102 protein-coding genes, 1 pseudogene and 1 riboswitch (1 of these 104 only partly in view) are annotated in these 115,343 nt (G+C 40.3%); of the genes and pseudogenes, 62 read left to right on the forward strand and 41 right to left on the reverse strand.

Features of this window, described 5'->3' with window-relative positions:
• The 6 genes from B4A24_RS08030 to B4A24_RS08055 form a co-directional block, all read left to right on the forward strand.
• Positions 1-64: the final stretch of a bifunctional UDP-3-O-[3-hydroxymyristoyl] N-acetylglucosamine deacetylase/3-hydroxyacyl-ACP dehydratase gene (locus tag B4A24_RS08030; RefSeq protein WP_293944457.1), read on the forward strand. It extends 1,337 nt beyond the left edge of the window; the window shows 64 of its 1,401 coding nt (coding positions 1,338-1,401); the start codon falls outside the window, past its left edge; its stop codon occupies positions 62-64.
• 10 nt (positions 65-74) lie between these two features.
• Positions 75-863 carry an acyl-ACP--UDP-N-acetylglucosamine O-acyltransferase gene (gene lpxA / locus B4A24_RS08035; RefSeq protein ID WP_046674771.1) on the forward strand — a complete coding sequence of 263 codons (789 nt, stop codon included), beginning with the start codon at positions 75-77 and terminating at the stop codon, positions 861-863.
• A 23-nt stretch (positions 864-886) separates the two neighbouring features.
• Positions 887-1,510: an ABC transporter ATP-binding protein gene (locus B4A24_RS08040; RefSeq protein WP_172392378.1), complete on the forward strand. Its 624-nt coding sequence runs from the start codon at positions 887-889 to the stop codon at positions 1,508-1,510.
• Positions 1,511-1,594: 84 nt separating this feature from the next.
• Entirely contained in the window at positions 1,595-2,155 is a 561-nt protein-coding gene (gene efp, locus B4A24_RS08045; RefSeq protein WP_209577505.1) for an elongation factor P, read from the forward strand.
• Positions 2,156-2,318: 163 nt separating this feature from the next.
• Positions 2,319-2,927, forward strand: a complete 609-nt coding sequence (locus B4A24_RS08050) for a 5-formyltetrahydrofolate cyclo-ligase (protein WP_293944227.1) — start codon at positions 2,319-2,321, stop codon at positions 2,925-2,927.
• Between the two features lie 86 nt (positions 2,928-3,013).
• Positions 3,014-4,756, forward strand: a complete 1,743-nt coding sequence (locus tag B4A24_RS08055; protein ID WP_293944228.1) for a tetratricopeptide repeat protein — start codon at positions 3,014-3,016, stop codon at positions 4,754-4,756.
• A 431-nt stretch (positions 4,757-5,187) separates the two neighbouring features.
• Here the strand turns inward: B4A24_RS08055 and galE are convergent, their stop codons facing one another.
• Positions 5,188-6,219, reverse strand: coding sequence for a UDP-glucose 4-epimerase GalE (galE, locus tag B4A24_RS08060; protein ID WP_293944230.1), 1,032 nt, complete (start codon positions 6,217-6,219; stop codon positions 5,188-5,190).
• Entirely contained in the window at positions 6,219-7,211 is a 993-nt protein-coding gene (locus B4A24_RS08065; protein ID WP_293944232.1) for a UDP-glucuronic acid decarboxylase family protein, read from the reverse strand. The genes galE and B4A24_RS08065 overlap by 1 nt, the downstream gene beginning before the upstream one ends.
• Before the next feature lie 66 nt (positions 7,212-7,277).
• On the opposite strand from B4A24_RS08065, the gene B4A24_RS08070 reads away from it, so the two are divergent.
• The gene (locus B4A24_RS08070; protein ID WP_293944234.1) at positions 7,278-8,516 is read left to right on the forward strand and encodes a 3-deoxy-D-manno-octulosonic acid transferase; all 1,239 of its coding nucleotides are present in this window, start codon (positions 7,278-7,280) and stop codon (positions 8,514-8,516) included.
• Positions 8,517-8,572: 56 nt separating this feature from the next.
• Here the strand turns inward: B4A24_RS08070 and B4A24_RS08075 are convergent, their stop codons facing one another.
• Positions 8,573-10,021 (reverse strand): glyceraldehyde-3-phosphate dehydrogenase, encoded by a 1,449-nt coding sequence (locus B4A24_RS08075; RefSeq protein ID WP_293944236.1) that lies wholly within the window; start codon positions 10,019-10,021, stop codon positions 8,573-8,575.
• 134 nt (positions 10,022-10,155) lie between these two features.
• Entirely contained in the window at positions 10,156-11,286 is a 1,131-nt protein-coding gene (gene hemW / locus B4A24_RS08080) for a radical SAM family heme chaperone HemW (protein WP_312399967.1), read from the reverse strand.
• Between the two features lie 553 nt (positions 11,287-11,839).
• On the opposite strand from hemW, the gene B4A24_RS08085 reads away from it, so the two are divergent.
• A complete protein-coding gene (locus tag B4A24_RS08085) occupies positions 11,840-12,964 on the forward strand; it encodes a glycoside hydrolase family protein (protein WP_293944237.1) in 1,125 nt (374 codons plus the stop codon).
• A gap of 142 nt (positions 12,965-13,106) precedes the next feature.
• Here B4A24_RS08085 and B4A24_RS08090 read toward each other — a convergent pair whose 3' ends face one another.
• Positions 13,107-14,984, reverse strand: a complete 1,878-nt coding sequence (locus tag B4A24_RS08090) for a M1 family metallopeptidase (protein ID WP_293944238.1) — start codon at positions 14,982-14,984, stop codon at positions 13,107-13,109.
• A 162-nt stretch (positions 14,985-15,146) separates the two neighbouring features.
• Between B4A24_RS08090 and B4A24_RS08095 the strand changes: the two genes are divergently transcribed.
• Complete coding sequence (locus B4A24_RS08095; protein ID WP_293944239.1) at positions 15,147-16,004, forward strand: hypothetical protein; 858 nt, start codon at positions 15,147-15,149, stop codon at positions 16,002-16,004.
• Between the two features lie 77 nt (positions 16,005-16,081).
• On the opposite strand, the gene B4A24_RS08100 is transcribed toward B4A24_RS08095, so the two are convergent.
• The 6 genes from B4A24_RS08100 to B4A24_RS08125 all read right to left on the reverse strand — a co-directional run bounded on the left by B4A24_RS08100 (position 16,082) and on the right by B4A24_RS08125 (position 21,292).
• Positions 16,082-17,479, reverse strand: coding sequence for an MBL fold metallo-hydrolase (locus B4A24_RS08100; protein ID WP_293944240.1), 1,398 nt, complete (start codon positions 17,477-17,479; stop codon positions 16,082-16,084).
• Positions 17,480-17,491: 12 nt separating this feature from the next.
• Positions 17,492-18,307 carry a sulfite exporter TauE/SafE family protein gene (locus B4A24_RS08105; RefSeq protein WP_293944241.1) on the reverse strand — a complete coding sequence of 272 codons (816 nt, stop codon included), beginning with the start codon at positions 18,305-18,307 and terminating at the stop codon, positions 17,492-17,494.
• 97 nt (positions 18,308-18,404) lie between these two features.
• Positions 18,405-18,818: a DUF6691 family protein gene (locus B4A24_RS08110; protein ID WP_293944242.1), complete on the reverse strand. Its 414-nt coding sequence runs from the start codon at positions 18,816-18,818 to the stop codon at positions 18,405-18,407.
• Complete coding sequence (locus tag B4A24_RS08115) at positions 18,819-19,313, reverse strand: YeeE/YedE family protein (RefSeq protein WP_293944243.1); 495 nt, start codon at positions 19,311-19,313, stop codon at positions 18,819-18,821.
• 151 nt (positions 19,314-19,464) lie between these two features.
• Entirely contained in the window at positions 19,465-19,905 is a 441-nt protein-coding gene (locus B4A24_RS08120; protein ID WP_293944244.1) for a hypothetical protein, read from the reverse strand.
• The gene (locus B4A24_RS08125; protein WP_293944245.1) at positions 19,895-21,292 is read right to left on the reverse strand and encodes a WG repeat-containing protein; all 1,398 of its coding nucleotides are present in this window, start codon (positions 21,290-21,292) and stop codon (positions 19,895-19,897) included. The genes B4A24_RS08120 and B4A24_RS08125 overlap by 11 nt, the downstream gene beginning before the upstream one ends.
• A 295-nt stretch (positions 21,293-21,587) precedes the next feature.
• Here B4A24_RS08125 and B4A24_RS08130 point away from each other — a divergent pair, with 295 nt between their 5' ends.
• The 26 genes and pseudogenes from B4A24_RS08130 (at position 21,588) to groL (ending at position 46,140) form a co-directional block, all read left to right on the forward strand.
• On the forward strand, positions 21,588-22,268 hold the full coding sequence (locus B4A24_RS08130) for a response regulator transcription factor (protein ID WP_108636292.1): 681 nt from the start codon (positions 21,588-21,590) through the stop codon (positions 22,266-22,268).
• A complete protein-coding gene (locus B4A24_RS08135) occupies positions 22,258-23,640 on the forward strand; it encodes a sensor histidine kinase (RefSeq protein ID WP_293944246.1) in 1,383 nt (460 codons plus the stop codon). The genes B4A24_RS08130 and B4A24_RS08135 overlap by 11 nt, the downstream gene beginning before the upstream one ends.
• 153 nt (positions 23,641-23,793) lie before the next feature.
• Positions 23,794-25,002, forward strand: a complete 1,209-nt coding sequence (locus B4A24_RS08140) for a porin (RefSeq protein WP_293944247.1) — start codon at positions 23,794-23,796, stop codon at positions 25,000-25,002.
• 36 nt (positions 25,003-25,038) lie between these two features.
• The gene (gene ureA / locus B4A24_RS08145; RefSeq protein ID WP_293944248.1) at positions 25,039-25,341 is read left to right on the forward strand and encodes an urease subunit gamma; all 303 of its coding nucleotides are present in this window, start codon (positions 25,039-25,041) and stop codon (positions 25,339-25,341) included.
• A gap of 16 nt (positions 25,342-25,357) precedes the next feature.
• A pseudogene (gene ureB / locus B4A24_RS08150) lies at positions 25,358-25,654 on the forward strand (urease subunit beta); the annotation flags it as partial.
• Between the two features lie 81 nt (positions 25,655-25,735).
• Positions 25,736-27,586 carry an urease subunit alpha gene (ureC, locus tag B4A24_RS08155; protein ID WP_293944250.1) on the forward strand — a complete coding sequence of 617 codons (1,851 nt, stop codon included), beginning with the start codon at positions 25,736-25,738 and terminating at the stop codon, positions 27,584-27,586.
• A gap of 10 nt (positions 27,587-27,596) precedes the next feature.
• Positions 27,597-28,088 carry an urease accessory protein UreE gene (locus B4A24_RS08160; protein ID WP_293944251.1) on the forward strand — a complete coding sequence of 164 codons (492 nt, stop codon included), beginning with the start codon at positions 27,597-27,599 and terminating at the stop codon, positions 28,086-28,088.
• 123 nt (positions 28,089-28,211) lie between these two features.
• On the forward strand, positions 28,212-28,898 hold the full coding sequence (locus tag B4A24_RS08165) for an urease accessory protein UreF (RefSeq protein ID WP_293944252.1): 687 nt from the start codon (positions 28,212-28,214) through the stop codon (positions 28,896-28,898).
• Between the two features lie 218 nt (positions 28,899-29,116).
• Positions 29,117-29,746, forward strand: a complete 630-nt coding sequence (gene ureG, locus B4A24_RS08170; RefSeq protein ID WP_293944253.1) for an urease accessory protein UreG — start codon at positions 29,117-29,119, stop codon at positions 29,744-29,746.
• A gap of 10 nt (positions 29,747-29,756) precedes the next feature.
• Entirely contained in the window at positions 29,757-30,698 is a 942-nt protein-coding gene (locus tag B4A24_RS08175) for an urease accessory protein UreD (protein WP_293944254.1), read from the forward strand.
• The gene (locus B4A24_RS08180; RefSeq protein ID WP_293944255.1) at positions 30,691-31,170 is read left to right on the forward strand and encodes a hypothetical protein; all 480 of its coding nucleotides are present in this window, start codon (positions 30,691-30,693) and stop codon (positions 31,168-31,170) included. The genes B4A24_RS08175 and B4A24_RS08180 overlap by 8 nt, the downstream gene beginning before the upstream one ends.
• A gap of 105 nt (positions 31,171-31,275) precedes the next feature.
• On the forward strand, positions 31,276-32,325 hold the full coding sequence (mutY, locus tag B4A24_RS08185) for an A/G-specific adenine glycosylase (RefSeq protein ID WP_293944256.1): 1,050 nt from the start codon (positions 31,276-31,278) through the stop codon (positions 32,323-32,325).
• Positions 32,326-32,344: 19 nt separating this feature from the next.
• Positions 32,345-32,803: a single-stranded DNA-binding protein gene (locus tag B4A24_RS08190; RefSeq protein WP_293944257.1), complete on the forward strand. Its 459-nt coding sequence runs from the start codon at positions 32,345-32,347 to the stop codon at positions 32,801-32,803.
• Between the two features lie 281 nt (positions 32,804-33,084).
• Positions 33,085-34,125 carry a phenylalanine--tRNA ligase subunit alpha gene (gene pheS, locus B4A24_RS08195; protein WP_293944258.1) on the forward strand — a complete coding sequence of 347 codons (1,041 nt, stop codon included), beginning with the start codon at positions 33,085-33,087 and terminating at the stop codon, positions 34,123-34,125.
• 114 nt (positions 34,126-34,239) lie between these two features.
• Positions 34,240-34,815, forward strand: a complete 576-nt coding sequence (locus B4A24_RS08200) for a TetR/AcrR family transcriptional regulator (protein WP_293944259.1) — start codon at positions 34,240-34,242, stop codon at positions 34,813-34,815.
• Between the two features lie 218 nt (positions 34,816-35,033).
• Complete coding sequence (gene rlmD / locus B4A24_RS08205) at positions 35,034-36,446, forward strand: 23S rRNA (uracil(1939)-C(5))-methyltransferase RlmD (protein WP_293944260.1); 1,413 nt, start codon at positions 35,034-35,036, stop codon at positions 36,444-36,446.
• Positions 36,447-36,450: 4 nt separating this feature from the next.
• Positions 36,451-36,849 (forward strand): hypothetical protein, encoded by a 399-nt coding sequence (locus B4A24_RS08210; RefSeq protein WP_293944261.1) that lies wholly within the window; start codon positions 36,451-36,453, stop codon positions 36,847-36,849.
• A gap of 175 nt (positions 36,850-37,024) precedes the next feature.
• Positions 37,025-37,786 carry a hypothetical protein gene (locus B4A24_RS08215; RefSeq protein ID WP_293944262.1) on the forward strand — a complete coding sequence of 254 codons (762 nt, stop codon included), beginning with the start codon at positions 37,025-37,027 and terminating at the stop codon, positions 37,784-37,786.
• 206 nt (positions 37,787-37,992) lie between these two features.
• A complete protein-coding gene (locus B4A24_RS08220; RefSeq protein WP_414713232.1) occupies positions 37,993-38,676 on the forward strand; it encodes an OmpA family protein in 684 nt (227 codons plus the stop codon).
• Positions 38,677-39,051: 375 nt separating this feature from the next.
• The gene (gene miaB / locus B4A24_RS08225) at positions 39,052-40,488 is read left to right on the forward strand and encodes a tRNA (N6-isopentenyl adenosine(37)-C2)-methylthiotransferase MiaB (protein WP_293944263.1); all 1,437 of its coding nucleotides are present in this window, start codon (positions 39,052-39,054) and stop codon (positions 40,486-40,488) included.
• Positions 40,489-40,525: 37 nt separating this feature from the next.
• On the forward strand, positions 40,526-41,800 hold the full coding sequence (locus tag B4A24_RS08230; RefSeq protein WP_293944264.1) for a sigma-54 interaction domain-containing protein: 1,275 nt from the start codon (positions 40,526-40,528) through the stop codon (positions 41,798-41,800).
• A 10-nt stretch (positions 41,801-41,810) separates the two neighbouring features.
• Positions 41,811-42,326, forward strand: coding sequence for an LptE family protein (locus B4A24_RS08235; RefSeq protein WP_293944265.1), 516 nt, complete (start codon positions 41,811-41,813; stop codon positions 42,324-42,326).
• A gap of 24 nt (positions 42,327-42,350) precedes the next feature.
• Positions 42,351-43,376: a hypothetical protein gene (locus tag B4A24_RS08240; protein ID WP_293944266.1), complete on the forward strand. Its 1,026-nt coding sequence runs from the start codon at positions 42,351-42,353 to the stop codon at positions 43,374-43,376.
• 12 nt (positions 43,377-43,388) lie between these two features.
• Positions 43,389-43,808, forward strand: a complete 420-nt coding sequence (secG, locus tag B4A24_RS08245; RefSeq protein ID WP_293944267.1) for a preprotein translocase subunit SecG — start codon at positions 43,389-43,391, stop codon at positions 43,806-43,808.
• Positions 43,809-44,112: 304 nt separating this feature from the next.
• Positions 44,113-44,388, forward strand: a complete 276-nt coding sequence (locus B4A24_RS08250) for a co-chaperone GroES (protein ID WP_028070710.1) — start codon at positions 44,113-44,115, stop codon at positions 44,386-44,388.
• 114 nt (positions 44,389-44,502) lie between these two features.
• A complete protein-coding gene (gene groL, locus B4A24_RS08255; RefSeq protein WP_172392342.1) occupies positions 44,503-46,140 on the forward strand; it encodes a chaperonin GroEL in 1,638 nt (545 codons plus the stop codon).
• Between the two features lie 65 nt (positions 46,141-46,205).
• Here groL and ggt read toward each other — a convergent pair whose 3' ends face one another.
• The 4 genes from ggt to B4A24_RS08275 all read right to left on the reverse strand — a co-directional run bounded on the left by ggt (position 46,206) and on the right by B4A24_RS08275 (position 51,349).
• On the reverse strand, positions 46,206-47,909 hold the full coding sequence (gene ggt, locus B4A24_RS08260; RefSeq protein WP_293944268.1) for a gamma-glutamyltransferase: 1,704 nt from the start codon (positions 47,907-47,909) through the stop codon (positions 46,206-46,208).
• 65 nt (positions 47,910-47,974) lie between these two features.
• A complete protein-coding gene (locus B4A24_RS08265; RefSeq protein WP_293944269.1) occupies positions 47,975-48,301 on the reverse strand; it encodes a nucleotide pyrophosphohydrolase in 327 nt (108 codons plus the stop codon).
• Positions 48,302-48,319: 18 nt separating this feature from the next.
• Positions 48,320-48,778: a D-aminoacyl-tRNA deacylase gene (dtd, locus tag B4A24_RS08270; protein ID WP_293944270.1), complete on the reverse strand. Its 459-nt coding sequence runs from the start codon at positions 48,776-48,778 to the stop codon at positions 48,320-48,322.
• A 135-nt stretch (positions 48,779-48,913) separates the two neighbouring features.
• On the reverse strand, positions 48,914-51,349 hold the full coding sequence (locus B4A24_RS08275; RefSeq protein WP_293944271.1) for a TonB-dependent receptor: 2,436 nt from the start codon (positions 51,347-51,349) through the stop codon (positions 48,914-48,916).
• Between the two features lie 412 nt (positions 51,350-51,761).
• Between B4A24_RS08275 and B4A24_RS08280 the strand changes: the two genes are divergently transcribed.
• From B4A24_RS08280 to B4A24_RS08290, 3 genes are all read left to right on the forward strand, one after another.
• A complete protein-coding gene (locus B4A24_RS08280) occupies positions 51,762-52,937 on the forward strand; it encodes an amidohydrolase family protein (RefSeq protein ID WP_293944272.1) in 1,176 nt (391 codons plus the stop codon).
• A gap of 118 nt (positions 52,938-53,055) precedes the next feature.
• Positions 53,056-53,337 (forward strand): acylphosphatase, encoded by a 282-nt coding sequence (locus B4A24_RS08285; RefSeq protein WP_293944273.1) that lies wholly within the window; start codon positions 53,056-53,058, stop codon positions 53,335-53,337.
• A gap of 5 nt (positions 53,338-53,342) precedes the next feature.
• Positions 53,343-54,845, forward strand: coding sequence for a lipopolysaccharide biosynthesis protein (locus B4A24_RS08290; RefSeq protein ID WP_293944274.1), 1,503 nt, complete (start codon positions 53,343-53,345; stop codon positions 54,843-54,845).
• Between the two features lie 47 nt (positions 54,846-54,892).
• Here B4A24_RS08290 and dusB read toward each other — a convergent pair whose 3' ends face one another.
• The 6 genes from dusB to trmD all read right to left on the reverse strand — a co-directional run bounded on the left by dusB (position 54,893) and on the right by trmD (position 59,964).
• Positions 54,893-55,888, reverse strand: a complete 996-nt coding sequence (dusB, locus tag B4A24_RS08295; protein WP_293944275.1) for a tRNA dihydrouridine synthase DusB — start codon at positions 55,886-55,888, stop codon at positions 54,893-54,895.
• A gap of 89 nt (positions 55,889-55,977) precedes the next feature.
• Positions 55,978-56,760 (reverse strand): indole-3-glycerol phosphate synthase TrpC, encoded by a 783-nt coding sequence (gene trpC, locus B4A24_RS08300; protein ID WP_293944276.1) that lies wholly within the window; start codon positions 56,758-56,760, stop codon positions 55,978-55,980.
• 17 nt (positions 56,761-56,777) lie between these two features.
• Positions 56,778-57,350: an anthranilate synthase component II gene (locus B4A24_RS08305; RefSeq protein ID WP_293944277.1), complete on the reverse strand. Its 573-nt coding sequence runs from the start codon at positions 57,348-57,350 to the stop codon at positions 56,778-56,780.
• Positions 57,337-57,630 (reverse strand): chorismate mutase, encoded by a 294-nt coding sequence (locus B4A24_RS08310; protein WP_293944278.1) that lies wholly within the window; start codon positions 57,628-57,630, stop codon positions 57,337-57,339. Before B4A24_RS08310 ends, B4A24_RS08305 begins: the two co-directional genes overlap by 14 nt.
• The gene (locus tag B4A24_RS08315; protein WP_293944279.1) at positions 57,627-59,030 is read right to left on the reverse strand and encodes an anthranilate synthase component I family protein; all 1,404 of its coding nucleotides are present in this window, start codon (positions 59,028-59,030) and stop codon (positions 57,627-57,629) included. The genes B4A24_RS08310 and B4A24_RS08315 overlap by 4 nt, the downstream gene beginning before the upstream one ends.
• A gap of 256 nt (positions 59,031-59,286) precedes the next feature.
• Positions 59,287-59,964, reverse strand: coding sequence for a tRNA (guanosine(37)-N1)-methyltransferase TrmD (trmD, locus tag B4A24_RS08320; RefSeq protein WP_293944280.1), 678 nt, complete (start codon positions 59,962-59,964; stop codon positions 59,287-59,289).
• An 84-nt stretch (positions 59,965-60,048) separates the two neighbouring features.
• Here trmD and B4A24_RS08325 point away from each other — a divergent pair, with 84 nt between their 5' ends.
• Positions 60,049-61,680, forward strand: coding sequence for an ABC-F family ATP-binding cassette domain-containing protein (locus tag B4A24_RS08325; protein ID WP_293944459.1), 1,632 nt, complete (start codon positions 60,049-60,051; stop codon positions 61,678-61,680).
• Positions 61,681-61,786: 106 nt separating this feature from the next.
• On the opposite strand, the gene gndA is transcribed toward B4A24_RS08325, so the two are convergent.
• Complete coding sequence (gene gndA / locus B4A24_RS08330) at positions 61,787-63,202, reverse strand: NADP-dependent phosphogluconate dehydrogenase (protein WP_293944281.1); 1,416 nt, start codon at positions 63,200-63,202, stop codon at positions 61,787-61,789.
• Complete coding sequence (locus B4A24_RS08335; RefSeq protein WP_293944282.1) at positions 63,189-63,371, reverse strand: hypothetical protein; 183 nt, start codon at positions 63,369-63,371, stop codon at positions 63,189-63,191. Before B4A24_RS08335 ends, gndA begins: the two co-directional genes overlap by 14 nt.
• Positions 63,372-63,382: 11 nt before the next feature.
• On the opposite strand from B4A24_RS08335, the gene B4A24_RS08340 reads away from it, so the two are divergent.
• The 9 genes from B4A24_RS08340 (at position 63,383) to B4A24_RS08380 (ending at position 75,078) form a co-directional block, all read left to right on the forward strand.
• Positions 63,383-64,894: a gluconokinase gene (locus B4A24_RS08340; RefSeq protein ID WP_293944283.1), complete on the forward strand. Its 1,512-nt coding sequence runs from the start codon at positions 63,383-63,385 to the stop codon at positions 64,892-64,894.
• Positions 64,895-64,911: 17 nt separating this feature from the next.
• Entirely contained in the window at positions 64,912-66,234 is a 1,323-nt protein-coding gene (locus tag B4A24_RS08345; RefSeq protein ID WP_293944284.1) for a gluconate:H+ symporter, read from the forward strand.
• A 502-nt stretch (positions 66,235-66,736) separates the two neighbouring features.
• Positions 66,737-68,212 (forward strand): TPM domain-containing protein, encoded by a 1,476-nt coding sequence (locus tag B4A24_RS08350; protein ID WP_293944285.1) that lies wholly within the window; start codon positions 66,737-66,739, stop codon positions 68,210-68,212.
• 163 nt (positions 68,213-68,375) lie between these two features.
• The gene (locus tag B4A24_RS08355) at positions 68,376-68,981 is read left to right on the forward strand and encodes a CDP-alcohol phosphatidyltransferase family protein (protein ID WP_293944286.1); all 606 of its coding nucleotides are present in this window, start codon (positions 68,376-68,378) and stop codon (positions 68,979-68,981) included.
• Positions 68,974-69,852, forward strand: a complete 879-nt coding sequence (locus B4A24_RS08360) for a phosphatidate cytidylyltransferase (RefSeq protein WP_293944287.1) — start codon at positions 68,974-68,976, stop codon at positions 69,850-69,852. The genes B4A24_RS08355 and B4A24_RS08360 overlap by 8 nt, the downstream gene beginning before the upstream one ends.
• The gene (locus tag B4A24_RS08365) at positions 69,853-70,884 is read left to right on the forward strand and encodes a patatin-like phospholipase family protein (RefSeq protein WP_293944288.1); all 1,032 of its coding nucleotides are present in this window, start codon (positions 69,853-69,855) and stop codon (positions 70,882-70,884) included.
• A 215-nt stretch (positions 70,885-71,099) separates the two neighbouring features.
• On the forward strand, positions 71,100-71,855 hold the full coding sequence (locus B4A24_RS08370) for an SDR family NAD(P)-dependent oxidoreductase (RefSeq protein ID WP_293944289.1): 756 nt from the start codon (positions 71,100-71,102) through the stop codon (positions 71,853-71,855).
• Complete coding sequence (locus B4A24_RS08375; RefSeq protein ID WP_293944290.1) at positions 71,837-73,279, forward strand: phosphatase PAP2 family protein; 1,443 nt, start codon at positions 71,837-71,839, stop codon at positions 73,277-73,279. The genes B4A24_RS08370 and B4A24_RS08375 overlap by 19 nt, the downstream gene beginning before the upstream one ends.
• Before the next feature lie 92 nt (positions 73,280-73,371).
• Entirely contained in the window at positions 73,372-75,078 is a 1,707-nt protein-coding gene (locus B4A24_RS08380) for a bifunctional alpha/beta hydrolase/class I SAM-dependent methyltransferase (RefSeq protein WP_293944291.1), read from the forward strand.
• Positions 75,079-75,698: 620 nt separating this feature from the next.
• On the opposite strand, the gene B4A24_RS08385 is transcribed toward B4A24_RS08380, so the two are convergent.
• The 8 genes from B4A24_RS08385 to B4A24_RS08420 form a co-directional block, all read right to left on the reverse strand.
• Complete coding sequence (locus B4A24_RS08385) at positions 75,699-75,887, reverse strand: DUF2683 family protein (RefSeq protein ID WP_293944292.1); 189 nt, start codon at positions 75,885-75,887, stop codon at positions 75,699-75,701.
• A gap of 16 nt (positions 75,888-75,903) precedes the next feature.
• Entirely contained in the window at positions 75,904-76,260 is a 357-nt protein-coding gene (locus B4A24_RS08390) for a helix-turn-helix domain-containing protein (RefSeq protein WP_293944293.1), read from the reverse strand.
• 152 nt (positions 76,261-76,412) lie between these two features.
• Positions 76,413-81,257: a DNA repair ATPase gene (locus B4A24_RS08395; RefSeq protein ID WP_293944294.1), complete on the reverse strand. Its 4,845-nt coding sequence runs from the start codon at positions 81,255-81,257 to the stop codon at positions 76,413-76,415.
• Between the two features lie 105 nt (positions 81,258-81,362).
• Positions 81,363-83,480 carry a flotillin family protein gene (locus B4A24_RS08400; protein ID WP_293944295.1) on the reverse strand — a complete coding sequence of 706 codons (2,118 nt, stop codon included), beginning with the start codon at positions 83,478-83,480 and terminating at the stop codon, positions 81,363-81,365.
• Between the two features lie 120 nt (positions 83,481-83,600).
• Positions 83,601-84,323, reverse strand: a complete 723-nt coding sequence (locus tag B4A24_RS08405) for an OB-fold-containig protein (protein WP_293944296.1) — start codon at positions 84,321-84,323, stop codon at positions 83,601-83,603.
• A gap of 11 nt (positions 84,324-84,334) precedes the next feature.
• Positions 84,335-84,529, reverse strand: coding sequence for a DUF4177 domain-containing protein (locus B4A24_RS08410; protein WP_293944297.1), 195 nt, complete (start codon positions 84,527-84,529; stop codon positions 84,335-84,337).
• Entirely contained in the window at positions 84,516-85,223 is a 708-nt protein-coding gene (locus tag B4A24_RS08415) for a PspA/IM30 family protein (protein WP_293944298.1), read from the reverse strand. Before B4A24_RS08415 ends, B4A24_RS08410 begins: the two co-directional genes overlap by 14 nt.
• Before the next feature lie 4 nt (positions 85,224-85,227).
• The gene (locus tag B4A24_RS08420; RefSeq protein WP_293944299.1) at positions 85,228-85,617 is read right to left on the reverse strand and encodes a YbjN domain-containing protein; all 390 of its coding nucleotides are present in this window, start codon (positions 85,615-85,617) and stop codon (positions 85,228-85,230) included.
• A 91-nt stretch (positions 85,618-85,708) separates the two neighbouring features.
• Between B4A24_RS08420 and B4A24_RS08425 the strand changes: the two genes are divergently transcribed.
• Together B4A24_RS08425 and B4A24_RS08430 are read left to right on the forward strand one after the other, a co-directional pair.
• Positions 85,709-86,368, forward strand: a complete 660-nt coding sequence (locus tag B4A24_RS08425) for a helix-turn-helix domain-containing protein (protein WP_293944300.1) — start codon at positions 85,709-85,711, stop codon at positions 86,366-86,368.
• Between the two features lie 288 nt (positions 86,369-86,656).
• Positions 86,657-87,064: a hypothetical protein gene (locus tag B4A24_RS08430; protein WP_293944301.1), complete on the forward strand. Its 408-nt coding sequence runs from the start codon at positions 86,657-86,659 to the stop codon at positions 87,062-87,064.
• Between the two features lie 70 nt (positions 87,065-87,134).
• Here the strand turns inward: B4A24_RS08430 and B4A24_RS08435 are convergent, their stop codons facing one another.
• Entirely contained in the window at positions 87,135-87,530 is a 396-nt protein-coding gene (locus B4A24_RS08435) for a single-stranded DNA-binding protein (protein ID WP_293944302.1), read from the reverse strand.
• A gap of 183 nt (positions 87,531-87,713) precedes the next feature.
• Here B4A24_RS08435 and B4A24_RS08440 point away from each other — a divergent pair, with 183 nt between their 5' ends.
• The gene (locus tag B4A24_RS08440) at positions 87,714-88,070 is read left to right on the forward strand and encodes a hypothetical protein (RefSeq protein WP_293944303.1); all 357 of its coding nucleotides are present in this window, start codon (positions 87,714-87,716) and stop codon (positions 88,068-88,070) included.
• Positions 88,071-88,353: 283 nt separating this feature from the next.
• Here the strand turns inward: B4A24_RS08440 and B4A24_RS23880 are convergent, their stop codons facing one another.
• Positions 88,354-88,497: a helix-turn-helix transcriptional regulator gene (locus B4A24_RS23880; protein WP_409456477.1), complete on the reverse strand. Its 144-nt coding sequence runs from the start codon at positions 88,495-88,497 to the stop codon at positions 88,354-88,356.
• 418 nt (positions 88,498-88,915) lie between these two features.
• Here B4A24_RS23880 and B4A24_RS08445 point away from each other — a divergent pair, with 418 nt between their 5' ends.
• A complete protein-coding gene (locus B4A24_RS08445; protein WP_293944304.1) occupies positions 88,916-89,422 on the forward strand; it encodes a tetratricopeptide repeat protein in 507 nt (168 codons plus the stop codon).
• A gap of 87 nt (positions 89,423-89,509) precedes the next feature.
• On the opposite strand, the gene metE is transcribed toward B4A24_RS08445, so the two are convergent.
• The 3 genes from metE to B4A24_RS08460 all read right to left on the reverse strand — a co-directional run bounded on the left by metE (position 89,510) and on the right by B4A24_RS08460 (position 94,726).
• Entirely contained in the window at positions 89,510-91,822 is a 2,313-nt protein-coding gene (metE, locus tag B4A24_RS08450; RefSeq protein ID WP_312399961.1) for a 5-methyltetrahydropteroyltriglutamate--homocysteine S-methyltransferase, read from the reverse strand.
• 75 nt (positions 91,823-91,897) lie between these two features.
• Positions 91,898-92,001, reverse strand: a riboswitch (SAM riboswitch).
• A gap of 151 nt (positions 92,002-92,152) precedes the next feature.
• Positions 92,153-92,842: a response regulator transcription factor gene (locus B4A24_RS08455; RefSeq protein WP_172392306.1), complete on the reverse strand. Its 690-nt coding sequence runs from the start codon at positions 92,840-92,842 to the stop codon at positions 92,153-92,155.
• Between the two features lie 54 nt (positions 92,843-92,896).
• A complete protein-coding gene (locus tag B4A24_RS08460; protein WP_293944305.1) occupies positions 92,897-94,726 on the reverse strand; it encodes a sensor histidine kinase in 1,830 nt (609 codons plus the stop codon).
• Positions 94,727-94,943: 217 nt separating this feature from the next.
• Between B4A24_RS08460 and B4A24_RS08465 the strand changes: the two genes are divergently transcribed.
• Positions 94,944-95,267: a hypothetical protein gene (locus tag B4A24_RS08465; protein ID WP_293944306.1), complete on the forward strand. Its 324-nt coding sequence runs from the start codon at positions 94,944-94,946 to the stop codon at positions 95,265-95,267.
• A gap of 54 nt (positions 95,268-95,321) precedes the next feature.
• Here B4A24_RS08465 and pyk read toward each other — a convergent pair whose 3' ends face one another.
• Together pyk and B4A24_RS08475 are read right to left on the reverse strand one after the other, a co-directional pair.
• Positions 95,322-96,749 (reverse strand): pyruvate kinase, encoded by a 1,428-nt coding sequence (pyk, locus tag B4A24_RS08470; RefSeq protein ID WP_172392303.1) that lies wholly within the window; start codon positions 96,747-96,749, stop codon positions 95,322-95,324.
• A gap of 135 nt (positions 96,750-96,884) precedes the next feature.
• On the reverse strand, positions 96,885-97,379 hold the full coding sequence (locus B4A24_RS08475; RefSeq protein WP_288813155.1) for an IPExxxVDY family protein: 495 nt from the start codon (positions 97,377-97,379) through the stop codon (positions 96,885-96,887).
• A gap of 287 nt (positions 97,380-97,666) precedes the next feature.
• On the opposite strand from B4A24_RS08475, the gene B4A24_RS08480 reads away from it, so the two are divergent.
• From B4A24_RS08480 to B4A24_RS08515, 8 genes are all read left to right on the forward strand, one after another.
• Positions 97,667-97,903 carry an acyl carrier protein gene (locus tag B4A24_RS08480; protein WP_028070665.1) on the forward strand — a complete coding sequence of 79 codons (237 nt, stop codon included), beginning with the start codon at positions 97,667-97,669 and terminating at the stop codon, positions 97,901-97,903.
• Positions 97,904-97,930: 27 nt separating this feature from the next.
• On the forward strand, positions 97,931-99,184 hold the full coding sequence (gene fabF, locus B4A24_RS08485) for a beta-ketoacyl-ACP synthase II (RefSeq protein WP_172392302.1): 1,254 nt from the start codon (positions 97,931-97,933) through the stop codon (positions 99,182-99,184).
• Positions 99,185-99,268: 84 nt separating this feature from the next.
• Positions 99,269-100,009 carry a ribonuclease III gene (gene rnc, locus B4A24_RS08490; protein WP_172392301.1) on the forward strand — a complete coding sequence of 247 codons (741 nt, stop codon included), beginning with the start codon at positions 99,269-99,271 and terminating at the stop codon, positions 100,007-100,009.
• Positions 100,010-100,065: 56 nt separating this feature from the next.
• Positions 100,066-101,448 (forward strand): histidine--tRNA ligase, encoded by a 1,383-nt coding sequence (gene hisS / locus B4A24_RS08495; RefSeq protein WP_293944308.1) that lies wholly within the window; start codon positions 100,066-100,068, stop codon positions 101,446-101,448.
• Positions 101,449-101,690: 242 nt separating this feature from the next.
• Positions 101,691-102,686 (forward strand): pyruvate dehydrogenase (acetyl-transferring) E1 component subunit alpha, encoded by a 996-nt coding sequence (pdhA, locus tag B4A24_RS08500; protein ID WP_172392299.1) that lies wholly within the window; start codon positions 101,691-101,693, stop codon positions 102,684-102,686.
• Between the two features lie 29 nt (positions 102,687-102,715).
• Positions 102,716-104,350 (forward strand): pyruvate dehydrogenase complex dihydrolipoamide acetyltransferase, encoded by a 1,635-nt coding sequence (locus tag B4A24_RS08505; protein WP_293944310.1) that lies wholly within the window; start codon positions 102,716-102,718, stop codon positions 104,348-104,350.
• 265 nt (positions 104,351-104,615) lie between these two features.
• On the forward strand, positions 104,616-105,806 hold the full coding sequence (locus B4A24_RS08510) for a serine hydrolase domain-containing protein (RefSeq protein WP_293944311.1): 1,191 nt from the start codon (positions 104,616-104,618) through the stop codon (positions 105,804-105,806).
• Between the two features lie 130 nt (positions 105,807-105,936).
• Complete coding sequence (locus B4A24_RS08515) at positions 105,937-106,296, forward strand: CoA-binding protein (RefSeq protein ID WP_172392296.1); 360 nt, start codon at positions 105,937-105,939, stop codon at positions 106,294-106,296.
• On the opposite strand, the gene B4A24_RS08520 is transcribed toward B4A24_RS08515, so the two are convergent.
• The 3 genes from B4A24_RS08520 to B4A24_RS08530 form a co-directional block, all read right to left on the reverse strand.
• Positions 106,293-107,543 carry an ROK family protein gene (locus B4A24_RS08520; RefSeq protein ID WP_293944314.1) on the reverse strand — a complete coding sequence of 417 codons (1,251 nt, stop codon included), beginning with the start codon at positions 107,541-107,543 and terminating at the stop codon, positions 106,293-106,295. The two genes, B4A24_RS08515 and B4A24_RS08520, sit on opposite strands and share 4 nt — an antisense overlap.
• 153 nt (positions 107,544-107,696) lie before the next feature.
• Complete coding sequence (locus B4A24_RS08525; RefSeq protein ID WP_293944316.1) at positions 107,697-111,098, reverse strand: DUF1080 domain-containing protein; 3,402 nt, start codon at positions 111,096-111,098, stop codon at positions 107,697-107,699.
• Between the two features lie 239 nt (positions 111,099-111,337).
• Positions 111,338-112,606, reverse strand: a complete 1,269-nt coding sequence (locus B4A24_RS08530) for a Gfo/Idh/MocA family oxidoreductase (protein ID WP_293944318.1) — start codon at positions 112,604-112,606, stop codon at positions 111,338-111,340.
• A gap of 532 nt (positions 112,607-113,138) precedes the next feature.
• Between B4A24_RS08530 and B4A24_RS08535 the strand changes: the two genes are divergently transcribed.
• Positions 113,139-115,286: a glycosyl hydrolase family 95 catalytic domain-containing protein gene (locus B4A24_RS08535; protein WP_293944320.1), complete on the forward strand. Its 2,148-nt coding sequence runs from the start codon at positions 113,139-113,141 to the stop codon at positions 115,284-115,286.
• The last annotated feature ends 57 nt before the right edge of the window (positions 115,287-115,343 follow it).

Consider the following 115,343-nt stretch of genomic DNA (forward strand, 5'->3'; position numbering starts at 1 on the left):
GGGAGAAAAAATTGTCTGCGAAGCAGAGCTTATGGCACAGATCGTAAGAGTAAATAACAACTAAAGAAGTATAGATGATACAGCCATTAGCTTATATTCATCCAGAAGCAAAGATTGCTAAAAATGTGGTCATTGAACCATTTGTAACCATTTACAAAGACGTTGTCATTGGAGAAGGTACTTGGATTGGCTCAAACGTGACCATTATGGATGGAGCTCGGATTGGAAAGAACTGTAAGATATATCCCGGTGCCGTAATTTCTGGTGAACCGCAAGACTTGAAATTTGATGGTGAGGTTACAACTGCAGAAATTGGTGATAATACTACTATTCGGGAATGCGTAACAATCAATCGAGGTACAAAGGATCGATATAAAACTGTCATTGGTAAAAATTGTTTGATTCAAGCTTATAGCCACGTTGCACACGATTGTGAAGTGGGTGATAATTGTGTTTTTTCCAATAATAGTACACTAGCTGGGCATATTACCGTTGGAGATTATGTTGTTTTAGCCGGAATGGTGGCTGTGCATCAATTTGTGAAAATTGGTTCACATGCATTTGTTACTGGTGGATCCTTAGTACGTAAAGATATCCCTCCTTTTGTGAAAGCAGCTCGTGAGCCGATTTCATATGCCGGAATTAATTCCGTAGGATTGCGTAGAAGAGGCTTTTCTGAAGAACAGATTGCCGAAATTCAAAATCTTTACCGCATTCTATTTGTTCAGAATCGAAATCTAGCTAAGGCAATAGAAATTATTGAAGCTGAATATCAGGCAACGGAAATCCGTGATGAAATTTTAGATTTCATCCGTAATTCGGGTAGAGGTATCATGAAGGGATTCAATAATAGAGCAATGTAATTGCATTACCGAATCGTATAGCTTTGGAAATAACTTTAAAGGATATAGGTCGAAGATATAACAGCGAATGGATTTTCAGGCATATTAATTATCGTTTTGAGTCCGGGAAAAGCTATGCTGTCCTCGGTCAAAATGGTTCTGGAAAATCGACCTTGTTGAAGGTTCTTTCTGGCAGCTTATCACCTTCGCAAGGTGAATTGCTTTATACCATGGAGACGAATACCATTGGTATAGATGCGGTTTATCAAGAGCTGTCCATTGCAGCACCATATATCGAGTTGATTGAAGAATTTACCTTACGTGAATTGATCGATTTTCATTTTCGGTTTAAAAGTTACCTCCAAGGTTTTGATAAAGAACGTGTTTTGAATTTGCTAGGATTAGCAAGCGCCTTAGATAAAGAAATAAAACATTTTTCATCGGGTATGCGTCAACGGGTTAAATTAGTTTTAGCCTGCTGTTCCGATTCAAAGTTAGTCTTATTGGATGAACCCACAAGCAACCTAGACAGTGAAGGAGAGGAATGGTATCTGGATTTAATAGATCGTACCAAGCTCGATTTTAGATTGTTTATTATTTGCTCAAATCAAAAAAAAGAATACGAATTCTGTGACGAAACTATTTCAATTGCCGACTTCAAAAAGTAACGAATGAAATTTTTATAACACAATTAGTTTTTGTATTTTTGACGACTCAATAATGAGATAACCGTTTAAAGTTCAATTCAAAAAATGGCTAAGGCATCAGAGGTAAAATCAGGAAATATTTTAAGATTTAATGGAGAGCTAGTCTCTGTAGAAGAATATATACACCGTACACCAGGTAACTTGCGCGCTTTCTATCAAGCACGAATGCGTAATGTGAAGACTGGAAAATTAGTTGAATATCGTTTTAGAGTTGATGAGAGCGTAGAGATAGCACGTGTTGAAACGAATGATTATCAATACCTTTACGAAGATGGCGAATTCTTTGTTGTCATGGACAATAGTACATATGAGCAATTCAATATTCCCAAATTTTTATTTGGTGATTCAGCACGTTTCTTGAAAGAAGGAATGACTGTCATTATTGCTTTTGAAAGTGATGAGCCTATTATGGCGGAGGCACCCAAAAGTGTTGAATTGGAAATTACATATACTGAGCCTGCCGTGAAGGGTGATACATCTACAAATGCCTTGAAAAAAGCTACTGTAGAAACAGGAGTAGAGATTATGGTGCCTTTATTCATTAACCAGGGAGAGAAAGTAAGAGTCGATACGCAAACAGGAAATTATATCGAGCGCGTAAAGTAATATAAGATTTTAGGTTTAGGTTGATTATTCGGTCTTGATAGCGCTCGCTACAAGGCCGTTTTTTTTGCTAGTTTCAATTATCTACATTATTATAAACAATAAGGAAAAAGTCAATTCATTTATTGCTCGCCTTATTGATGAAATAAAAGATATATATTTAGGCATGAAATCTAAAAAGGAATTAAGACAGGAATTTAAAGTGAAAAGATGCCAGCTTTCCAAGGCAGAGGAGGAAAGTCTTAATCGTAAATTACTGTCGCAATTTCAGAAAATTGAACTAGCGAGCGTCCAATATATGCATGTTTTTCTACCCATTGAAAAATATCATGAGCCAGACACCTATTCCATCATAAATTATGTGAAGGAATTTTTTCCGAAAATCACCTTAGTTGTTTCCCGTTCAAACTTTGTGGACTATTCCATGCAGCATTATATTCTTAATCATCAAACGGTATTTGAGAAGAATGAATGGGGAATTCCGGAGCCTGTTTCGGGAACTGCAGTATTGCCATCGCTTATTGATTTTATTGTGGTCCCTTTGCTTGTATTTGATACCGAGGGTTATAGAGTTGGTTATGGAAAAGGATTTTATGATCGTTTTTTTGCACAGTGTGCTACGAAAGTACAACGTGTGGGACTATCTTTTTTTGACCCGATTGAAAAAATATCTGATAGGAATGAATACGACGTAATACTGACTAAAGCAATTACTCCATCTCATATTTATTGTTTTGATTCTGATGAAAGCAATAGCTCACATGGTGTTTGGTGAAATCAGCACGATGTTTATTTTATAGATTCAAGGTGTATTTAAAATTATTTTTTATTTTTAGGCTAAAATTCGACTTCCATGCCATTATGCTGAGACTTTTTCTTATACTTTTTTTTGCCATCATAATATCCGGTCGTGCTGCTTTTGGAATGGATCTGATGGATTCGAATTCCTCTGAAGAAGAAAAGAATTTTTACGAGACATTTATCCGGGAGTCGCATAAGCATCAGACATCTAGTTCAGCGCTGAGCAGATACCTAACACCATATTTCAATCAGGCAATCCGAAAAAACGACAATGCACTGCTTGCAATTTATTATTGCTTGCTAGCGGATCAATCTTTTGATACCGAAGGTGGAAGAAATAGCTTTAGTGACAAATATTATTTAAAGGCGCTCGATCTTGAAAAAGAATATAATTACCAGAATGTCAAATCTTGGGTAAAAGTGATGTACGGGTTTTATCTGTATAGATGTTTAAAGGCATCGGAGGCACTTCCTTTACTATTGGAGGGGGAAAAAGGTTTAGAAGATATACCAAAGGAACTCGTTTTGGAGCTGACGCAGACGTACAAAAAGCTAGGCTATTTCTTTGGATCTTTAGGGGACTATCGATCGGGAATCAAATATTTGGAACTCGGCAAGCAGCAGCAGGGGATTTCTCCAAAATTGAAAGCAGAGATCTTAGATAATTTGGGCTTATTAACTTTAAAAAGTGGTGGGGATACTGCGCAGGCAATGCAAAATTTTGAACTTGCTCAGAAATTGGCACTTTCCGAAAAAGATTCCCTCCGCTATGCGAAGACGTTAGGCAATCAAGCGCTGATTCACGAAGGAAGGAAAGATTATCAAAAGGCACTGTCGCTTTTAGATAAAGATCTAGAAATTTCAAAATCGCTTGGGAATAATAAAAATACCATTTTTGCTTTAATGCTGCGGATTCGCTTAAGTATTACCATGGGATCAAATCGAGCGGTACATCAAATGATCCGGGAAACCGAACACTTATTGGAAGGTGCCGACGATAAGAAAACTATACTTGAGTTAGAGGGGCATAAGTTGAATCTCGCCGTTCAAAATCATGATTTGAAGCAAGAGCTAAATGCACGGCGGCGAATTGAGCAGCTCCAAGATTCATTACGATTCTTAGATGGGGATCCTGTTTTGTCGCAATTAAAATTTATGGCTGACAAGCAAAAATATGCTGATAAGCTCTCATTGGCGCAAGCATTAATTAAGAAGAAACAGGCAGAGACCAGATTGTGGGTGACACTAAGTGTATTTGTATTGATATTATCTTTTTTTATTTATAATACTTTTCGATACCGTGCGAAGAAACGTATACGGGAGTACGAATACCAGTTGTTGAATCTCAAGTATACAAAAGCTGAATTGGATAAGGAATTAACGAGCTCCAAAAGCCAGATAGAAGAGTATATGGTATATCTGAAGCGTAATAATGAACAGATTAATCTTCTTTCTTCTATGCTCGACGAAATGGGTGAGACAAGTGCGAAAGACAGAGATGAACTGAAAACACTTTTGCATTCCCATCTTATAACGGACGAGAAGTGGCAGGAATTCAAATTTTTGCTAGCAAAGGAATTTCCCAACGTGCTGCAAGATATTCAGACTAAGTTTCCTGATATTACCGAATCTAATCTGCGGGTGATTGTGCTGATGAAAATGGGCCTGAATAATAGAGAAGTCGCTAATGTTTTGGGTGTTACTCCTGATGCGATCAAAAAGTCAATGCAACGCTTGAAAAAGAAATTGGGTGGGCAGGCCGAAATGTTGATGGACTATATTTCTGATAAAGAGCTTGTCTAAAGGGGGATTTCTTGATCGTCCTACATACATCATTCAAACAAGTGAATTCATGGCATATAGATTTTCGTTTTTTCTAGGGACGGAGTAGCAATTAAAATCAGCTTTTCTGTCTCTTAAGATTTTTTATAAGGCATTTCATTTGGCTAATATATTTCTTTTGAAAGATTTTTATTGATGGACAGATGAAAATTGGGAAGAAAGCTGACCAATATATTCAAGAATAAGGCTGATGAAGTGTAAGTAGAACCACCGAAATGATGCTGATCAAAGACATATGAGGGCCATTCGATTTTGCTCCCGTCTAAGAGAAGTTTGCGAAAAGGAACAAGATGAAAGCAACTCATCTTAGCTAAAAATATGACCGTCTCAGGAGACGGTCATATGACATAAAGACTTTATAGTGCTTTCTTAAAAACTCAAAGAGTAGCTATCTAATCCAACGGATTTTCTTTCAGATTTTTTTCCCATGCCCAAGCCGAAGCCATCATTTCATCGATGCCCAATTCAGCTTTCCAATGCAACTGTTCAGCGGATTTGGTCACATCACCGTAAACCTTGATGATATCACCATCCCGACGTGGGCCAATTTCATAATTCAATTTTTGGCCGGAAGCTTTTTCAAAAGCTTTGATGGCTTCAAGTACGGAGTAGCCATTGCCGGTACCCACATTGAATACATCATATTTACCGTTAGGGTTACCTTTTTCCAATAATTTGATTGCAGCGACGTGTGCTTTAGCCAAATCAACCACATGAATATAGTCCCGGACACAAGAGCCATCAGTTGTATCATAATCGTCTCCAAACACTGTTAGTTTTTCTCTTTTACCGATAGCGGTCTGCGTAATGAATGGCAGCAGGTTTTGTGGTACACCATTTGGCAACTCGCCTATTAGTGCAGATTCATGAGCACCCACTGGATTGAAGTAGCGTAATGCGATAATGTTATAGTTATCGTATGCAATAGCTGTTTCTTCCAAAATCTCTTCTGCAATTTGTTTTGTATTGCCATAAGGTGAAGCCGCTTTTTTAACCGGAGCACTTTCATTAACAGGAAGTGAGTCTGGCTCGCCGTAAACCGTACAGCTCGAAGAGAAAACAAAATTGATTGGCTTCTCACGGTATGATTCCAAGATATTAATCAAGGAGAAAAAATTATTGTGGTAGTATTTTAAAGGATTTTGAACCGATTCCCCTACGGCTTTCGATGCCGCAAAATGAATAATACCAGAAATATCGCCGTTATTTTTTACAAATTCATTTACTTTATCCGTGTCACAAAGATCGAATTGGTGAAATTCAGGTTTAATCCCGATGATCTTTTCGATTTGATCCAAAATCTTGATATTCGAATTGGAAAGATCATCAATGATTACGGGAATATATCCTGCCTGATGTAGTTCGACAACTGTGTGAGAACCAATATAGCCTGTTCCGCCTGTGACTAATATTTTTTTGTTCATTATTTTTTATTATAGTAAGTAAAATCTTTATGTGATAGGGTTTCCAATGGAACCTCCCTGTAAAAATCTATGGTTTTTTCTAAACCGAGTTTCCGGTCTATTTGAGGCTGCCAATTTAACTTTGCCTTTGCCATACCAATATCTGGTTTACGTTGTTTCGGGTCGTCTATAGGTAATGGTCTGTGGCTGATCTTGCTTGAGCTGCCTGTTAAATGTACGATCTCCTGAGCAAGCTGTAATAACGATATTTCGTCGGGGTTGCCTATGTTTATCGGTTGTATACAATTGGAATGCAACAACCGATAAATGCCCTCGATTTGATCATCGATATAACAGAATGATCGTGTTTGAGTGCCATCGCCAAAAATGGTAATGTCTTCACCACGAATAGCCTGGGCTATAAAAGTGGGAATAGCACGTCCGTCATTGAGGCGCATTCTTGAACCAAAAGTGTTAAATATCCTTACAATACGTGTATCAAGCCCATGCGCATTGTGATAGGCCATGGTAATCGCTTCCTGAAATCGTTTGGCTTCATCATAAACCCCTCTTGGGCCAACAGGATTGACATTGCCCCAATAATCTTCAGACTGTGGCGAAATCAAGGGGTCACCATACACTTCTGAGGTAGATGCTACTAATATGCGGGCTTGCTTTGCCCTTGCCAGGCCTAGGAGATTATGAGTGCCTAACGAACCAACTTTGAGTGTTTGGATAGGGATTTTGAGATAGTCAACGGGACTGGCCGGAGAGGCAAAATGTAAAATGTAATCCAGGTGTCCCGGCACATAGACGAATTTTGAAACATCGTGATGGTAAAAGTCAAAATTTTCGAGTTTGAACAAATGCGCGATATTCTGTAAGTCTCCGGTGATCAGATTATCCATCCCGATAACAGCGTAACCTTCGGCAATAAACCGATCGCAAAGATGGGAACCAAGGAAGCCGGCTGCTCCTGTGATCAAAATCCGTTTGCGATGCTTATTTTCCACTCAATGGTTCCTTATTAATGAAATGGGTTTGATATCTTTGACTAAGATAAACATTATTTTAACAACATGCGTTTGCTTTATTCAATTGGAATCTTTCTTTATGGACTCTTATTGCGTATTTTGGCCCCTTTTCACGCCAAAGCACGCCTCATGGTAACTGGACGAAAAGATTGGTATTTACGGATGAAACAATCGGTTGACTCTACCCAAAAACATATCTGGTTTCATTTCGCTTCGCTGGGCGAATTTGAACAGGGAAGACCGGTTTTGGAGGCCGTAAAAAATAATTATTTGGACCATAAAATAATTGTAACATTTTATTCCCCTTCGGGCTATGAGATAAGGAAAAATACGAACTTGGCCGACCATGTTTTTTATTTACCTTATGATACCTCCAGGAATGCACAGCTATTTTTGGATCTGATCAAACCAACATTTACAGTTTTTACAAAATATGAATATTGGTATTATTATTTTGAAGGTTTGCATAGTCGGTCGATTCCCCTATATCTTGTCTCTGCAATTTTTAGGCCTGAGCAAATTTTCTTTCAAGCTTATGGTTCCTTTTTTCTAAAGATTTTGAGCTTTGTGACGTATTTCTTTGTCCAGAATGAAGAAAGCCTACGTTTATTAAAAGAATATGGTATTCGAAATGCGGGACTGGCAGGTGATACCCGTTTTGATCGTGTGATTGATCTTCCCAAATCCCGTAAGGAAATTCCAGCTATAACAGATTTCGTTCGCACTGCACCGGTTGTCGTGGCCGGCAGCACTTGGCCCGAAGATGAAAAATTATTAAGAGAATTGTTCCAGCGATATCAGGAACATAAGTTGATCATCGCCCCACATGAGATCAATGATGCTCGCATCTCCAGCATACTAACCCTTTGGCCGGCAGCACTCCGTTTTTCGAAGATCGCTACCTATGATAGCATCGCGCTAACGGAGGGCAAGGTATTGATCATAGACAATATTGGACTATTATCTTCTTTGTATGGTTATGGTCAATTCGCTTATATCGGGGGAGGATTTGGAGTGGGCATCCATAATACGCTGGAGGCGGCAACCTATGGTGTTCCGGTATTATTTGGACCCAATTTTAAGAAATTTCAGGAAGCGAAAGATCTTATTGAGCAAGGTGGTGGCTTTTCGTTCACGGATATAAAGGGGCTGATGGATCGCTATCAAGATTTGCAAGATCAATCAAAGCGGATGGAAGCAGGTAAAGCTGCCCGTCAATACGTACAACAAAAAGCCGGAGCGACCCCCATAATCATGAAATATTTGAAAAATGCCAATTTATAAAGAAAAAGGGCGACCAATCTAACCTGACCGCCCCTTGTTATTGTGAAAATTGGATTTTAATAGTAGGTATATCTCCTTACACCCGCAATATGCCGCGATAAGCGCATGACTTGATGCGAATATCCATATTCATTGTCGTACCATACATAGAGTACAATGTTTTTACCGTCAGCGGAAACAATCGTAGCTGGTCCATCAATGACCGAAGCTGCTGTGGTTCCGATAATATCGGTAGATACGAGTTCATTGTTATTGGAGAAGGCAATTTGTTCAACCAGATTGCCTTCTAAAGATCGATCTTTAAGAAACATGTTTATTTGCTCAACAGATGTAGGCGAATTAAGTTCTAAATTTAATATGGCCAGTGATCCATTAGGTACCGGAACCCGGATGGCGTTGGACGTCAATTTATCGGTTAATGTTGGAAGGACTTTTGAAACAGCACTTCCAGCACCGGTCTCAGTAATGACCATATTCAACGCCGCAGCACGGCCTCTTCTGGATTTTTTGTGCATATTATCAACCAGATTTTGATCGTTCGTATACGAGTGTATGGTTTCTATATGACCTTTGATGACGCCTATTTTTTCTTCGATAACAGACAAAACGGGGGCAATTGCATTCGTCGTACAGGAAGCCGCTGAAAAAATAGCCTGTTTTTCCAAGTCAATAGTGTTCTCATTTACACCGTAGACGATATTGGGTACACCTTTGCCGGGTGCCGTCAACAGTACTTGCGAAGCGCCTTTAGAAGCTAAATGACGGGCAAGTTCTTTTTCATCGCGAAAGGCACCTGTATTATCAATAACCAATGCATTATTGATGTCGTATGCTGTATAATCAATATCTTCAGGTTGTTTTGCGGAGATAACGTTGACCGTGATACCATTAATAATTAGCGCGTTATTTTCGGGGTCCGTGTAGACTTCCCCTTCAAATTCTCCATGTATGGAATCGCTTTTTAGAAGTGCGGCCCGTTTTAACAAGGATTTGGTATCATTCGCATCCCTTGTAACAATAGCCCGCAAACGAAGTTGCTGGCCAGAGCCCGATTTGTTAATGAGTTCACGTGCCAGCAGGCGGCCAATTCGACCGAAGCCATAAAGCACAACATCCCGGGGCTTTAGTTCCTGATAATCATGAATTCCTTTTAATTCATTAAAAATAAAAGCAGATAATTCCAGTCCATTGACACCGTGATTGATGCTTTTTGCAGTAAGTTTGCCAATATCAATTCGAGCGGGAGGAAGGTTTGAATTTGCTAATACCCGGGCAGTGTTTAAAACGTCAGATATGCTCAGTGTATGGTTGGTAAGGATTCTAGTTTCCCGAATGTGGTTGAGAATCACACTGACCTTTTCATCAACGAGCTGCTCTCTAAATAAAACGAGTTCAACAGCTTGATTATACCAAAGGCTACTAACAATTTGAACGAGTTCTACGGCAGCATTCTGCTGTTCTTTGTACCTTTTGATTTCTACATCAAAAGAAGGACTATGTAACATAATATTTTATAATAGATTATGGTACAAACATAGTATAAACGGAACTATAAAAACGATTCAATTTTCATTTTGGCAATTATTCAAATAATTGTAGGTTTATTATTGTTATTTTTATAATTTTTAAGGCTATTTTGTTAATAATTTTCAATTATAAATAATTCGGACATAATATGATCCGCCATCAATTTCCCCGTCTCGGTTAATCTTAATTTATTGTTGTCTAAACTTACTTGCTGCTTCTCGACAAATACAGCGGCATCTTCCACAATTTTATTTTTGACAGAATAGCCAAAATTCTTTTCTAGAAGATCAAGATCAAGTCCCCACATGGTGCGGAGTGAAGTCATGATACACTCGTTAATCTGGTCGCGTTCAGAGAGATGTTCAATTTCCAAGGGAAGCTGATTCATTTGTATCGAGCCGATGTACTTTGCGTTATTGGCGATATTCCAGGATCTTGAGTTTCCATTGAATGAATGGGCTGAAGGACCAATGCCGAGATAATGCTTTCCTTTCCAATAATTTGTATTGTGCCTTGCATATAGATGGTTTTTTGCAAAATTGGAAATTTCATATTGTTCATAGCCTGCATCCTTCAATGTTTCGATCAGAAGATTCATTTGATCTGCGGCTTGATCCGAATCAATGGCCGGACTTAGTCCCTTTTTGATGAAATGGTCTAATGCCGTTTTTGTTTCTACCGTCATCGAATAAGAAGAAATATGGGGGATTGCAAAATCGATCAACTGTTGCATATTGTAGCGCCATTTTTCATCTGTCAGTAATGGATAGCCATAAATTAGATCGCAAGTGATATTTTCAAATCCTGCATCCTGAACACGCATGATTGCTGCGGATGCTTCTTGTCTGGTATGGGCCCTGTTCATCCATTTGAGGTCTTCCTCAAAAAAAGATTGTATGCCTATACTAAATCTATTCACCGGAGTCGATCTTAATGCATTCACTTTTGTGGCATTGAGGTCATCAGGGTTAGCCTCCAATGTTATCTCGGCACTATTGCTGATTTCAAAACGTTGCGCAATGGCATCAATGATCCTTGAGATTTCGTCGGCATCCAATAATGAAGGGGTTCCACCGCCAAAATAGATGGATTCGATTCTTTTATCTTCCAAATAGGGAGACCTCAATTCGATTTCCCGTATCAGAGTATTTACCATTTCAGTCTTATATTGCAGTGAAGTACTGAAATGGAAATCACAATAATGACAAGCCTGTTTGCAGAATGGGATATGGATGTAAATCATGTCCACAAATATACCAAGACGGGACCAACTTCTGTCCAACTTCGGAGTTTATTCGCATTTTTCTTCTTTCCGCCTATTGATAGGATCTCATTTCAACAAGGTTTATTGGGCTCCCTTCTAGCTGTCTTCTTGCTTGAATTAATAACATGCTAAGAATCACTCCTGAGTTTATTCGATGGACTTTCTTCTAGATCAGGGCGTTAATGCACTCAAATTTAGCTTGAAGAAATTATCCTTACGTTGAAAAAGGGCGTTTTTGAGATTTTATTAGAAATGGTCGTGAAATAAGGTTCAAAGAAGTTGATAACAAGGTGGTTATTTTTTATCTTGTTGTCAGGTCGGAATTTGCTTAGAAAAGGACCAAATATAAATCGAAAGCCCACGGAGGAAAAATGATCGAAAAATCTATTTCAAAAATACGATATCGCGCAAATTAATAGTTGGGGATATTGAATAGGGAAGAAGAAGGGAATTTATTTAGTAAAGACCTAAGCAGCTGTTGTGGCAGTCCGTTAAACCAATTAAGTATAGTAATGATCAAAAACTTAAACCAATGAAAGATTCATCCCGTCGCGATTTTCTGAAAAATGTTATCGGTGCTTCCAGCATTTTACTCCTTTCACAACAGGGGTTTGCGATAAGCAACCGTCATGAAGAAGCATTTATTGATAAACTACTTCCAGCACCAAGAGGCGGAGGATTTGCTATGGCAGATTTTTGGATCTGGGATCCTTCTGTTATTAAAGGGGAGGATGGCAAATATCACATGTTTGCGTCACGCTGGTCCAAAAAATATGGTTTTGGCAACTGGGTAACCAATTCTGAAGTTGTGCGGGCAATTTCTGATACTGCGGCCGGGCCTTATGAATTTGTTGAAGTTGTTTTGCCTGCCCGTGGAAAAAAATACTTTGATGGTTGCACAACACATAATCCCCGCATTGTTAAAAATGGAGACTATTATGTGCTTTATTATTTTGGGAATAATTATGAGGAACCCAATCCCAACTATTCTGAAAATGTATGGGAATCAGGCCTGGGACAGAAAGCCTGGATGCACAAACGTATCGGGATGGCCTACTCCAAGTCAATCTCAGGCCCCTGGAAACGGGTGGACCAGCCAATTTTAAATCCGAGGCAAGGAGAATGGGATGCCTCTATTACCTCCAATCCTTCGCCAGTAGTCCTACCGAATGGAAAGGTCTATCTGATTTATAAATCATCACCGGTGAATTATAATCCTCCGTTGTTGTTAGGGGCAGCGCAAGCGGAATCGTTTCTGGGGCCGTATCTGCGTTTATCCGATAAGCCTATTTTTTCTTTTCATACCGACCAAAATCACGAAAACGATGTGGAAGATCCTTTTGTATGGCATAATGGTCGGCATTTTGAATTAATTATGAAAGATCGCTATGGAAAGATCTGTGGCGAGGAGGGCGGCGGCATCCATGCATATTCTCATGATGGCATTGATTGGCATTTGTCGAAGGCCGTAAAAGCCTATTCCAAAGTTATTCGTTGGAATGATGGCAGCGTTAGTAATCAGGCCAATTTTGAACGACCGTTTCTACTATTTGAAAACGGAAAACCCACACACCTTTTTGCAGCGACAGGAGATGGGGACCAGCCTTATCAGTTTGAACGTACCTGGAATATGGTTATTCCATTGAAAGTCTCTTAAATTTAGATTTTTGAATATATTTTAGCCAAGTAGGATAGCAAAATAAGCCCCAATAAATTCCAATTTATTGGGGCTTATGAGTTCATTAAAAACACAGCATTTTATATCAATCTGCGGTGATTCCTATGTATTCATGGTTGAATTAGCGTGTTAGGCTATTGTTTGCTGATTCTACATCCGCAAGCCGCAGGGATGGATCTATTGTTATTGTTTTCGGAGCTTTACTGACCGAAAATTTATATTCAGGGTTGGTCCAGAACCAATCTTTTAGTACGGTACGTTTTATATTCTTATAAATATCAAAATACTCCTCGGGTTTTTCACCGCGCATTTCACGTAAAGGGATGTAAAATAGTTCTTTGCTACCATCTTTATATTCAACAAGGATATCAAGTGGCATGGCAAAGTTTGATTTATTGAGCAGTTGTATTTCTGTATCAGTAACATTGCCAATCGCATAGTCAATTTGCCGTGTTGTATTGATAAATAAATTGAAATACCACTTCAGGTTTATTCCGGAGACATCTTCTGCAACACGTTTGAAATCATTTGGCGTCGGGTGTTTGAATTTCCAGATGTCATAGAATTTCAAAAAGGTTTTCTCCAGATTTTCCTGGCCGATAATGTAACCTAATTGTTCGGCCAGCACAGCGCCTTTGTTATAAGCTTCATTACTATAGCCATAATTCGTATTGTAATAGTCGGCAAGTAGGCTCATCGGTTCTTCTTTACCCGAAAGTGCGAGTTTATAATAAGCCCGATAAGCATCTATCAGTGGGTTTGATGCAATGGCTCCCCTTTTTTCGAAGAGATGCTGCATTGCGAGTTCTTCCACATAGGACGTAAATCCTTCATCAAACCATTCGTCTACGGTTTCATTGATTCCGAACAAATGTTGATACCAAGAATGGGCAGATTCGTGGAAGATGACACCAACAAGGCTTTTGAGATTACGGCCTCCAGTAATCAGGGTTGCAGTTCCATATTCCATACCGCCGTCACCGCCTTGGATAATGGTATACGTAGGCCAAGGATAGGTGCCGAACTTAGTGCTGCAGAAATCGAAGAATTCGGTTGATAAGCCCAGGGCCGTCTTCCAGTTTGAAATAACTTCTTTGTCTGTTGGAAGGTAAACCGTATAAACTTTTATTCCATTTTTGCTGGAAGCGGAGTCAACGACAAATTTCGGGTCAGCTGCCCAGACAAAATCATGGATATTTTGGGCCTTGTAATGCCAGGTTGCTTTGTCCTTATTGGTTTTTATTTTGGCTTTTGCTTGATATCCTTTTACTTCATTCGGATTTTGAAGAACACCCGAAGCACCGACCATATAGTTTTTGTTGAGGTGTATAGTAACGTCAAAGTTGCCGAAAGGCGCGATAAACTCGCGGCCAATATATTCATCGAGATGCCAGCCGAATTCATCGAACTGTGCCATCTTCGGATACCATTGAGCCATGGAAAGGGCTACACCTTCTGCCGAATTGCGGCCTGATCTCCGGATCTGTTCGGGCACCTGCGCCGTCCATTCCATATTAAAATTTGCTGTTTCGCCATCTGCAATCGCGGTGGGTAGGGTAACTTCTAAGATCGTACCATCAATCTTATAGCTTGTATTGACCCCATTCATGCTGAGGCTTTTGATTTTTTGGTAACCGATTTGATTGGGTTGCAGGGTTTCGATACGGCTCTGCAATATTGGTTTTTCTTTGGTGCCAATGTTTGACACCATTCGTTTATCTGGGTCACTGATATTTTTCAACCTGTAATCCATCATAGATCCTGGCTGAAATGCATTAAAATACAAATGAAAATAAACTTTTTTTAAGGATTGGCCTGAATTGTTGCTATACTTCAAGGCCATTTTCCCATCATATTGATAAGCCTTTTCATCCACGTTGACGTCCATTGTATAGTCAACTTTCTGCTGCCAGAATCCTTTTTTCTGGGCCTTTAGCTCTTGTCCCCAAATATTTATTACACATAAAAGTGCAAAAAAGGATAATATTTTGATTTTCATGTTCCAAACTTACAAAATTGTCCCAAGAAATGGCGATTAATCGCTCCAATCGTACTAATTGTCATCAAATCTTGACGAAAAGTAATTTGATAGGTGATAATTGGCGTGGTTTTGGCTAGGAAAATTTATCTGTTAAGTTAACAAATATTTACACGTAAATTTATGGAAAATCTGTATTATAAGCCTTCGGGGAAGGTGCCTGCTTTAGCATTAATCGGTTCACTTGTGTTAGGTATTGTCGGAGCAGTTGTCCTGGCCATTATCTACATCGCCTTACAATGGTTTATTCCAATCGTCTATTTCAATGTATTTATTACGCTAGGCTTTGGAGCGGGACTGTTTTATCTGCTTAATTTTTGTTTTAAACAATGGAAATTGAGAAATAAAGGCGTTGCTATTATCATTACGCTGATCGTTGCCATCGTTGGTTTTTATGCACAATGGGCGCTGTTCGTTTCACTGATGTATAATGCTGAGGGTACCATGGGCGGTGATACCTGGGTCAAATCTTCTTTTAGCCTGGAAGGTTTTAAAGCATTTTTTATGCACCCATCTTTTATCTGGGAGGCGCTGCAGGGCTTAAATGAGGTCGGTACGTTTACATTGAAGAAATCGCCTGTTTCCGGAGCAATGCTCTGGGCCGTATGGGCTATTGAAATGGCAATCATACTTATTACACCCATTATCATGGCTTTTCGCGGTATTACCATTTATCCTTTTTCGGAGAAAGACGAAGTTTGGATGAACAAGCGAATTTTGCCTGGAAGATTAAAATTTATTGAGGACAAAGATACCATGGCGAATACACTGGCAAATCATGATTTCGCGTACGTTTATGATCACCTCTCCGATGAGGAGGAACATTTCTCGTTTGCGACTGCGGAAGTGTACGAGTCGGATACCGATGACCATCAATACCTGACCATCTATAATCATCAATTTGTCGAGAAGAAAGGGAAAATGGAAGAGAAAAAGGATGAGGTTATTGAATTCCTGCGAATTAACAGAAACAGCCTATAAAAGCTCCTTAATAACGACGATAACATAAAGACAAAATAGCTCCAGCGATAAATTCTGGAGCTATTTTGTTCAGCAGTCTATTTAACCAATATGCCACCTTTTGCTTTCCAGTCATTGATGGATGCGCTGTATATTTTAACGTCTTTAATCCCATGTTTAGCTAAGATCGAAGCTGCAATTGTCGCCCGGTCCCCAGATTGGCAATGCAGGTATAATTCTTTCTTTTGATCAATCTTGTCCAAATTGTTTTCAATTGTTCCTACGAAGAGATGTGTTGCATTGGGCAAGTGTCCTTCGGTGAATTCTGTAGTGTTCCTTACATCTAAGATTTGAACGTTGGGATTTTTAAGTGCCTTATTCATTTCCTGGAATCCAATGAGCTGCTGTTGTTCCAGAGGAATTCTGAGTTGAGGAATGGTTTCCACTGAAATATAACCCACAACATGATCAAGACCAATGCGCATTAACTTACGTGCAATTTCATCCTTATCCTTTTCGTCCATGATAAGCACAAAAGGTTGCTTGTAATCCAATATCCAGCCAGCCCAGGTATTGAATGTTCGATTATGCTGAATGTTGATGCTGCCCGGGAGAAAACCTTTTGCAAAATCAAATTTATGCCGTGTATCAATAACTATCGTACTTGCCTTGTAAAATTTGGTGAATTCTTCTGGGGATAGTTTGGGGTATTGAGGCACGCTTGTCTGTAACGGACGCATGATTTTGTTGAGTTTCTTCATCATGGCAAAATAACGCGGTGGTTCAGGCTGTCCATCCAGAAGTTCAGTGATAAAACCACTTTCATTATCTTGATATTGAAGTGCCCAATTGCGAATCCGTTCGTAGCCAACGGTTGAATTAGGTACTGCACCCAAGGCTTTACCGCAGGCTGAACCGGCGCCATGGGCAGGCCACACCTGGATGTAATCCGGCAGGGTCAAAAAATGCTGTAAAGACTTAAACATCTGCTGTGCGCCAATTTCTTTGGTACCGATGAGTCCAGCGGCATTTTCTAAAAGATCTGGACGGCCAATGTCTCCAACAAAGACAAAATCGCCCGTAAATATCATCACCGGATCTAATGTGGCAGGCGTATCAATTAAAATAAAACTAAGACTCTCAGGTGTATGTCCAGGTGTGTGGAGTACCTTAAAAATAAGGTTCCCAAGTGGGATCTGATCGCCATCTTTCAACCCGATATGAGGAAACTCATACTGCCAATCTTTGCCTCCTTCGTCGGAAAGATAACATTGAGCTCCTGTTAGTTCTGCCAATTCCAATGTCCCGGAAAGATAATCCGCATGGATATGCGTTTCGGCGATATGTGTGATTTTTAAATTGTTTTCTGCTGCAATCGCTAAGTACGTGTCGACATCTCTTTTTGGGTCAATTACTAGGGCAACACCTTTGGCCTGACAGCCAATTAAATAACTTGAATGTGCTAAAGATGACTCGAAAATGTGTTGAAAAAACATAATAGATGATTTTTAGTGATTTACAAACTGAATGACTTCGAAAGTAAGAATTAGGATGCCTATACTCATCAGGAAGTAACCAAAAAGTCCCTGTAGTCGGACTACCTCCAATCCATCTTTCCATTTTGAACCGATCTGGAGACCTATTAACGTGATTAACGTAAAGATAAGCAATATAGGCCAATTCATGTGGTCCAATAGTTGGCAATTTGTGGCTAAACCAAAGGAGGCATTTAACCCGATGATGAATAAGGATGTTGCAATGGCCTGTTTTAATGGAATCCCCAACAGGAGCACCAAGGATGGTACAATAATAAAACCACCACCGGCGCCGACCAGTCCTGTCATAATACCAACCAGTAAGCCTGCAGTAATTATTTTGAGGATTTGGCCGATATGCAGCGTGACCGCCGATACTTCAAGCTGTTTCCTTCTGCGAATCATTGCTAAAGCGGAAACGAGGATAACAAACGAAAACAACAGCATAATGACGTGGTTCCTTGAAATTGATAGCTCCGCAATATGGAATTGAGCTGGTATGGCGGTCAAAAGGTGGCGCTTGGTCAGGTAGACTGACACTAAGGAAGGGATCAGGAAGATTGCTGTGGTTTTTAGATCTACCTCACCTTTAGTCACTGACTTGACCGAGCCTATCAGGGCCAGTACGCCAATGGAGAACAGGGAATAGTCAAGCGCATATTGTGGTTCAATATGAAATAGATAGACAAAGATCGGTAGAGTCAAAATACTTCCGCCACTGCCCATCAAACCCATGGATAGCCCGACCAAAATGGCCAATAGAAAGCCAGTTATAAATAATAATTCCATTCGCTCTAAATCAAATGCTTTCTTTAAAATTAACCTTTGAAGTGGATTATCCGCTTTTCCCGATCTAAGCACAGCGCTGTTAGTGGTAAATCAAAACTCAATGGGGCAATTTGTTTCTCAGCACACCATAGATCCATGTTCCCAAGATGGCAAAGAGCAATACAATGCCCAATGTCCAATAGCCAGAACCTATCAACGCAAACATAGGGCCCGGGCAGGCTCCAGTCAATGCCCAGCCCAGTCCGAAGATGGTCCCCCCTGCCAAATAGCGTGTGACACTTTTGTTCTTGTCCAGAAAGGCAATCGGCATGCCATTGCTGTCTTTGACCTGTTTGCGCTTTATAATTTGTACAAGGATAATCGCTGTTGCGAGTGCCGTGCCGATCATACCATACATATGAAAGGAGCGGAACTGAAACATTTCATAAATCCGATACCAGGAAGCCGCTTCTGATTTGTATAAAATAATCCCAAATAAGATGCCGATCAATATAAATTTTATTGCTTTCATTTATGCGAAGATTAAAGGAAATAAGAAATGAACCATGATGATACCCCCGAGGAAAAAGCCAATGACAGCGATTAAAGAGGGGAGCTGGAAATTACTGAGCCCTGAGATAGCATGTCCGGAGGAGCAGCCTCCGGCATATCTTGTCCCAAAACCTATCAATAATCCACCGATGCTCAGTATTAAAAACTGAAACCAGGATCCATTAAAAATGAAAATAGATTCGGGAAGGTAGCCCTGTAGCTGATCAACTATCCCAAGTTGCTTTAGATCGGCAATACTCTCCGCGTTGATCTGAGCAGCAGAACCGTCACTTAGAAAATTATGGGCAATAAATCCTCCGATGGCCGTTCCAAGTACGACAAGGAGATTCCAGGATTGTGTCTTCCAGTCGAAGCGGAAAAAAGAGGATGACTTGCCCGCTCCTAATATCGTGCACATCGTCCGCAGGTTGTTGGACATGCCAAAATCTTTTCCCTGTTTTAGCAATAAGTACATGACTAGCGCAATTAAAGGCCCTGAAACATACCAAGGCCATGGTTGTTTGATGTATTCCAATATCATAGCTTATTATCCTTAAGTTATAAAACAAAGGTACATACTGTTCTTGCAAAAGCCTGTAACAAATGTTACCGTAGGATGTAAGCCATTACATATCGTAATACTCAATGTTGGCGTCCTTGAGAGCCTCGACTAATAATGGTAGGTCATCTTCTTTTTGGAATAATTTATTGCGCCAAGTGCGAAAAGCGGAACCTTTATTTTGGTTTATAATAATCAGATTCCCGCCAGAGCGTCTGAGATTTCGGATATGTGAAATGTTGCTCAGGGGGAATTCAATAGTTTTCTTTGAATTGCTGATATGGAGTGCATCCGCCTCCAATCGCCATGTTGATTCGAGCGTGGAACACTTGATAGCCAGATAAAGCGCCAAGGGAACCATCAGAAGAGCTATAATGATTTTATATATTTCCTGAATCGGGACTTTAGACATCCCTATCCCTATCAGTAAGATCGAGGTTAATAGAATAAACATGTATTTCCCACGATGCAATGTTGAAAGATAAAATGTTTGTGGACTACTCTGCATACTTTTTTATAAACTTTCCTTTTGCATTAATATAATAAAAATTCTCGAGGTCTTCGCTGACCAGCGCTAAACCATTTTCAAAGGCCTGTGCATTCTGGAATTTAAATGGAATGACGACTTTTCCATTGTAGTCGATATATCCATATAGGTTGTCTTTAAAAGCCAATAGTAATTTTTCGCCAGCAAATGATAAGAACTCCTGATTCGCAGGAAGTAACTTTTTGCCCGATTTGTCAATAAGCTGATAGGCTTGGTCTTCAATAATCAGTGCCAGGTTGTCACTGTATTCAGCTACCGTTTCATATTTTGCGGGGATCAATACATTGCCTCTCAGATCGAGCACGCCGGTATAATCCCCTTCGGTGTATAGCGCGTGGCTTAAGCTGGGAATGGAGATAAAATCATATTTTGCAGCGAGCAGTAGTTTTCCTGTATTATCCAATAGGCCATACTTCTGGTCTTTCATAAAGACTAACGGTGCACCTTCAGTATCTAAACTTAACGATTCATATTGACATGGGATAACTTCTCTACAATGCAGGTCGATCAGGCCAAACATCTGGGCTGCATCGGTGACGATTGCGTAATCACCCACGTAGGCGTAAATGGATGCATATTTTGCAGGAGTGAGTTTATTGCCTAAGCTATCCTGTACGCCAAAATATTCAGTAGTGGGGTCCTGATACCAAGATAAATGGTCATTTAATGCAGAGTCAGCTGCGGCTTCTTCGGCTTCCCCTTCTTCATAACCTTCTGGAATTTCGAATAATGCCGTATCGTAAGGGACTTCTTCAACTGTTGTCGCCTGAATGCCTAACCCTTCTGCGCCAATATAAAGAGCTGCTCCAGGCACCTTTTCGAGATAGTCGTAAGTCCCCCAGTATAATTTGGGCAATTGTTCTGCATACCAGACCGTGATTTCAGTTGTTTTATCTTTACTGCCGGCCAGGTTGAATATCGCCTTTTTGCAGGGCAAGCCTGCGATAATTTTCTTCTCATTCGGGACTAGACTGATTTCAAAATCACTGGAATAAGCATAATCCGCACCTTCTGATGTTTCAATAAGCTTGCCGGACGCTAGATCGGTCACTGTATAGGTTTTGCTGTTTTCATCTATTAGATAGGAAGTCTCTTCTTTTATATTGCTAATCTGTACTGATTTTCCAAAAAGTAGTGTTTCTACGCGCATCTGATCGTTGCAGATATAGGCATGCATCAATGCCTCACCGTTGCCAGCCAATATTTTGATAAATTCAGAACTGGATGTGTCTGTACCTGTTTCGGGATCTGAAAACTGATAGGTGATTTTGAATAGTTTTTGTTGCGCCGAACTGGTTTTAACAAAAATTAATGTGAAAAACGCTATGCAAAGGAAAAAATGTTTCATTAGGAATACAAATTAAAATACGAATGTATTGAAATTTGACTGGTTTGTGAAATAATCTTTTGTCATTTGAGAAAAATCATGCAAAAATTTTGATAATATTGTACGCAAATGCCATTTTGTAAAATAGATGATTAAAAATGACATCGGAGGTAACTCTGCGGCTTATATCATCGTAAAAAGTATCATATAAAAGTCAAGAAAAGTCGAATTTCATGATAGACAGCTGTTTATCTAAGACCTATGCTGATATTTTTGTATTTTACAAACCTTAAATTTACTTTTTAAAACAATATCTGTGGAACTATTGCTTATAGAAGACGAACCGTCGGTCATATCATTAATAGAAAGAGGGCTAAAGGAAGAAGGCTATAACATTAGCATTGCAATGGATGGCTATACTGGGTTGAAAATGGCCGGATTAAATCATTATGATCTCATTTTGCTCGATGTAATGCTGCCTGGGATGAATGGTCTTGATGTTTGCAAAAACATACGTATGTCCAATAATGAAATTCCGATAATTATTCTAACGGCATTAAACCAAACAGAAGATATTGTTGCTGCTTTTGAACGTGATGCTGACGATTATCTCACCAAGCCGTTTCGTCTGGAAGAACTAAAGGCCAGGATCAATCGCTACAGCCGTAAGTCCAAAACCGTTAGCGAACAAAAGAATGTGCTGACATTTGATGATCTGCAACTGGATCGGGACAGTAAATCGGTACAACGAGGAAATACGCCCATCATACTCACAGCTACAGAATTCCGTTTGTTGGAATTTTTGATGCTCAATCGCAATAAGGTATTGACACGGATAGATATCCTGGAGGAAGTATGGGGGATGGACGTTGATCTAAGTACGAATGTCGTGGATGTGTATGTCAATTATCTCCGCAAAAAAATTGACAAACAGTTTGCACGTAAATTAATCCATACGGTTATCGGTATGGGCTATGTCATCCGTCATGAAAATTAGGACCAAGATTGTACTCTTATTTTCAATCATCAGCACGCTTTTGCTTGTTGTCTTTGCCTTATATGTCTCTTATTTTACCTACGATAGTTTGCAGACTAAGTTTTTTCACCGATTAGAAGAAAATGCAGTTATCGTCGGTGATCATATTGTCCATCAAAAGGAAGAAAACAAAGAATTATATATTCAGGTAAAACGCAAATACCTCAAGCAGCTGTCCGAAGGGACAGACCATTTGCTGCGGGTGGTGAAAGGCAGCGACAGTATTCGGTTTAAACCTAACTTGCCCATGCCCATGAGCTTCTATAAGGATGTTATTAAGAATGGCAAAGGTAGGTATATGCACAATGAAACGGCCTTTGTTGCGGTATTCTTTAAAGACAATCTCCATCAGGGCAATCTTATCGTCGTGTCCGAAGGCATAGATGAGTATGGACATGACGAGCAGCGTCATTTAGATCGTACCCTGATTACAGGTGGGCTTTTAGCCATTTTACTGATTATCCTGATGTCATTTTATTTTGCGGACCGACTGCTCAAACCAATAAAGGATATCAACCGTGATCTGGGGAAGGTGGATATTTCAAATCTGGACTATAGACTTTTTAGTAAATTCAGTAACGCCAAAGATGAACTGGGGGTACTGATCGCAAACCTGAATTCCATGCTTAGTCGCCTGGATATTTCGGTGCAGTCCCAACAGAGTTTTATCGGCAATGCGTCCCATTCGCTAAAAACCCCTTTGACAATCATTGGCGGTGAGGCAGAGCTGGCGCGGAACCTTATTCCCAAAGAACATGAAGCATATTACTCGTTAGAGACGATTGCAAAATATGCCGATAAAATGGAGCTTATTATCAATAACTTACTCCAATTGTCCCGCATGGGCTTTAAAGGGGAGGTAGATAATAAAGTAGTCATCCGTATTGATGAATTGCTCTATGAAATTTATAAGGCGGAACGGAGCATCTATAAGGATTTTAGGCTATCTTTTGATCTTACCCAGATCCCCGAGGATAGTGATGAGTTAACTGTCTTTGCTAATCCTGATTTATTTTATATTGCTTTTAGCAATATCATCTCCAATGCATATAAATATGGTAATGGCGAGCAGATACAGATTGCCATCAGCTGTGATGACCAAAATATTACAGTTAAAATATTTGACAAAGGCATCGGAATTCCTCAGAAAGATCAACCCCATATTTTTACTTCTTTTTATCGTGCTTCCAATGTTGGGGATATCTATGGAAATGGCCTTGGACTTGTTTTAGCAAAAAATATCTTTGATCTACATGGTGCGGAGCTAACCCTAATCTCAGCCGAAGGACAAGGTACCCAAGTGCTTGTCAAATTGCCAAAAATTGTGTTCTAATCTGATTTTAATCTCATCCTTATTCCATTTTTAATTTGCTGTGATATACTTGTACACGAATTAGGTATATCAGATGAAACCATCATGATTTATTCAAACATATAAACGAATAAATCTGATCGCTTCATCACGAATAAAAAGCGATTTAAACGGATGAAAAAAACACTTTCACTTATTACAACCTTGGGTTTGGGCGTTGTGACATTAAATGCACAGACTCAGGCTCCAGTGGATTCTATTCCCGCAGAAAGAAATAGCTTATTATCCAGAAGTAGTTTATTGTCAAAAGAACCTGCTAGGGCAAAATCATTCCAATTGGATGTTATGTTGCGCGCTGGTCTGCAATCTGATAATGGGGATGGCTCCGGCCAGGCAAAGGCTAATTTGGATGATTCCCGTATTTTGATGAGCGGTGACTACAACGAGCAGCTTTCCTATAAAGTACGCTTTCGGCTGAATAGATCATTTGCACCGACCAGTCAGGACAATGGTTCAAGGGCATTGGATATGGCCTACATCAAATATAAGTTCGGTAAAGATCTCAAATGGTCGATCACAGCAGGTAAGCAGAGTGCTATTGTGGGAAGCTACGAGTTTGAAAACAATCCAATTTACGAGTATAAATTCACGGATTATGTTGATCGCATCCTGAATTTATTTGTAGTCGGTGGAACATTGTCCTACGAAGTTAATCCCAATCATTCCTTACATGCGCAAGTGTATAATACCACAAATGACAGTTTTATGGACGTGCATAGCAAAAATGGTTTTGCAGTAGGTGATCTGGAGCGTTCTGACGTACCAATGGGGGCTTATTTTACTTGGATAGGTGCCTTTATGGATAAAAAAATAAACACAAAATGGTCTTATAATATCTCTCAGTTTGCAAAAGGACATACCAATCATTCCATTTCCTTGGCAAACAAGCTTAAAACTCCGAAACAGATGCTCTATTTAGACTTGCAGTACTCCTATCTGGGTGTTGACCATGCTTTGATCGCTTCATCCGCCATCAATGACTTTTACGGACGTACGGGTACGGGACGAGTTTTGGCAAAGGATGTCAGCTATACCTCCGCAATCCTGCGGTATGATCAATTTTTGAGTAAAAAATGGGAGATGGCGCTGAAAGGTGGTTATGAGACGGCGGGAGCAAAAGATGATGATGAAGTTGGCAAAAATTTCCGCCAGAACTGGACATACTTTGCAGCCCTGCAACATAAGCCTTTTCACAATCAGGATCTGCGATTTTACCTTGGTTACGTAGGTAATACCGTAAACTACAAAGGATACATGAAAATCGACAAGAGCCAATATAACCGTGTTGCTTTTGGAGCATATTTTACGATCCCAGTTTTGTAATAATCCTTTAACAAAAATAACAAACAAATATTTTTTATGCGTTTAACACCGAGAGAAACCGAAAAGCTGCTATTGCATTTAGCAGGAGAATTGGCTGCAAAGCGACTAAAGCGTGGGGTAAAACTGAATTACCCTGAATGTATTGCCTATATCAGCGCTCAGATTATGGAGGAAGCAAGAGATGCAAGATCCGTTGCAGACTTGATGTCGTATGGCACGACTTTACTAAAAAGAAGTCAGGTCATGGAAGGAGTTCCCGAAATGATTCATGATGTACAGATTGAGGTTACTTTTCCGGACGGTACCAAGTTGGTCACTGTTCATGATCCTATCCGTTAATAAAAACTATAATAATATGATTCCTGGAGAATACATTTTAAAGAAAGAAGAAATCAAGGCAAATGTGGGACGAAGGACCGCTAGCGTTGTTGTCAAAAATGAAGGCGATAGACCGATTCAGGTGGGGTCGCACTATCATTTTTTCGAGGTGAATAAATTGCTGTCCTTTGACCGGGAAAAAGCATTTGGCATGCGCCTGAATATTCCTGCAAGTACAGCAGTACGGTTTGAACCAGGTGAACAGAAGTCCATTATTCTAGTTGAATTTGGCGGAAGTAAAGAAATTCACGGATTTAATGGATTGACAAATGGAAAGTATACCGACCAGCATGTCAAAACTAAAGCCGTTGAGAAAATGAAAAAATTAAAATTCAGACAATCTAAATAATATCGAATGGGAGGATGGAATAGACGCGAATGGATCAAGGTTGTAGGACTCACTGCATTGGGTTCTACCGTTGGTCTACATGCGCTTGGTTTAGATAAACTAGGTTTAGATAAATCATCTGTTAAATATATTGATGGGGAGCTTTATATCCCCAGGGACAAGTATGCTGCTCTTTTTGGTCCAACAACTGGCGATAAGGTACGTTTGGCTGACACCGAACTCTTTATTGAAATCGAGAAAGATTTCAACGTATATGGCGAAGAGAATAAATTCGGTGGAGGAAAAACGATCCGTGATGGTATGGGACAGTCTGCCCGTGCATTACGCGATGAAGGCGTTTTGGATTTTTGTATTACCAATGTGATCATTATTGACCATTGGGGTATAGTGAAGGGTGATATTGGAATCAAAGACGGTAAAATTGTTGGTATCGGAAAAGCAGGTAATCCTGACGTACAGGATGGTGTCACCAAAGGAATGATTATCGGCGCATCTACCGAAGTACATGGTGGTGCAGGTTATATCCTTACTGCTGGTGGTATTGATACGCACATTCACTTTATATCACCACAGCAGATCGAGACCGCATTGTATTCCGGGGTAACCACGTTTATCGGTGGTGGTGCTGGTCCGGCAGATGGTACCCTTGCGACGACTGTTACATCAGGTAAATGGTATATCGAACGTATGTTTGAAGCTTTTGAAAATCTGCCGATCAATGTCGGGTTTTTCGGTAAAGGTAATGTTTCGACAACCAAACCAATTGAAGAACAGATTGAGGCTGGGGCGTTAGGAGTCAAAATCCACGAAGATTGGGGTGCTACACCTGCAACGATCGATGCCGCATTAAAGGTTGCTGATAAGTATGACGTGCAGGTGGCAATACACACAGATACATTGAATGAGGCGGGTTTCTTAGAAGATACTGTTGCTGCCATCGACGGTCGCGTTATTCATACCTTCCATACCGAAGGAGCTGGTGGTGGTCACGCACCTGATATCATCAAAATAGCGATGTATCCAAATATCCTTCCCGCATCTACCAACCCGACAAAACCGTTTACAGTGAACACTGCAGAGGAACACCTGGACATGTTGATGGTCTGTCATCACCTGGATAGAAATGTGAAGGAAGACGTTGCTTTTGCTGATTCACGTATCCGTCCGCAGACGATTGCTGCTGAGGATATTCTTCAAGATATGGGGGTATTCTCCATCATGAGTTCGGATAGTCAGGCGATGGGACGTGTGGGTGAGGTGATCTCACGTACATTCCAGACTGCGCATAAAATGAAGATACAACGTGGGCCTCTAGCAGAAGATAAAGCACATGGAAATGACAACTTCCGTGTAAAACGTTATATTTCCAAATTCACGATCAACCCTGCGAAAGCGCACGGAATTGATAAATATATCGGATCTATTGAAACAGGTAAATATGCTGATTTGATCTTATGGAAACCTGAGTTATTCGGTGTGAAGCCAGAAATGATTATCAAAGGCGGTATGATCTTGGGTGCGAAAATGGGAGATGCAAATGCTTCTATTCCTACACCACAGCCAATTATCTACCGGCCGATGTTCGGAAACTACGGGAAGGCAGTGTCAAGACTGTGTTTCAACTTCGTTTCAAAAATATCGCTGGAGAATGGAAATATCCAGAAATTGAATTTATCACGTAAATGCTTGCCTGTAGAAGGCTGTCGTACAGTGATGAAAAAAGATATGGTACATAACCATGCTACCCCAAATATCGTGGTCAATCCCGAGACATATGAGGTAACGGTGGATGGTGTGTTAGCGACTTGTGAGCCATTGAGCGAACTTCCGATGGCACAGCGTTACTTCCTGTTTTAATTCAGCATCTATGATTTTAGCAAGAGACATTAAAGGCAATATTGGGACAAACATCAAGGAACAGCGTGCTGAGCTTGATTTTTTAGAACTTGAATGGTTCGATACCGAAAGACGTATCATCCGCGGATTTACCGTTCAAGGCCGGGAAATCGGATTTAAAAACCTAAGTGAAGATCCTTTGTTTGATGGCGATATCCTCTTTGAAACCGAAGAGCTCCGCATCGTTGTCCGAATATTGCCCTGTCCTTGTTTGGTCGTACGACCAAAAAATGTATTGGATATGGCAAGAATATGCCTGGAAATCGGCAATAAGCATATCCCTGTCTTTATCAATAAAGACCATGAAATCATAGCGGCTTATGAAAATCCGCTGTGGGAACAATTGCAGCGGGCGGGGTTTGCCCCAGTCAAAGAATCAAGGGTAATTGAACGTACGCATACATTGCGCATTCATCAGTATGCTGTGGTGCAGAATAAGATCAGCCTGGCAAAAGAGACGTAATGTGTGTTTTTTTCTAACGGCATGATTGCGAAGAACGATATGCCGCGTGCCAGTCATAAAAAACAAATCGAGTGTAACAAGTTCATTGAGATTAATGAAAACAAACACCATAATAATTTAGATATGAATCCATTGTTGACATTGATGCAGATCAATGATTCTGTTTTTCCGATTGGAGGATTCACACACTCCTACGGATTGGAGACCTATATAACCAAAGGGTTGGTACATGACTCAAAAACAGCCAAGGAATATGCACAGACGCTGTTGGAGCATAGCTTCTATTACAACGATGCTGCTTTTTTTCATAAGACCTGGCAATTGTGCGAAACAAAGGCAACGAAGAAGAGGGTGGCTGAATTAGACGCATTGATCACAGCCTTTAAGGCACCCTATGAAATTCGGGACGCGAGTAAAAAACTGGGAATACGTTTCTTGAAGCTGACCGAAAAATTGCAGCCAGTTAAACGTTGTTCTGCTTATTTAAAAGCGATAAATAGCCAGGAACTGCATGGGCATTACGCGATGGCATTCGCCATGTTTGCACATGCACAAGGGATCAGTTATACCGATGCACTGAGTGCTTTTTATTATAACTCACTCAATGGTATTATGACCAATTGTGCAAAACTGGTTCCCATCAGTCAAATGGACGCACAGCAGATTCTGTTTAAACTGCAGCCATTGATCAACAAGCTGGTTGCTGCACAACCTGCGTTGGAAGAGGATTTGATGGGCAATTGTTGCATCGCGCAAGATATTCGCTGTATGCAGCACGAAAAGTTATATACGCGGATCTATATATCATAAAAACGAGCTATATGGCCCGTGATTAAAATTTATTTGAACCGTTTGAAGGAAGCAAATTTTAAGGATGATAACGTCCTTCGATTGCTAGAAAAAAATAAAGATGAAACCATCATGATTTATTCAAACTGAGTAGGGCGAGCTCATGAATGCCGCTTAAAACAGACACCTAATGAATAAATCTGATAGCTTCATCACCATTGAAAAGCAAATTTATACGGATGAAAAAGACTTCAAAAAGAAATTACGTAAAAATTGGTGTTGCCGGACCTGTTGGATCGGGCAAGACTGCTCTGATCGAACGATTGACACGCTCGATGTCCGCAGATTATAGTATCTGTGTCGTTACAAATGATATTTATACCCGTGAAGATGCCATGTATTTGCAACAAAATTCAGCCCTGCCTGCCGAACGCATCATTGGCGTGGAGACGGGTGGATGTCCGCATACAGCAATCCGTGAAGATGCATCTATGAATATTGAAGCGGTGGAAGAGTTGGCCAACCGGTTTGAAGATGTTGAGCTTATTTTTGTTGAAAGTGGAGGAGATAACCTGACAGCAACGTTCAGCCCGGATCTGGCAGATTTGACCATTTTTGTTCTTGATGTGGCAGAAGGGGAAAAAATGCCGCGTAAAGGTGGTCCCGGTATCACGCGCTCAGATTTGTTGCTGATCAATAAAATTGATTTGGCACCCTATGTACATGCTGATTTGGACGTCATGCGCCGGGATACATTGCGTATGCGCGGAGAACGCCCCTTTATTTTTACGAATCTGATGACATTAGAAGGTCTGGAAGATGTAAAGAAATGGATTAGAGAATATGCTTTATTGGAACAAGTAGGTTAAGCAATAGGATATGGATAGCAAGATAATATTAAATGTAGCCAAAGAAGACGGTAGAAGCCGGCTGAAGGAGAGTTACCATAATGCACCTTATAAACTCACCCATTACGGAGCAGCAAATCTAACTGACCATCTGGAAATGATTATCATGAGCGCATCACCTGGTATCATGGATACAGATCATCTTCATATTAACGTTCATGTAAAGGAAAATGCACAGTTAAAGCTGTTTACACAATCTTTCAATAAATTGCATCCGATGAAAAGCGGTGCGAGCCAGCATACCGATGTACAGGTCGCATCTGGAGGGATATTTCATTATATCCCGCACCCGGTAACACCTTTTAAAGATTCTATATTCAAAGCAACTAACCACATTCATTTAGCGGCTGATGCGGTTCTGATGTGGGGTGATATTATCAGTGTCGGCCGAATCTATATGAAAGAGGCATTTGAGTTTGACCGTTTGCATACACAGACTAAGATTTTCAGGGCCGGAAAACTAGCCTTTATAGATAATCAACTATTGAGTCCTAAAATACAGCCGATACAGAAAATGCTATTTTTTGAAGGCTATACGCATCAAGCTACTTTTTTATTCTCGGCTCCTTTTGCTCAGGAACTAAAGAGCGAACTAGATGAAATATTGACCTTGGAGTATAATGATATCTCTTATGGCTTTACACAGGCTTCATCAGATGTTGTTATCCTGCGTGCACTGGGATCAGACGGTGAATTGCTCTATGATTTCTTACAGATGCTTGGCCAATTGTGCTGGGATTTTACCATGCATAAACTGTCCGAATCAGAAGAAGCTGAAGTCATTGAAAATGAAATAAATCTATCTTTACCAATTGTGGTGGAGTCTGTTAGCTCAGCTAAGAAAAGCACAAATAATGCAAGTAAAAGAAAGGTAGGTAAAAACAAACTGGAGGAAGAACTGAAGTATGCGTAAATTGAAAGAACCTACCGAAATCCTCATTGAATCCATTCACAATTTTGAGCAGGTCAAATTCAATCGAGAATCGGACATCTTGGATCTTTCCTATTTTGAAGTGAACAAGCGGGTCATCCATCGAAAAACGCGAAAGGGTAATACCGTAAAAATACAACGGGATGACAGCACCTCACTGCAATCGGGACAATGCATTTATCACAGCGAGGATCTATTTATCCAAGTGAATATCTTGCCCTGTCTATGTGTATTGCTCGACAGTCAGGATCTTTCGGTGGTCGGGGAATTTTGTTTTGATGTCGGCAATCGGCACTTACCTGTGTATCTGAAATCGGATGGGCGCTTTGCGGTATCCTATGACGGGCGGCTATATCAGGCGTTAAAAGAAAAATATAATGGTTCTATTAGTTTGGAGAATGCCATTCTGGAACCGGACGAACAGATTACTTCTATTCGCAACGCAAAAAAATAAAACTTACGATGAGTACAGAGGATGCTTCTTCAAATTTAATCCTGGCCGCCTGTCTTTATTTTTAGGCTGCTTGAAAATGCTGAAAAATTGTGCATTTTTGTTGCTATGACATTTGGTGCGGAATTGCAGGCGTGGTATCAACAACATAAGCGTGATTTACCATGGCGGGAAACAAAAGATGCCTATAAGATTTGGCTTTCTGAGATTATCTTGCAACAGACTCGTGTAGAGCAAGGTTTACCTTACTATTTGCGGTTTGTGGAGCGGTTTGAAACGGTCGTTGACTTTGCTAATGCCGAGGAGGATGATATTTTACACCTTTGGCAGGGGCTGGGTTATTACTCAAGGGGACGAAATATGCATAAGGCTGCACGAATCGTCCGCGACGAATATAATGGTGTTTTTCCAGTAGATTATAAAACTCTTCTAAGGCTTCCTGGAGTTGGAGAATATACCGCTGCTGCAATATCATCTTTTGCCAATAACGAAGCACAGGCCGTATTGGACGGAAATGTATTCCGTGTGCTGTCGAGATACTATGGAATAGATACGCCAATTAATTCCAGCGAAGGGAAGAAAATTTTTTCGGCACTTGCCCAAGAAAATTTGGATCAGGATCATCCCGCATTGTATAATCAGGCCATTATGGACTTTGGTGCGATTCATTGTAAGCCAAAACAACCGCTGTGTATCACATGCGTATTTAATACGTCCTGTTACGCTGTTCTTCAAGGCGACGTGGATCGGCTACCGGTTAAGCTTAAAGGTAAAGCAAGTAAGGAGCGGTATTTTAATTATTTTATCGTTAGGGACGATACACAAATTTTGATGTCAAAGCGTGGGGAAGGAGATGTCTGGCAGAATTTATACGAGTTTCCTTTAATTGAATCCGATCGATCCTTAAATATTCCAGAGATTCTCATAAATGCGCAATTTGTTCAATATTTTGGAGAAAACGCTGAGGTGAAGATCTTGCAGAAGCAGACAAAACATATTCTCAGCCATCAGAATATCTATGCGACATTCTTTGAAGTGCGGTTAAAGGGCAATCTAAATCAAAAAAAATCCAATTGGGATTATGTATTTTTAAAAGATTTAGATAAATTAGCTAAACACAAGTTGATCTTTACCTTTTTGGAAAGATCAAATTTTTAACCATTTATGCTTTTAAATTATGTCAGGAGTTAACAAAGTTATTTTAGTGGGGCACCTTGGAAAAGATCCCGAAATTCGCTATTTAGAAGGTAATGTTTCCGTTGCCAGTTTCCCATTGGCAACTTCAGAAACGTATAACAAGGACGGAAAACGAGTCGAACAAACCGAGTGGCACAATATTGTCATGTGGCGCGGTTTGGCGGATGTGGCGGTAAAATATCTTACTAAAGGCAAATTGGTCTATATAGAAGGTCGATTACGTACACGCACGTACGAAGACAAAGAGGGTATCAGACGTTATGCTACTGAAGTGGTTGCTGAGACATTTACTCTTTTAGGACGAAAATCAGACTTTGAACCAACTGGAGCTACTAATGCAGGAAATGCTGCAAATACCCAAGCGCAGAAAGCCGAGGATAAAGAAATCGAAGTTGATTTTACCGAAAACGACCAAGAAGATAATCCGCTTCCATTTTAATTGAACTTAAAATAATTTTGAATATTGGGCAGATATTATTTTACAAGAATATAGTTATGGGCAAAGAGCAGATGAAATTCTGCTCTTTTTGTTTTTGGGTATATTCTTGCTTTCCTTTGACACGGATACCAAAATCATTACTACCAACGTAAAGAGTTAACTAAAAACAGCTTTCCGCCTCATTTCTGTTGAAATTTTATTAATAGGAGCGCTTTCGACACCGTTTGAGAGATCGCTAAAATTTCTTTTTAGCGGAAATTTTGGCTATGTTTGTCGTAATTATGTTGCAAGATAAAATTACGCAGTATACTGAAGAAATTAAGGCGTTTGTGCCATCTTCTTCAGCCGATGTAGAAAATTTCAGATTGAAGTTTTTGGTTTCCAAGGGAATCGTAAAAAACCTTTTTGATGAATTCAAAACAGTTACTCCTGAAGAAAAGCGGACTTTAGGAAAAGTATTGAATGAATTTAAGCAATTGGCAGAGCATACATTCAAAGAATTTCAAGAGAAATTTGGTGCTGGTGAGAAGCAGAAATCCCAACAAATTGAAGGTGATTTAACATTGCCAGGTAACGGGTTTCAATTAGGGTCCAGACATCCAATCTCATTAGTCCGTAAAGAAATCGTTGAGATCTTTAAGAAATTGGGATTTGTCGTTTCGGAAGGACCGGAGATTGAAAACGACTGGCACAATTTCTCCGCGTTGAATTTTCCTCCTGAGCATCCGGCGCGTGATATGCAAGATACATTTTTTATTAAAAAGCAAGAAGGTAACGATATTACGCTGCGGACACATACATCATCTGTTCAGGTTCGGCTTATGGAAGCTGGCAAACCACCTTTCCGGGCGATCATGCCTGGGCGCGTGTACCGGAATGAAGCAATCTCTGCACGTGCACATTGTTTCTTCCATCAGGTGGAGGGGTTATATGTTGATGAAAATGTGTCATTTGCTGATTTAAAGCAGACCTTATATCATTTTGTTCAAGAAATGTATGGCGAGGGTACTAAGGTACGTTTCCGTCCTTCTTATTTCCCATTTACTGAACCTTCTGCAGAGATGGATATTTCTTGTACGATCTGTAAAGGCGCTGGCTGTAATCTTTGTAAATATTCGGGTTGGGTAGAGATTTTGGGTTGTGGTATGGTGGATCCGAATGTACTTGAAAATTGTGGCATTGATAGTAAAAAATATTCGGGTTTTGCTTTCGGTATGGGTATCGAACGGATCACAAACCTTAAATATGTGATTAAGGATTTGCGCCTGTTTTCCGAAAATGATACGCGTTTCTTGTCTCAATTTGAGACTGAATTAATATAAATCTATGCGAATAAAGACTGTTAAAACCATCGCATTACCGTCATTCGCCAGGCAAGATAAATTTTGCATGGCGAATGACGGTAATGTGATGTGTGGTAGTCTTATCTGAAGAATATGGAACCAGATCATATCATTGAATCCATAAAAAGAACAGCACGGGAACTCTTTCGTCAAAATGGTTATCATAAAACCAGTGTAAACACATTAGCTAAAAAAGCCAAACTTGCCAAAGCAACTGTTTATAAATATTTTGATAGTAAGGAGATGATCTTGCACGCCATCTTGATGGATTATCTTCGGGCAAGTTTGCAAGATATTTTAACGACGGCAAAATATGAGGATGATATGGCTTCTTTTTTGGCATCCACCATTCTTCGTGTCAGCCGGTTGACTTATACAGCTTGCAATGAGCTGATTGGCTGGGAGTTTATTCGTGAGTCTGCAAATGCGCAGGAGTATCTAAAAACTCTTTCTGAAGATCTTGAGTTTCTGCTCCTGAGTACATTTATTCAGAATGAAAAAATTAATGAGGCGATCAGTGAGGAAAAACTGACATTTTTGATCAAATCAAGTAAGAGCATAGTGTTTTCATTTGCTTTTACTGCAGTTTCGGATGCTGACGTTCGTAAAAACTTTATTTCTTTTCAAAAAGAGATTCTTCCGTATCTCGTGCAAGCAACGATGTTATAGATAACTATACATTTTATTTGTTATTACCTGCCCGATTTTTAAATAAACTTTTATTTTTTGGTGGTTATTTATGGTCTCTTCCTTAATTAAGGAGATTGTGCAGCAGCATAATCCATAGTGCCCCAGTAGTAGTTCTATATACCTGAATAATTTTTGATTTTTCTAAGACAATCTAGCCCAGTGAGAAATGATTATAAAAAATTGTATTTTTGCGAACTATGAGTAGAAGAATTCCGCAAGAAAAGAAGTTCTTGAAAGATATCGCAATCATTGATATTGCCGAAGAAGGTAGAGGTGTAGGGAAGACCGATGATTTGGTTTTGTTTGTAGAAAAAGCTGTCCCTGGTGATGTTGTAGATGTAGAGTTAATGCGTAAGAAGAAGAATTTTGCTGAAGCTCGGGTGACGAGTTTAAAAGAAGCTTCTACATATCGCGTAGATCCTTTTTGTGCGCATTTTGGCGTCTGTGGGGGCTGTAAATGGCAACATATGAGCTATGAGGCTCAGTTAAAATTCAAACAACAATCTGTTGATAACGCCTTATCGCGTATTGGGAAAGTAGATACATCTTCGATGGAAGATATTTTGGGGTCAGTACAAACGGAATATTATAGAAACAAACTAGAGTATACCTTTTCGAATAAGAAATGGTTAACTTCTGTTGATGAGGATGCATCGCAATTGGAGATGAATGCATTGGGTTTTCATGTGCCGGGACGTTTTGATAAAATTTTGGACGTAGACCATTGTTTTCTTCAGGAAGACCCTTCCAATGAAGTTCGGAATACCATACGGGACTTTGCATTAAGTAATGGAATGAGCTTTTATGATCTGCGCGAGCATACCGGAGTATTACGCAATCTGATCATCCGTATTTCGTCTACTGGTGAAATGATGGTGATTGTGGTGTTTGCCTATCCAGAGGAAGGCCAGGTGGAATTATTGATGAATTTCATTAATGAAAAGTTTCCTCAAATTGCTTCGCTCCTGTATATCGTGAATCAAAAGCGTAATGATACCATCTTTGATCAGGATATTCACGTGTATGCAGGTCGTGATTTTATTTATGAGGAGATGGAAGGTCTTCGATACAAGGTTGGACCAAAGTCATTTTATCAGACCAATTCAGCGCAGGCATATGAGCTTTATAAGATTACACGTGATTTTGCGGATCTAAAAGGAGACGAGCTGGTGTACGATTTATATACGGGTGCAGGTACAATTGCAAATTTTGTTGCTAAGAAAGCAAAAGAAGTAATTGGGGTGGAGTATGTGCCTACTGCCATTGAAGACGCGAAGGTCAATTCAGCGATCAATGATATTCACAATACGAAATTCTACGCTGGGGATATGAAAGATGTGTTGACACCCTCATTTATTGCGGAACATGGTAAACCAGATGTGGTGATTACTGATCCTCCAAGGGCAGGTATGCATGCAGATGTTGTGGCTCGTTTATTGGAGATGGAGTCTCCAAGAATTGTTTACGTCAGTTGTAATGCTGCGACGCAGGCGAGAGATTTAGTCCTATTGGCAGAAAAGTATGATGTGAAGCGTATTAAACCGGTGGATATGTTCCCGCATACGCAACACGTTGAAAATGTTGTTCTATTAGAACTAAAAAAATCATAATATTATGGAAGTAGAGGATTTATTTTCGGGCAGTGCAAGAGAGGAATCAGCGCAATCTACTGGACCGAGTCCATTGAAAAGTTTGCAGATTGATCTTGATTTTTATAGTGAGTCGATCCGTGAAGTTGCGATGGAGATCATCGAGGAAGGTTATTCTTCCTACCCGATTTTTGTGGCACATCAACATGAGGTTTCCGTGGGAGAAGTGATCTTGGACCGTGTAGAGCTGGAAACCAATTGGACAATCAATGCATCCACCGTGGAAGAGTTTATAGAAATGGATATCATTCAGGAGGATCGTAAAGCTACTTTTATTCAAAATTATAAATCCGCTAAGGAATATATGTGTTTGTTTGTCGTTGTTGCTGAAGGGGCCAATTTTGTTTTTTATCCTTATAAATAGACAAGGAATATTTAAACTTTTTTAACAATACAATTGTCAAACTATTACTATTTTTAGCGAAATGGGCTGGAGGCGTGATGGATTCAAAGGAGCTGATTTAGTTTATCGCTTTCACAAACGCTAATGGCAATACTAGATGTCCAATAAATTGGCGTGACAATAAGAATATATTCCAATGGAGAGAATACACATACATATAGCAGGGCTATTAGGCATATTGATGTTGCTTTTGACAGCATTCGGAGCAAAGGCGCAACATATACAGAAAGTGTCAGGTATGGTGATGCAGAAGGGGACTGCCAATAGAATTGGAGATGTTGTGGTACTGAATTTGCGTACGAGTAGATCGGCGTTGACAAATTCTTTTGGTGTCTTTACAATCGATGCTTCTGTAGGAGATTCTCTTTCGTTCACTAAGGTGGGTTTTTCACCTGTAAAGACTGTATTGACAAACCTGAACGAGTTTTACATTGAGATGCAGGAAGGCATTAAGCTCGAAACAGTGATCGTAGAGCGGAAATCGAAAGAGGCTGAACTGAATGAGGCGATGGGAAATTATTCCAAGAAAGGAGTTTATAACGGCGGGAAAAATAAATTTGGAACCTATTTAGGGAGTCCTGCTACTGCACTTTATAATCTATTTGGACGGGAAGCAAAAAATGCGAAACGTTTTGGACGTTTTATGGATCGGGAGAAGGAAGAATTGCAGGTAGATCGTATTTTCTCACGCGCGGCTGTCCAGAAGTTAACAAAATTAGATAGTGCAGATCTAGATGCCTTTATGGTACGTTATCGTCCCTCATTTGATTTAGCTGAACATTGGGGTCAATATGATTTAATGCACTATGTGCAACAGTCGTTGGAGGATTTTGAGGCAAAGGGGCGCCCAAAAGGTTCATTGTTGCCAGATATTGAGGTGAAGACCCAAGAGAAATAAAACAATTTCCTTTCCTTGCTGTTACTTCTTGTGAACAGTGACTATCGATATTATTTGTAGTAGATCGTCCTCATTTCTACAGGGCGTAATGCTTTTTTTTGAGTATCGTAACAAAAAAGTTGAAAAAGAATGCTTTTGGCACTTTGTTTGATTTTAACATGAACAGTATTTAGTTTGAATTTTAAAAGTCTTAGATAGATATGAAAATGAATAGAAAATTAGCTGTATTTGGTTTGACTGTTGCGACCTCAGCTATGTTATTTGGAAGTTGTTCTACAATCCAAAATACAAATAATACGACCAAAGGCGGCGTAATCGGTGGTGTTGCCGGCGGTGCCTTGGGAGCTTTAATTGGAGGTAAAGCTGGTAATACAGCTATTGGTACATTAGCAGGCGCGGCAATTGGTGGCGCAGCGGGTGTATTGATTGGTAAGAAAATGGATAAACAAGCTGCTGAGATTTCTAAAACTGTGGAAGGTGCTGAAGTAACACAATCTGCAGAAGGTATCGTTGTGAAATTTGATTCAGGTATTTTATTTGATTTCAATAAATCTGATTTGAAAGCCACTGCAAAAGATAATATTGCCAACTTGGTGACAACCTTAAACAAGGAACAAGGAACTGAAATTTTGGTCATTGGACACACGGATAACGTAGGTACTTTAGCTGCGAATGACAAAGTTTCGTTGGACCGTGCCAATTCGGTACGCGCATTTGCTGTATCTAAAGGCTTAGCTTCTTCACGTATTAAGACTGAAGGAAGAAACTTCTCTGAACCAATTGCAAGTAATGATACTGAAGCTGGACGTGCACAAAACCGTCGTGTGGAGATCGTTATTGTTGCTGGTGATCAAATGAAGAAAGAAGCAAAACAACAAGCTGGTCAATAAGGAGCTGAACAGTTTGTTCCTTTGGGATGCTATGCTGTTTAACGCTTGGTAGAAAGTTTTGTTGAATTTCAAAATAATATAGGCACGGAAACTTATCCGTGCCTTTTTAATATCCGTGATAAGGGAATGCGAATGCTTGCTAAGCATCTAGCAGCAACTATAAATCAACAATGACAAGCGGACCAAATAAACTGGGAATTCCTTGGGACTTTTAAAAGACAAAATGTTTAAGCATCATAAATCTTATTGCGAACACACATCAACGGTAGGTTAATTGCTTATAAAATTTGACAAAGTATAAACCATATTTCTGGCTGACAAACTGTCATTATATGGATTTTAATTTCTAACTTTGTAGTCTTTGAAAATTGAGCTATGCTAGATTTAACACATACAACTAAGGAACACGACGAATCTCGTCAGGGTGAGGCATTGTTATTGGAACAGGATCCAAAGATCAGTAATGGACGCAAACTGTATATTGAAAGTTATGGTTGCCAAATGAACTTCTCGGATAGTGAGATTGTTGCTTCGATTTTGTTGGATAAAGGTTTTGAGACGACAAAGAATTATCAGGAAGCGGATGTTGTCTTTATTAATACTTGTTCAATTCGTGAAAATGCAGAGCAGCGTGTTCGCAATCGACTGAAAGAATTTGAGGCAGCGAAGTCCAAAAATCCTGGAATGATCGTCGGAGTGCTAGGCTGTATGGCTGAGCGTTTGAAGTCCAAATTTCTTGAGGAAGAAAAATTAGTTGATGTTGTGGTAGGTCCGGATGCGTATCGTGATCTTCCTAATTTAATTGATAAGGTAGATGACGGTGCAAAAGCAGTGAATGTACTGCTGTCACGTGAGGAAACTTATGCAGACATTAACCCGGTCCGATTAAATTCAAATGGCGTAACGGCTTTTATTTCGATCATGCGTGGTTGTGACAATATGTGTTCGTTTTGTGTGGTACCATTTACCCGGGGACGTGAACGTAGCCGCGATCCACATTCTATTGTCAAAGAAGCGCAAGATCTATTCAACGCGGGTTACAAAGAAGTAACATTGCTAGGGCAAAATGTGGATTCCTACAAGCATTCAGCAACGGTTGCAGAAGGTGAAGCTCCTGCTGAGACGGTAACTTTTGCTAAATTGTTGGCTATGGTGGCGGAAGTCAGCCCGCTTTTACGGGTTCGTTTCTCCACATCACATCCCAAAGATATTACGGATGAGGTCTTACATACGATCGCGTCATATGAAAATATTTGTAATTATATCCATCTCCCAGTGCAATCTGGTAACTCTAGAGTATTAGAGCTCATGAATCGTACTTATGATCGGGAGTGGTATATGGAGCGTGTAGACGCTATCCGTAAAATTATTCCGGATTGTGCGATTTCTACTGATGTTATCACAGGATTCTGTACAGAAACCGAAGCAGAACATCAGGAAACATTATCGATGATGGATTACGTGAAATATGATTTTGCTTATATGTTTGCTTATTCTGAAAGACCGGGCACATTGGCCGCAAAGCGCTATGAAGATGATATCCCAGAGGATGTTAAAAAACGCCGTTTGACGGAAGTAATCAATAAACAACGTGACCATAGCTTATATCGTTACCAGCATTTTGTTGGAAAGGTATGTAAGGTACTTATAGAAGGTTTTTCAAAAAGATCTGAGTTTGATTTTTGCGGTCGTAATGATCAAAATGCCTTGGTTGTATTTCCGATAGACCCTCGTTATAAACAGGGAGATTATGTCAATGTACGTGTCGAATCATGTACATCAGCAACCTTGTTAGGTAAAATTGTCGATTAAGAAAACTTAATATAAATTTATTTCCAACTGGAAATTTATGGATAATCAAGATATAAAAAATAGGTTTGGAATCATCGGTAACTCACCGTTGCTAAATCGGGCGATTGATATTGCCCGGCAGGTGGCTCCAACTGATATTTCTGTATTAATACAAGGTGAGAGCGGTAGTGGTAAAGAAGTTTTTTCGCATATTATCCATCAATTGAGTTCCCGCAAGCATGGGCCATTTATAGCGGTCAATTGTGGCGCAATACCAGAGGGGACAATAGATTCTGAATTATTTGGGCATGAGAAAGGTTCCTTTACCGGTGCTCACGAAGCGCGTAAGGGCTATTTTGAAGTGGTTGATGGTGGAACAATTTTTTTGGATGAAGTAGGAGAATTGCCTTTAGGTACGCAAGCCAGATTATTACGTGTTTTGGAATCTGGAGAGTACATTCGTGTAGGGTCATCAAAGGTCCAAAAAACTAATGTACGCGTGGTGGCCGCGACAAATGTCAATATGTTTGAAGCAGTCCAAAAGAGTAAATTTCGCGAAGATCTGTATTATCGTTTGAACACTGTTCCTTTACGGGTTCCCTCACTTAGAGAACGACCTGAAGATATTAATTTATTATTTCGGAAGTTTATTGTAGATTTTTCAGAAAAATATCGCTCTCCTGGTGTCCAATTGACAGAGGATGCGCAGAATATGCTGCGTAATTACAGCTGGCCAGGAAATGTACGCCAGTTAAAAAATGTTGCTGAGCAAATTGCTGTTTTAGAAAAAGAGCGTGTTGTGAACGCACATACGTTACAAAACTATTTGCCAAATGAATCACGGACCAGTTTACCGGCCATTGTTTCATCGACTAGTAGTGCAAAAGAAGATTTTTCTGAAAGAGACCTGCTTTACAAGGTTTTGTTTGATATGAAGAAGGATATGGTGGATCTGAAAAAGCTTGTCGTGGAGCTGATCCAGAAAGGTGTAGACTCTTCTACATTTGATCAAAACTCTCCTTATATCAATCAACTCTATCAGGAGATTGAACCACAAATGAAATCGGAGTCCGAGGGCTACGGTGTTGCACCGACATTGACAATACATTCTCCTAACAATACAGCAAATGTTTTGAAGAATCCTGTTAAAGAGGATGATTATTTACAAGATGCACAGGAAGTAGAAGAATCCTTATCTTTGGTAGATAAGGAATCAGATCTGATCAAGAAAGCCTTAAAAAAACATCGTGGTAAACGTAAGGCTGCGGCGCAAGAACTGGGGATTTCCGAAAGAACTTTGTATAGGAAAATTAAAGACTTAAATTTAGACTAAGGTTTTGCACATGTTGTCAAGAAGAATTTTATATACCTTGCTCACAACCGCTTTTCTATTCATCATGAATAGTTGTGGCGTGAAATATGGATTTACAGGAGGGTCCATTCCAGAGGGGATGAAAACAGTTAATATTCAATATTTTGAAAATATAGCCCCTTTAGTTTATCCGACTTTAAGCCAAAACTTTACAGAGGCTTTAAAGGAACGTATTCGAAATCAATCCCGATTAAGTCAGGTCAACCAGGATGGTGATGCTACTTTTGAAGGGTTTATTACAGATTATACAATCAGTCCAGCCGCTGTTGAGGCGGGAACAGATCGCGCGGCGATGAATAGAATGACCATTACCATTAAAGTGTCATATCATAATAAGATTAATCCAAAAGACGACTTTGAACAGCCTTTTACGCGCTTCAAAGAATTTGCTGGGAATCTTCAGAGTGTACAGGAAGAGACCTTGGGTAAGGAGATTATTCAGATGTTGACAGAGGACATTTATAATAAGGCATTTGCCAATTGGTAATCCTATTCCAAAATGAATATTACTATGCCATTATCGAATAGCGAGCTTTTTTTTCAAGCAATCAATCATTCAGAATCTGTCGATGAAGATATGATTTTGGCTTTGATCGAAAAGTATCCATATGCGCAAAGTTTACGATTTATATACGAACGTAAAATCTTTGGCGAAAGCAAGCCTGTTCAGAATCTATCGGCGACATTACTTTATGCACCCTCTCCAAACTGGTTATATGAATTTATGCATAGCAAGGAGACAGTGGCCGTAAACGAGATAGAATTGGATGATATATTGGTGAGTGAGGAGGCAACTGAGGTAACTGTAGCGACAGAATCTGAAGTTGAAGAAGTCGGGAAGACGGATGAATTGGATCGTTTGATTCAGGCAGGGGTAGCCCAGGATTATTTTCGTTCAAATGAAGCGCAGCCACAGGTAACCCTTATTGAGGAATCCGAAATAGAGGAGCCTCTTTCCGCTGAAATTGCTATTCAACCCCTAAAGGACGGACATGAGCGTGTTACGGTCTATGATGACGATACAATGCCCTATAGCTTCTTATGGTGGCTACACAAGACGAGACTTGAGTATGCTGAAACATACCAGCCTTACGTTAAATCCCCGTTAGGGCCAATGGCGCCATCAAACGATGATATCGCAAAGATTCACGAAAAACTGGATAGTCAGCTATTGGATCAACAAATCCGGGAAAATATTTTCCATTTGCAATCACCGGAAGCGAAGCTCAGCGATGAAGTAAAAACAACAATTTCTTTCCAGATTCCGCGTAAGACAGATGAGGTGATTGAAAAATTTATCCGCGAGGAACCTGTGATCCAGCCTTTGCAGGCTGAAAAATTAGATTTGGAAAATAAGGCGCGAAAAAGCTCGGAAGATCAATACTCACTGGTTACGGAAACCCTTGCAAAAATATATACCGAACAAGGTTTATATCCTAAAGCAATAGACGTTTACAAAAAATTAGTTTTGAAATATCCAGAAAAAAATGCTTACTTTGCGGCACGCATAACAGAATTAGAAAAGAAATTAAATTAATTATATAAAGAGATGCAAGGATTATTAATTGGTCTTATCATATTAGCTAGTATTATTTTAGCATTTTTGGTTTTAATCCAAAATCCGAAAGGCGGCGGTTTATCATCTGGTTTTTCCGGAGGAACAAACCTTATGGGGGTCAAACGCACCGGAGACTTTTTGGAAAAAGGTACATGGATCATGGTTATCGCCATTATGATTTTTAGTTTAGGTGTTAATATTATGGGGACATCGCCAAGTACATCAAAAGGTGGACTGGGAGGTCAAATTGAAGCACCTGCACAACCACAGGGTCCCTTGAACTTAGGTACACCGGCTCAGCAACCTTCTGGTACTCCAGCAGGGCAAGAACAAGCTACTCCAGCGCAATCCGAGCAAAAAACTCCTGCTACAGCGCCAGTAACTAAGCCAGCTGAAGAGGCTAAAAAATAGTAGCCAACAAAGAAATTCAAGAGGCCTCGTCTATGTATTAGACGAGGCCTCTTTTTTGTTATGCGCAGTTTGTCAGTTTGCTTTTTACAAGGTAGGATTGGAATGAGGGGCGAGGGATTGTAAGGTTGTCAGACAACAATGACAGTGTGACAGCAAAATGTGATTTTATTTATTGAAATATTAAGTTTTTGGTGAAAAATTGTCTTATACTTCTGCTTATTTACAATTGGCATAAAAGATGATGTGTCTATAACGATTATAACATAAAAATAAATTCAATAACAGATAAAAAGTAAAATTAATTATGGCATTAAGTATCAAACCTATCGGAGACAGAGTAGTCGTAGAAGCTGCTCCAGCAGAAGAAAAAACAGCTTCAGGGTTATATATTCCTGATACAGCAAAAGAGAAACCATCTCAAGGTACAGTGGTTGCTGTAGGTACTGGTAAAGTTGACGAGCCGTTGACTGTAAAAGTAGGTGACAAAGTATTATACGGAAAATATGCAGGTACTGAAATTACTTATGAAGGAAAAGAGTACTTAATTATGCGTGAGTCTGATATTTACGCTGTTATCTAATTAAAGGTCAGGAATTTCAAATGAGCTCATTGTAGCTCGAATCAAAAATCAACAAGTTATTGTATTATTGAGTTGGTAATGTTATTTAAGCTCGATACTAAACACTAAAATAAAATGGCAAAACAAGTAAAATATAACGTTGAGGCTCGTGAGGCCCTTAAAAAAGGTGTAGACACGTTAGCAAACGCGGTTAAGGTAACATTGGGTCCAAAAGGACGTAACGTAATTATTGAAAAGAAATTCGGTGCACCAGTAATTACTAAAGATGGTGTTTCAGTTGCGAAAGAAATTGATTTGAAAGACGCCTTAGAAAATATGGGTGCTCAAATGGTGAAAGAAGTTGCTTCCAAAACTGCTGATCAAGCAGGTGACGGTACAACTACTGCTACTGTATTGGCACAAGCAATCGTTGCTCCAGGTATCAAATCTGTAGCTGCTGGTGCTAACCCAATGGACTTAAAGCGTGGTATTGACAAGGCTGTTGCAGCTGTCGTTGCGAACTTGAAATCTCAATCTCAAGAAGTTGGTCAAGACAATAACAAAATCAAACAGGTCGCATCAATCTCTGCGAATAACGATGAAGTAATCGGTTCATTGATCGCGCAAGCGATGGAAAAAGTTGGTAATGATGGTGTTATCACTGTTGAAGAAGCAAAAGGTACTGAAACAGAAGTAAAAACTGTAGAGGGTATGCAATTTGACCGTGGGTACTTATCTCCATACTTTGTTACAAATTCTGACAAGATGGAAGCGGAATTGGATAGCCCTTACATTTTGATCTACGACAAGAAAATCAGCAACATGAAAGAGTTGTTGCCTATCTTGGAAAAACAAGTTCAAACTGGCAAACCATTATTGATCATTGCAGAAGACTTAGATGGCGAAGCGCTTGCAACATTAGTTGTTAATAAAATCCGTGGTTCACTGAAAGTAGCAGCGGTAAAAGCGCCAGGTTTTGGTGACCGTCGTAAAGCGATGTTAGAAGATATCGCTATCTTAACTGGTGGTACTGTAATCTCTGAAGAAAGAGGTTTCAAATTAGAGAATGCTGAATTATCTTACTTAGGTCAAGCTGAAAAAGTTCAAGTTGACAAAGATAATACAACGATCATCAACGGTGGTGGTAATGTAGAGGACATCAAAGCTCGCGTTGCTCAAATCCGTTCACAAATCGAGACAACTACTTCAGATTACGATCGTGAGAAATTGCAAGAGCGTTTGGCAAAATTGTCAGGTGGTGTTGCTGTATTGTACGTAGGTGCGACTACCGAGGTAGAAATGAAAGAGAAAAAAGACCGTGTTGATGATGCTTTACATGCAACTCGTGCTGCAGTTGAAGAAGGTATCGTTGCTGGTGGTGGTGTTGCTTTCATCCGTGCTACAGAAGCTTTGTTAAATCTTAAAGGTGAAAACGAAGATGAGCAAATCGGTATCGATATTATCAAACGTGCAATCGAAGAGCCTTTACGTCAGATCTGTAATAACGCAGGTATTGAGGGGGCAGTTATCGTTCAAAAAGTAAAAGAAGGTACAGGTGACTTTGGTTACAACGCTCGTACTGACCGTTACGAGAACTTAATTGCAGCAGGTGTAATCGATCCAACTAAAGTATCCCGTGTTGCTTTGGAAAATGCAGCTTCAGTTGCTTCTATGTTATTGACAACAGAATGTGTATTAGCTGACGAAGCTGAAGAAAACCCTGTAGGTGCTGGTGCTCCTCCAATGGGTGGCGGTATGGGCGGAATGATGTAAGATCATCCAAACTATCTGATATAAAAAGCTCATCTGGAATACCAGATGAGCTTTTTATTTGAGGTCTAATATCCTTTTGCCGTATCATCTCCACGTGGATCGGCGCCGGTCTGCAATTTGCCGTTTGGAAGGACAAGAATGTTTTCTACACGTCCGATATTTCCTCTTGGGTTTATTATATAGCCATCCTTTATTAATTTGTCCCGAAGCGTCATATCAATTGCATCCTTTTCAACATCAATATGGTCCGGGAGCCACTGATGGTGAAACCGGGGTGAACTCACAGCGGCTTGTGCATTTTGACCAAAGTCGATCACATTCAGTATTGTCTGGAAAACAGAGGTAATAATAGTCGAACCTCCCGGAGTCCCCACAACCATAAATAGTTTACCATTCTTTTCCAGAATAGTTGGAGTCATGGAACTTAACATTCTTTTCCCTGGTTGGATTTCATTAGCCCTTTCCCCTGTCAGCCCATACATATTAGGAACACCAGTTTTTATCGAAAAATCGTCCATTTCATTATTCAGGAGAAATCCTGCCCCATTCACAAAGACACCCGATCCATAAGAGTCATTTAGTGTCGTGGTAATAGATACAGCATTTCCTTCCTCATCAACAATGTTGAAATGTGTTGTTTGTTCGCTTTCATAGCCCGGAATGACATCAGCATTGACATTTTTACTTAATGTCGCCTGACGGAAATTAAAAGGTTTAAGTTTAGCCGCATTTGTAGTGGAATCCACTAGTTGCTGTACAGGGACATTGATAAAATCAGGATCCCCTAAATACTTTGCCCTATTTGCATACACATGACGTTCTGCTTCTACGATAACACGTATTGTGGAGTCTGTCTGGAATCCCCAACGCTGCAGGGGGAACTGTTCGACTGACTTTAACAAAGCGATTAAAGATGTTCCACCACTGGATGGCGGGGGCATCGAAACGACTTTGTGTCCTCTATAGCTTGATGTAATCGGGGCACGCCAGAGTGCCCGATAGCTCGTTAGATCCTCATGTGTAATAATGCCTTTGTCCTTATTCATTTCGGCAACGAGAAAATCAGCAGTTTTTCCTTTATAAAAACCATCCCGGCCTTCATTGGCGATTCTTTCGATGGTGTTGGCAAGATCTATCTGGATAAATAGATCGCCTGTTTTCCATGTTGTATTTTTTATAATTGCTGCGCCGGAGGGGTTTAACCTTATAAATCTTTCTTTGTGACTCTCAAATTCCTTAGCTTGCCTTTCGCTGATTTCAAAACCTTTTCTTGCAAGGTCAATTGCTGGGGTCAGCAGATCTTTCCAGGCCAGCTTTCCATATTTCTGATGTGCTTCCCACATTCCGGCGACAGAACCTGGAATACCTGATGCCAACCGGCTGTATAAGCTCAGATCGGGAATAACATTCTTTTGTGCGTCCAGATACATGTCCCGATGAGCCCTTTTGGGGGCAGTCTCCCGAAAGTCCAATGCATCGTATTGACCTTGGTTATTGCGATATAGCATAAATCCACCACCACCAATATTGCCTGCATTGGGATAGACAACAGCAAGGGCAAATTGTACTGCAACAGCGGCATCAATAGCATTTCCGCCCTTTTTCAAGATCATTGCCCCGACTTCGGAAGCCAAGGGATGGGCAGTAACCACAGCTGCTTTGTTAAATGTATCCGGATTGGTCTTATGGGCCCCCAATTGCCTACGTGTAGTGGAACAAGAGGTGAATAGGAAACCTGTTATTAGCGAATAAATAAATAGTTTATTCATAATGTCTACTTTAAAATGGTGCGTACTGCTGATTAAACCGTTAACGCAAATAAAATATAATGGTATTATTTTAGCTTTTCGTTGTTTTTATGACGCTCTGCATCCCGGATGGATTTTTTTTGAAGGTTCTTTTCCAATGCTTCGGTAAGGTCTATACCGGTTTGATTCGCGAGGCACATTAAGACAAACAATACATCGGCCATTTCGTCAGCCAGATTAACTTCTTTATCTGATTTTTTGAATGATTGCTCACCGTATTGTCTGGCCATGATCCGTGCAACTTCGCCAACCTCCTCCATAAGCATCGCCGTATTTGTCAGCTCGTTAAAATAGCGTATGCCTGTTGTATTGATCCATTTATCAATTACTTCCTGTGCTTCTTTGATTGTCATTTTTTTGGATTAAGTAGTTTAAAAATTGTCCTTATCTTTTGTATCCATCATTATGGTGACGGGACCATCGTTCAATAAATTGATTTTCATATCGGCTCCAAATACGCCGAGCTGAACAGGCTTATTGATCAGCTGGGCAAGCAGTTTGGCCATTTCCTCATAAAGCGGCTTGGCAGTGTCCGGTTTGGCTGCCCGAATGAATGAAGGTCTATTTCCTTTTTTTGTCTGAGCAAATAAGGTGAACTGAGAAATTAATAAAATATTGCCGTCGATATCCTGTATGGATTTATTCATTAGTCCTTGCTCATCTTCAAAAATCCGGAGGTTAACAAATTTTTGTCCCAACCATTTTAGGTCTTCCATTGTATCGGCTTCTTCTATTCCCAATAGTATCATTAAACCTTTTTCAATTTGTCCAGTGATCTGTTCGTCAACTGTGCAGGATGCATGTTTTACCCGTTGTATTACTGCGCGCATAATGAAATTTATAAAACCAAAGTTAAAAATTCCAATCGTGAATCACGATCCAATGTAGCATTTACCTATACCAAATAAAAAGCCTCCTTATCTTAAGTAGAAAAGGAGGCTTTCATATGAATATTTTGTTAACTGTTAAAATTTGATATTTAAGCCCAACATAAAGTTTGTAGGTGCCTGTGGAAAGTAAAAATTGTAATATTTTCTGGCATCACCTTCCATCCAGCCAAAGGTATAGCCGTTGGTTTCATATTTTTCATTCAGTAAGTTATTAACCTGTAAACTTAGGTTAATGTCTTTGACGCCGAGTGCTGAAAAATTATAATTCGCTAATAGATTGTTAACAAAGTAGGAAGAGATGCTTCTTTCCTTGGCAGAGGAATTATCGAGATATTGTCGACCGACATACTTTGACAGCAATGAAAATGTGAGCGGCTCAATAGGGCTATAGGAGAAATTGCTGGATATAATTGTATTTGGAGACAGGGCAATATCGGTCTTTGGATATGAAATTCTGAGATCGCCAATAACTTCCTCAAAATTTTTGATCTTATTCTGGCTGAAAGTAGCGGTAGCCTTCCAGTTCAATTGCTTATTGATATTCCATGCCCCATCAAATTCCACCCCGATTCGATAGCTGTCTTTCACATTTTGTCGGATAGGAGCGCCAGTATCGCTGATTTCACCTGTTGGAATCAATTGATCTCTATAAAACATCCCATATCCATTCAATCCGATAGTGAACTTCGTATCGGTGAATCTATAGCCAAGTTCAATGTCCTGCATTTTTTCTGGCGTTGGATCTGGCAGCTTGCTATTTTTCTCTATAAAATCTTTCCGTACAGGTTCTTTTTGTGCAAAGGCGTAGGAAGCATAGATATTTGCATAATCATTTAGCAGAAAGGTTGCACCAACTTTGGGATTCAGGAAATTGAATTTTGGATGGTAGTTGTAGTTTTTAACTTTATCATCATCACCATACATATGGTAGTCTACATTTCGGTATTGTATATCGGCCATCAAGATCCATTTGTCCAATTTGTAATCTACCTTTAGGAAATTGCTGAAGTCATTTTTCTGGGATTTTCCAAAGTAATATTTGTCATCCAGAAAGCCCGTTGATGCGTATTGTGCCCAGATTACTTCGCCATAATGCTTTCCGCTATATTGGTTGTACGCACCACCCCATATAAGTTCAAGTTGATCATTGGGTTTGTAGTTTAATGAATAAGTCATTCCATAAAAATAATTATCAAGCCATCTCCGTCTGACTAAGTCTGTTGTCTTTATGGTATCTTTTCCTATCGTCACATTTGGAAGTCCGTATTTACTCAATTTGTCAGCCTGCCTAAATTCTTCATAGTAGCCGTAACCTCTTGTATAATGTAAGGCAGTGTTCAACGTCAGTTTATCACTGAGGATATTGGTGTAATGAATCTGGTGATGTTTTTGCGTGTAGTTGTCCGTTTGGTTTTTGTAGGTATATAGATTGTAGTTCCTTCCTGCATTCATAAAGCGGTCTTTCTCTGTTCCGGATACAGCGAGTCCATAATCCGCATAGTCATCCATACGAGATCTATCACCTGTGATCAGTGGTTCAGGCACCCCATTCCAAGCTTGGTAGGTCTTTTCTTTTCCCCAGAATACGATTCCTTTTAAAGTGTGCTTCTTACCATAGTAGCCCCCGTCGATATAAAAAGACTGCAAGTCAGAAGCACCTCTTTCGATATAACCATCACTACTGATCCGGGATAATCGGGCATTGAAAGCAAATTTATCGTTGATCAATCCCGAGCCGAACTTTACGGTATTCTTCCATGTATTATAAGATCCGAATGAATTATTGAGCTCGGCATAGGGTTTTTCGGCCAGTGTATTTGATTGAATATTCAAAGAAGCACCGAAGGATCCAGCTCCATTTGTGGATGTTCCAATCCCACGTTGCACTTGGATGCTTTCTGTGGATGACGCAAAATCTGGGAGATTGACAAAGAATGAGCCCATGCTTTCAGCATCATTTAGCGGGATGCCGTTTAGCGTCACATTGATGCGCTGATTATCCGAACCCCGGATCGTCATATTTGTATATCCTATGCCGGCTCCTGCATCGGAGCTTATCTGTACAGAAGGAGTCTGATTCAGGAGGTAGGGGATATCTTGTCCTAAATTATTCCGGGTGATCTCATCTTTTGAAACGTTCTTGAATGTAGTTGGTGCATTCTTTTTTGCTCTGGTAGATACCACAAGCACCTCTTCCGTACGAATTGTTTTTGGATCAAGTTGAACGGTCAATTCCATATCCCGCTGAATGTTTAGATTTTGAGTCGAGGTTTGATATCCCACAAATGAAACCTGGACGGTATGTTTTCCATCCGCGATATTATATAATTTGATCAGACCATCTTTGTCCGATTTAGTTGTAAAAGAAGTTTGGCCGTCAATGGATACGGATGCATTTTGTAGGGGGCTTTGTGTATCCCTGTCTACAGTTTTTATTGTCAAATTGTGCTGGGCAACAGCAATTTGTACAGAAGTAGTAGCTAAAACGCTACAAATCAAAAATTTGATCATGTTGATGTATTTTGTTTAAGTTAAACAAATCATAGAAAGGGGTAACTATGATCGTTCTATTTAACTAACCTTTCCCTCCGCCAGCATTACCTGGATCAGGTGCACAGAACTTAATCTGTTGGGTATGATCTCAGCCTTTATTTGTGTTTCTGACAAAACAAGGCACCCCTAATCGATGGCGCTAATATATAAATTAAAATCGGAATGATCTATAGTGATGTTATTTTTGACAAAAGACAAGCTTAGTGAAAAATACGTTAAAATTTCTTTTTGATTTAAAATATTGCGTTTAAGGTTGTTTTTGGTATTTATTGTTCTTTTTAGGTACCTTGGCATAGAATTTTCTACTGTTAGTATGTATTCATATTGGTCAAAAATTTTTTAGTTACTAATTTGAGAGTGAGGAGATAAAATGTTAAAGTATTTAAGCGCAAACTATGTTCTACCGATGACTTCAATGCCAATAAAAGATGGCATTGTAGCGATCGATGAGGAGGGGATAATTCAAGGAGTCTATGACCCTGCTACGTTTACACAAACTGATAAAACCAAAATCGAAAGGTATGAAGGAGTGATTATACCAGGTTTTATCAATGCCCATTGCCATATTGAATTGTCACATATGAAAGGAGTAGTGCCCAAAGGCACGGGTCTTCCAAACTTCTTGAGCCAAGTGATGACCTCACGTGGGGCATCGATGAAAAAAATGGATGATGCAATGGCAAAAGCGGATAGAGAGATGTATGAAAATGGTATCGTAGCCGTGGGGGACCATGCGAATACGGATAATTCTTCTAAACTGAAGGAGGACTCTAAGATACTTTATCATACGTTTGTGGAGGTGATGGGTGTCGAACCTGAAGAAGCTGATTTTAAATTAAAAGAAGCCAAATCTTTAACACAAGAATTTAGAAATGGACATGTGTCTATTACGCCACATGCCCCTTATTCCTGTTCGAAAGTTCTTTTTAAGAAATTTAAAAAATCAGTACCCGAATCTAATATCATTAGTATTCATAATCAAGAGAGTGACGAGGAGAATAAGTTATTCAGATATAAAATAGGAGCTTTCCTGGATTTCTATGCGAGTATTGGGAAAAATGCAGATTCTATTAAAGCCCAAGCCCGGAATTCTATCCAGTCTTATTTACCTTATTTACCTTATCCCAATAAGTTGTTGTTAGTTCACAATACTTATACTTCATTAAAAGATTTGGATTTTGTGGAGCGTATGGATCGGGATGTTGTGTGGTGTTTGTGTCCAAAAGCAAATTTATATATCGAAGGTACCTTACCTAAGGTTCATAATTTTATAAACGCTGGACAACGTTTAGTTATCGGAACGGATAGTCTCGCGTCGAATGATACACTTTCCGTATTGGAAGAGTTGAAGGTATTGCATGAGCATTTTGAAGATTTAGACTTTTTGCAAACAATTCAATGGGCAACGATCAACGGAGCTATTGCATTGAATATCCAGGACGAATATGGATCTTTGGAAATCGGTAAAAAACCGGGGATTATTCTGCTAGAAGGAATGGAACATATGCGTCTAACAGATAAAGTTAAAATCAAACGTTTAGCATAGTATTTAATTCCACAAAAACTTCTGTACTTTTGCTCTTATGAACCTACCCTGACTATAGTAATGAAACTATAGTCAGGGTAAGCTCCATCTGACTGATGGAAGAAAAAATAAAATACAGATGAAACATTTGAATATTTCAATAAGAGGTAAAGTACAAGGAGTTTTTTTTCGATTGACGGCCAAAGCCGTTGCGGATCAGGTTGGTGTAAAGGGCTTTGTGCTCAATCAAAAGGATGGGTCTGTCTATATTGAGGCCGAAGGGGACGATTTTGCACTTGATTCACTGCTGGACTTCTGCCAGGAAGGCCCAGATGAGGCAAATGTTGAAGCTGTTGAAGTTAAGGAAGGCGAGTTGAAAGGCTTTTCTAATTTTGAAGTGATTAAAAGAATTCAATCCTAAGCCTAGTGTCGACAATTAAGAAATTTCTCTCTGATACTGTGATCTATGGCGTAACCACTATTGTTTCAAGAATGATAGGGTTTTTGATGACGCCACTTTATCTCCGCAAATTTAAAGATGCTGCAGTCTACGGTATCTATTCCAATTTTTATGCGTGGATGTCTATGTTGAATGCCGTGTTGGCATTTGGTATGGAAACCACCTATTTCCGCTATCTGCAAAAAGTCGAACCACAAGATAAAAATAAGGTCTACAACAATAGTTTCTTTGTTACTTTAGCAAGCTCAGGCATTCTACTGTTATCTGTTTTTGTTTTTACACGGCCTATTGCTGCATGGTTTGCCGATGGTGGTGACGTGGATCTATATGAACAGTACATTAAATATTTTGCTTTTATCCTTGTTGCGGACGCCCTAGCTGTTGTGCCGTTTACAAAGCTGCGCGCAGAGGGCAGACCTTATAAGTACAGTGCATTGAAATTCGTTAATATCGGTATTACCGTGATTTCAAACCTGTTTTTCATCTATTTCTTGCCTGATTGGGTTCATCAGTACAGCTTTTGGACGGATTTTGCCGGAACATGGTTTAAAGAAGGCTGGATTGGTTATGTCTTTATTTCAAACCTGTTTGCCAGTGTGGTTACATTGATTTTGCTGTTGCCTGAATTGTTGACATTTCGCTTGAAATTAGATCGAAAGTTAATGGATCAAATGCTGAAGTATAGTTTCCCTATATTAATAGCCAATATTTCATTTATTATTAATGAGAATTTAGATAAGATGTTTTTTCCTAAACTTCTCCCTGGTGAAGTGGGAATTCGCGATCTTGGCATATATGGTGCTGTAGCTAAATTAGCTGTATTCCTAAGCTTATTTGTTACAGCTTTTAGATTGGGTGCCGAACCGTTCTTCTTTTCATATTCAAAAAATCAGAATGCATCGAAGACCTATGCACTAATCATGGAGTATTTTGTTATTTTGATGGTAATTGCAATGGTTGGACTGACAGTTAATCTCGATTGGCTTAAGTACTTTATAAAAGGAAATGAAAAAGAGATCGCAATCTACTGGACGGGACTTAAAATTGTTCCAATCCTCCTTTTCAATTATGTACTCCTCGGCATATATATGAATTTATCGATTTGGTATAAATTGACGGACCAAACGCGCTATGCACTCTATATTTCTGGAATAGGAGCCTTAATTACGATCATGCTCAATGTCTGGCTTATTCCGGCGTACTCATATGTGGGGGCTGTTTTATCGACGACCGCAGTATATCTTGTAATGATCGGTTTTTCACTTTATTGGGGGCAGAAGTACTATCCTATACCTTATAAGACGGTAAAAATTACTGCTTATCTTGGAGTAGGACTTTTGATTTCCTGGTTGAGTTTTCAAGTCTTTCATAGCAACATCTGGATCGGAAATGTGATGTTGCTGATCCTGCTTGGTGTTACCTTTTTTCTTGAAAAGAATGGGGTGATGAAATTAATACGAAGAAGATAATTTCATATTAAAACAAAGGCGGTAACTGTTAAGTTATCGCCTTTGTTTTAGATGAATTCAGGCATGAACGAATGTTCAATCTCATGGAGAACTTCAAGTATCTCTGCTTGATTTTGAAGGCTTACCAGTTTCATTCTATATTCTTTGAAGTTTGGAATTCCTTTGAAATAGTTCGCATAATGTCTACGCATTTCAAAGATTCCCAATTTATCCCCTTTCCATTCAATGGATTTATTTAAGTGTGTCCGGCATACTTCCACACGTTCGGCAATAGTAGGTCCTTCCAAGCGCTCCCCAGTATGGAAGAAATGCTTGATTTCTCGAAAGATCCAAGGGTAGCCAATCGCGGCACGGCCGATCATAATGCCATCCACCTCATATTCTTGTCTCCAGGCCGCTGCTTTTTCGACAGAATCCACATCACCGTTACCAAAAATTGGAATCTGAATGCGTGGATTGCGTTTGATATCACGGATCATAGACCAGTCTGCCTCGCCTTTGTACAGTTGTGCACGGGTACGTCCGTGAATCGCCAATGCTTTGATACCGACATCTTGCAGTCGCTCCGCTACCTCGTAAACATTTTTGGTATTGTCATCCCAGCCAAGACGTGTTTTTACCGTCACAGGTAGATGTGTTGCTTCGACAACAGCTTTAGTCATTGCAACCATTTTATCAATGTCCTGCAACAAAGAGGAACCAGCACCCTTACATACCACTTTCTTAACCGGACAGCCATAATTGATATCAATCAGATTCGGATTCGCTTTCGTACAGATTTCAGCTGATTGACGCATACTTTCAATATCTCCACCAAAGATCTGGATACCAATGGGGCGTTCATATTCAAAAATATCAAGTTTTTGAACAGATTTGGCCGCATCACGAATCAATCCTTCCGAAGAAATAAATTCAGTATACATTAAATCAACACCATTTTGTTTGCAAACATACCGAAATGGAGGATCGCTGACGTCCTCCATCGGAGCAAGTAGCAAAGGGAATTCACCCAAATCAATATTTTCACCAATCTTGACCGACATCTCAATTTTTTTTACAAAGGTACAAAATTGATATTAAAACAAATATTGTTGTAACAGCTCTCTATATCAACTTATTCCGCTAATTGAATTTATAATGCTCTAACAAAATCTTTGATTGCTTTACCCGGATCAGCAGTTTTCATAAAGTTTTCACCGATTAAAAAGCTTTGAAAACCTGCAGCTTTTAGCGCCTTAATGGTTTTGGGGTCCGAGATGCCACTTTCGGAGACTTTAATATATTCGGATGGAATCTTACCCAAGAGATCATAGGAATGTTGTAGATCTACAGTGAAATCTTTTAGGTTTCTGTTATTGACACCAATGGCATCAATGTCGTCAAAAAGATTATCCAAAAGTTCTTGTTCATTATGTACTTCAAGTAATACATTGAGTCCGATCTGATGGGCATATGCCGCAAATTCCTGAACTTCTTCCCTTGTGAGGCAAGCCGCTATCAAGAGAATAACATCTGCACCATAGGCTTTAGCCTCCGTTATCTGATATTTGTCAACAATAAATTCTTTGCGCAGAATAGGGATATTAATTGCTTCCCTTGCTTTGGAAAGATCTTCAAGATTGCCCTTGAAGAAATCAGCGTCCGTTAGAACAGAGACTGCTGAAGCACCAGCTTCTTCATAGGCCCTGACGACATCTTCGACTTTTGCGGTACTGTTGATATCTCCTTTTGATGGTGATGCACGTTTATATTCAGCAATAATTCCTGTCTTTTCAGGATCTAATATCGATTCGCGCAAGGAGAGACAGGCTACGCTAAAATAGGGGTAGTTCAACAGATCTTCGGAAGGAACCAAAGCTTTGGCCTTTTCAACCTCTATTCTTTTTCGTTCAATGATTTTATCGAGTATAGTCATTTTTGAGTATTGAGATGTTAGGATAACCAGTTTTCAATTAATTTTTTTCCATTTGTTGTGAGTACTGATTCCGGATGGAACTGCATTCCACGCACATCATACTCCCTATGCGTCAGTGCCATGATGATGCCATTTTCATCCACAGCCGTAACTTTAAGTGTATTTGGCAATGTATCTTTATTCACCGCCCATGAATGGTAGCGACCTATTTTGGAGTCTTTTGGGAAATCCCGAAATAACTTTTCGGATTCATCCGTTACAATAATACTTGTTGCGACACCATGCAAGGGCTTTTCCATATTAAATAAGGTACCGCCAAATACTTCGGCGATCGCCTGCTGGCCTAAACAAATCCCCAATATACTTTTGTGCGGAGCATAGGTACGGATCACATCAAGCAATAAACCAGCCTCCTCAGGAATCCCGGGGCCAGGGGAAAGAAGGATCTTATCAAAAGCTTCCAGCTCTTCCAGTTTGAATTTATCATTTCTCAACACCACGTAGTCTTGTCCCAACTCCTGGAGCAAATGAACCAAATTATAGGTGAATGAATCGTAATTGTCGATGACAACGATTTTATTGTTGCTCATAACCTCTTGTTGTATAGTCCTGATTAAAGTAATTATCTATTTCCTGAAATATAGCTTGCACAAACTCAACCGGCAGATCGAATTTCTTGGCCAGTGTTGCCTGATTGCTGCCGATATTTTTAACAATATGTTGCTCAGCATCTGTATGATCACGCAATGTTTTCGCCTTATTGAGATATGTTTTCCGTAAGGCTAACAGTTCAACGATGCGGTTGTCAATGGTGTCGATCGAAACATTGATATGTTGGGTATTGACACAGTATTCTAATGGTCTTATCATAACGTTTCTGCTAATTGTAACGCTTTTCGCAAAGCAGCTATTTTATTATTGACTTCCTGAAGTTCCATTTCCGGATCGGAATCCAGTACAATTCCGCCGCCCGCCTGATAATGCAGGGTATTTTGTTTGCTCAGGAATGAGCGGATCATGATGGCATGATTGAAATCGCCATTGAAACCCATAAAACCGATTGCTCCAGAGTAGAAAGAACGTTGCAATCCCTCATAACGATCAATGAGCGTCAGGGCCATATGTTTTGGTGCTCCGGACAATGTTCCGGCAGGGTAAGTATCCCCTACAATGTCGAAGGGGTTGATATTGTCCTTCAGGACGCCAGTTACTTTCGATACCAGGTGGATGATATGGGAATAATATTGTGGTTCCATATACGATTCCACTTTAACCTGGGTACAGTGTCTGCTCAGATCATTCCGGGCAAGGTCTACCAACATCACATGTTCGGATGTCTCTTTTGGATCTTGCTTCAATTTTGAGGCAATTTTTTGGTCTTCTTCCATGTTTCCGGTTCTTTTGAAGGTTCCGGCGATCGGGAAGATAGTCGCCTGTTTGCCGTGGATGCGCAACTGCGCCTCGGGCGATGATCCGAATAATTTAAAATCACCATAATCAAAATAGAATAGGTAAGGCGAAGGGTTGATGGAGCGCAATGCACGATAGACATTAAATTCGTCTCCCGAGAAAGGTGTTCTGAATCCGCGGGAAGGAACAATCTGAAAGACGTCACCACGTTGAATATGTTCCTTCATTTTTTTTACCAATTGACGGTGCTCCTCATCCGTCCGATTGGAACGTTCTTCACCGGCTAATTTAAATGTATACTCCGGAAAGTTTTTGTTCTGGATCAGGAATTGCATACGTTCCAGTTCCGACTCTTCATCTTCCAAAAGGTGTTCAAAGATATAAAGCTGGTTACGAAAATGGTCAATGGCAATCACGTACTTATAGACGTGATATTGCATAAATGGAATTTTCCGCGCCGGATCGGCAGCTGTGGTCAGCTTGATATCCTCAAAATGCTCAATGCAGTCAAATGTAAAGTAACCGAATAGACCATTGGAGGTTAAATTCAGTTCGGCGATCGTTGAATCTTCAAAAGAATTCCGAAAATCTGAAACCTCCTGGCGCAAGTCAATTTCATGTGCATTTTTGACAATCCGTTCTTTTCCGGGATAGGTTAAGGTTAGTTCCCGCTCATCGAGCTGAATACCTGCAATAGGCTGGCAACAGATATAACTGATGTTATTGTCACGACTGTGGTAGTCCGAACTTTCCAATAGCAGTGAATTTGGAAAGATATCCCGTAACCGAAGATAAATACTCACCGGTGTTGTTGTGTCGGCGAGCAACTTTCTGCTCTGTGTTTTGAATTTATACTTCATTTTATTCTTTTCTTCGCTGTGCTAATTTTATACATAAAAAAACCCGATACTGTCTAGCATCGGGTTTGGAATTTCCATAAATGGTTTTGGTTGATTATGAAATATTTTGACAATACCAATTAGTTCCCGATGCTTATTGCTTCAGGCCACCACCAATTTGTATTTGTATATCTTCGTGTCATTATTACACAAATTTATAAAAAAAAATAAATAAGCAAACTTTTTGTGATAAAAAAACAAAAATTCCCCATATTTCTTAATCATTTAATAAATCTGGGCGTCTTTCCTGCGTTCTTTTCAACTGTTGTTCATGCTTCCAGGTAGCGATATTTGCTTCGTGTCCGCTGAGCAGAATATCGGGTACTTTGTGCCCTTTCCAGTCTGCGGGGCGCGTATAGATCGGTGCATCCAATAAACCATCTTGAAAAGAATCCGAAAGTGCAGAGGTCTCATCGGATAAAACTCCGGGGATCAGGCGGATGATTGCGTCTGTAACAATTGCTGCTGGAAGTTCACCGCCAGATAACACATAATCACCTACCGAGATTTCCTTTGTCACGTAGATATCCCTGATGCGCTGGTCTATGCCTTTGTAGTGACCGCAGAGAATCATCATGTTACCCTTTGTCGAGAGCCCGTTTGCGATATCCTGATTAAAAGTTTCACCATCGGGAGTCATATAGATGATTTCATCGTATACCCGTTCAGCCTGCAATTGTTCGATGCACTTGGCGAAGGGTTCGATCTGGAGCACCATACCGGAGCCACCGCCATAGGGGTAATCGTCTACACTTTTGTGCTTATTAGTTGAGTAATCTCTTAAATTGTGTACATATATCTCCGCGAGGCCTTTATTTTTTGCACGTTGCAAAATAGAGTGTGCAAATGGACTTTCCAAAAGGTCTGGTAAGACCGTAATAATATCAAAACGCATGGCACAAAGATACACAAAAATGCTCCATTGTCTATTTATAAGATTGATTCGCTTATCTTTGTGGCAAATTTAAGTGTACATACAGTGATTGACGTAAATAATATTTCTGTTTCCTTTGGGGGAACAACTCTTTTTTCGGATGTATCATTCTCCATCAATGAGAATGATAAGATTGCATTGATGGGTAAGAACGGTGCGGGTAAATCTACCTTGCTGAAAATTATAGCCGGGGTGGGTAAGCCTACGACGGGGAATGTCGCTGGCCCTAAAGATGCGGTCATTGCATACCTACCACAACATTTGCTGACACAGGACCATGTAACGGTTTTTGAGGAGACATCCAAAGCTTTTGAGGAGGTTTATGGGATGCGGGATGAATTGGAGCGTCTGAACGAGCAGTTGAATATCCGTACGGATTACGAATCGGACGATTACATGCAATTGATCGAACGCGTGTCTGAATTGAGCGAGAAGTTTTATTCGATCGAGGAGGTCAATTACGACGCGGAAGTAGAAAAGGTATTGAAGGGGCTCGGCTTCGAGCGTTCTGATTTTACCAGACAGACCTCAGAGTTTTCCGGAGGATGGCGCATGCGTATCGAGCTGGCCAAGATATTATTGAAAAAGCCGGATCTGATTTTGCTGGATGAGCCTACCAACCACATGGATATCGAGAGTATCCAATGGCTGGAGGATTTCTTGGTCAATTCGGCCAAAGCAGTTATTGTTATTTCACACGATAGGGCATTTGTCGATAATATCACCAACCGTACCATTGAGGTGACGATGGGTCGTATTTATGACTATCGAGCTAAGTATAGCCACTATTTGGAACTGCGTCAGGAAAGACGTCAGCATCAATTGAAGGCTTATGAGGAACAGCAGCGTTTTATTGCTGACAATCAGGAATTCATTGATCGCTTCAGAGGTACTTATTCCAAGACCTTACAGGTACAATCGCGCGTAAAGATGTTGGAGAAATTAGAGGTTATCGAAATTGACGAAGTGGATACTTCGGCCTTGCGCCTGAAATTTCCACCTTCACCTCGCTCGGGTCAATATCCTGTGATTGTGGAGGATCTTACCAAAGCCTATGATGAACATGTCGTATTCCAAAAAGCCAATATGGTCATTGAACGTGGCGAAAAAGTTGCCTTTGTCGGTAAAAATGGAGAGGGTAAATCAACCATGATCAAAGCGATTATGGGTGAAATAGATTTTGAAGGAACGCTAAAGGTAGGTCATAATGCCAAGATCGGGTACTTTGCCCAAAATCAGGCGGCATTGCTTGACGGTGAACTGACTGTTTTTGATACCATCGACCAGATTGCGGTGGGCGATGTACGGGTAAAAATGAAAGATCTTTTGGGGGCTTTTATGTTCAGCGGTGATGACACGACCAAAAAGGTTAAGGTATTATCCGGTGGAGAGCGAACTCGTCTGGCCATGATAAAACTTCTTTTGGAACCGGTGAATGTATTGATCCTCGATGAGCCTACCAACCATTTGGACATGAAGACCAAGGATATTATCAAAGATGCCTTAAAGGATTTTGATGGTACATTGATCCTTGTTTCACATGACCGTGACTTCTTGGACGGCTTAGCGGAGAAAGTATTCGAGTTTGGAAATAAACGTGTCCGTGAGCATTTTGAGGATATCAAAGGATTCCTGGAATATAAGAAAATGAGCAGTTTGAAGGATATTGAGCGATAGCATCTAAATCAATGGAGTGTAAACCCGATAGGAGGCTCAGTTATAAAAAAGCGGCTTTTTTATGTTTTAAACGAAGATTAAAATCGAATCTTCAAGCTTTCGTCCCTTAATCCCAAAGAGTGTAAAAGATACCTTCCTGATCAATACGTTCATAGGTATGTGCGCCAAAATAGTCTCGTTGTGCTTGGATAATATTTGTAGGTAATTTTTCCGATCGGTAGGCATCAAAATAAGAGAGTGCGTTTAGGTATCCGAGTACGGGTATCCCGTTTGCGATAGCATCTTTCAATACCTCGCGAAGGCTGGCCTGCGTGTTCAGCAACTTTTGGGCAATGGTGTTATCGAGTAGGATATTGCGCAAGTCCGGATTAGCCGCATAGGCTTTTCTAAAATCCTCGAGCAAAGCCGCACGAATAATGCAGCCGCCTCGCCAAACTTTGGTTACCACCTGTAAATCTAGCTCGTAGCCGTAGCTTTCCGATGCAACAGTAAGTTGTGCCAAACCTTGCGCATAGGCCGTGATGATCACAAAGTACAATGCATCTTTTAAGCGAGCGATGAGCGTTGTTGCGGGGAGATCAACAGCTTGTCCATCCCAATGAAGTAATTTTGCAGCCTCCAAACGTTCGGGTTTGTATTTGGACATATCGCGCATATTGACCGCTGCATCAATCACCGGCACCGGCACCTGTAGATCCATCGCATTTTGCGAAGTCCATTTACCCGTTCCTTTTGATTTTGCCCAATCTGAAATCAGGTCCACCAAATACTGGTCACCTTCTTTTTTCTTCAGAATCTGAGCGGTAATCTCAAGCAAGAACGAGTTTAGTTCGCCCTTGTTCCATTCTTCGAAGGTCTGTTGTATGGTTCGGGTGTCAAAACCGTATAATCTTTTCATCAGGTCATAGGTCTCTGCAATTAACTGCATGATACCATATTCGATACCGTTATGCACCATCTTTACATAATTTCCGGCCGACCCGTTGCCTAAAAATTCCACACAGGGCTCGTCGGCTACCTTGGCCGAAACCGCCTCAAATATTGGCCTTAACCTTTCGTATGCCTTTCTGTCGCCACCGGGCATCAAGCTCGGCCCGCGACGAGCGCCACTTTCTCCTCCAGATATGCCCATTCCGAAGAAATGTATACCCATCACGGAAAGCTCATTAAATCTTCTGTCTGTATCCGCGAAGTACGTGTTTCCGCCATCGATGATTATATCTCCTTTATCCAAAAGCGGAACAAGACTGGCAATCGCCATATCAACCGGCTTTCCGGCCGGCACCAACAGCATAATTGCTCTGGGTTGTTGCAAAGCCCCTATAAACTCTTTTACTTGGGTCGTCACTTTGATGCGATGTCCTTCACTTGCTTCAGCTTCCAATGACTCAGCTTTTTGTGGATCAAGGTCTAATCCTGCTACCGCGAAACCGTTGTCGGCGATGTTCAGCAATAAATTACGTCCCATTACGCCGAGTCCAACAATTCCAAAATCGTAGTTATTCATTTTATCTATACTCATCGTTTAATACCGTTTTTCTAAGTTGAAATTTACCATTTTTGTTGATACTATGAAAGACAATTATCGGCAGATCGTTATGAGGCGCTTTTATTGCCCCCATTACTTCGTTGGTATTGAATCTTTTGTTGTAAACCAACAGATAATCCGTATATTGAACTCTCCTAAACATCAATTTTTTTTATGATCATTGGATTAGACATTGGGACATCATCTGCGAAAGCTGTTGCATTTGACTACGAAGGTAACATCTTGTCGCAGCATAGTATACCTTATCCCATATTAAACCCGTCGGAAGGCTGGTATGAGCAAGATCCGGAGATTGTTTATGAGGCATGTATTGAGTCTATTATGCATGTAATGATCAGCTTAAAGCAATCTAGTGCCGAGATACAGAAACCCGTATGTATTTCGGTGAGCAGTGCTATGCACGGACTGATCGCTGTTGACTCGGCGGGCATGCCACTTAGCAACTGCATGATATGGGCAGATCGCAGAAGCGAGGATATTGCAGTTGCTTTGGAGGCAAGTGAGGCAGGCAGGCTGCTTTATCAGCAGACGGGTACACCAATACATCCCATGTCTTTGCTTTGCAAATTAATGTGGATAAAGTCTAACGATCAGAAATTATTTGCTCAGTCGCACAAGTTTATCGGTATCAAAGAATTTCTTTTTTACCGGCTCTTTGGAGTTTATGTGGTCGATCATTCCATTGCATCTGCAACAGGGCTTTTCGACATACATCAACTAACATGGTCTGATCAGGCGTTAAGATTGGCGGGCATATCGGAAGGGCAACTAGCATCGCCAGTTCCGGTCGATTATATTTTAAATATGCCTAGCCGAGAAATTGCGGCTTTGATGCACATCCCTGAAGATACCCCTTTTGTTATAGGTGGTAGCGATGGCTGTTTGGCTAATCTCGGGGTAGGGGCTATACGTCCTGGGGTGGCTTCGGTAACTGTCGGTACCAGTGGAGCTATTCGCGTAGCAAGTTCGCAGGCAAATCAAGAAAAAAAACAAAGGCTATTTACCTACCTACTGAGACCCAATGAATATATAATTGGCGGCGCGGTTAACAATGGCGGTGTATTACGCAACTGGTTTCGAGATAACTTTTTGCATGAATTTACCCAAATGGAAACGGATGGAGATTCTTCTGCCTCATTAAATACTTTGGTCGACTCCGTCGTTCCCGGGGCAGAGGGTTTGATATTCTTGCCCTATCTAACCGGTGAACGGGCACCACATTGGAATTCCAATGCAAAAGGCGTTTATTTTGGAATACAGCTACATCATGGCAGGGCGCACTTTGCACGGGCCATGATGGAAGGGATGTTGTTTGCAATTTACAGTGTAGGAATCGCATTAGAGGAGAACACCGGCCCCATTCATACGATCTTTGCAAGCGGCGGCTTAGCGCGTTCATCGTTGTTGGTGCAAATGCTTGCAGACATTTTCAATAAACCTGTATTCACCAAAAACACGGTAGAAAGCTCTGCATGGGGAGCAGCATTGATAGGCTTGGAAGCATTGGGTATACAGAGGGGAGAGCCTACCGTAAAAAACATGCAAACGGAGGGAACGCAAGATACGGAGCACTATTACAAACCGAGTGCGGAGAATCACGCTGTATATATTAAAAACTTCCAGAAATTTGAGCGCCTGTACCACATATTGGAAGGTGAGTTTTAACTAGATATAAATTACTAATGCCTCTAATCATCGTTATTTTGGGAGTAGCTTTACTACTTCTTTTAGTCACTGTCGTCAGGTTAAACACGATCTTTTCGTTACTGATAACCTCTGTTGCGGTCGGTTTTGCAATGAATATGAATGCCGCCGATATCCTTAAATCTGTTGAAACCGGAGTGAGCAGTACCATGGGCCAATTGGCACTTTTGTTGGCTTTCGGATCTTTACTGGGTAAATTGATGGCGGAGGGGGGGGCTGCAGAAAAGATTACAACGAAACTAACGGCTGTATTTGGCAGAAAGAACTTACCTTGGGCAATGGTTCTCACGGGCTTTTTAGTAGGAATTCCCTTATTTTACAATGTCGGTTTTATCGTCTTAGTACCGTTCGTTTTTATGGTATGTGCTTCCAATAAAATGCCTTTGCTTTACGTAGCCATTCCGCTGCTGGCAGCGCTATCCGTGACGCACGGTTATTTGCCACCGCATCCGGGAGCTACGGCCATAGCGGTTACCTACAATGCGGATATAGGTTTGACAATGGCCTATGGCATTGTTGTGGCAATTCCTGCCATAATTATCGGTGGACCACTCTTTGGCAGGACCCTTAAGCGTATTCCGACCAACCCACCGGCCGAGTTTTTTCCTGAACACAATCAAACAGATAGGAAAGAGCTTCCCGGATTTGCAATTAGTATATTTACGGGGTTGTTTCCAATAATTTTAATTGCTTTTGGTTCATTTGCACATCTAATATTTCCAGATGGCTCCTCTTGGTTGACGACACTACGTTTCTTGGGTGACCCGGTGGTGGCTTTAATGATTGCATCGCTAGTGGCGATGTACACGATGGGTATCCGCCAAGGTAAAAGTTTGCGGGAGCAGTCAGAAAGTGTGGAAGAAGCAATCCGCGGGATAATGATGATCCTTTTTATCATTGCAGCGTCAGGCGTCTTCAAGCAAATTTTGGTAGATAGTGGTGTAGCGAACTACATCGCTGACCTAACCGCAGACTTGAGCTTGTCGCCTCTTGTGCTGGCATGGTTAATAGCCGGTATCATTCGTCTAGTTATCGGTTCGGCTAGTGTTGCTGGACTCACGGCAGCGGGCATTATGCTTCCCATTGTGCAAGCGGGAAATGTTACTCCTGAATTAATGGTGCTAGCGACGGGAGCAGGCAGTCTCATGTTCTCACACGTCAACGATCCGGGGTTTTGGATGTTTAAATCTTATTTTGGAATGAGCATGAAGGATACGTTTCGCTCATGGACGGTGATGGAAACGCTCGTTTCTGTTATTGGATTGATCGGCGTCCTGATTTTACACTGGCTTGGTCATTGACAGCAAATGAGAAAGTTTCATATTGCCATACAGCTTGAGTTAATAATCTCGCCTTTGTTGCTTGATCATCCCGAAAGATTTAAAGATCTTCCGGACTTGGGTTCACTCAGTCACTTGCTTCTCCGATAATTTTTAAAGTTGCCGCAAGACCCGTTCCATTAACCATTGCTGTAAAATAAATATGGTTTATTTTGAGGGCTGCTTGGTTTTAGATTCACCACCGGAAAGGAATAAGTCAGCCACATTTAAATCGGCTTTTGTACCATGATAAAACGGCCCCCAAACAACATAAAACAGGACCGCGCACTGTTGCTGTAGCTCAACAAAACGATTATATGAAGTAACCGCAAGGATATAACATTAATAGCTCAAACGAATATTGAATTATACAGGCCCATAATCAACCAATTATGGGCTTTTCTTTGACGGAAACCTTTGTTTGATTTTTTTTTCTTAATATCGTGACAATGAACCGAATTTTATTGTTCTAGTTGTCTAAAATATGCATAGATCACATCAACTCTATATCTTTATTTTACTTTGGCTAAGCTGCTGTTTAAATGCTGTTCCGGTGTTGGCCCAGTATACCGTTGATAATATTCCCAGCCCGAAGCAGAGGGGGCAGGACTATTTTGTGTCCAATCCCGATGGAATTCTGTCTTCAGGTACGGTTGCTGAACTGGATGGCTTGTCAACGCAGATTGAGGCAGCCACTAAAAGTGAATTTGCTATCGTTGTTGTCAATGACTATGTGGGTGACAGCGACTTCGAATTTGCCCTAAAGCTGTTTAATACCTGGGGTATTGGGAAGAAGGAGAGCAATAATGGTTTGTTGTTATTTATTGCCAAAGACCGGCGGGAATATCGTTTTATTACGGGGTATGGGATGGAAAGTACCTTACCAGATGCCTATTTAAAGCGGATCGGTGAGAAGTATCTGGTGCCTAATTTCAGAGATGGGAACTATGACCAAGGAGTCCTTGAGGCTTCACAGTTTATAAAAACCATTCTAATGTCGCCCGACAGCAGGGCTGAGCTGGAACGCTTAATGCCTGAAGCAACACCTATCTGGAGCTTTCGGAGTCCTATCATGCGAAATTCTCTATTGGTGTTGGCGTTATTTACCATCTGTTATATCTGGCTGAATGAGGTAACTCGGGCGATCAAGGGAAAGCTTACCAAAAAAAGTAAATATTTTCCGCCACTGGTCAGCGGCTGTGGTTGTATGGGATTGTTGATGTTTGCGAGTGTATTTATATGTGCTTTTGCATTGAACAACTTCGAAGTCGTTTATCAATGGAAAAACCTTCCTTACTTTATTTTTATATTTGGCAGTATCACATTGGCGATGAAATATAATGCGAGTCGTACGCAGATTGTCAATTCCTATCGGGATGAGGAGAATATCCAGCAAGCTTTGCGTAAATTTCGTGTTTGGGGTCTTATTCCTTTATTGTTTAGCCCATTGGCATTATTTGACCTTTTTGGATTAAATAAACGGATTCGGAAAAATGCGCTCCGGTTGACTCCTCCAGATACTTCAGGTCGCTGGTTGCGGATCAACAAAGATGAGATGTCCACCCGGGAGAGCGCTTATCTGGATAAGGGGCAACTGTTGGAGGAAAAAATTGGCAGCCGGTCATATGAAATTTGGGTAGATCAAAGCAGCAGTGAAACCAAGCTGATCCCCTGGGATGAAAATGTGGGCTATGTTGACTGTCCCCAATGTCATTACCGGACTTTTGAAATAGGGCTTTCGCGGACGATCCGCTCTGCAACATACAGTTCGCAAGGGCTGGAGGAACGGTTTGACAAATGTAAAAATTGTGGACACCGTGTATCCCATGGTGAGCATACTATACCTGTTAAGGTACGATCCTCATCGAGCAGCTCTGGGGGTGGCGGGTCAAGCAGTAGTGGCGGCGGCAGCTTTGGCGGCGGATCTTCAGGTGGTGGTGGTGCTGGCGGAAGATGGTAATATGTGATTTAGGAGCAAAAAAAAAGGTTTTCAAACGGGGAGAATGAAAACCTTAAATAACCAATTATAAACCTAAATTATGATGACACAAATATAGTGTATTTATTACACTATGCAAATTTTTTTTAAAAAAAATCAAAAAAATAAGTTACATAGTGCATATATGATTTCTGTTTATAAATTAAAACCAAAGTTTCAGCAGTTATTGATGCCGATTCTGACCTTCTTACATCGGAGGAAGATAACGGCCACTCAGATTACCATGGGCTCGGTGGTCTTGTCTTTGCTGATCGCGGTGATGTTTTGGTATGCGGACCGGATGCCAATTTTATTTTTGGCACTACCGATCGGTTTATTCATGCGAATGGCTTTCAATGCGCTGGATGGCATGATGGCGCGTCTTTTTAATCAAATGAGCAAAAAAGGGGAAGTCCTGAATGAAGTCGGCGATATCCTGTCAGATGTCATGATCTTTTTCCCATTGCTGAAATTTCATTCTGAGAGTTTATATCTGGTGGTCGGCTTTATTGTTTTGAGTGTGATCAATGAATTCTGTGGGCTGATTGGAAAGGTTGTCGCCAATGATCGCCGTTATGATGGGCCGATGGGGAAAAGTGACCGCGCGCTGCTGCTTGGTGTATATGGGATTTTGAGCTTATTACATATTTCGATAACGGCGATTTCGGTCTATCTGTTTGCTGTGTTATGTTTATTATTGGTGTTGAGTTCAATAACGCGATTGAGAAAGGCATTGGTGGTATATGAATGAAGTCAGTAATCCAAATGGTAAGTTTGCCGATGTGCCTGTCCGCGTCAGAAGCTGGGGGTACATTGTACTTGTGCTGGCGTTTGCTTTTGTCCCTCAGACAACATCTTTGCTATTTGTGTCCTGGCTTACATTTCAGGGGATGCGCGAATTTATGAAGATGTTTGTCCCTAAATTTAATGAGGCGCTGTCTTTTGCCGTCGTTGTTAGCCTCGTGCAGCTTTTTCTTTTATACAGCTGTTCATATGGCGCTTATTTATCGTTAGCCGGACTGCTGTGCATTGGAATTGGGCTTTTTTTTGGGTTGATACAGAGAACAGCGAAAGTAGCTACGATCGGAATGACTTTTGGAGCAGCAGCCTGCCTGCTTGCTTTCAGCCAGCTTGCTTTTATCAGGGCGGTAGAAATTAATAACGGGGCGCTGATGGGGCTGGAGCTTGTGGCTTATATTGTTGTTTTAACGGAGCTAAATGATGTATTTCAATACCTGATGGGTAAATTTTTTGGTAAGCGGAAGATCGTTCCCCGCATCAGTCCAAACAAAACTGTGGCTGGATGTGTGGGCGGTATTGGGCTGACGGTAATGCTGAGCAATATCTTGGGGTATTTGTTCTTGCCATTCGGGGATTTTATCTGCTTTTCGGCCCTTGGTCTGCTCTTTGGTATTTTGGGCTTCTGTGGTGATGTGCTATTCTCCTTTCTAAAACGCAAGACAGGGGTCAAGGATACAGGTACATTAATTCCAGGGCATGGTGGATTACTGGACCGCATAGATAGCTTGCTGTTCAATGCACCTGTTTTCTATGGAGTGATCTGCCTGGTGTCGCAAAACCAGCATCTCATGGCTCAAATCTCTTATCTCAAATCTCATTAAATGAATTATCAACGGGCAGCATTGTTTTCAGGAGGGGGGACACGTTTTGGTCTGTATTTGGGCATGTTTGCTGCTTTGGACGAACTGGGATTAAAACCCGATCTGCTGATTGCTACCTGTGGCGGATCGTTGGCGACAGCAATTATTCAGGCTTTTGCAACGGACGCGGAACGGAAATCTTATCTTCAATCCGAAGAGTTTTATCGCTTCTTCTGTAGGCATCAGCTGACCGGGCAACGTCACTTGAATAAATTGGGATGGTATGTGCTAAAAAAGCAATGGGACAAAAGACCGGCTCCCTTTCTCGAAGATGTTTTTGATCGTTATCTGGTTCATATGGAACATGATCTGTCATCCTTGTTACCGGCTTTGAATCGCCCGTTTTCGGAGGAAATCCCGTCGATCATCATTGGGTCGAGAATACTATTTGAACGCTCGGCAGCTGGAGAGCGACGAGGCGAGAGAAAGCTCTATCAAAAAGTACTGATGGGAAGTGCAACTGCACTATCGAAAGTAGATCTGGATGCTATCCAGATTCAAGGTGAAAATTATAAACAAAGTGCGGTTGCCCAAACTATCGGGATAAACCCGGAGATAACCTTATTGGACGCCGTCCGCATTTCCATGTCCGATATGTTTTATATTGAGCCAATACAGCGGAATGGGGAATATTATGCTGGTGGGGCCATCGACCTGGTACCTGTGGAGCTAGCGCAGTCTTTGGCGGCGGAAGTTATCTGTGAGCGGAAGCAGACGTATAAACCGCAGGAAGAGAGCTTGGTCAGAGCCGTATTGGGCTTTAGTGGAAATCAACGCCTGCGGGATATTGATCAGCAATATCAGGGGATTCGATGGATCGATACGACTGATGCTGCTGAACAGTTAAAAGGAAACTATTGCAAAAAAGACATCGATTGGCGTAGATTTGAAATAACATTGTCCCTTCCGGCAAGTCTTGATGAATTTGCGACCGCTATGGAAGCACAGTGGAATTATGGATATTGGAAGACATTGGAGGTCAGTATGAGATAATACACGATGTATTGGGATAATGGTCGTTAAGAGGCCTAGCGCTGGCTAATAGATCATATATGGGACACCTATATGATGAAGTTTAGAAGAGTTTGGAACCGTATATATGGTTTATTCAGGTTTTATTGGAGAGTGAAGTGGGAGAAATTGAAGTTTTATTTGTTGGATAAGATAACCCGATCGGCGGATAACATAATCGCTTTATTTTTTTATAGATGAAAGTATTTATTGCAGGTGGAACAAGCGGAATAGGTCTAGCATTAGCGCAATGCTACCTCCGGCAGGGTGCTGAAGTTGCTGTATGTGGCCGTGATCTTTCAAAGTTGACCAATCAGCCAGAATATAATGGGCTCATCAAGTTTGAAGTAGATGTATGTGATCAGGATGCTTTGGCTGACGCCGTTGGATCTTTCTGTCATCATCTGGCTCTGGATCTTTTTATCAATTGTACAGGAAGCTATGCCGATGATGTGGCCCAGCCGGTCAGTTATGAACGGGCAAGTGCCATGCTCCGGACAAATATGCTGGGTACCCTAAATTGTTTTGAAGTAGCCCGCGAGATCATGCGTGGGCAATCTGCAGGGCAGATTGCGACAATAGCATCCGTCTCCGGGACTTTAGATTTTCCGAATTCAAGTTTGTACAGCAAAACAAAGCGGGCGGCAATCCAGGTGGCTGATGCCTATCGGAGGGCATTACTTCCATACGGGATTGCCGTGACAGTCATTGCGCCGGGTTATGTGGATACAACCAAATTGCGTGAACTTAATCAGCAGGATCTTTCGAAAAAACCTTTTTTGATCAGTGTGGATGAGGCAGCACAGCGAATCTTAAAAGCGATACAGCAAAAGAAAGAAATCGTGATTTTTCCGAAGCGTATGAAATGGCTGATGGGATTTTTGGGCATGCTTCCCCATGTATTGTTAAGTAAAATCATGTTTAGGAAAGCCAAATGGATGAAAAACGATTAAAAGGGGTGGGTAGGAAGCTCCTTGTTGCTATCTACTGCCTGTTGCTTTTTCAATTTACCTATCCCTTGACCGCAGCCTATGCCTCCACTTTAGCTGCAGTGCCTTCCGTTGTGTTTGATTTTGAACAGCACATTCCTTTTATCCCATGGATGATCCTGCCCTATATGAGCAGCGGGTTGTTTTTTTGTATTATACCCTTTTACTGCCGGCAAGAGGGGCAGCTTTTGCGTTATGCGAAGCGATTTGCATTTATTACGCTGTTTGCAGCGCTGTGTTTTCTCCTTTTTCCGTTGCGGTTTTCTTTCGAGAGGCCGATTGTCGAAAATCACCTGCTGGCGATTTTCTTTTCTTTCCTAAAGCAATATGATTCGCCTTTTAATCAGGCGCCATCTTTACATGTGGCTTATGCCTGTCTTTTTTGGTCTGTGTTACGCGGACAGTTCAGCGGATGGAAGAAAAGAGCCTTAGCTGTCTGGCTCCTATTGTTGGGGGTAGGAACACTGACCGTATATCAGCACCATGTTATTGATGTCCTTACGGCGCTAATACTGGTTCAGGTAAGTTTTATGCTCTTTCCGAATAGGGAGGAAATTGGGAATCATCAACAAAGGGGATCGGGAGGAAAGTTTGGCCCGTTGAACGCTAGTGATGATGAAAGTAAGAATCGTAAACAGACGCAGTCAGCGCTAATGTCTGGCCGTAAAGAAACGAAAAGAAATCTGCAGCTAGCGAATAGCTACTACCTTATTGGATGGCTATGTGTACTAGTGGCATTATGCTGTGAAAGAAACGTACTGCCCGTGATTGTTTGTGCTTGGGTAGCCTTCGTCTGCTTTGCTGTTGGTTACAACTACCAGCGCGGCAATGTGCTATTTTTAAAGGATAGATCGGGAAAGATACCATTGATAAAGAAAGTATTTTATGCGCCTTACCAATTTGCGTACTGGTTGATCTGGCGTTTTTTTAGCAAGCGAAACAATCCGCCGATGATGGAGTTATTACCGCGCTGTTATGTAGGACCGAGATTGAAAACTTCGGAACTTGTAGCCTTGGGACTGGATCGTAATTTAGTTGTTTTTGACCTCGCAGCTGAGCTCGAAGAAGTAAAACTGCTAGGTTCCATGCAAAAATATCATTCTTTTCCTTTACTGGATATTGCTGAAATAGATGTGCAAGATGCCCGTGTTATCGTAGCCGCCCTTGTGTCTGCTTACCGTGCATTGGAAGAGCCGGAAAATATGATCATTCATTGTACAATGGGTTATAGCCGAAGCATGATTTTTGCTGTTCTGATGATACAGGAATTATTATCTTTAGATTTAAATAAAGCTATTGATCGGGTGAGGTCGATCAATAGGCATTTGCGGTTACATGATCATGCGATCCGGCTGATGAAAATTATCGACGGTGGCAAACAGGGATAGTAATCGGTGGCCTGGTCTTTGCCTTTAATAGCATAGCTAAATAGATACTAAAATTACATACGCCATTGTATTGATGGAATAATTATAAAGAAATGAAATCAGGTTATTTTAAGAGTTTCGATCAAGGGGAACTACTCTATCGTGTTTGGAACTATCAAAAAGGACAAAAGGCCTTAGTTGTATTGCATCGTGGACATGAACATTCGGAACGCCTACAGGAGATGGCTACCGATCCGCAGTTTGCTGGTTATTCCATCTTTTCATTTGATTTGCGTGGACATGGTTATACAAAACTGGCTGTATCACCGGTTTTTATGGATAATGTGCGCGATCTGGATTGTTTTGTAACTTATATCCGCGCTGAATATTCTGTTGACACGAAGGATGTCTTCGTTATTGCTAATAGTATTGCAGGAGTGATTGTGAGTGCTTGGGTACATGATTTTGCACCTCCGATCGCAGGAATGGCCTTATTGGCGCCCGCATTTGAAATCAAACTATATGTGCCCTTGGCTAATCAGATGATTGCACTAGGGACAAAATTGAAAAAGGATCTTGTTATCCAAAGTTATGTCAAGGCGAAGGTATTGACGCATGATGTCGAACAACAGCAGGCTTATGATGCTGATCCATTGATCTCAAAATCCATTAACGGTGCCTTATTGGTTGATCTATTGAAAGCTGGTGTGCGTATCGTTGACGATGCTGCAGCGATTGATATTCCTGTGATTGTGCTATCCGCTGAAAAAGACTATGTGGTTAAAAACTCGGTGCAAAAGCAGTTCTTCGTATCCATCACTTCCAAGCTAAAGACATTTATTACCCTGCGCAACTTTTATCATGGTATCCTGTTTGAATCCAACAGACAGAAAGTTTATACCTATTTAAACGATTTTATTACAAAGGCCTATGCACGTCGAAAGCCTGACCAAGGACTGGAGCCTGACGAGTTTTCAGTAAAAGAATATGAGAAACTGTACCATAAGGTGATGCCTGCAGCCGAGAAGCTAAATTATGCGTTCCAGAAATGGACATTGGGTAAGGTAGGGTCATTGAGTCATGGGATGAACTTAGGTCTCCAGTTTGGTTTTGATTCAGGAATCTCGTTGGATTACGTATACCGCAATGAGCCACAAGGAAAAAACCGTTTTGGCCGTATCCTTGATCGTGGTTATCTAGATGCGATTGGCTGGAAAGGGATTCGTATTCGAAAGCAACACCTGTTGCAGCTGTTGGAGGAGAATATTGAGCAGGTTAAGTCTACTGGTCGGCCTGTCAAAATTCTTGATATCGCTGGCGGGACCGGAAACTATTTGTTTGACATTAAGGAAAAATATCCGGAGGTGGAGATTGTGATTAACGAGTTCCTATTGCCCAATATTGCGGTAGGGGAGAAAGTCATCAAGAAGAAGGGGTTCAAAGGAATACGGTTTACCAATTACGATTGTTTTGATCCGGCTACATACAGCAAACTGGAATTTGAACCTAATATTGTCGTGATCTCTGGTATTTTCGAATTGTTTGGCAACAATCAAATGGCCAGTAGGGCGGTTCATGGGGCGACTTCTATTTGTGAACAAAATAGTCATCTGGTCTATACCGGACAACCATGGCATCCACAGTTAAAGATGATCGCTTATGTGCTGAACAGCCATCAGAAGAAAGACTGGGTCATGCGCCGGCGTTCGCAGCAGGAACTGGATCGGATTATGGCCTATAATGGTGTGGTGAAGGAGCGGATGCTTATTGACGATTATGGGATATTCACCGTTTCATCGGGTTCGGTAAAGGCAGGATAAGCATATTTCCGAACGATCTGCCGGCAGAATCGTAGCCAAATAATTGGGTGAATAATTTGTATATATCTGATTCATAAGATATAAGTTTTTAGCCAGTGGGGGAGGGGGGCAAATTGCGCCAAATAGATAGTGTTTAAGCTATGAATTTGGCGCAATTTGACCCCCTGTTTAACCAAAATACCCAATTTTTACGCTCCATTGCTCAGAAATGCAGATCTAATCCGTTTGACAAAAATACTTTTTGGTTTAACAAATTGTTCTTATTGCAGACATAAGGTCGTCATGGTATAACAAAAAGGTGTTTTGGTTTTACTAATCGACTTTATTGCAGGCATAGGGAAACCATTGTTTAAAACAAAGACTTTCCGGTTTAAGAAATTGTCCTTATTGCAGACATATCGGCGCAATGGTAAAACAAAAGGATTTTTTTGCTTTATAAATTGTTTTTATTGTAGGCATAAGGCCGTTGTGGTATCACAAAAAAGCGTTTTGGTTTAGGGAATCGTTCTTATTGCAGATATAACGAATTAATAGTCTACATCATGTTTGAAATGATAATGTAGAGATTGTTTCATTTTTTTTCAAAAATTTTAAATTTTCTACTGCATATGGAGTAGAAATTATTCCCATAGATCATCAATTCCGATTTTAGTCCCTTTGCCGTTCTTAACATCGGCTCGGCCATTTTGTATCTTTTTTACAAAATCCGGATTATACGGGCTATCTTCCACAGTGGTAGTTTCAAGTTTGATTTTAGATGCTTTGGTTATTGCATCGGTTGCTTCAAGTTGTTTTGGAGAAAAGCTCAAAGCCTAGTAGTAATTACTAATATGCCTGTATAAGTACATCTGTAGGGATATTGAGCTTTTCGTGAAGTTTTCTAATGATCTCGAGAGAGAGTTTCCGCTTTCGGTTTAATATTTCACTTGCACGGCTCTTCTGACCAAGAACATTAGCAAGATCATTCTGTGTAAAATTTAGCTGCTCTATTCTGAATTTGATTGCCTCAACAGGATCAGGAAGATTAATAGGAAAATGTTCAGTCTCATATTTATCGATGAGAAGTCCCAAAACTTCCAATTCATCCCCTTCTTTTGAACCTGCTTTAGCATCGAATATTGCTTCAAGTCGGTCTAAAGCCTGTGCATAATCTTCTTCAGTTTTAATAAGTTTTGCTTCCATAAATACCTAAATTTTATTAGCATCAATTTTGTCATATCTAATAAGGACTAAATTAGCTAAAGCTTAAAAAATATTTGATGGTAATCGTATCAAAAATACTGCTATCCCAGCCGAACAGACAAAAAGGTCAGCTGGAATAGCAGTAGAAAATCTTAATTCTTATACTCGCGGATTGCCTGAATAATGCCTTCCAGATTTTCATTGAAGTCCAGTAGCTGGCCGAAGACTTTATCATCTTTAGCTAGTCCACCATGTTTATTGTTCTTGCGGAAGATTTCCTTGATGGTTTCCCAACGCTCCTGTTCAACAGGGTTCAGCAGTCCGGCAAGCTCTTTTAGTTTTAATAGGTTGCTTTCGGTATCCGCTGTCAGTGTTTGTGATTCGCTCTCATAATGGGCGAGAAGAATCTGGTCAGTTTCCTGTTCATTCATCATCGGTACCACCTGCGCTACAAGCTTACTCATGTTCCGATATGATCCCTGCATTTTGAATGGTGGTTCGTTGCGGTAATTGTCTTGCATCGCGGCGCTTTGGATATAGTTCTGATTGACCTTGATCACCACATTCCTGATTTTCAGTACATGGCGCAGCACGGCGATAAAGTCATCAATATCCTGTTTCAGGTAGTTGCCTTCTAAATCGGGCAGTTGATCCATAACAGATTGTGCATAATTGACCAGGGCGTAGAAGTCGTTGAACGATTTACTTGCAATTTTTTCGAGGTAACTGTTTTCAATAGCCGCATTTTCAATCAGACTGAGGTTGAATAATGCTTCGGTATCACCGATCACATCGCCGAGATTGTACACATCGGCCCGGTTGGCAAGCATGTCGGGGATTTGGAACTTAGAACCGCTCTCTGTGTAGGGGTTACCTGCCATCACGATGCAGAAGCGCTTGCCACGGAGGTCATAGGTCTTACTCTCGCCCTCAAAAATACCATCAATCTTGCGCTGACCATCGGCAAGGGAGATGAATTTCTGTAAGAACTCCGGATTTAAATGCTGGATGTCGTCCAGATAAAGCATGACATTGTCTGCCATCTCAAATGCAAGGTTGATCTTTTTCAGTTCTTCCCGTTCTCCGGATGTTTTCGCTTCGATCGGATCAATGGAGGTGATCGAATGGCCAATGGTCGGCCCATTGATTTTGACGAAATGTAGGCCCATGGTCTTGGCCAGATATTCCATTAAGGTGGTCTTACCATACCCCGGCGGCGAGATCAACAGAAGCATTCCCATGCGGGCGGTGCGTTTGTTGTCTCCAGCAGCTCCCAGTTGTTTGGCGAGGTTGTTTCCGATCAGTGGAAAATAAACTTCATTGATCAGCTTGTTACGCACAAACGAGGTCAGTACTTTTGGCTCGAATTCACCAATTTTTAATTCTTTGGCATAGGATTTCGCAAGCTGTTCTTTCAATGTGGAGAAAGCCACAAAACGAGGTACATTATGATTGCTGAACTGTGCCAGACGTGCTAAAAATTCATGATATTGGATGTGCTCCTCCCCGTTGTTGAGGATAGTATGGTTGCCTTTTAATCCGCTGATATGTGCTTGGTCTTTGGCTATAATTAAGTGATATGCTTGCGTCGGATAGAGCAACATGATCGCTGTTTCCTCGATGTACTTGCGTAGTGTCAGATATTCCGTATGCTCGTCCACAAACGCATTGAGCCAATTTAAAGTCAGGTAAAAGCGATCTACCACGCTAAATTGTTCGTTCTGAATATCTGCTTCAAAAAGCTTATGGCTTTTCTTGGATTCCAGCAATCGAATAAATACCTTTTTCAGTTCATCGGACTGTTCACTGACGACAAAGGTATTGTAACACGTAAAGGTCTGGAAAAGGTAAGTTGCCAAGTCACGGTCATGAAGGGCGGCGCGATCCAAATGTGTCTCCCAGGCATTGAACAACTTGCTGAGTTCATCAATGACGGACTGGTAACGATTTGAATTTGGAAACGTTTTCAATATCGTGTAAGTCGAGTGTATCAGCGCCAGCTGTTTTGTACGCTGATCATCAGAAAGCGATTGCCAAAATAGTTGAGCCATTGTACGCAAGGAAGGATCATAGCGTAGAAGATCCAGTTTGGTGTCCAACTGTTTGACCGTGTCATAGATCAATAGTGCATCCACATTGTGAACCCCTTTGACATAGCCTTCCGAATAGCTTTGTTCCACGGTCTGCGTGATGAACAGTGCAGCATCAAAATCTTGTTGTCCTTTCGAAGCCAGGAATGCTTTGTATGCAAGATATTCTGCACGATAGACCTCCTTATTTTCGGATACAAGCTCCTGATCCCAGATATCCTGAAACCTGTTGATCTCCTCGGTCTGCACTTTTTGATAGAAGCTTGTACCTGTCAGGTGGAAATAGAGCTCGTCGTTTCTGCGCAACAGGGTTAAACTGAGGGATTGGTTATTGACGGCGAATTTGTGTTTACCAAGAGCAATGATATTCTCCCCGTCTACAAAGAGGTCATTTTTATCCCGTAACACCCGTAAGGCATCTTCCTGCGATTTCTTTAATAGATTTTCAAGGTTTTCCGCTTTTGAGACATCCTGTAGTGTTTTCAGCTCCTGTACTAACTGTCTGATTTTGTCGATCATCAGATCCGAGGCAAAGAAGCTGAGGATTTCTTCCCGGCTCGCGAAAGTCTTGGATTTATTTTCAATATTCTTTAGTACACGAAGACCGATCTGCTCGAGCGAGGACGTCCGCTTGTTGATCTGTTCAACGATTTGCTCCCTGCGGGAATTAAATGCCTTAATGACCTCGTCACGCTTGTCTGCGATCTTGAGCGCAAAATCTTCGAATTCGGAAAACTTACTTTCGAGTTCTTCCAGCTGAACGATGACTTTTGTGTAATATTCGTCTACTTTTTCGGTTGTCGTTGACAGTTCGAGGTAGTTGGTAACGGATTGCTCCAACAGGGTCAGCTGTGCCGAAAACTCGGCAATTGCTTCGGTGCTCTTCAATGAATTGAGTTTTCGTGTAAGTTGTGCACGGACTTCATTTAAGGAGGAGAAAATAACCGAAATCTTCTCAATGATTTTGGTTGTCTGTGTGGAGTCGTCAATTTTTAGACTATTGAGGATATCAATCAATAGTTCCAGCTCGCTTGAAATGGCCGAATTGGCTTCCTCGATCGCTTTGGCATCGTATACTTTAACAATGGCTTCCACATTCTTTTTCTGCTGTTCTACCTTTTGTTCGTAAGGAAGCAAGGCTTCATCGCGTAAGAGGAAAGCAATTGTTTTTTCGGCCAGCTCGGAGGTGATGCCCTGTAATTTTTCCAACAGGTTATCTATGCTGACCGTATCAATATATTTTACATTTTTAAGGTCGATGATTTCACCCTGAAGTCGACGGGCATCGGCCAATTGGTGGACGAGCTGATCGAGTTTCTCCACAACGGTGCTATTGATGGAAAAGGTGAGTTCTTCCATCTTCTTTTCTGCAGCCAGATTTAATTCCGCCGCATGCTTGCGCTGCGCCTGTACTTTGACAAATTCGTCAATAGCGGTGTTGGCGACTTCCTTGATCTGTATTAAGGGCTGCCCAAGATTTAACAAGGCCTCATCTTTGATCCAAAAATAAGAATCGATTAAAACCGTAGACTTTTTAAGGATATCTTCGTATAAACCCTCGTAACTGTCCTCTTTGTTGATGAGCTGTATGACCTCCTGTGCTTCGGCCATCGCCTGCACGATCTGTTTATTGCCTACCTTATAAAGGGGATCATCTTTCTTTTGCTCATTTTCTTTGAGCATGGCCATATAGGGTGTTTCCCAGATCTGAACCTGATGATGTCTGGTGGCTTCTGCCTCAGTGCGGAAATAAATTAAGCTACCATCTTTGAATAGGGTAAATCCGTTGCAGATAATCGGGGTCTCGACATGCTGCTGAATGATGTTATATGACAGTAGGATATAGGTATTGGTTTCTTCCTGACAAAAGATATACAGAAAATCTTCGCCATTGGGGGAAGCTATCCTGCGTAGGAAGGATACCTTCTCGAACTGGGCATCAAAAACTTTGTGTGTGCCATTTTGTAAATAGTACCCATTGGAGAAAATAATCCCCTGATTGTCCGGCAACAATATTGCTGATTCATTCAGTGATTTGAGATTGACCACTTCTTTCGTCCGCTGGTTGTAGACAAAAGCCCTGAAATCTTCCTGGTAAGGTTTGATACGTACCGCAATAAGATTGCCGAGATCTGCAAAGTAATAATCAGCATCGTCCAATTGCTGGTCTGCATTGACCACTTTTTCGGAATAGATCCCTTTGCCGCTGTCTGTATTGTTCTCGATCTTGAAAGTGATGTCGCCATTGATCGCCTCAATAAAAATCTTATCCATGATGGATATATGCGGGTATTTTCCCAAACGGCGGTCTTCGAGTGTCGTTTTCGTCCAGTCAAATTCAAATTGATTGGGCAATTTGACTTCATGGATGCTGCGGTCATCCTGATACAGGAGCTTACCGTCTTTGATTAACCATTTGAATGCTTTGAGATCAGCCGGATTTTTGCTGGTCTGAAAGATCATGTACAAGTAGTTCTCCGTACGGCGGAATTTGGAGAAGATGGAATCTCTGTAATATTTATACAGGTTTTGGTAATCTGAGATGAAATTTTGATCGTTGATCAGATCGAGGGACTGCGGAATAAATTGATTATTCTCAAATGCATAAACACTGAAAACATCTTCCAGCTTGATCTCGGTACGCAGTCCAAAATGCACATTATATCCAAAAATACATTGATTATCCAAGGCCAGGATGCCACGGGCAACACAGTTGTTTTCTGTGGTAATCCGTTGATTGGCTTTGAGGACAAAGCTCGTGGAATTGAAGACTTCTTTACGGGCTTCATTCAAACCTTGGAGCCTTGTTGCTAATTCTTCTTTTTGTGTAAGAAGTCGCTTTCGGATAATCTCATATGCACCTTGGTCAAGGCTGTCGTTCTGATTTATTACGTTTTCTTCTGGCATAAAATGAGCTTTCTCTACTGGATTGTTGTGACAAAATCAATTTTAACTACCCGCAAGGGCCGTTTTGAAGTGGTCTTGCGGGTAATATAGTAAGCTTAAGATGTCTTAAGACAGCTTCTTGTTGGAAATGCCTAAGTTTTTTGCTAATCCAAATAAGGAATTGATAAAACCGGCATCTTCACCGTTTTCGGCATCTGTGGCTGCCTGTTGCAGTTTGATCAACGCCGCAGAAACTGTTAGGTTTTTGATGTCATTAGACGAGATACCATATTTATCTGCTAGCCCACGTACTTTTTCGGCGAGATCACCTTTGCCGTCTGGGCCCAATAGTGAATTTTTGATATCAGTGGCATGTTTCGAATTGTCGATCAAATGGTCAAAACCCTTGGAATTGGACACCTGGCGTACAATGTTTTCGAAGAACATGGTTTCACCACCGACGATATCAATTTTCGCTGTTTTAAGTGCTTCGGACAATACACTTGCCTGCGCTTGGGCAATATCTTTTTGGATGTTGATCTGCGCAAGTTCGATGTCACGTTCTTTTTGCAATTGTAATTTGAACTCTTCGTGATCCTTGCCCACACCATCCAGTTTTTTCATGGCTTCGGCTTTCTCTTCGATACCTTTTGCTTCGGCAAGAGCTTTCTCACGGACAACCTCGGCCTGTGCCAGACCTTCTTTGCGCATGGCTTCGGCTTTTTTCTCAATAACGTTGGCCTGTACCGTACCCTGCTTCTCTTCCGCTTCGGCTTTTGCGACCATTACCTCGGCTTCCGACAAGCCTAATGCGGCTTCCTCTTTCGCTTGTGCTTCCGCTATGATCTTGCGGCTTTCGGCTTCTTTGAGTGATGCTTCTTTTTTCGCTTCGGCATCTATTAATAATTCCTGTGCACGTTTTTCTGCAATCTTACGCGCTGCTTCGGCATCGATTACTTTTTTCTCTGCTTCTTGTTCTGCCGCAATTTTTGCTGCTTCAGCGGCTTTAACTGTAGAAATTAATTTCTCTTCCGCTTCTTGTGATGCTGCAATAACGCCTGCCTGTTTCTTCCGCTCTACTTCACGGAATACTTCAATATCTCTGACACCTTGTTGCTCTTCGATAACGCCTTTTTCCAATTGGACACGCTCTTTGATGACCCCTTGGATGCTTTTCTTTTCGGTCTCGATCGAACGCTCTTTGTCAATCTGGGCCAAGGTGACAATACGCTCACGTTCGGTTTGTTCCAATGCGCGGTCTTTCTCTACGCGTTCGGCTTCCACAGCATCTGTACGTTGTTTGTTTTTCTCGGCAATGATAATCTGACGCAGCTTATTTTCTTCTTGTACGGCCAATTGCTCTTCGGTCGAAATGCGGACGCTTTCATATTTTAAGCGCTCTTCTTCACGTACTTTTGCGATCTCTGCTTCTTCACGGGCTTTGATATTATCAATTTCACGCTTTTGCTTTTCTTCTTTTTCAGCAAGCTGACGATCCAATTCTAAAATCGCTTCGCGAGCTTCGACGTTTTGCTTTTTGATCAATTTCTCTTCATCGCGACGGATGAAGTTGGCATTGATGTTTTGTTTTGCTGTCAGCTCTGTGATTTTTTTGATCCCTTCACTATCTAGGATATTGCTGGGGTTTAGATGCTCAATATCTGTCTGCTCCAGATAGTCAATCGCACAGTCATCCAAAATATACCCATTTAAGTCTGTACCAATGATATTGAGGATTTCGTCACGGAACTCACGACGTGCTTCATAGAGTTCGATAAAGTCGAATTTCTTACCTACGGTTTTTAGCGCTTCAGAAAATTTGGATTCAAAGATGCTCTTTAATGTTTCGGGTTCGCTAGCACGGTCACAACCCAAGTTTTGGGCAACGTTGATCACATCGTCCACATTTTTGTTGACACGGACAAAGAAGGCTACTTTGATATCAGCACGGATATTGTCTTTACAGATCAACCCTTCGCTCTGCATACGGGCGATTTCAATTTTTTTGATGGAGATGTCCATGATCTCCATCTTGTGGAAAACTGGGACGACATACATACCCTTGTTGAAGGCAACTTTCGTTCCGCCGACACCTGTCCGGACAATTGCCTTTCCCTGCGGGATCTTTTTGTAGAATGCACTCAGTACAACAAAGAATGCAAAGATTAGAAAAACAGCTAAACCGACAATCAGCAATATAATTCCGTTTAAGCCGCTTAAAAATAAAAGAGGTTGATATAGCATATTGATTAGTATTTATTTAGATTTTAGTATTTAGATATGAGTATTTGGATTTTAGTTGCGCAAGCCTACGGCTTACCGATCAAGTCTTAATCCTTGCTCTTTGTTCTTTTTCATTTTCGATTAAATATTGTCAATGGTGATTTCCTTGGTGACATAATAATATTTTTTGTCCTTGGATTCATCCACAATGATGACATCATCGCCATAGCCGATTTTCTCGCCATTATGACTTACAACATTAAGACGAATTGGGTCTTGTTGGATGATAAATTCAGCAGAACCTATTTTTTTGCCTTCAATACTTGCACGCATTTTACCCATGCGGCCAAGGAAATCATGGCTCTCTTCACCATTATAGCCAATATTTTTGAACATTCTTGCTAAGGGTTTGGTCAGAAAATGCATTAAAAAGAACGTAACGATAAAAACAGGAACCAGGATCAATACCGATTTTATTCCCCAGGATGCGACGTCAATATACAATGAAGATACAATGGTGATCACCCAGCCAACGAATTTAAATAGGGTCACAATAAGCATAATGGGCACTTTTCCGACATTGATATAATCCATTGCCTTGGCAAAGAAACCCGGTTCGGTATGCGTATCGGAGTCTGTATGATGATGTGGATGATCTGGTCCATCGGTATCAATATCATGTGAGCCATCGACGTCACTGACATCAGGTGTAGGATGTAGGTCCACATCGGCATCCGCGTCAAATAGATGCACGCCATCGCCCATGAGAAACATAAATAACCAATACACCACAGACAGGCCTGTCAGGACAGTCATGATGCCATTTGACAATGGGTTGAATAAGATATTGATTAGTTCTGTCATCGTATTTTCTTTTAAATTTTTTCTCTTTTGAAGGTATAATGAAATGACCAGGAATTACCATTCATTTCAAGGTCCTGCATAGCGACCAGCTCCCAGCCCTGATCACCGAGGTCGTTCAGAATCTTGTCGATTTTGTCCGAGTCTAATTTGGTACCCCAGAAGCCTTGGGGTTCAATTTTGACTGTTTTATACTCAAATTTCCGCATCGCCATTCAATTTTCGTTTTAATTCTTCCAGTTCACTGTTGACGGAATCCGAACCACCGATGGATTCATTGATTTCATCTACCTTGCTTTTGTTGCCCGTTGCGATTTCACCATAGGCTTTTGCTAATGCTTCGTCCTCTTCGACTTTTTCTTTCATGCGTTCCAACATGGAAATTGTGCTGTTGGAATCAATGTTGGCCAGTTGCCGGTTGACCATTTTAGCTGCATTGGAAACCTTGACCCGTGCTTTCAAAGTTGACAATTCACTTTCCCATTTAGCTATATTGAATTTAAGTATATCCACATTTTTATGTAATTCCTCTGCGGAACTCTGATGAATTGCTGCCTGTTTTTCCAGTTCGGTAGCTTCGATCAACAATTGCTTTTTCAGTAATAGGGCCTCTTTGGCTAAGCTTTCTGCCTTTTCGGTAGAAAGTTCTCCTTTTTGAGCTTTTTGCAACAATAAAATAGCTTTGCTTTCAAATTCATTGGCTTCTTCTTTTTTCTTTTCACAGTTATTCTGCGTGCGTATGGCTAGCGCTTTTACTTTTGCATAAGCCTCTAACGATTGCTCCAGGTCTTCTTTCATCTCACGGATACCTTGCTCCGTCATTTTGATGGGGTCCTCCATTTTGTCCACTACAGCGTGGATTTCTGCTTGACCGATTCTGAAAATTCTCTTAAAAATATTCATTATTCTATAATTTTGAAAAACTTATTAACTGATTATAATATTCACTGATCAAAAGACTAAGTGAATTGATGGCTGCATCAAATTCATTCTGATCTAGATTATGTATCTGCAAAGTGTATCGGAATATGACCTTTCTGCCATCCTCCGTTAAGGCAAATCCGCCATGGATGATATCTCTATTTTTTATGAGCAACGATCTGAACATGTCCATGTTCTCGTTGTTTATGGTAAATAGATACTGCTCGAAAATTACGATGGGTTGTGCTATACCCACAATGAGATTGCGAATACCATCATCTTCGTTTTCGATTACAAAGACACCTTCTTTTTCATCCTTATGGGTAATATTATAACCGATGTTGGCGATATAATTTTCAATTTTTGAGAAGTACATAATCAAGTTTTTTATATATTGCACATATTCTTTGCATAAAGATAGTAAATTGCAAAAATATTTTGCAAGAAAAAATTAATTTTTTTTTAAAATGAGTAACGTCGGGAATAATATAAAAAAGCTGAGAAAGGTGAAAGGATTGAGTCAGCAGGCTTTTGGAGATGTTTTTAATCTTACCAGGGGGAATATTTCATCTTACGAAGAGATGCGTGCCGAGCCAAAAATAGAGATTGTTCTAAAAATTGCAAATTATTTTGGCATTCCTGTGCAGCATTTGATTGAAAAAAATCTTTCCGTTAATGAGATTCTCAATTTTAACGATTATTTTCAGCCCGATACGCCTGCGGTGGAGGGCAAGCGATTGGCACAGGTTCCGTTATTGGAACGGGATGCCTTGCTCGATGCCTGTACTTATGTATCAAAATTGAATGAGCTTCCAGTCATTGAGTTTCCGTTGCAGAGCCGCAACCGTTTTATTGCGATGGAATATATGGATGCAATACCCGCACCAGGTGATTTCATTGTAGCACCGCGCTCAATTCTGTTTTTTGAAGAAATTGATATCGAAAGTTTACATACGTTAAATAACGCCTTTGGATTGTGTTTTTCAGCGGAGGAATTCTTTATTGGAAAATATGTGACGGAGGAGCGGGAAATAAGTCTGGTGTTAAACGCCTGGAAAAAAGTCGACTTTATATTGTCCGAGAAAGGGAATTTTTGGAAATTGTATGGTAAATTCGAACGAATATAGGCAATTACCCAGATCTATGTTTTTGTTACAATCGTATTTTTATATGGGGGTGATTTCCTACGTTTAAATGCAAATGGAACAGTCAAATTGCGGATTTTCACAATTTACTTGTTTTTTATGAAAAAAAATATTTGGATTATGAATTAAAATAATTCAATTTTAAGTTGGTAAATAATTTTAATTTATTATAAACTTATTCATTTCATGAAACCTTCATAATTTATTCAATCCTTTTGGAGTGAATAAAATTGATCGCTTCATTACAATTTAAAAAACAAATTTATACAGATGAAAAAAATGGCATTATCTGCGGCAATTGCTGCACTTTTCTTTGCTTCTTGCAATAATGCGGACAGCAAAAAAGTAGAAACAAAAGATACAGTCACAACGACTGATACACAAGGTGGTGTGGCGCAAACAACAACTACGGAAACAACAACAACGACAGCAGTTCCAAAATTTAGTTCTCCAGAAGCGCAACAGTTGGCAGACGATTACACAAAATATGTAAATGAGTATGTGGCTGCAGCAAAAAGTGGAGATGCAACCAAACTGCAGGAATTGGTTGGAAAACAACAAGAATGGGCTACAAAAACAGCTACAGCTGCTTCTAAATTAACCCCGGAAGATGCCAAGTTATGGTCTGAGTATGCTCAAAAGTTGGCAGCAGAGTTAACTGCTAATGCAACAAAATAATTTAGATATAAGGGTATTTAAAAGAAAGTAGGGCAACAAGAGATGTCCTACTTTCTTTTAAATCTTTGAATCAGAACGGTAGATCGTCCTCCTCCTCTTCTGGTAATGCTGGGACATGATCTTTTGATCCACTTGGATCTGATAGAATTAAAAAGCTTTCGACTTTAATCTCCGTAATATATCTTTTCACGCCGTCAGCACTTTCGTAGTTGCGATAGGTGAGCTTTCCTTCGACCATCAACTTGGTTCCGCGGCTACATTTCTTTTCAATGGTATTGTTTTGGTTTCCCCAAATGACAAGTGTATGCCACTGCACTTCTTCGACCCATTCACCAGCCTTGTTTTTGAAAAGATCATTTGTAGCAAGACGTAAAACAGAATAGCTAGTTCCTGTTGATGTGGTTTTGATGACCGGATCATTCCCTAAATGACCGATTAATTGTACTTTGTTTCGTAATGTACTCATTTTGTGTAATTTTTAAATGTTTCTAATAATTCTTATTTTAGTCATTGGTCATAGCCTTTAATCGCGTTGAATGACCTTGAGCAAAGATGAAAAGGAGATGAGATTATAATCGTCTGTTTACCATTTGTATTCGACTATAGTCGGTTGTAACCGTTTGTTGTCGCTTAACTTAGATTAAACACCATGGAAAAAGTCTGTTTGGAATGTGGACAAAATATACGGGGAAGATCGGATAAGCGTTTTTGTGACGATTCTTGCCGAAATGCTTATAACAATAAACTGAATAGCGATCAGACCAATTTGATTCGTAATGTGAATAATATCCTGCGAAAAAACCGTCGCATTTTGTTGGACGTATTAGACGGCGAGGGGATGATAAAAGTGCCGCGGGAGAAACTAAAAAGACAGGGTTTTGATTTCAAATTCCATACCCATACATTTGCCAATAGTAAGGGGCAGGTCTATAGTTTTATTTATGAGATGGGTTACCTTGTTCTGGAAAATGACTGGATATTGATTGTTCAAAAAAAGCCGCTTTAATCCATATTAATAACCTATTTCTTCGATGAAGGCCTTTTCTTCTCCTATCAATAATTCTTTGTAGAAATGAATGCTACTGAATTTTGGGAAAAAGGCTATTGACGTAACGGATTTTCCAGTTTGCTCATTCCGGGAAACTTCGGTTTGAGCAAACTGAATACTAGTTATTCTTAACTTACATCGGATCCTTTAATTCTAAAATAGTTTACTGTTGTGAAGATGATAATCACGGCATAATAGCACATTGGGATGAGCAGAAAAAACCAGCCTGTAAAAATATAATTTAAAGACGAGGGCAGTATATCTCCTTTTCGATGCGTTGTACCGTTCTTAAAGATAGACCGGCTTGATTAGCAAGATCTTGTTGTGTCAGTCCTTTGCGCTTTCTAGATTGTTTGATAAGTTGATTTACTGTTTGACTTTCCATGAAACGAAAATGGTTAAAAGGTTGATGATTTTAAAAAAAACAATATGACAATAATATGCCAATGATATAGCAGGTTTGTAAGTTGTTAATAATCAAATATTTTGTATTATGAAAAATATTTTGAATCTTTGTAATCAATAAAATAATAATATAAATTAAAAAAACGGAAGAATATGTTTGCAACAATAAAAAACCCAGCTTCGTCCTCAAAGAAGAGCCTTGGGCATATTCTTCGGAATACCGCACTCTCCTAATCTTCTTTTCCAGAAAATTTACTGGCGCTTGGACAGGACATCGTATTGTGATGTTTAACTCAACGACCATTTTGAAATGGTCTAGCCGATAAAAAGAAATGGCATCCTAGTGTGACTCGAGTTAGTCTCCAGGAGCCTAATACAGATCATGTTTAAAAAAATTTATGAATTCAGTGAATAAATATGTCCTTCAGGCCCTGGATAATTATCCATATTATCTGGAGGATACGTTAGAATCCCTGTCTTATGCCTTGTCATACGACGAATCCAATACCATGGCATTGTGCTTAATGGGCCGGGTTTATTCGGAACAACTATTGGATTATGAGCAGGCAAGGAAATATTTTCAGGAAGCTTTAACTCACAATGTGAATGCCTTGGAAGTTTACCCTTATTTTATACAGACCTTGATTGACATGGGTGATTATGAGGCGGCAAAGAAGACGATAAAATATGCATTGACATTGCCCGGGATAGCCCTGACAGTAATCTGGATTAAGAAAGTACTGTTGCTTGAGAAATTAAAGAAGTATAAAAAGGCTTTAAAAATTCTCAAAATGGCAAAGTTGGATAATATGAGCAGCGAATTATCCTCAACCTTAAAATCAATCGAAGATCGGATCAAGGGAAAAAAGGAAATGAGTAAGACAAGTAAAAAGCGAAGTAATTAATGATAATATACTTATTTCGGTTAAAAGGTCAAAAAATAAGCCCAAGATGAAATTTCATCTTGGGCTTTTATCAATATAGTGTAAGAATTATTCTGCTCTTAAGATTTTTGCAGCATCAACCATTGATTCTAAAGCGGCTTTAGTTTCAGGCCAAGCGCGTGTCTTCAAGCCACAGTCTGGGTTAACCCAAAGCTGCTCCGCAGGAACTACTGCTTTTGCTTTGCGCAATAGGTCTACCATCTCATCTTTATTTGGTACACGTGGGGAGTGAATATCATATACACCCGGACCGATATCGTTCGGGTATTTGAAATCACCGGCGAATGCATTTAATAATTTCATCTGAGAACGTGAAGTCTCAATGGTGATTACGTCTGCATCCATTGCTGCGATATCTTCGATCACATTGTTGAACTCAGAGTAACACATGTGTGTGTGGATCTGTGTGTCATCCTCTACATTGGATGAAGATACACGGAAAGCACGAACTGCCCAGTTCAAGTAATCTTTTTGATCAGCTTTGCGTAATGGTAAGCCTTCACGGATTGCTGGTTCATCAATCTGGATGATTTTGATTCCTGCTTTTTCCAAAGCTTGTACTTCATCCAGGATTGCCAATGCGATTTGGTAAGTTGTTGTCGAACGTGGTTGATCGTTACGTACGAAAGACCATTGTAAGATTGTTACAGGACCAGTCAACATCCCTTTAACCGGGCGGTTTGTCAAGGATTGTGCGTAAGAAGACCAGCGTACAGTCATATCTTGTGGACGGTATACATCTCCGTAGATAATTGGAGGTTTCACACAACGGGAACCGTAGGATTGTACCCAACCGTTTTGAGTGAATGCATATCCTGCCAATTGCTCGCCAAAATATTCAACCATATCATTACGTTCGAATTCACCGTGAACCAATACGTCGATATCCAATTGTTCTTGAAGACGGATTGTGTTTTCAGTTTCTTCAGCAATTGCTTTATCGTATTCTTCTTGTGTGATCGCTCCTTTTTTCAAATCAGCTCTCCATTTACGCACATCTTTAGTTTGTGGGAACGAACCGATCGTTGTTGTAGGGAATGCTGGCAAGTTGAACTTCGCTTGTTGTGCTGCTTTACGGTCAGCAAATACCGATGTACGCTTAGCATCGTCATCAGTAATATTGCTTGTACGTGTTTTAACTTCTGGTTTGTGGATCAATGGAGAAGTACGACGGCTTTCGGCGGCAGCTTTGTTTGCTTCAAAACGTTTTGCTGTTTCGGCATCAACTTCACCTTCAGCTAAGATCGCTAGATCTTTTACCTCTGCTAATTTTTGTTTTGCGAACGCTAACCAGTTTTTTACTTCTGCAGGTAATGATTGCTCATTGTGCTCATTGTCCAAATCAAAAGGAACATGCAATAAAGATGAGGAAGGAGCAAGCCAAACACGGTCTTTTCCTAATGCATCAACCGCTTGTTTGATTTTAACCAATGATTTTTCGTAATCATTTTTCCAGATGTTACGGCCCTCAACAATACCTAAAGATAATGTCAATGAAGCAGGAACTTTAGCTAAAACTGTATCCAATTGGTTTTCACCACGTACTAAATCCAAATGCAAAGCATGGATCGGTAAGTTAACCGCAATATCTTCGTTGTCTTTTAAAGCTTCGAAGTAGGTAGTAGCGATTAATTTGATATTTTTTGCAGCAGCAGCTAATTTCTCAAAAGTAGGTTGGTATAATGCTTTTACTTTTGCATCCAGATCCAAGGCCAAGAAAGGTTCGTCGATCTGAACATATTGTGCACCAGCTTCTGCCAATTTAGACAGGATCTGCTCATATACCGGAACCAATTTGTCCAATAGGTCGATACGGTCGAAACCAGCTTCTTTTTCTTTACCGATCAAAAGGTAAGTGATCGGGCCAAGTAAAACTGGTTTTGTCTCAATACCCAATGATTTCGCTTCGTTGTATTCATTCAAGAATTTCTCGGAAGTCAATTTGAATTCTTGGTCCTTTGTGAATTCGGGAACCATATAGTGGTAATTGGTATCCAACCACTTGGTCATTTCCATTGCAGTCACGTCAATTCCTTCTTGCTGGAAACCGCGGGCCATAGCAAAATATAAGTCTAAGCTGTAGTTGTTGTCAACTTTATTCAATAAAGAATGATAACGAGCAGGAATAGCACCAACAGTAAGGGTTAAATCCAATACTTGATCGTAAAAAGAGAAGTCATTGGAAGGGATCAAATCTATTCCAGCATCTTTTTGTGTTTTCCAATTGCCTTCACGAATCTTTTTTGCTGTGTCCAATAATTCCTCAACAGAAGATTTTTTAGCCCAATAGGCCTCATTGGCTTTTTTCAATTCGCGGAACGCGCCCACACGAGGGTAACCTAAATTGTTAGTCAATAACATAATAATGTTTTTAATATTTCTTTTTCAACTATATTTCTTGCTAGAGAGAAGGACACACTAGAATTCGGTGACTTCGGCTTATCATTCCCATATCATGTAGGGTAGAATTTAGCACCTTGTCAAGGGACAGGTTGCTAAGGCTTCATCGGGTCTATTCCCTCTGCCTTTCTCTATAAGCGACGCTAAGTTAGCACATTTTTTTTTGATATGCAAATTTTATATAAAAGTGCATTTATTTTTTATATTCTACTAAGAATAGAAATGTTTTATTTCTTTCTTTTCATTGGAAAGGAGGGTGAAATCGAGAATTAGTATTCCACCCCATTGCCTTTAGCTCACCAAGAGTTTGTAACCTTTTCCATGGACGTTGACGATTTCGACCTTGCTATCTTCCTTTAGATATTTCCGAAGTTTGCTGAGAAATACGTCCATACTCCTGCCGGTGAAATAGTTGTCATCATGCCATATTTTCAATAAAGCCTCTTCACGGGTCAATACATCATTCTTTTTTAAACATAGTAGGCGAAGTAACTCGGCCTCTTTGGTTGATAGTTTTTGCATCTGACCCTTATAGGAAATTTGTTGGCTTGTATAGTCAAAAAAGTAATCTCCAATTTCAAATTTGTCGGCGACAACTTCATCTTCTTTGTCTCTAACACTGCGTTTTAGCAGGGCATTAATCCGAAGAAGTAGTTCCTCAACACGGAATGGTTTAGTAATATAATCATCCCCACCTAATTCAAATGCTTCAGTCTTGTCTTCCATCATGCCCTTTGCAGTGGCAAAGATAATCGGTACTGTGCTATTTGTTTTTCTGATTTCACGGCCTACGGTAAAACCGTCTTTTTTAGGCATCATGACATCAAAAATGCATAAGTCATAATCATTTTTTTTGAACTGGGAAACGGCTTCTTCACCATCTGTACAGAGTGTAACGTCAAATTTTCCCTTTAATTCGAGATAATCCTTTAAAAGATCCCCCAAATTGGGATCATCTTCTGCTAATAATATCTTTTGCATAATGAATCTATTAATTTTCACTAATGTTCCTTGAATATACAAAAAAGGAACGTGTTATTTTTTTACGGGCAAAATTACTTCGAAGGTTGTGCCCTTATCTTTTTCACTTTTTACAGTGATCCTTCCATTAAGTCTTCTCAATATATCCTGGACATAACTGAGGCCCAGGCCAAAGCCTTTAACATTGTGGACATTTCCGGTAGGAATGCGATAAAATTGATCGAATATCTTTTGTAGGTGATCCCGGCTCATTCCGATTCCGTTGTCAGCAATGGTGATAACAATATTATCGCCAACATTTTTGGAATTAATATTCACATGTAGATCTCCTTTACTATACTTGATCGCATTATCCAATAGGTTGTAAAACACATTTGAAAAATGCAGTTCATCCCCCACAACGATATCTTTTGTTGCTGCAAGGTCAACACTGAATTGCCCGCCGATATTCTGCATGCGTAATTGCATACTGTCTGTCACTGCTGAAACGAGGTCATTGATATGTACATCGTCACGGTCAAGTTTTAGGGTTTCTTTCTCCAATTTTGCTAGATCTAATACACGTTCGATATGATTTCCAAGGCGAACATTCTCATCGTAGATGATATTGGCCAGTTTCTGCACACGATTGTGGTCCGCATTGATATCAGGGTCCTTGAGCGATTCACTGGCAATCATGATCGTAGCCACTGGGGTTTTAAACTCATGTGTCATGTTGTTGATGAAATCGGTTTTCATTTCAGACACCTTCTTTTGTCTGAAGATAATAATAAGTGTATAGGCAAAACATCCGACCAAAAGGAACAGTAGCGCCAGCATAGGGAGTAACAAATAGCCCATGTTGTCCGCTATGATTGCTTTTTTATTTGGAAAGTATATGGTTAACTTTCCCGGAGCAGCACCAATATCGCCTTTAAATAGCGCTGTGGAATATTTTGTGGTGTTTTTGGGGGTGTTTAATTCCGCTTCGTTGAGAATATTATTTAGCAAAATATTGCTTGTGCTCCATATTTCAATATTAAACGGTACTTTGATATCACGTTGAGCCAATTCTTCCTTCAGGAGTTCTTGAACGATAATAACGTTTAACCGGTCCTTTAGAGGTCTTTTGGCGAGTTCCATTCCGATGGCGACATCTTCGATGTAGTCGGCTTTTTTGCCGCCAAGCATCGCGACGGAGTCATAAACATTGAAACCATAGCCTGCATTTTTTTTGGAAAGCTTGTTTAATTTGGTTTCTAGTTCAAAAATTCGTTTGGAGAGCTTAGGATTGGATCTTGGTGGAAGTGCTACGATACTCTTGCCAAGTAACCGCTTAAAATCATCGATATGTACGATCAAAAATCGCGTGCTGTCGTCTTTAGCTTCGATACGAGGAATTGTTTTTGTCGCTGAAACAATAACATCCTCTTGATAATATAGCCCGTTTGTTGGCGTTTTAACAATATTGATTTCAACGAGATCCTGATATTGGGTTCTTTTGACGTAAGTCTCGTAGAACCAATTTTCAATGTTAATAATGTTTGGATAGGTTGCCTTTAATCTATCTTCTTCAAGTTTGTACTTTTGATAGATTTGATCCAGCTTGGCCCTAAGATTTTCAATTTGGGTTTGAAGCTGGAGCTGCTCTGTCAATTGCTGTTGTTTAGCTTGCTCGCGTTTGGACTTTTCGATATTACGTTCTTGTTGTACCTTGGCGAAATCTACGACCTCACGACGCTCGAGCTTCCCCGCAACAGCTGTAAGTGCAGCATTGACTGATTCATCAAAAAGCTGGGATTTTTGACGATAGGAATCCCGCAGAAAATAGAATTGCATGGCCAATACCCCAATCAGCGCCAAAGACATCAGTCCAATGATTAATACAATACTATTTTTCTTCATTTAAGTTATGTTTTGCAAATGAATATTCTCAAGGGCATCATCAGCCCATAAACACTGAATTGCAGGGCTATTCTCTTAACCAATATCGTTGTTTACTTGAATTGTTACAAATATAAAGATGCTAACTTGTTTTGAAGCTGTTTTAACAATGTTTAACAGCAATTGCTTTAAATCTTGGTTATGTTATTGTAAATTAGGAGTTAAAATAGATTATGTTATGAAAACTTATGTATTATCATTGGCATTATCTTTTACAGTGGGAATTGCCATTGGTCAAATTAAGCAAAAAGAGTATCGTCCTTTATTACAGGATAAACACTCCAAGATGCCCGTTCTGGGATTAGATACGGCCTCAGCAAAGTATAATATGCCCGTTCAGAAATTCAAAAAGCTGGATAGTCTAGCGCCTATGCCGGGGACAGAGAAAATACCCAAGAGAAAAAAATCACAGCGTGACTCATTAAGGTTTAAGCTATTGGAAGATAGTTTAAAAGTGAAAGATTTCAAATTTAAGATAGATTCGCTCTATCCCAAAAAATAAAAAAGAAAGGCATTCGCGTTAAGAGAATGCCTTTCTTTTTTATGATCCTATTTCTTATAGCTGAGAAACGCGGATTGTATTTGTTTTGCCTTTTTCAATTAACGGTGTAGAGGCAGTGTTAATGATAATTGATCCTGGTGTAACGTAGTTGTTTTTTACGATAAATCTATTGACATCATGGATAGAGCCATCTGTACTTTCGAATTTGTCGTAAATAAATGTTTTTACGCCCCAAAGCAAACTCAACTGTTTCAGAAGTGTCTGCGTGCCTGTAAACACCAAAATATCTACATTTGGTCTATAACTTGTAATTTCAAATGCCGTTGCTCCGGAAGAGGTTAATACAGCGATGGCCGAAGCATTAGTTTTTTGAGCAAGATAAACTGAAGAAGCACAAATAGCGTCTGGAATAAGCGTTCCGTCGTGAATTTCACTAACTTTCTCATTATAATAAGGATAAGAAGTTTGTTCCACGTGGATAATAATCTTACTCATTGTTTCGATCACGATCTCTGGGAATTCACCTACAGAAGTCTCTCCACTTAACATCACTGCATCTGCACCATCCAATACTGAATTGGCAACATCGTTTACTTCCGCACGTGTAGGGCGCGGTGTAGTAATCATGCTTTCCAGCATTTGTGTAGCGATAATGACAGGTTTTGAAAGGTCTCTACATTTTTGTACAATGATCTTTTGAAGCCCCGGTACCTCTTCCATTGGAAGTTCAACACCCAAGTCACCACGAGCAACCATAACAGCATCGGTAGCTTCGATGATAGCATCGATGTTTTCGATTGCTTCAGGTTTTTCTACTTTCGCGATTACACGTGCATGGCTTCCTTTTGCAGCAATGATTTCTTTACATTGTGCAATATCTTCTGCCGAACGAACGAATGACATTGCAATCCAGTCAGCTCCGTGGTCCAATGCAAAGTTTAAGTTATCTAAATCTTCTTCAGTCAGGGAAGGAATGGATACTTTTGTGTTTGGTAAGTTTACGCCTTTACGTGAAGTAAGAACACCGCCATGCACCACTTCACAGGTAACAGTGTCTTTATGGTTGGTCTCTAAAACACGAAGTTGAAGTTTTCCGTCATCAAGTAATATGATTTCGTTGGCTTCAACATCGTTTGGAAAGTTTTCGTATGTAATGTAGATTCTGTTTTCATCTCCAATGAGTTCATGTGTGGTGATTTCAACTTTTGAACCATTGACGAGAACAGCACCGCCTTCTTTCATTTTTCCGATCCGAATCTTTGGACCTTGTAAGTCGGCTAAGATGGCAACATTGAATCCGGTTTCATTATTTATTGCATTTATGGTTTCGATTACCTTAAGGTGATCTGCCTGGCTGCCATGAGAGAAATTCAACCGGCACACATCAACCCCTTTGGCAATCATGTTGGTCAAAACTTGTTTGTCTGCCGAAGCAGGGCCTAATGTTGCGACAATTTTAGTCCTTTTTTGAACTTTTTCCATCTGTTTATTTTGTATTTTTAATGTTCTTCAATTATGACAACAAACAGCAAGCTGTATTGTTGTCTTTTGTAAAAACTAAATCGACTTAATTTAGATTTTAAGTTAGGTGTATTTGCTACACTAACCTACAGTCTGCTAAAATATGAGATTTTCTTTAGATTTCAATATTTTTGGAGATATTTCTTTTGCGATGACCACCTCTGGTAATTTGCTGATCCTTTTGATTATATATTCGACATCGTCTTCACAGATGTAATTTTTAATGATGACGAAGAAATCAAAATGGGGATTTTCTGGAATTAAAAAGGTTCCCTCAATACTTTTGTTATTAATGAGAAAATATTCTGTATCCGAATCAGGACTAAGGTAATGAAAAGCGGTGAAGTGGTAGCTTATTTTTTTCTTAGCATCAAAGATGATATGATATTCAAGCTCTTCTTCTGATTTATTTTTTGGACGGCCATCGTGATCATATTTGCTCTCTTTGCCTCTGGAAAAATCCAAATTTGTCACTTTGTTGATAAAATGGCAGAGACGGTAATCTTTCAGTGGGCAGGTGATGGCGAGTAGGGTGAAATCTAACTCTTCATCCATGTCCATATCTAACCTTGCTACTAACTTATTGACCACTTTTTTTCTAAAATATATGTTCTTATACTAACGAAGGTACTAATAATTTTAAGGTGGGAATATACTTTTTGTGTAAAATTTGAGTTAATTAGCTGAGCGTTTGGAATACAAAATAATTTTTGTTATACTTGAACTAAGTTAATATAGAGTGGGTTAGCTAGTATAAGACGCGAATAAGTTCGGTCGCCTAACATGGTGACTTTCATCTTAATATCGATTTAGGTTTGAATTTTGATGAAATTTATTTTTCTTTGCACAGATTTATTAAACAATTAAACTATAAAATCATGTCAGATATCGCTTCAAGAGTAAAAGCAATTATCGTTGAAAAATTAGGTGTAGACGAAAACGAAGTAACACCAGAAGCTTCATTCACTAATGATTTAGGTGCTGATTCACTTGACACTGTTGAGTTGATCATGGAGTTTGAAAAAGAATTCAACGTTGCTATTCCTGATGATCAAGCAGAAACTATTGGTACTGTTGGTCAAGCAATCGCTTATTTAGAAAAAAACGTTAACTAACTAATTTAATTAGGCTAATCGTAATAAATGGAGCTTAAAAGAGTAGTAGTAACAGGATTAGGCGCCCTTACACCAATTGGTAATACCGTCTCAGCTTACTGGGAGGGATTAATAAATGGTGTAAGCGGAGCTGCTCCTATTACGCATTTTGATGCGTCAAAATTCAAAACTCAGTTTGCGTGTGAGGTAAAGGGGTTTGATCCACATGATTTTATGGATCGTAAGGAAGCTCGTAAAGTCGATCCTTTTGTACAGTATGCAATTGCGTCTACTGATGAGGCAATTAAAGATGCTGGCTTAGATTTTGAAAAATTAGATACAAATCGTATCGGAGTGATTTGGGGCTCAGGAATTGGTGGGTTGACAACTTTTACAGAAGAAGTTGCCAACTTTGCAAAAGGGGATGGAACACCACGTTTCAATCCTTTCTTTATTCCTAAGATGCTCGTTGATATTGCTCCAGGACATATTTCAATGCGTCATGGCCTTCGTGGTCCTAACTTTTCGGCAGTGTCGGCCTGTGCCTCTGCTACCAATGCAATGATTGATGCTTTCAACTATATTCGTATGGGAAAAGCAGATGTTATTGTTACCGGTGGATCAGAAGCGACAGTCAACGAAGCTGGAATCGGTGGATTCAATGCTATGCATGCCTTGTCTACAAGAAATGATGATCCCAAAACAGCTTCTCGCCCTTTTGATAAAGACAGAGACGGTTTTGTTTCGGGAGAAGGTTCAGGTGCCTTGATCTTAGAAAGCTTAGAACATGCCTTAGCACGTGGTGCAAAAATCTATGCAGAGATTGCCGGTGGTGGAATGAGTGCTGATGCGCATCATATCACAGCTTCGCATCCGGAAGGGTTGGGCGCTAAATTGGCAATGACAATGGCTGTCAATGATGCAGGTATGGATTTCTCGGATATTGATTACATCAATGTCCATGGAACATCGACACCGGTCGGCGATATCAGTGAAACGAAAGCTATTGTTGACCTGTTTGGTGAACACGCATATCAATTGAATATCAGTTCAACTAAATCAATGACGGGACACCTTTTGGGTGCTGCAGGGGCGATAGAGACTATTGCTTCTATCTTGGCTGTGCAAAATGATATTGTCCCACCGACAATTAATCACTTCACAGACGATCCGGAAATTGATAATAAATTGAATTTTACATTCAATAAAGCGCAAAAACGTATCGTTAATGCAGCGTTGAGTAATACATTTGGATTCGGTGGGCATAACGCTACCGTGATTGTAAAAAAATATAAAGCTTAATGTTTGATCCTTCAAACATGGTTTGGTAATATGAGCTAGCGACAGGTTCTTTAATTAGAACTTGTCGCCTTATTTTTAGATGAGATGCCTTTTTCAAGGATATACAAGTTATATGTTTCACCGGATCGGGAATATGTTAGGAAACTAAAAAACCTACTTGGTTTTATTCCCGGGAATGTGCATTTGTACAAGATGGCATTCAGACATAAGTCTGTTGCGGTAACGATCAAAGAAGGGGCGAAGAACAGTAATGAACGTTTGGAATTCTTGGGTGATGCTGTTTTAGGTTCGGTCGTTGCCGAATTGTTATTCAAGAAATACCCGTATAAGGACGAAGGTTTCCTGACCGAAATGCGTTCCAAAATTGTCAGCCGTGCAAACCTGAATCAGCTTTCCAGAAAATTGGGATTCAACGAAATGATACAGTTTGACGCCCGAATGATTAGCTTTCCGAATAAACAGGGATCACTATTAGGTGATGCTTTTGAGGCATTGATCGGCGCGGTGTACCTTGACAAGGGTTATGTATTTACGAAAAGTTTTTTGCTGAACCGAATTATTAAACCACATGTTGATATCCAATTATTGGAACAAACTGAGACGAATTTCAAGAGTCGGTTGATCGAGTGGTGCCAGCATACCGGAAAAGAAATCTTGTTCCAGCAAACGGACAATCCAGAAGGTGAGTCTTCAAAAATGTTTAGCATCGAGGCCGTTGTAGATGGGGTGGTATGTGGCTTAGGCCGTGATTTTAATAAAAAGTCGGCTGAAAAGCTGGCTGCGGAAAAAGCCTGCGAATTTCTTAAAATTCTTGAAGTAGAATAAGAGATTTTTATTCTTTAATGTATTTAGTACGCCGCTAAATATTAACTTTGCCAAATATGGCAGTAGTAAAACCTTCTTTGGCGAAAGGAACCCGAGATTTTTCGCCTTCCGAAATGATCAAACGTAATTATATTTTTGACACATTGAAAGCTGTGTTTAAAAAATATGGTTACAATGAAATACAAACCCCTTCATTTGAGAATTTAACAACCTTGACCGGTAAATACGGTGATGAAGGCGATAAATTGATCTTTAAGATCCTCAATTCTGGAGATTATTTGGCAAAAGCCCCGGATAATTTGTTACAAGAAAGGGCCTTGAATGAACTTATCCCTTTAATTTCTAATAAAGCCTTAAGATATGATCTGACAGTGCCTTTTGCACGTTATGTTGTGATGCATCAGAATGAGATTTCCTTACCATTTAAGCGTTTTCAGGTACAACCGGTTTGGCGGGCTGATAAACCGCAAAGAGGCCGTTACCGCGAATTTTACCAATGTGATGTCGATGTGGTGGGTTCAACTAGTTTATTGAATGAAGCTGAGTTTATTCTGATTTATCAGGAAGCTTTTGAGCATTTTGGGTTGAAGGATTTTAATATTAAAATCAATAACCGAAAGATCCTTTCCGGTATTGCGGAAATTATCGGAAAGCCAGAACTTATTGTCGATATGACTGTCGCCATTGATAAGCTGGATAAAATTGGATTGGATGGGGTCAATAAAGAGCTGTTGGAAAGAGGTTTTACCGAAGCTGATCTGAATCTGTTGAAACCGATCATCTTATTGGAAGGTTCAAATGGGGAGAAACTTGCGTCGTTAAAATCTATCTTGGCCGACTCTTCAATTGGTTTGACAGGTATTGCTGAAATAGAGGAGGTTTTCGATTATATTACCAAGTTGAGCGGGGATACGGAGCTGTTGCCCCGTATTATTGATCTGGATATTACATTGGCGAGAGGTCTTAATTACTATACAGGTTGTATCTTTGAGGTGAAAACAAACGAAGTTGCCATGGGAAGTATCGGTGGCGGTGGACGCTATGATGATCTTACAGGCATGTTTGGCCTGAAAGGGCTGACAGGTGTAGGTGTTTCCTTTGGAGCTGACCGTATATACGACGTATTGGAAGAACTGAATTTATTCCCAGCGGACAAAGCGGATTCTACTAAGCTTTTGATCATTAATTTTGATAAACAACTTGAAACCTATACACTGGGTTTGCTCAATAAACTTCGTAAAGAAAATATTGCAGTAGAATTATATCCCGCGCCAGTGAAGCTGAAGAAGCAAATGGGGTATGCTGATGGGAAGGGCATACCTTATGTCCTATTGGTTGGTGAAGAAGAGGTCTCCTCGGGTGAATTGTCCCTCAAGGACATGGAAAGTGGGGAGCAGGTGAAGGTTACGGAAAACGAGCTTATCCAAAAACTTCGTTAGTAAATAATTTGTATAAAATAGATTAAGCCAAATGATTATTAAGTCCTTTGGCTTTTTTATTTCATAAGTTTTTGATTTATTTGATTGTGCCGTTCATTTATTTGTTGAAAAATGCTATATACTTTAAATCAAATGTCTTAGAAGTGTCTTAAAGTAGAAATAAAATTGATTTTTGACCAAGGAAATTCATCCAAAATTATTAGATTTGTAGTCTAGAATTGTAAGAAAATCAAAACTTTGAAATGAGTTCAACACCTATAACAAAAGAGACATATTTGGAGTGGTATAAGTCTATGTTACTTATGCGTAAGTTTGAAGAAAAAGCAGGTCAACTTTACGGACAGCAAAAGATTCGTGGTTTCTGTCACTTGTACATAGGACAAGAGGCAGTAGTCGCTGGGACGATGTCGGTTATCAAACCTGAAGATTCTTTAATCACTGCTTATCGTGATCACGCCCACGCTTTGGCTAAAGGCGTTTCTGCAAATGCTTGTATGGCTGAATTATATGGAAAGATCACAGGTTGTTCAAAAGGTAAAGGAGGCTCTATGCACTTCTTTTCTAAAGAACATAAATTCATGGGTGGCCATGGTATTGTCGGTGGTCAGATTCCTTTAGGTGCTGGCATTGCATTTGCTGAGAAATATCTTGGTACAGATAATGTAAATATCTGTTATATGGGCGATGGAGCTGTACGTCAAGGTGCATTCAACGAAACACTTAACATGGCGATGTTATGGAAACTCCCTGTTATCTTCGTTTGTGAAAACAACGGTTATGCGATGGGTACTTCTGTACAACGTACGACCAATATGCAAGATATTTACAAAATGGGCTTAGGTTTTGATATGCCTTCTGCTCCGGTAGATGGAATGGATGTTGTGGCTGTACATAACGCAATGGACGAAGCTGTTCAACGTGCCCGTGCTGGCGAAGGCCCTACATTCTTAGAAATCCGTACTTACCGTTACAAAGGACACTCGATGTCTGATCCTGCAAAATATCGTACAAAAGAGGAATTGGAAGCGTATAAAGACCGTGATCCAGTATTGTCGACTAAACACGCTATTTTGGAAAATAACTATGCAGATGATGCTTGGTTTGCTGAGGTTGAAGCTGACGTGAAGAAAGTAGTTGAAGAGTCAGTGAAATTTGCGGAGGAATCTCCATATCCAGATGCTGATGAATTGTACAAAGATGTCTATGTACAACAAGACTATCCATTTATTTTAGATTAATACTCTTTAACTTGATAATATAATACAGAATGGCTGAAGTAGTAAGAATGCCGAAAATGAGCGATACAATGACCGAAGGGGTCATCGCAAAATGGCACAAAAAAGTTGGTGATAAAGTAAATTCTGGTGATCTGGTAGCTGAAATCGAAACGGATAAAGCTACAATGGACTTTGAGTCTTACCAAGAAGGTACACTTTTATATATTGGCCCGAAAGAAGGTGAAGCAGTAGCTATAGATGCTGTTATCGCTGTTTTGGGTGAACCTGGTGAAGATTTTCAGGCTTTGTTGAGTGGAGACGCTCCAGCCGCTGAAAAAGCACCGGAAAAAACCGAAGAAAAAAAAGTAGAAGAAGTTTCTGGTCCAGAATCTTCGGCTAGCACGGTTACTCCTGAGGAATTAGGATGTACCGTAATTACAATGCCATTGTTGAGTGATACGATGAAGGAAGGTGTTATCGCACAATGGAACTTCAAAGTTGGTGATACGATTAAATCGGATGATGCTATTGCTGATGTCGAAACAGATAAAGCAACAATGGAAGTTACAGCTTATGCTGATGGTACATTGTTATATGTCGGTCTTGAAGCTGGAGAAGCTGCAAAAGTAAATGATATTATAGCAATTGTTGGTCCTGCTGGCACTGATATTACACCTTTATTAAATCAAAAATCTGCTCCAGCGAAAACAGATACTACGGAAGCTGCTCCTAAAGCTGATTCCGCTCCGGCTGCAACTGCTGCCCCGGTTTCATCTGCTACTAACGACGACTCTCGTGTGAAAGCTTCGCCTTTGGCACGTAAGATTGCAAAGGAAAAGGGTATCAACTTGAGTGATATAAAAGGTTCAGCCGATGGTGGTCGTATCGTGAAAAAAGATGTGGAATCTTTTGTTCCGACTGCAGCTAAACCAGCTGAAACAAAAGCTGCTGATGCGCCTACAACAGAAACAAAAGCAATTACTTTACCTACTTATGTCGGTGAAGAACGTTATACAGAGAAACCTGTCAACCAAATGCGTAAGACAATTGCACGTCGTTTGGCTGAGTCCTTGTTCACTGCGCCGCATTTCTATTTGACAGTGTCTATTGATATGGATAATGCCATGGCGGCCCGTGCTCAAATTAATGAGATCGCACCAGTAAAAGTGTCTTTCAATGACATCGTTGTGAAAGCTGTTGCCGTAGCATTGAAAAAACACCCAGCTGTGAATTCTTCATGGCAGGGAGATAAAATCCGTTTCAACGAACATACCAACATCGGTGTTGCTATGGCTGTTGAAGATGGCTTGTTAGTTCCTGTAGTACGTTTTGCGGATGGTAAATCATTATCGCACATTTCTGCTGAGGTGAAAGATTTTGCTCAAAAAGCGAAGGCGAAGAAATTACAACCGGCGGATTGGGAAGGATCTACCTTTACGGTTTCTAACCTAGGTATGTTCGGAATTGACGAATTTACATCTATCATTAATTCTCCTGATGGAGCTATCCTTTCTGTAGGAGCTATACAGGCGGTTCCTGTTGTGAAAAATGGTGCCGTAGTTCCCGGTAACGTAATGAAAGTAACTTTGGGCTGTGACCACCGCGTGGTTGATGGTGCAACAGGTGCTGCATTCTTACAGACTTTAAAAGCTTTGGTTGAAAATCCAGTTAGATTATTAGCATAGATTTTATAAACCAATAAAATATTAGCCACTTTAGAAATAAAGTGGCTTTTTTTGTGCTAAAAATTCGTTTTTTTATACTAAAATCTTCATTTTAGCATTATTATCTTTACACTAGGTTCTTTATTGAAAATCAAAGAGAATACACATTCATTTCGTGCAGATATGAGATAATTGCGGTGAATAAATCGTATGACAATTAAGTAAAGACGCCCTTATTGAGACGGGAAAACATAACACAAAAATAGAAATCCAGGAGACGCAATACGTGAAATTATTTTTTTTAAAGGGAATGGTAGCTCTTTTGTTGGCATCTACAGTTGCCTGTAGTTCAAAAGAGAAAAAACAAAAAGAAGCGGCAATAGCACAGGCAAAAATAGATAGTACAAGACTTATTTACAATCCGCAGCATGCAGATCCCAAGATCGATGCTTTTATGAAAAACCTGCATGCAAAGTCCGCTTTTAATGGAAATGTGCTAGTGGCAAAGGATGGTAAAATTCTATATCAAAATACATTCGGCTGGGCCAACTATCTAAAACGTGATAGCTTGGAAATTGATGATAAGTTTGAATTGGCATCAGTCTCCAAACCCTTGACTGCTGTTGGTACATTGAAGTTGGTCGAAGCAGGTAAATTACGTTTGGATCAAACAATTAATGATTTTTATCCAGATTTTCCTTATCCTGGGATTACGATCAAAATGTTATTGACTCATCGGTCAGGCTTACCGAACTATGTTTATTTTTCGGAGAAACATTGGCCGGACCGCAAAAAAGGGATGACCAATCAGGATGTTATGAAAATGCTAACTGAGTTTAAACCCAATCGATATGGGGCTCCTGGTGGGCGGTTTTTCTACAATAATTCCAATTTTATGGTTTTGGGAGCGATAATCGAGAAGGTATCGAAACAGGATTATGCAACATATATGAAAGACAGTGTTTTCAATGTTGCGGGAATGACTAATACGGCTGCGTTGTCAAAGGCTGTATACGAAAAGATACCGACCAACGTCATCGGACACGATAAGATATGGCGAAGATCGGTGGTACAGAATTTTCAGGATGGACCGTTGGGAGACAAAGGAATTTATAGTACGGTAAGAGACCTTTACCGTTTTGATTTAGCACTTCGTGATGGCCGCTTATTAAAACAATCGACGTTGGATTCAGCTTACCGAGGTTACCCTGATGCAAAAAAAGGTATTTTTAGCTATGGATATGGGTGGCGTACTTTTGAACATGGCAATGATCATATTGTTTATCATACCGGATGGTGGCACGGTTTTCGTCATATCTATGTACGGGATTTGAAAAGAAATATTGTTATTGTTTTACTTTCAAATATGACAAATGGTAGCTTGGTAAAATTGGACGAACTCTATAAAATTTTAGGTATGCCCGTTTTACGCAAGAATGCTTATAGCACCCATGGTGACTTTATTATAGATGAATAATTGTATGCGTATCAATAATAAAACGAACGGATAATTTTGCTTTAATCGTTGATAATTGGATACTCGGTATTGAAGAAAACAATATGCCTGTCCTTAAAGGTAAATCATTATTGAACAAAGAAGTATAAGGATGAAAAAGACATTAATATTAGGAGCTAGTACAAACCCTTCGCGCTATTCAAATAAAGCAGCGAATATGTTGCGTAAACACGGACATGATATTGTTAACATCGGTTTGAGCGGGGGAGAAGTAGCGGGTGTTCCTATCGAAAAGAAAGGTGACATACACAGCGATATTGATACGGTAACGATGTATCTCGGCGAGCCGAATCAAAAAGAATATTATAATTATATTTTGGATACAAGACCAAAGCGTATTATTTTTAATCCTGGTGCGGAAAATGCTGAATTGGAGCAATTGGCCATGGAAAATGGTATTAAAACTGAAAGAGCCTGTACTCTTGTATTATTGAGTACAGGTCAGTTTTAGATTTTGGATTTCTGGATCAATTCGACTGACAGATATTTTGTGATAAAATAGTTTGTCAGACCGATCGTATTGCTATCTAGGGTCAAACTTGATACTTTTATATCGCAATGTTCTTTTAAGATCGCCATCGTATATGAATTGATTGCTTGTTGTATAGGGATTGTAATTAATTCATTAGCTTTTGCAATTTTGCCACCCAATACGATCAATTCAGGATTGAGCAGCTGGATCAGCGATGCAAATGCTTTCCCCAAGTTTGTGCCCAGTTTGGAGATTTGGTTTATTGCAAATTGATCACCTTTATTAGCCGCTTCGATAACATGGGTTGGTGTTAGGTGATCTAACTCTTCTTTCTGCAACTCATTAAGTTTAGTCAGTTCACCTTTTTGGATCTCCTGTTTTGCATTGTTGACCAAGGCAATTCCGGAAGCGACGGTTTCGAGACATCCTCTTTTGCCACAGTAACACAATTCCCCATTATCAATGAAAGGCATATGTCCTACTTCGCCGGAGTAGCCATCCCGTCCAAGATAAACTTCACCATTGGAAACTATTCCAAGACCTATTCCCCAGTCCATTAAGATAATTAGGCTATTTTTGGTGTTTTTAGCTAAACCAAATTTTAACTCTGCATATGCAGCCCCTTTTACATCGTTGAGTATATATACCGGTTTTTTGTATTTGTCTTCGAAGTAAGCTGTAATAGATTGTGATGCATCATGTAAAAATGTCTCATTTGTTCCTTCATCAGCGTTAATTAACCCCGGCATACTAATAATCAGGCCAGTTAGATTCGCAGTATCTACAGCTTTTTCTAGCAGATACTGATCAATAATTTGAGTAATATCACGCAGATTATCGGCATTGCGGGATAGTTCGTTGTCCAGTTCAACAGTTTCAGCAACGATATTCTGGTTGTTGTCCATGATACTCAATGTAATGGAAAACCGCTGGAGTTCTACGCATAGTACTTGAAACAGTCCATCGCATAGCCGATAGAGATTTGGTTTGCGACCACCGATAGATTCTCCCTTGTCAAACTGACGTACGATGTTGTCCTCCAATAGTTCTGCGATTAGGCTGTTGACTGTTGGAAGACTTAGCGAGAGATTTTTTACGATGTCATTTACTGATACAGATCCTAATTCGGCTATTAATTTTATAATAGAAAGTTTGTTGAATAGATTTTTCTTCTCAGGCTTGCTATCCAATTTTTTGTTAATCAGTAGGTTTACGGCTTTAGTCATAAAACATCATATTTTGAATTAGAGTCCTAGTTCCTTAATTTAATAAAAGTTTTTGGAATCATTCGGTTATTTTTCTCACTTGTCACACAAGCCGGTCTTTTGGAAAAAAGGGGATAAGACATCTTATCCCCTTTTTTCTTGCACTTCAAAAGACTATTTAATCCTTTTTACACGAATGTCTTTGAAGAATACTTCAGTTCCATGTCCTAAGAAACCAATATGGCCACTTGCACGTTTTAAACCGGGATGCTTTTTGCCATCCAGTGTTCCATTTTTACTGGCCTCAGCGATATCTGCATCGACAATAACGGTACCATTTAAAGTTACTTTAACACGATTGCCCTTTACATATATTTCTTCGGAATTCCACTCGCCCAATGGTTTTAAATGTCCTTTTTTGGCCGTTACCACACCATAGATAGAACCGTGGTATTGGTAAGGTTTTAAATCTTTATACACATCCGCGCCATCATCGAGTACCTGAATTTCCATTGCTTCATAAGCGGCATCACCTTCTAATGGCGCACGGATGCCTACGCCGTTATTAGCTCCGGGAGTGAGTTTGAAGTCAAAACGATAGATAAAATCAGCATACTCTTCTTTTGTATATAAGTTTCCGCCAAATTTCGCATTAGGATAGACCCAAATGTAACCCTCATCATTAATTACATAGGCTTTGTTTTCTGTCCATTTGTCGAGATTTGTTCCGTCAAATAAGACATCGAAACCTTCTTTTTTCTCTTGTTCACTTAGTTTAAAGACCTGTCTCCTTGGAAATTCTTTAATAAAAAGATCTCTATAATAAACAACTGAACCATGCGCCTGAAGTTCAATTTGTTCGGTCGGGAAAATGGATTGATTTCTGTCCCAATAATTTTCAAGTGGGATATTATCAGTTACCAATTGTCCATTTAACCAAACGGAGACATTTTCACCTTGCATTTTTATTTTAAAAGTATTCCATTCTCCCGTGGCATTGTCAGCCACTTTCAACGGTTTGCTTTCATTTTTTTGATTATTGTACAATCCACCTGATCCGACTTGTGCACCTACCCGAGTATTGGCAATATCCCAGATCTGAACCTGTGGGGTACCTCTTAAATAGATACCGGCATCACCCTCTATGCCTCCATAGTTCTCCAATTTCCAGTCTACTAACATCTCGAAATCTCCGTATTGCTTGATTGTAGCCAAATTATCTCCTTTTCCACTAAAGACAATCTCGCCATTTGATGCTGACCAGCCCTTACGCATGATCTCGTCTGCTTTCGCTTGTTCGGCTGCCAAAGTTTTGGTACTCATTTTACTCCGTTTGATCGGATCAGCGACCAATCCTTTCCAGCCACTCAGGTCTTTGCCATTGAAAAGCGATACATAACCCTCTTTTATTGGCATTTCGGACAAATAACGTACAACAGCTTCTTTGAGGTAACCACTTTCACTGCCGGATAACTTACCGATGACCTGTTCCAATACTTCTCGTACTTTGCTGCCATAATATTTATTATCCATGGAAATATTCATGGCGGTATTCGCAGCAGTTTCACCTAATTGTGGATCGGCCATTTTGTCCGCAGCAAAAATAAAAGCTTGGTAGGTGCCTGTTGGTTGTAAAGCTGCAAGTGCGGCTTTCTTCTGTTCTATCGTTTTTGCAACACTAAATGCATCACGTAATAACAGTGTTTTTTGATCAACAGTATTTGCTGAAGCGGAAATGGATTTGATTAATCCTTTGTAAATGGTATTGAATAGGCTCTCATCTTTTTCTGTTCTTGATAAAGATATCAGTTCAGGGAGAGCATTAGCGGATGACCAGTTTGCCAATGATGTAATGGCTGCTGCTCTTAATTCTGGATTGCTATTGTTCACATAATTGCTGACAGCCTTTAACGATTGATTATCTCCGAGCCCGGCAAAAATAGGGAAGTATTTTGCAGCACTGGGTGCAGCGGATCTTGAAATATTTGCAGCCAGTTTTCCTGTTAAGCCGTCGGCATCTGGGCTTGAATGAACTACATTGACAATCGCTTTTTGCAATAATGAAGCAGATTTTGGATCTGTAGTGTGGTTCAATCTATTGAAAAGTTCTTCGATATCGGATTCCAGAGCGACATTGGGCAAGGCTTTATTTACCGCTTCCTCAACAGCGGGATTTGTTGTTTTAATTGCCAACACGGCTTTTGATGACGCATTATTGGAGCGTTTACTCAAGATATCCAGTAACTGAATTTTTTTGCTGTCATCAACAGTTGCGAGCGCGTTATTGACATCATTGATTACATTCGCGTCCTTGGAAGAAAGGATAAGTGCCTTAACCGAATTATTGAATTCTTGATCCGCATCAAACGCCTGAATTAAGGTATTGGTTTCTTTGCCTTGCGAAAGCGTATTGATCGCACTTAATCCAGCTAATTTTGTGACTGGAGATGTCGCTTTACCTACTAATGCCTGGATTGCTTTTAAACTACTTGCAGATCCGTTATGTGCAAGGTAGTTAAGTACACTTTCCTGTACTTCTGGTGTGCCCTTGCTCGCTAAAGCGAGAAGGCTCTTCGCATCAGAACCTTCGCCATATTTACCTAATAATTGTAATGCAAGATTACGATAGGCACCATTATCACTTTTTATAGCAGACATTAGATTTTTTTTCTGCTTATTTGGATCTATGGCGGCCAGGAGCTTCAATGAAGCAAATTGCCCGTTGATGGATTTTGCTTTTTGTGATTCTTGAAAGAATTTGTTCAGGAATTTGATCGCATCTTGATCATGCTTATTGTCGATCAGCGATTGCGCATAGTCAATGCCTAGTCCGACTGCATCGAATTTGTCGTAACTGTACGCCGCATCGTTCAATTTATTCTGAAATAAAGAAGCAGAGGCTGTGCCGCCTATTTTACTGAGTGCAATAAGTGCAGTGCGTTGGAAAGGGTCTGAATTATATTTTTGCGTTAAATTTAAAATTGCATTTTCTGCAGTTTTAACCTTTAAATCACCTAAGGCGGTAACGATAGCGATTGCTGTTTTTTCGGTTGTCGAAGCTGTCAGTGCTTTTTCCAGTGCTGCAGCAGACTCGCTGGTACGGATAGATACTAACGTTCTGGCGGCAGCGTCAGCAAGGTAATCGTTTGTTAAACAGTTTGCAACAGCTGGAATTGCCGAATTGTCCGCGCATTGGCGAAGTAAACGCAATGCAAAGACTTGATTTGTGGGTTCGCTCAGTTGGGCGATGGATTTTGCCAATCCTTCAACAAGTACTTTTTTTTGCTGCTCTTTTCCGGGCTGATTGACATAAAAGGAATAACTGTTTGCAGCAAATTCAATTGGTGCATTATTACTTCCGGGAGCTTTTAGACCTTTTAGGAAAGCAACGATGTCGTCTGCACTAAATCCTTCCAGCTCATGCATGGCGAGTAGGAATTTCTCTTTTTCCTCTGCGGGCTGTTGGGCTAGCACATCAGCTATTTTGGTAGCTGTGGTTCTATTTTGGGGCTGCTGGGCGTATGAAGCGCTCGAGATAAGAAGCAGTACAGCCAGCGAATTAAATATCTTTTTCATCCGTTTAAATCTGTTTATTCATTAGTCAATTTTCCCTTTAAGGCATTCATGCTGCCTTTGGCGGTTTCAATTGTGATGAAGCTATCAGATTTATTCATTTCCCTATGTAATTGAATAAATCATGATGGTTTCATTGAGATTATTTATCTTTTATCGGTATGAAGCTCCATGACTTGTTTCTGTCCATCTTTGTTATGATGTTTTTCTTAAGTATATGATGTTTCATCGGATTATAATTGTTAGATGGACCAAGGACCTCTCATGGGCTGATGAATTAAACGATTTGCTGCGTCATCATCGATAAATTGCTCGTTTTGAGAATCGTATTTTAATGATCGGTTGAGGCGCAGCGCTGCCAGTCCCATATTCACCAAAGTGCAGGAACGGTGTCCATTTATTTCATTTAGAGCAAACTTTTCACGTGTCCTGACAGATTCCAAGAAATCGGTGATTTGTGGTGTCGGCTCAGGATATTGTGCGAGTTTTCTTTCCAAATCTGGAATATCAGAAGCAAATCCTTTGTATAATTTACCTTTAGGGCCTTCGATATATGCTGCTTTTTCATCTTTGGCTTCACCATCTAAAATGATTTGACAACCATCCGCATAAGTAAAGGTAATACGTCTCCAAGTACCTACCGCATCGGGATGTTGCTGTGGTGCGTCCACATCAACGCTTATTGGGCTTTCATTGTCCTTACCCAGGAAATATTGCACGGGATCCATGTAGTGTTGTCCCATATCCCCCAATCCACCGCCATCGTAATCCCAATATCCTCTAAAAGTAGTGTGCGTACGATGTTTATTGTATGGCTTATAGGGGGCTGGCCCCAACCAAAATTCATAGTCCAATTCAGCTGGAACTTGTTCCTCAGGAAGGTTTTCTTTCCCTACCCAATAGAATTTCCAGTCAAACCCTGTATGCTTGCTTATCGTCACTTTCAATGGCCAACCCAACATGCCTGTATCCACTAGTTTTTTAATTTTGCTAACAGGTACATTCATTCCATAAAAATCATCTTTAAAGCGAAACCAAGTGTTCAGACGGAACATATTTCCATGCTGTGCAATAGCTTCTTTCACTTTCTTACCTTCGCCTATAGTACGTGTCATCGGTTTTTCACACCAGATATCTTTTCCAGCTTTGGCAGCTTCAATAGACATGAGGCCATGCCAATGCGGTGGAGTAGCGATATGAACAATATCTACTTCTGGAGATTTAATGAGTTCTCTGAAATCATGGTATTCTTTGATTCCACCACCCAAGTCTCTTTGTGCAGCCGCGAGATGCCTTGTATCAACGTCACAAATGGCAACTGTTTTTGTTCCGGCATAACCAAAGTGACCTCTGCCCATATTCCCGACGCCAATTACTCCTTTGGTTAAATGATCACTCGGGGCAAGATAGCCCTGGCCTCCAAGTACAAAGCGCGGTACAATAGAAAATGCCGCAGCACCTACCACTGATTTTTTAATAAAATCACGCCTTGATGAATTCTGTTCTTTCATGTTGGTTGGATTAGTTGTTTTATAATTGATCCATTTAGGCTGTTAAAAAATAACCACAATTGGATATTGAACTTAAAAATAGATAAAAAACTGATAAATATAAACTGATAACTAAAATTTTACGTATTGTTTGCTCAGGTTTTATGAAAAAATAATAAAAGAACAATTCTAAATCCGTTTCTTTCATATATAATATTCGATTTTATTGTTCTCACGCATCACAGTGATATAAAATTGTTACATAAGGATGCTGTACAGCGTTATCGTTGAAAACCGGAGGCTTTTTCTGTATCGCGATCTACTTTTTTATGAGAGGACAGTTATGGAGCATATGAGGATTTTGAAGGGAAAGAACTATTATTGCCCCATATTTATACCTATCTTGGATGTTCAGTTCGTTTTGCTGTTAATTCGTCCGTATAGAGATAGGATTGTATGAAACCGAAAACACTCAATCGTTTTCGTAAAACAAGCTTGATTATCCTTAGAGAATCCGAGATCTTTATGGGGCCTTCGATAGAGGAAAACCGATATGACGCGACCAAGGATACTATTATTGATTATTATTTATACGATCTCCTTATATAATAAGGGATTTGGACAATTTAAGGTTGCTCCGCTTGGAAATACCATATATGAAGGGGTATTTACGGGGAATGGTTTATTGGGAACTATGACTTACCTATTGGATAATAAGTCAGTGCGTATTGACATCGGCAGAACGGATGTATATGACCATCGTGCGAATTCGGAGGACAAGTTGTTCGAGAAGGCCCGCCTGTCATTAGGTTATTTTAATCTGGAGCTTGAGAGTTCAATAGCACAAGCCAAAGGTGATATTTATTTGAAGGAAGCTTATGCTTTGGCTACCTTCTCGACTGATCAAGGACAGATCGAGGTAAAGACCACGACGCTTTCTAATGTAGACGTCATTCTATTGGAGGTCTTGAAAAAGGACTTTAAAGGAAAATATACGCTCAACTGGGTAGCTGATTCTGCGATTAGTCCACGCATGCAGTTTAGCTATACCCAAAAGCCGAAGACTTACCTTGCCAATCCAGTAGGAGTGAAGGGCCGACAAGATAATATAAATTTCTTTGAGCAGCCGTTGACAGCAGGAGGCGGTTATACGACTGCTTACCTACTGCGCTCAACTAAAACTATTGATACCTATGTGATTACAGTTGGCTACAGTCAGGCTGGAAAGGATTTTACAAAAAAAACACTTGACTATCTCCAAAAATTTGATGAAAGAAAAATAACCAAGGCTTTGGCGGAGCATCGGCAATGGTGGGCCAACTACTATAATGCATCTGCACTCGAATTGCCCGATGGGGTTTATCAATCTTTCTACGATATGCAATTGTATAAGCTGGCAAGTGCTACACGCTCGGATAAGCCTGCCATGGATCTACAAGGACCATGGACAAGTCCAACCCCCTGGCCTGCTTACTGGCTTAATTTAAATATGCAACTTGCCTATTCGCCGACATTTAAAGCCAATCATTTGGATATTGCGCATTCTTTGATCCAAATGATTGATCGAAATAAGGGAAACTTACGCTCGAATGTTCCGGTGCCTTATCGTTACAACAGTATCGCTGTAGGTCGTTCTTCGGCTGCTGATTTATGGAGCCCGGTACTTCTGCAGAAAGGTGTCAGCTTGGAAAGAGCGGCAGATGGTGAGAAGGAACTCGGTAATCTGTTATGGCTGCTGCATAGCTACTATCAGTATTATCGGGCAACGCTGTCGCAAGAGGTGTACGATCGTCTCTTTGTACTTTTGAAAGAAGCGGTCAACTATCATTTGCATTTACTGGAAAAAGATCAAACCGGAAAATATTACATCACTGTAAAGACCTATTCCCCTGAATATTCCAAAGGATTTGCTTATAATACCAATTACGACCTGTCCATCCTAAGGTGGGGTTTAAAAACACTTTTAGAACTGGATAATGAACGGGGAGGAAAGGATTCGCTCCATGCTACATGGAAGGATGTGCTACTGCATTTGGTTGAATATCCACAGGATAGTAATGGTTTTATGATCGCCAAAGATGTGCCATATGATGAATCACATCGTCATTATTCACACCTCATGATGATTTATCCCTTTTATGACGTGAATTGGGATCAGACTGAGAATAGGGGATTGATCGAAAAGTCCATCGCACATTGGCAGAGCAAAAAGCAATGGCTCCAAGGTTATTCATTTACGGGTGCTGCTTCCATGTATGCGATGATGGGGCGCGGCGATTCTGCTTTAGCTTCATTGGATGTTTTGTTGAATAAATATATTAAACCAAATACCTTATATGCCGAAAGCGGGCCTGTGATCGAAACTCCGCTGGCTGCAATGGCAAGCATTCAAGAACTCTGTTTACAATATTGGAATGGGATATTACGTGTATTCCCGGCAGTTCCAAGCAGATGGAAAGATGTTTCGTTCAGTCATTTTTTGGCCGACGGAGGCCATTTGATTTCCGCACGACGACAAAATGGAGCCACAGTAGCTGTTGAGGTTAAAAGTCAATATGGAGGATCATTAAAACTCAAGCTTGATATGGCGAACCCATCCGTTAAAATACATGGAAAAGGACGGTATACGAGACAAGTGGATGGGTTGATCATATTAGAACTCAAAGAAGGTTCTACAGTCGCTATCCGTGAAAACGACTAGCGCAAAAAGCATTCAATCAATAACGTAAAAAAGGGAATAAATAATGAGACTTAAAAA

Source organism: Sphingobacterium sp. UBA7249, assembly GCF_002472835.1.
In the GTDB taxonomy this organism is placed as follows: Bacteria; Bacteroidota; Bacteroidia; order Sphingobacteriales; family Sphingobacteriaceae; genus Sphingobacterium; species Sphingobacterium prati.

Coding starts and splice junctions, on each gene's coding strand:
- lpxA (WP_046674771.1), top strand. CDS start 75: ATGATACAGCCATTAGCTTATATTCATCCAGAAGCAAAGATTGCTAAA.
- efp (WP_209577505.1), top strand. CDS start 1,595: ATGGCTAAGGCATCAGAGGTAAAATCAGGAAATATTTTAAGATTTAAT.
- B4A24_RS08050 (WP_293944227.1), top strand. CDS start 2,319: ATGAAATCTAAAAAGGAATTAAGACAGGAATTTAAAGTGAAAAGATGC.
- B4A24_RS08055 (WP_293944228.1), top strand. CDS start 3,014: ATGCTGAGACTTTTTCTTATACTTTTTTTTGCCATCATAATATCCGGT.
- galE (WP_293944230.1), bottom strand. CDS start 6,219: ATGAACAAAAAAATATTAGTCACAGGCGGAACAGGCTATATTGGTTCT.
- B4A24_RS08070 (WP_293944234.1), top strand. CDS start 7,278: ATGCGTTTGCTTTATTCAATTGGAATCTTTCTTTATGGACTCTTATTG.
- B4A24_RS08075 (WP_293944236.1), bottom strand. CDS start 10,021: ATGTTACATAGTCCTTCTTTTGATGTAGAAATCAAAAGGTACAAAGAA.
- hemW (WP_312399967.1), bottom strand. CDS start 11,286: ATGATTTACATCCATATCCCATTCTGCAAACAGGCTTGTCATTATTGT.
- B4A24_RS08085 (WP_293944237.1), top strand. CDS start 11,840: ATGAAAGATTCATCCCGTCGCGATTTTCTGAAAAATGTTATCGGTGCT.
- B4A24_RS08090 (WP_293944238.1), bottom strand. CDS start 14,984: ATGAAAATCAAAATATTATCCTTTTTTGCACTTTTATGTGTAATAAAT.
- B4A24_RS08095 (WP_293944239.1), top strand. CDS start 15,147: ATGGAAAATCTGTATTATAAGCCTTCGGGGAAGGTGCCTGCTTTAGCA.
- B4A24_RS08100 (WP_293944240.1), bottom strand. CDS start 17,479: ATGTTTTTTCAACACATTTTCGAGTCATCTTTAGCACATTCAAGTTAT.
- B4A24_RS08105 (WP_293944241.1), bottom strand. CDS start 18,307: ATGGAATTATTATTTATAACTGGCTTTCTATTGGCCATTTTGGTCGGG.
- B4A24_RS08110 (WP_293944242.1), bottom strand. CDS start 18,818: ATGAAAGCAATAAAATTTATATTGATCGGCATCTTATTTGGGATTATT.
- B4A24_RS08115 (WP_293944243.1), bottom strand. CDS start 19,313: ATGTACTTATTGCTAAAACAGGGAAAAGATTTTGGCATGTCCAACAAC.
- B4A24_RS08120 (WP_293944244.1), bottom strand. CDS start 19,905: ATGCAGAGTAGTCCACAAACATTTTATCTTTCAACATTGCATCGTGGG.
- B4A24_RS08125 (WP_293944245.1), bottom strand. CDS start 21,292: ATGAAACATTTTTTCCTTTGCATAGCGTTTTTCACATTAATTTTTGTT.
- B4A24_RS08135 (WP_293944246.1), top strand. CDS start 22,258: ATGAAAATTAGGACCAAGATTGTACTCTTATTTTCAATCATCAGCACG.
- B4A24_RS08140 (WP_293944247.1), top strand. CDS start 23,794: ATGAAAAAAACACTTTCACTTATTACAACCTTGGGTTTGGGCGTTGTG.
- ureA (WP_293944248.1), top strand. CDS start 25,039: ATGCGTTTAACACCGAGAGAAACCGAAAAGCTGCTATTGCATTTAGCA.
- ureC (WP_293944250.1), top strand. CDS start 25,736: ATGGGAGGATGGAATAGACGCGAATGGATCAAGGTTGTAGGACTCACT.
- B4A24_RS08160 (WP_293944251.1), top strand. CDS start 27,597: ATGATTTTAGCAAGAGACATTAAAGGCAATATTGGGACAAACATCAAG.
- B4A24_RS08165 (WP_293944252.1), top strand. CDS start 28,212: ATGAATCCATTGTTGACATTGATGCAGATCAATGATTCTGTTTTTCCG.
- ureG (WP_293944253.1), top strand. CDS start 29,117: ATGAAAAAGACTTCAAAAAGAAATTACGTAAAAATTGGTGTTGCCGGA.
- B4A24_RS08175 (WP_293944254.1), top strand. CDS start 29,757: ATGGATAGCAAGATAATATTAAATGTAGCCAAAGAAGACGGTAGAAGC.
- B4A24_RS08180 (WP_293944255.1), top strand. CDS start 30,691: ATGCGTAAATTGAAAGAACCTACCGAAATCCTCATTGAATCCATTCAC.
- mutY (WP_293944256.1), top strand. CDS start 31,276: ATGACATTTGGTGCGGAATTGCAGGCGTGGTATCAACAACATAAGCGT.
- B4A24_RS08190 (WP_293944257.1), top strand. CDS start 32,345: ATGTCAGGAGTTAACAAAGTTATTTTAGTGGGGCACCTTGGAAAAGAT.
- pheS (WP_293944258.1), top strand. CDS start 33,085: ATGTTGCAAGATAAAATTACGCAGTATACTGAAGAAATTAAGGCGTTT.
- B4A24_RS08200 (WP_293944259.1), top strand. CDS start 34,240: ATGGAACCAGATCATATCATTGAATCCATAAAAAGAACAGCACGGGAA.
- rlmD (WP_293944260.1), top strand. CDS start 35,034: ATGAGTAGAAGAATTCCGCAAGAAAAGAAGTTCTTGAAAGATATCGCA.
- B4A24_RS08210 (WP_293944261.1), top strand. CDS start 36,451: ATGGAAGTAGAGGATTTATTTTCGGGCAGTGCAAGAGAGGAATCAGCG.
- B4A24_RS08215 (WP_293944262.1), top strand. CDS start 37,025: ATGGAGAGAATACACATACATATAGCAGGGCTATTAGGCATATTGATG.
- B4A24_RS08220 (WP_414713232.1), top strand. CDS start 37,993: ATGAATAGAAAATTAGCTGTATTTGGTTTGACTGTTGCGACCTCAGCT.
- miaB (WP_293944263.1), top strand. CDS start 39,052: ATGCTAGATTTAACACATACAACTAAGGAACACGACGAATCTCGTCAG.
- B4A24_RS08230 (WP_293944264.1), top strand. CDS start 40,526: ATGGATAATCAAGATATAAAAAATAGGTTTGGAATCATCGGTAACTCA.
- B4A24_RS08235 (WP_293944265.1), top strand. CDS start 41,811: ATGTTGTCAAGAAGAATTTTATATACCTTGCTCACAACCGCTTTTCTA.
- B4A24_RS08240 (WP_293944266.1), top strand. CDS start 42,351: ATGCCATTATCGAATAGCGAGCTTTTTTTTCAAGCAATCAATCATTCA.
- secG (WP_293944267.1), top strand. CDS start 43,389: ATGCAAGGATTATTAATTGGTCTTATCATATTAGCTAGTATTATTTTA.
- B4A24_RS08250 (WP_028070710.1), top strand. CDS start 44,113: ATGGCATTAAGTATCAAACCTATCGGAGACAGAGTAGTCGTAGAAGCT.
- groL (WP_172392342.1), top strand. CDS start 44,503: ATGGCAAAACAAGTAAAATATAACGTTGAGGCTCGTGAGGCCCTTAAA.
- ggt (WP_293944268.1), bottom strand. CDS start 47,909: ATGAATAAACTATTTATTTATTCGCTAATAACAGGTTTCCTATTCACC.
- B4A24_RS08265 (WP_293944269.1), bottom strand. CDS start 48,301: ATGACAATCAAAGAAGCACAGGAAGTAATTGATAAATGGATCAATACA.
- dtd (WP_293944270.1), bottom strand. CDS start 48,778: ATGCGCGCAGTAATACAACGGGTAAAACATGCATCCTGCACAGTTGAC.
- B4A24_RS08275 (WP_293944271.1), bottom strand. CDS start 51,349: ATGATCAAATTTTTGATTTGTAGCGTTTTAGCTACTACTTCTGTACAA.
- B4A24_RS08280 (WP_293944272.1), top strand. CDS start 51,762: ATGTTAAAGTATTTAAGCGCAAACTATGTTCTACCGATGACTTCAATG.
- B4A24_RS08285 (WP_293944273.1), top strand. CDS start 53,056: ATGAAACATTTGAATATTTCAATAAGAGGTAAAGTACAAGGAGTTTTT.
- dusB (WP_293944275.1), bottom strand. CDS start 55,888: ATGTCGGTCAAGATTGGTGAAAATATTGATTTGGGTGAATTCCCTTTG.
- trpC (WP_293944276.1), bottom strand. CDS start 56,760: ATGACTATACTCGATAAAATCATTGAACGAAAAAGAATAGAGGTTGAA.
- B4A24_RS08305 (WP_293944277.1), bottom strand. CDS start 57,350: ATGAGCAACAATAAAATCGTTGTCATCGACAATTACGATTCATTCACC.
- B4A24_RS08310 (WP_293944278.1), bottom strand. CDS start 57,630: ATGATAAGACCATTAGAATACTGTGTCAATACCCAACATATCAATGTT.
- B4A24_RS08315 (WP_293944279.1), bottom strand. CDS start 59,030: ATGAAGTATAAATTCAAAACACAGAGCAGAAAGTTGCTCGCCGACACA.
- trmD (WP_293944280.1), bottom strand. CDS start 59,964: ATGCGTTTTGATATTATTACGGTCTTACCAGACCTTTTGGAAAGTCCA.
- gndA (WP_293944281.1), bottom strand. CDS start 63,202: ATGAGTATAGATAAAATGAATAACTACGATTTTGGAATTGTTGGACTC.
- B4A24_RS08335 (WP_293944282.1), bottom strand. CDS start 63,371: ATGTTTAGGAGAGTTCAATATACGGATTATCTGTTGGTTTACAACAAA.
- B4A24_RS08340 (WP_293944283.1), top strand. CDS start 63,383: ATGATCATTGGATTAGACATTGGGACATCATCTGCGAAAGCTGTTGCA.
- B4A24_RS08345 (WP_293944284.1), top strand. CDS start 64,912: ATGCCTCTAATCATCGTTATTTTGGGAGTAGCTTTACTACTTCTTTTA.
- B4A24_RS08350 (WP_293944285.1), top strand. CDS start 66,737: ATGCATAGATCACATCAACTCTATATCTTTATTTTACTTTGGCTAAGC.
- B4A24_RS08355 (WP_293944286.1), top strand. CDS start 68,376: ATGATTTCTGTTTATAAATTAAAACCAAAGTTTCAGCAGTTATTGATG.
- B4A24_RS08360 (WP_293944287.1), top strand. CDS start 68,974: ATGAATGAAGTCAGTAATCCAAATGGTAAGTTTGCCGATGTGCCTGTC.
- B4A24_RS08365 (WP_293944288.1), top strand. CDS start 69,853: ATGAATTATCAACGGGCAGCATTGTTTTCAGGAGGGGGGACACGTTTT.
- B4A24_RS08370 (WP_293944289.1), top strand. CDS start 71,100: ATGAAAGTATTTATTGCAGGTGGAACAAGCGGAATAGGTCTAGCATTA.
- B4A24_RS08375 (WP_293944290.1), top strand. CDS start 71,837: ATGGATGAAAAACGATTAAAAGGGGTGGGTAGGAAGCTCCTTGTTGCT.
- B4A24_RS08380 (WP_293944291.1), top strand. CDS start 73,372: ATGAAATCAGGTTATTTTAAGAGTTTCGATCAAGGGGAACTACTCTAT.
- B4A24_RS08390 (WP_293944293.1), bottom strand. CDS start 76,260: ATGGAAGCAAAACTTATTAAAACTGAAGAAGATTATGCACAGGCTTTA.
- B4A24_RS08395 (WP_293944294.1), bottom strand. CDS start 81,257: ATGCCAGAAGAAAACGTAATAAATCAGAACGACAGCCTTGACCAAGGT.
- B4A24_RS08400 (WP_293944295.1), bottom strand. CDS start 83,480: ATGCTATATCAACCTCTTTTATTTTTAAGCGGCTTAAACGGAATTATA.
- B4A24_RS08405 (WP_293944296.1), bottom strand. CDS start 84,323: ATGACAGAACTAATCAATATCTTATTCAACCCATTGTCAAATGGCATC.
- B4A24_RS08410 (WP_293944297.1), bottom strand. CDS start 84,529: ATGCGGAAATTTGAGTATAAAACAGTCAAAATTGAACCCCAAGGCTTC.
- B4A24_RS08415 (WP_293944298.1), bottom strand. CDS start 85,223: ATGAATATTTTTAAGAGAATTTTCAGAATCGGTCAAGCAGAAATCCAC.
- B4A24_RS08420 (WP_293944299.1), bottom strand. CDS start 85,617: ATGTACTTCTCAAAAATTGAAAATTATATCGCCAACATCGGTTATAAT.
- B4A24_RS08425 (WP_293944300.1), top strand. CDS start 85,709: ATGAGTAACGTCGGGAATAATATAAAAAAGCTGAGAAAGGTGAAAGGA.
- B4A24_RS08430 (WP_293944301.1), top strand. CDS start 86,657: ATGAAAAAAATGGCATTATCTGCGGCAATTGCTGCACTTTTCTTTGCT.
- B4A24_RS08435 (WP_293944302.1), bottom strand. CDS start 87,530: ATGAGTACATTACGAAACAAAGTACAATTAATCGGTCATTTAGGGAAT.
- B4A24_RS08440 (WP_293944303.1), top strand. CDS start 87,714: ATGGAAAAAGTCTGTTTGGAATGTGGACAAAATATACGGGGAAGATCG.
- B4A24_RS23880 (WP_409456477.1), bottom strand. CDS start 88,497: ATGGAAAGTCAAACAGTAAATCAACTTATCAAACAATCTAGAAAGCGC.
- B4A24_RS08445 (WP_293944304.1), top strand. CDS start 88,916: ATGAATTCAGTGAATAAATATGTCCTTCAGGCCCTGGATAATTATCCA.
- metE (WP_312399961.1), bottom strand. CDS start 91,822: ATGTTATTGACTAACAATTTAGGTTACCCTCGTGTGGGCGCGTTCCGC.
- B4A24_RS08455 (WP_172392306.1), bottom strand. CDS start 92,842: ATGCAAAAGATATTATTAGCAGAAGATGATCCCAATTTGGGGGATCTT.
- B4A24_RS08460 (WP_293944305.1), bottom strand. CDS start 94,726: ATGAAGAAAAATAGTATTGTATTAATCATTGGACTGATGTCTTTGGCG.
- B4A24_RS08465 (WP_293944306.1), top strand. CDS start 94,944: ATGAAAACTTATGTATTATCATTGGCATTATCTTTTACAGTGGGAATT.
- pyk (WP_172392303.1), bottom strand. CDS start 96,749: ATGGAAAAAGTTCAAAAAAGGACTAAAATTGTCGCAACATTAGGCCCT.
- B4A24_RS08480 (WP_028070665.1), top strand. CDS start 97,667: ATGTCAGATATCGCTTCAAGAGTAAAAGCAATTATCGTTGAAAAATTA.
- fabF (WP_172392302.1), top strand. CDS start 97,931: ATGGAGCTTAAAAGAGTAGTAGTAACAGGATTAGGCGCCCTTACACCA.
- rnc (WP_172392301.1), top strand. CDS start 99,269: ATGCCTTTTTCAAGGATATACAAGTTATATGTTTCACCGGATCGGGAA.
- hisS (WP_293944308.1), top strand. CDS start 100,066: ATGGCAGTAGTAAAACCTTCTTTGGCGAAAGGAACCCGAGATTTTTCG.
- pdhA (WP_172392299.1), top strand. CDS start 101,691: ATGAGTTCAACACCTATAACAAAAGAGACATATTTGGAGTGGTATAAG.
- B4A24_RS08505 (WP_293944310.1), top strand. CDS start 102,716: ATGGCTGAAGTAGTAAGAATGCCGAAAATGAGCGATACAATGACCGAA.
- B4A24_RS08515 (WP_172392296.1), top strand. CDS start 105,937: ATGAAAAAGACATTAATATTAGGAGCTAGTACAAACCCTTCGCGCTAT.
- B4A24_RS08520 (WP_293944314.1), bottom strand. CDS start 107,543: ATGACTAAAGCCGTAAACCTACTGATTAACAAAAAATTGGATAGCAAG.
- B4A24_RS08525 (WP_293944316.1), bottom strand. CDS start 111,098: ATGAAAAAGATATTTAATTCGCTGGCTGTACTGCTTCTTATCTCGAGC.
- B4A24_RS08530 (WP_293944318.1), bottom strand. CDS start 112,606: ATGAAAGAACAGAATTCATCAAGGCGTGATTTTATTAAAAAATCAGTG.
- B4A24_RS08535 (WP_293944320.1), top strand. CDS start 113,139: ATGACGCGACCAAGGATACTATTATTGATTATTATTTATACGATCTCC.